This is a genomic window from Methylobacterium sp. HMF5984, from assembly GCF_045033435.1.
Lineage (GTDB): Bacteria > Pseudomonadota > Alphaproteobacteria > Rhizobiales > Beijerinckiaceae > Methylobacterium.
Genome location: NZ_JBJFLN010000001.1, coordinates 1 through 109,230 on the forward strand (window position 1 = coordinate 1; position 109,230 = coordinate 109,230).

General features: G+C 72.3%; 110 protein-coding genes. 45 read left to right on the forward strand and 65 right to left on the reverse strand.

Features of this window, described 5'->3' with window-relative positions; translation table 11 throughout:
• Positions 1-260: glucan biosynthesis protein (locus tag ACFZ8E_RS00005; protein ID WP_405041648.1), on the forward strand; the 260-nt coding region annotated here is incomplete at its 5' end.
• A gap of 266 nt (positions 261-526) precedes the next feature.
• On the forward strand, positions 527-1,225 hold the full coding sequence (locus tag ACFZ8E_RS00010; protein ID WP_147844474.1) for a TetR/AcrR family transcriptional regulator: 699 nt from the start codon (positions 527-529) through the stop codon (positions 1,223-1,225).
• A gap of 558 nt (positions 1,226-1,783) precedes the next feature.
• Here ACFZ8E_RS00010 and ACFZ8E_RS00015 read toward each other — a convergent pair.
• The 5 genes from ACFZ8E_RS00015 to ACFZ8E_RS00035 all read right to left on the reverse strand — a co-directional run bounded on the left by ACFZ8E_RS00015 (position 1,784) and on the right by ACFZ8E_RS00035 (position 7,843).
• The gene (locus ACFZ8E_RS00015; RefSeq protein ID WP_405041649.1) at positions 1,784-2,803 is read right to left on the reverse strand and encodes an oligopeptide/dipeptide ABC transporter ATP-binding protein; all 1,020 of its coding nucleotides are present in this window, start codon (positions 2,801-2,803) and stop codon (positions 1,784-1,786) included.
• Positions 2,800-3,780 carry an ABC transporter ATP-binding protein gene (locus ACFZ8E_RS00020; RefSeq protein WP_405041650.1) on the reverse strand — a complete coding sequence of 327 codons (981 nt, stop codon included), beginning with the start codon at positions 3,778-3,780 and terminating at the stop codon, positions 2,800-2,802. The genes ACFZ8E_RS00015 and ACFZ8E_RS00020 overlap by 4 nt, the downstream gene beginning before the upstream one ends.
• Before the next feature lie 238 nt (positions 3,781-4,018).
• A complete protein-coding gene (locus tag ACFZ8E_RS00025; protein WP_243938231.1) occupies positions 4,019-4,867 on the reverse strand; it encodes an ABC transporter permease in 849 nt (282 codons plus the stop codon).
• A gap of 86 nt (positions 4,868-4,953) precedes the next feature.
• Complete coding sequence (locus tag ACFZ8E_RS00030) at positions 4,954-5,928, reverse strand: ABC transporter permease (RefSeq protein ID WP_405041651.1); 975 nt, start codon at positions 5,926-5,928, stop codon at positions 4,954-4,956.
• A gap of 253 nt (positions 5,929-6,181) precedes the next feature.
• Positions 6,182-7,843 (reverse strand): ABC transporter substrate-binding protein, encoded by a 1,662-nt coding sequence (locus ACFZ8E_RS00035; protein WP_243938199.1) that lies wholly within the window; start codon positions 7,841-7,843, stop codon positions 6,182-6,184.
• A 313-nt stretch (positions 7,844-8,156) separates the two neighbouring features.
• Between ACFZ8E_RS00035 and ACFZ8E_RS00040 the strand changes: the two genes are divergently transcribed.
• Complete coding sequence (locus ACFZ8E_RS00040) at positions 8,157-8,411, forward strand: hypothetical protein (RefSeq protein WP_405041652.1); 255 nt, start codon at positions 8,157-8,159, stop codon at positions 8,409-8,411.
• 72 nt (positions 8,412-8,483) lie between these two features.
• Here the strand turns inward: ACFZ8E_RS00040 and ACFZ8E_RS00045 are convergent, their stop codons facing one another.
• Complete coding sequence (locus ACFZ8E_RS00045; RefSeq protein ID WP_147863032.1) at positions 8,484-8,807, reverse strand: hypothetical protein; 324 nt, start codon at positions 8,805-8,807, stop codon at positions 8,484-8,486.
• A gap of 246 nt (positions 8,808-9,053) precedes the next feature.
• On the opposite strand from ACFZ8E_RS00045, the gene ACFZ8E_RS00050 reads away from it, so the two are divergent.
• The 5 genes from ACFZ8E_RS00050 (at position 9,054) to ACFZ8E_RS00070 (ending at position 13,420) form a co-directional block, all read left to right on the forward strand.
• Positions 9,054-9,680, forward strand: a complete 627-nt coding sequence (locus tag ACFZ8E_RS00050; protein WP_279603611.1) for a CatB-related O-acetyltransferase — start codon at positions 9,054-9,056, stop codon at positions 9,678-9,680.
• A 102-nt stretch (positions 9,681-9,782) separates the two neighbouring features.
• Positions 9,783-10,949 carry an acetylornithine deacetylase gene (gene argE, locus ACFZ8E_RS00055; RefSeq protein ID WP_243947908.1) on the forward strand — a complete coding sequence of 389 codons (1,167 nt, stop codon included), beginning with the start codon at positions 9,783-9,785 and terminating at the stop codon, positions 10,947-10,949.
• Between the two features lie 297 nt (positions 10,950-11,246).
• Positions 11,247-12,293, forward strand: a complete 1,047-nt coding sequence (locus tag ACFZ8E_RS00060) for an aldo/keto reductase (protein WP_243947910.1) — start codon at positions 11,247-11,249, stop codon at positions 12,291-12,293.
• A 146-nt stretch (positions 12,294-12,439) separates the two neighbouring features.
• Positions 12,440-12,913 carry an SRPBCC family protein gene (locus tag ACFZ8E_RS00065; protein ID WP_147729221.1) on the forward strand — a complete coding sequence of 158 codons (474 nt, stop codon included), beginning with the start codon at positions 12,440-12,442 and terminating at the stop codon, positions 12,911-12,913.
• Between the two features lie 177 nt (positions 12,914-13,090).
• The gene (locus ACFZ8E_RS00070; RefSeq protein WP_147860202.1) at positions 13,091-13,420 is read left to right on the forward strand and encodes a hypothetical protein; all 330 of its coding nucleotides are present in this window, start codon (positions 13,091-13,093) and stop codon (positions 13,418-13,420) included.
• Positions 13,421-13,558: 138 nt separating this feature from the next.
• Here ACFZ8E_RS00070 and ACFZ8E_RS00075 read toward each other — a convergent pair whose 3' ends face one another.
• From ACFZ8E_RS00075 to ACFZ8E_RS00100, 6 genes are all read right to left on the reverse strand, one after another.
• Entirely contained in the window at positions 13,559-13,834 is a 276-nt protein-coding gene (locus ACFZ8E_RS00075) for a hypothetical protein (protein WP_147860201.1), read from the reverse strand.
• Between the two features lie 167 nt (positions 13,835-14,001).
• Positions 14,002-15,009 carry a formate dehydrogenase accessory protein FdhE gene (gene fdhE, locus ACFZ8E_RS00080; protein ID WP_405041653.1) on the reverse strand — a complete coding sequence of 336 codons (1,008 nt, stop codon included), beginning with the start codon at positions 15,007-15,009 and terminating at the stop codon, positions 14,002-14,004.
• A gap of 4 nt (positions 15,010-15,013) precedes the next feature.
• Positions 15,014-15,733 carry a formate dehydrogenase subunit gamma gene (locus ACFZ8E_RS00085; RefSeq protein ID WP_147728351.1) on the reverse strand — a complete coding sequence of 240 codons (720 nt, stop codon included), beginning with the start codon at positions 15,731-15,733 and terminating at the stop codon, positions 15,014-15,016.
• Between the two features lie 186 nt (positions 15,734-15,919).
• Positions 15,920-16,855, reverse strand: coding sequence for a formate dehydrogenase subunit beta (gene fdxH / locus ACFZ8E_RS00090; RefSeq protein ID WP_147728352.1), 936 nt, complete (start codon positions 16,853-16,855; stop codon positions 15,920-15,922).
• A gap of 15 nt (positions 16,856-16,870) precedes the next feature.
• Positions 16,871-19,951, reverse strand: coding sequence for a formate dehydrogenase-N subunit alpha (fdnG, locus tag ACFZ8E_RS00095; RefSeq protein ID WP_147728353.1), 3,081 nt, complete (start codon positions 19,949-19,951; stop codon positions 16,871-16,873).
• A 202-nt stretch (positions 19,952-20,153) separates the two neighbouring features.
• Positions 20,154-20,492: a hypothetical protein gene (locus ACFZ8E_RS00100; protein ID WP_405041654.1), complete on the reverse strand. Its 339-nt coding sequence runs from the start codon at positions 20,490-20,492 to the stop codon at positions 20,154-20,156.
• 171 nt (positions 20,493-20,663) lie between these two features.
• Between ACFZ8E_RS00100 and ACFZ8E_RS00105 the strand changes: the two genes are divergently transcribed.
• Positions 20,664-20,843 carry a NepR family anti-sigma factor gene (locus ACFZ8E_RS00105; protein ID WP_147725361.1) on the forward strand — a complete coding sequence of 60 codons (180 nt, stop codon included), beginning with the start codon at positions 20,664-20,666 and terminating at the stop codon, positions 20,841-20,843.
• A 257-nt stretch (positions 20,844-21,100) separates the two neighbouring features.
• On the opposite strand, the gene ACFZ8E_RS00110 is transcribed toward ACFZ8E_RS00105, so the two are convergent.
• The 3 genes from ACFZ8E_RS00110 to ACFZ8E_RS00120 are packed head-to-tail and all read right to left on the reverse strand — an operon-like array spanning position 21,101 to position 24,273.
• Positions 21,101-23,656, reverse strand: coding sequence for a CheR family methyltransferase (locus ACFZ8E_RS00110; RefSeq protein ID WP_243938210.1), 2,556 nt, complete (start codon positions 23,654-23,656; stop codon positions 21,101-21,103).
• A 38-nt stretch (positions 23,657-23,694) separates the two neighbouring features.
• On the reverse strand, positions 23,695-23,949 hold the full coding sequence (locus ACFZ8E_RS00115; RefSeq protein WP_243933075.1) for a hypothetical protein: 255 nt from the start codon (positions 23,947-23,949) through the stop codon (positions 23,695-23,697).
• Positions 23,950-23,979: 30 nt separating this feature from the next.
• A complete protein-coding gene (locus tag ACFZ8E_RS00120; RefSeq protein WP_147725363.1) occupies positions 23,980-24,273 on the reverse strand; it encodes a hypothetical protein in 294 nt (97 codons plus the stop codon).
• A 591-nt stretch (positions 24,274-24,864) separates the two neighbouring features.
• Here ACFZ8E_RS00120 and ACFZ8E_RS00125 point away from each other — a divergent pair.
• The 3 genes from ACFZ8E_RS00125 to ACFZ8E_RS00135 all read left to right on the forward strand — a co-directional run bounded on the left by ACFZ8E_RS00125 (position 24,865) and on the right by ACFZ8E_RS00135 (position 28,514).
• Positions 24,865-27,027 carry a molybdopterin-dependent oxidoreductase gene (locus ACFZ8E_RS00125; RefSeq protein WP_243933073.1) on the forward strand — a complete coding sequence of 721 codons (2,163 nt, stop codon included), beginning with the start codon at positions 24,865-24,867 and terminating at the stop codon, positions 27,025-27,027.
• Positions 27,028-27,181: 154 nt separating this feature from the next.
• Positions 27,182-27,844, forward strand: coding sequence for a response regulator transcription factor (locus ACFZ8E_RS00130; RefSeq protein WP_243933071.1), 663 nt, complete (start codon positions 27,182-27,184; stop codon positions 27,842-27,844).
• Between the two features lie 289 nt (positions 27,845-28,133).
• Positions 28,134-28,514: a hypothetical protein gene (locus tag ACFZ8E_RS00135; protein ID WP_405041655.1), complete on the forward strand. Its 381-nt coding sequence runs from the start codon at positions 28,134-28,136 to the stop codon at positions 28,512-28,514.
• Between the two features lie 67 nt (positions 28,515-28,581).
• On the opposite strand, the gene ACFZ8E_RS00140 is transcribed toward ACFZ8E_RS00135, so the two are convergent.
• From ACFZ8E_RS00140 to ACFZ8E_RS00155, 4 genes are all read right to left on the reverse strand, one after another.
• Entirely contained in the window at positions 28,582-29,205 is a 624-nt protein-coding gene (locus ACFZ8E_RS00140; RefSeq protein WP_147730061.1) for a ribonuclease D, read from the reverse strand.
• Between the two features lie 819 nt (positions 29,206-30,024).
• Positions 30,025-30,393: a helix-hairpin-helix domain-containing protein gene (locus ACFZ8E_RS00145; RefSeq protein WP_243933067.1), complete on the reverse strand. Its 369-nt coding sequence runs from the start codon at positions 30,391-30,393 to the stop codon at positions 30,025-30,027.
• 162 nt (positions 30,394-30,555) lie between these two features.
• Complete coding sequence (locus ACFZ8E_RS00150; protein WP_147729461.1) at positions 30,556-31,005, reverse strand: response regulator; 450 nt, start codon at positions 31,003-31,005, stop codon at positions 30,556-30,558.
• Complete coding sequence (locus ACFZ8E_RS00155; RefSeq protein WP_147729460.1) at positions 31,002-32,123, reverse strand: histidine kinase dimerization/phosphoacceptor domain -containing protein; 1,122 nt, start codon at positions 32,121-32,123, stop codon at positions 31,002-31,004. The genes ACFZ8E_RS00150 and ACFZ8E_RS00155 overlap by 4 nt, the downstream gene beginning before the upstream one ends.
• Before the next feature lie 495 nt (positions 32,124-32,618).
• On the opposite strand from ACFZ8E_RS00155, the gene rpmF reads away from it, so the two are divergent.
• On the forward strand, positions 32,619-32,807 hold the full coding sequence (gene rpmF, locus ACFZ8E_RS00160) for a 50S ribosomal protein L32 (protein ID WP_147729459.1): 189 nt from the start codon (positions 32,619-32,621) through the stop codon (positions 32,805-32,807).
• A gap of 15 nt (positions 32,808-32,822) precedes the next feature.
• On the opposite strand, the gene ACFZ8E_RS00165 is transcribed toward rpmF, so the two are convergent.
• Positions 32,823-33,128, reverse strand: coding sequence for a hypothetical protein (locus tag ACFZ8E_RS00165; RefSeq protein WP_243933065.1), 306 nt, complete (start codon positions 33,126-33,128; stop codon positions 32,823-32,825).
• Between the two features lie 187 nt (positions 33,129-33,315).
• Positions 33,316-33,921 (reverse strand): polyhydroxyalkanoate synthesis repressor PhaR, encoded by a 606-nt coding sequence (gene phaR, locus ACFZ8E_RS00170; RefSeq protein ID WP_243933063.1) that lies wholly within the window; start codon positions 33,919-33,921, stop codon positions 33,316-33,318.
• Between the two features lie 315 nt (positions 33,922-34,236).
• Here phaR and ACFZ8E_RS00175 point away from each other — a divergent pair, with 315 nt between their 5' ends.
• The 3 genes from ACFZ8E_RS00175 to ACFZ8E_RS00185 all read left to right on the forward strand — a co-directional run bounded on the left by ACFZ8E_RS00175 (position 34,237) and on the right by ACFZ8E_RS00185 (position 37,776).
• The gene (locus ACFZ8E_RS00175) at positions 34,237-35,418 is read left to right on the forward strand and encodes an acetyl-CoA C-acetyltransferase (protein WP_147729163.1); all 1,182 of its coding nucleotides are present in this window, start codon (positions 34,237-34,239) and stop codon (positions 35,416-35,418) included.
• Positions 35,419-35,606: 188 nt separating this feature from the next.
• The gene (gene phbB, locus ACFZ8E_RS00180) at positions 35,607-36,335 is read left to right on the forward strand and encodes an acetoacetyl-CoA reductase (RefSeq protein ID WP_147729164.1); all 729 of its coding nucleotides are present in this window, start codon (positions 35,607-35,609) and stop codon (positions 36,333-36,335) included.
• 283 nt (positions 36,336-36,618) lie between these two features.
• A complete protein-coding gene (locus ACFZ8E_RS00185; protein WP_243933054.1) occupies positions 36,619-37,776 on the forward strand; it encodes an HD-GYP domain-containing protein in 1,158 nt (385 codons plus the stop codon).
• Positions 37,777-37,927: 151 nt separating this feature from the next.
• On the opposite strand, the gene ACFZ8E_RS00190 is transcribed toward ACFZ8E_RS00185, so the two are convergent.
• Entirely contained in the window at positions 37,928-38,830 is a 903-nt protein-coding gene (locus ACFZ8E_RS00190) for a DMT family transporter (RefSeq protein ID WP_405041656.1), read from the reverse strand.
• Positions 38,831-38,936: 106 nt separating this feature from the next.
• Between ACFZ8E_RS00190 and ACFZ8E_RS00195 the strand changes: the two genes are divergently transcribed.
• Together ACFZ8E_RS00195 and ACFZ8E_RS00200 are read left to right on the forward strand one after the other, a co-directional pair.
• Positions 38,937-39,830 (forward strand): LysR family transcriptional regulator, encoded by an 894-nt coding sequence (locus ACFZ8E_RS00195; RefSeq protein WP_243933052.1) that lies wholly within the window; start codon positions 38,937-38,939, stop codon positions 39,828-39,830.
• A gap of 78 nt (positions 39,831-39,908) precedes the next feature.
• The gene (locus ACFZ8E_RS00200; RefSeq protein ID WP_405041657.1) at positions 39,909-40,853 is read left to right on the forward strand and encodes a DMT family transporter; all 945 of its coding nucleotides are present in this window, start codon (positions 39,909-39,911) and stop codon (positions 40,851-40,853) included.
• Between the two features lie 124 nt (positions 40,854-40,977).
• Here ACFZ8E_RS00200 and ACFZ8E_RS00205 read toward each other — a convergent pair whose 3' ends face one another.
• The 3 genes from ACFZ8E_RS00205 to ACFZ8E_RS00215 form a co-directional block, all read right to left on the reverse strand.
• On the reverse strand, positions 40,978-41,403 hold the full coding sequence (locus tag ACFZ8E_RS00205; RefSeq protein WP_405044296.1) for a cupin domain-containing protein: 426 nt from the start codon (positions 41,401-41,403) through the stop codon (positions 40,978-40,980).
• 332 nt (positions 41,404-41,735) lie between these two features.
• On the reverse strand, positions 41,736-42,503 hold the full coding sequence (locus tag ACFZ8E_RS00210; protein WP_405041658.1) for a hypothetical protein: 768 nt from the start codon (positions 42,501-42,503) through the stop codon (positions 41,736-41,738).
• Positions 42,500-42,772 (reverse strand): hypothetical protein, encoded by a 273-nt coding sequence (locus ACFZ8E_RS00215; RefSeq protein ID WP_147728644.1) that lies wholly within the window; start codon positions 42,770-42,772, stop codon positions 42,500-42,502. Before ACFZ8E_RS00215 ends, ACFZ8E_RS00210 begins: the two co-directional genes overlap by 4 nt.
• A 198-nt stretch (positions 42,773-42,970) precedes the next feature.
• Here ACFZ8E_RS00215 and ACFZ8E_RS00220 point away from each other — a divergent pair, with 198 nt between their 5' ends.
• On the forward strand, positions 42,971-45,847 hold the full coding sequence (locus ACFZ8E_RS00220; RefSeq protein WP_405041659.1) for a phosphoenolpyruvate carboxylase: 2,877 nt from the start codon (positions 42,971-42,973) through the stop codon (positions 45,845-45,847).
• Positions 45,848-46,019: 172 nt separating this feature from the next.
• Here the strand turns inward: ACFZ8E_RS00220 and ACFZ8E_RS00225 are convergent, their stop codons facing one another.
• The 4 genes from ACFZ8E_RS00225 to ACFZ8E_RS00240 form a co-directional block, all read right to left on the reverse strand.
• The gene (locus ACFZ8E_RS00225) at positions 46,020-46,454 is read right to left on the reverse strand and encodes an NfeD family protein (RefSeq protein WP_147728646.1); all 435 of its coding nucleotides are present in this window, start codon (positions 46,452-46,454) and stop codon (positions 46,020-46,022) included.
• A 23-nt stretch (positions 46,455-46,477) separates the two neighbouring features.
• Positions 46,478-47,461: an SPFH domain-containing protein gene (locus tag ACFZ8E_RS00230; protein WP_405041660.1), complete on the reverse strand. Its 984-nt coding sequence runs from the start codon at positions 47,459-47,461 to the stop codon at positions 46,478-46,480.
• Positions 47,462-47,720: 259 nt separating this feature from the next.
• Entirely contained in the window at positions 47,721-49,058 is a 1,338-nt protein-coding gene (locus ACFZ8E_RS00235) for a nuclease (protein WP_405041661.1), read from the reverse strand.
• Positions 49,059-49,068: 10 nt separating this feature from the next.
• Entirely contained in the window at positions 49,069-49,971 is a 903-nt protein-coding gene (locus ACFZ8E_RS00240) for a hypothetical protein (protein WP_405041662.1), read from the reverse strand.
• Between the two features lie 600 nt (positions 49,972-50,571).
• Here ACFZ8E_RS00240 and ACFZ8E_RS00245 point away from each other — a divergent pair.
• Complete coding sequence (locus ACFZ8E_RS00245) at positions 50,572-51,516, forward strand: lipid kinase (RefSeq protein ID WP_243984133.1); 945 nt, start codon at positions 50,572-50,574, stop codon at positions 51,514-51,516.
• Positions 51,517-51,544: 28 nt separating this feature from the next.
• Positions 51,545-52,267 (forward strand): TerC family protein, encoded by a 723-nt coding sequence (locus ACFZ8E_RS00250; protein ID WP_405041663.1) that lies wholly within the window; start codon positions 51,545-51,547, stop codon positions 52,265-52,267.
• A gap of 119 nt (positions 52,268-52,386) precedes the next feature.
• Here the strand turns inward: ACFZ8E_RS00250 and rho are convergent, their stop codons facing one another.
• The 8 genes from rho to ACFZ8E_RS00290 form a co-directional block, all read right to left on the reverse strand.
• Positions 52,387-53,652, reverse strand: coding sequence for a transcription termination factor Rho (gene rho, locus ACFZ8E_RS00255; RefSeq protein ID WP_147728289.1), 1,266 nt, complete (start codon positions 53,650-53,652; stop codon positions 52,387-52,389).
• Between the two features lie 694 nt (positions 53,653-54,346).
• Positions 54,347-54,886, reverse strand: coding sequence for a ferritin-like domain-containing protein (locus ACFZ8E_RS00260; protein ID WP_147728285.1), 540 nt, complete (start codon positions 54,884-54,886; stop codon positions 54,347-54,349).
• Between the two features lie 165 nt (positions 54,887-55,051).
• Complete coding sequence (locus ACFZ8E_RS00265; protein WP_147728284.1) at positions 55,052-55,279, reverse strand: type II toxin-antitoxin system HicB family antitoxin; 228 nt, start codon at positions 55,277-55,279, stop codon at positions 55,052-55,054.
• Positions 55,276-55,518 (reverse strand): type II toxin-antitoxin system HicA family toxin, encoded by a 243-nt coding sequence (locus tag ACFZ8E_RS00270; protein WP_405041664.1) that lies wholly within the window; start codon positions 55,516-55,518, stop codon positions 55,276-55,278. The genes ACFZ8E_RS00265 and ACFZ8E_RS00270 overlap by 4 nt, the downstream gene beginning before the upstream one ends.
• A 111-nt stretch (positions 55,519-55,629) precedes the next feature.
• Complete coding sequence (gene coaE, locus ACFZ8E_RS00275; protein WP_147860016.1) at positions 55,630-56,253, reverse strand: dephospho-CoA kinase; 624 nt, start codon at positions 56,251-56,253, stop codon at positions 55,630-55,632.
• 10 nt (positions 56,254-56,263) lie between these two features.
• Positions 56,264-57,097 carry a shikimate dehydrogenase gene (locus ACFZ8E_RS00280; protein ID WP_243932821.1) on the reverse strand — a complete coding sequence of 278 codons (834 nt, stop codon included), beginning with the start codon at positions 57,095-57,097 and terminating at the stop codon, positions 56,264-56,266.
• Positions 57,094-58,143 (reverse strand): cation diffusion facilitator family transporter, encoded by a 1,050-nt coding sequence (locus ACFZ8E_RS00285; protein WP_405041665.1) that lies wholly within the window; start codon positions 58,141-58,143, stop codon positions 57,094-57,096. Before ACFZ8E_RS00285 ends, ACFZ8E_RS00280 begins: the two co-directional genes overlap by 4 nt.
• 9 nt (positions 58,144-58,152) lie before the next feature.
• Positions 58,153-58,797, reverse strand: a complete 645-nt coding sequence (locus ACFZ8E_RS00290; protein ID WP_405041666.1) for a Maf family protein — start codon at positions 58,795-58,797, stop codon at positions 58,153-58,155.
• Between the two features lie 80 nt (positions 58,798-58,877).
• Here ACFZ8E_RS00290 and ACFZ8E_RS00295 point away from each other — a divergent pair, with 80 nt between their 5' ends.
• Complete coding sequence (locus ACFZ8E_RS00295) at positions 58,878-59,282, forward strand: DNA-binding protein (RefSeq protein ID WP_405041667.1); 405 nt, start codon at positions 58,878-58,880, stop codon at positions 59,280-59,282.
• Here ACFZ8E_RS00295 and ACFZ8E_RS00300 read toward each other — a convergent pair.
• Complete coding sequence (locus ACFZ8E_RS00300; protein WP_147728162.1) at positions 59,269-60,099, reverse strand: pyruvate, water dikinase regulatory protein; 831 nt, start codon at positions 60,097-60,099, stop codon at positions 59,269-59,271. The two genes, ACFZ8E_RS00295 and ACFZ8E_RS00300, sit on opposite strands and share 14 nt — an antisense overlap.
• A gap of 597 nt (positions 60,100-60,696) precedes the next feature.
• Here ACFZ8E_RS00300 and ACFZ8E_RS00305 point away from each other — a divergent pair.
• On the forward strand, positions 60,697-61,854 hold the full coding sequence (locus ACFZ8E_RS00305) for a uroporphyrinogen decarboxylase (protein ID WP_405041668.1): 1,158 nt from the start codon (positions 60,697-60,699) through the stop codon (positions 61,852-61,854).
• A gap of 289 nt (positions 61,855-62,143) precedes the next feature.
• Entirely contained in the window at positions 62,144-62,590 is a 447-nt protein-coding gene (gene hemJ, locus ACFZ8E_RS00310) for a protoporphyrinogen oxidase HemJ (protein ID WP_147728164.1), read from the forward strand.
• Positions 62,591-62,733: 143 nt separating this feature from the next.
• On the opposite strand, the gene ACFZ8E_RS00315 is transcribed toward hemJ, so the two are convergent.
• Positions 62,734-63,021, reverse strand: a complete 288-nt coding sequence (locus tag ACFZ8E_RS00315; RefSeq protein ID WP_243932815.1) for a hypothetical protein — start codon at positions 63,019-63,021, stop codon at positions 62,734-62,736.
• Positions 63,022-63,461: 440 nt separating this feature from the next.
• Between ACFZ8E_RS00315 and ACFZ8E_RS00320 the strand changes: the two genes are divergently transcribed.
• Together ACFZ8E_RS00320 and ACFZ8E_RS00325 are read left to right on the forward strand one after the other, a co-directional pair.
• Positions 63,462-63,842 (forward strand): lysozyme inhibitor LprI family protein, encoded by a 381-nt coding sequence (locus ACFZ8E_RS00320; protein WP_405041669.1) that lies wholly within the window; start codon positions 63,462-63,464, stop codon positions 63,840-63,842.
• A 254-nt stretch (positions 63,843-64,096) separates the two neighbouring features.
• Positions 64,097-64,504 (forward strand): hypothetical protein, encoded by a 408-nt coding sequence (locus tag ACFZ8E_RS00325; protein ID WP_405041670.1) that lies wholly within the window; start codon positions 64,097-64,099, stop codon positions 64,502-64,504.
• A gap of 173 nt (positions 64,505-64,677) precedes the next feature.
• On the opposite strand, the gene hisG is transcribed toward ACFZ8E_RS00325, so the two are convergent.
• The 9 genes from hisG to ACFZ8E_RS00370 form a co-directional block, all read right to left on the reverse strand.
• A complete protein-coding gene (hisG, locus tag ACFZ8E_RS00330) occupies positions 64,678-65,661 on the reverse strand; it encodes an ATP phosphoribosyltransferase (RefSeq protein WP_405044297.1) in 984 nt (327 codons plus the stop codon).
• An 8-nt stretch (positions 65,662-65,669) separates the two neighbouring features.
• A complete protein-coding gene (locus ACFZ8E_RS00335) occupies positions 65,670-66,854 on the reverse strand; it encodes an ATP phosphoribosyltransferase regulatory subunit (protein WP_243932809.1) in 1,185 nt (394 codons plus the stop codon).
• Positions 66,855-67,486: 632 nt separating this feature from the next.
• Complete coding sequence (gene hisS / locus ACFZ8E_RS00340; protein WP_405041671.1) at positions 67,487-69,013, reverse strand: histidine--tRNA ligase; 1,527 nt, start codon at positions 69,011-69,013, stop codon at positions 67,487-67,489.
• Between the two features lie 385 nt (positions 69,014-69,398).
• Positions 69,399-69,902 (reverse strand): DUF3429 domain-containing protein, encoded by a 504-nt coding sequence (locus tag ACFZ8E_RS00345; RefSeq protein ID WP_243932974.1) that lies wholly within the window; start codon positions 69,900-69,902, stop codon positions 69,399-69,401.
• Positions 69,903-70,087: 185 nt separating this feature from the next.
• Positions 70,088-71,332 carry an MFS transporter gene (locus ACFZ8E_RS00350; protein ID WP_405041672.1) on the reverse strand — a complete coding sequence of 415 codons (1,245 nt, stop codon included), beginning with the start codon at positions 71,330-71,332 and terminating at the stop codon, positions 70,088-70,090.
• Between the two features lie 177 nt (positions 71,333-71,509).
• Complete coding sequence (locus tag ACFZ8E_RS00355) at positions 71,510-72,376, reverse strand: flagellar motor protein MotB (protein ID WP_405041673.1); 867 nt, start codon at positions 72,374-72,376, stop codon at positions 71,510-71,512.
• 34 nt (positions 72,377-72,410) lie between these two features.
• Positions 72,411-73,268 (reverse strand): flagellar motor stator protein MotA, encoded by an 858-nt coding sequence (motA, locus tag ACFZ8E_RS00360; RefSeq protein WP_147727230.1) that lies wholly within the window; start codon positions 73,266-73,268, stop codon positions 72,411-72,413.
• Between the two features lie 177 nt (positions 73,269-73,445).
• On the reverse strand, positions 73,446-74,315 hold the full coding sequence (locus ACFZ8E_RS00365; protein WP_405041674.1) for an SDR family oxidoreductase: 870 nt from the start codon (positions 74,313-74,315) through the stop codon (positions 73,446-73,448).
• A 93-nt stretch (positions 74,316-74,408) separates the two neighbouring features.
• The gene (locus ACFZ8E_RS00370) at positions 74,409-74,798 is read right to left on the reverse strand and encodes a tautomerase family protein (protein ID WP_405041675.1); all 390 of its coding nucleotides are present in this window, start codon (positions 74,796-74,798) and stop codon (positions 74,409-74,411) included.
• Positions 74,799-74,895: 97 nt separating this feature from the next.
• On the opposite strand from ACFZ8E_RS00370, the gene ACFZ8E_RS00375 reads away from it, so the two are divergent.
• The 3 genes from ACFZ8E_RS00375 to ACFZ8E_RS00385 all read left to right on the forward strand — a co-directional run bounded on the left by ACFZ8E_RS00375 (position 74,896) and on the right by ACFZ8E_RS00385 (position 76,591).
• The gene (locus ACFZ8E_RS00375; protein ID WP_405041676.1) at positions 74,896-75,756 is read left to right on the forward strand and encodes a LysR family transcriptional regulator; all 861 of its coding nucleotides are present in this window, start codon (positions 74,896-74,898) and stop codon (positions 75,754-75,756) included.
• Between the two features lie 171 nt (positions 75,757-75,927).
• The gene (locus tag ACFZ8E_RS00380) at positions 75,928-76,290 is read left to right on the forward strand and encodes a type II toxin-antitoxin system RelE/ParE family toxin (protein ID WP_187275658.1); all 363 of its coding nucleotides are present in this window, start codon (positions 75,928-75,930) and stop codon (positions 76,288-76,290) included.
• Positions 76,265-76,591 (forward strand): DNA-binding transcriptional regulator, encoded by a 327-nt coding sequence (locus ACFZ8E_RS00385; protein WP_147844690.1) that lies wholly within the window; start codon positions 76,265-76,267, stop codon positions 76,589-76,591. Before ACFZ8E_RS00380 ends, ACFZ8E_RS00385 begins: the two co-directional genes overlap by 26 nt.
• 144 nt (positions 76,592-76,735) lie before the next feature.
• Here the strand turns inward: ACFZ8E_RS00385 and secB are convergent, their stop codons facing one another.
• The gene (secB, locus tag ACFZ8E_RS00390; RefSeq protein WP_147729755.1) at positions 76,736-77,236 is read right to left on the reverse strand and encodes a protein-export chaperone SecB; all 501 of its coding nucleotides are present in this window, start codon (positions 77,234-77,236) and stop codon (positions 76,736-76,738) included.
• A 465-nt stretch (positions 77,237-77,701) separates the two neighbouring features.
• Between secB and ACFZ8E_RS00395 the strand changes: the two genes are divergently transcribed.
• The 7 genes from ACFZ8E_RS00395 to ACFZ8E_RS00425 all read left to right on the forward strand — a co-directional run bounded on the left by ACFZ8E_RS00395 (position 77,702) and on the right by ACFZ8E_RS00425 (position 84,381).
• On the forward strand, positions 77,702-78,418 hold the full coding sequence (locus tag ACFZ8E_RS00395; protein WP_405041677.1) for a Tim44/TimA family putative adaptor protein: 717 nt from the start codon (positions 77,702-77,704) through the stop codon (positions 78,416-78,418).
• Between the two features lie 31 nt (positions 78,419-78,449).
• A complete protein-coding gene (locus ACFZ8E_RS00400; protein WP_405041678.1) occupies positions 78,450-79,658 on the forward strand; it encodes a murein transglycosylase A in 1,209 nt (402 codons plus the stop codon).
• A 190-nt stretch (positions 79,659-79,848) separates the two neighbouring features.
• Positions 79,849-80,547, forward strand: coding sequence for a Smr/MutS family protein (locus ACFZ8E_RS00405; protein ID WP_405041679.1), 699 nt, complete (start codon positions 79,849-79,851; stop codon positions 80,545-80,547).
• A gap of 67 nt (positions 80,548-80,614) precedes the next feature.
• Positions 80,615-81,343, forward strand: a complete 729-nt coding sequence (gene dnaQ / locus ACFZ8E_RS00410) for a DNA polymerase III subunit epsilon (protein ID WP_405041680.1) — start codon at positions 80,615-80,617, stop codon at positions 81,341-81,343.
• A gap of 105 nt (positions 81,344-81,448) precedes the next feature.
• Positions 81,449-81,883 carry a CopG family transcriptional regulator gene (locus tag ACFZ8E_RS00415; protein ID WP_243948033.1) on the forward strand — a complete coding sequence of 145 codons (435 nt, stop codon included), beginning with the start codon at positions 81,449-81,451 and terminating at the stop codon, positions 81,881-81,883.
• Between the two features lie 106 nt (positions 81,884-81,989).
• Positions 81,990-83,306 carry an alpha/beta hydrolase family esterase gene (locus ACFZ8E_RS00420; protein ID WP_405044298.1) on the forward strand — a complete coding sequence of 439 codons (1,317 nt, stop codon included), beginning with the start codon at positions 81,990-81,992 and terminating at the stop codon, positions 83,304-83,306.
• A 202-nt stretch (positions 83,307-83,508) separates the two neighbouring features.
• On the forward strand, positions 83,509-84,381 hold the full coding sequence (locus ACFZ8E_RS00425; protein ID WP_405041681.1) for a transporter: 873 nt from the start codon (positions 83,509-83,511) through the stop codon (positions 84,379-84,381).
• A 19-nt stretch (positions 84,382-84,400) separates the two neighbouring features.
• Here the strand turns inward: ACFZ8E_RS00425 and panC are convergent, their stop codons facing one another.
• The 6 genes from panC to bla all read right to left on the reverse strand — a co-directional run bounded on the left by panC (position 84,401) and on the right by bla (position 87,861).
• Entirely contained in the window at positions 84,401-85,258 is an 858-nt protein-coding gene (gene panC / locus ACFZ8E_RS00430; protein ID WP_243947984.1) for a pantoate--beta-alanine ligase, read from the reverse strand.
• 102 nt (positions 85,259-85,360) lie between these two features.
• Complete coding sequence (locus ACFZ8E_RS00435) at positions 85,361-85,705, reverse strand: DUF6883 domain-containing protein (RefSeq protein WP_243947982.1); 345 nt, start codon at positions 85,703-85,705, stop codon at positions 85,361-85,363.
• Positions 85,702-85,953: a DUF4926 domain-containing protein gene (locus ACFZ8E_RS00440; RefSeq protein ID WP_147860144.1), complete on the reverse strand. Its 252-nt coding sequence runs from the start codon at positions 85,951-85,953 to the stop codon at positions 85,702-85,704. Before ACFZ8E_RS00440 ends, ACFZ8E_RS00435 begins: the two co-directional genes overlap by 4 nt.
• A gap of 106 nt (positions 85,954-86,059) precedes the next feature.
• A complete protein-coding gene (locus tag ACFZ8E_RS00445) occupies positions 86,060-86,416 on the reverse strand; it encodes a hypothetical protein (protein ID WP_405041682.1) in 357 nt (118 codons plus the stop codon).
• A gap of 72 nt (positions 86,417-86,488) precedes the next feature.
• Positions 86,489-86,980, reverse strand: coding sequence for an aminoacyl-tRNA deacylase (locus tag ACFZ8E_RS00450; protein ID WP_405041683.1), 492 nt, complete (start codon positions 86,978-86,980; stop codon positions 86,489-86,491).
• Positions 86,980-87,861: a class A beta-lactamase gene (gene bla / locus ACFZ8E_RS00455; protein WP_243947978.1), complete on the reverse strand. Its 882-nt coding sequence runs from the start codon at positions 87,859-87,861 to the stop codon at positions 86,980-86,982. Before bla ends, ACFZ8E_RS00450 begins: the two co-directional genes overlap by 1 nt.
• A gap of 173 nt (positions 87,862-88,034) precedes the next feature.
• Here bla and mnmE point away from each other — a divergent pair, with 173 nt between their 5' ends.
• Positions 88,035-89,339, forward strand: a complete 1,305-nt coding sequence (gene mnmE / locus ACFZ8E_RS00460; RefSeq protein WP_243947976.1) for a tRNA uridine-5-carboxymethylaminomethyl(34) synthesis GTPase MnmE — start codon at positions 88,035-88,037, stop codon at positions 89,337-89,339.
• A 188-nt stretch (positions 89,340-89,527) separates the two neighbouring features.
• Here the strand turns inward: mnmE and ACFZ8E_RS00465 are convergent, their stop codons facing one another.
• Positions 89,528-89,677: a hypothetical protein gene (locus ACFZ8E_RS00465; protein ID WP_187275615.1), complete on the reverse strand. Its 150-nt coding sequence runs from the start codon at positions 89,675-89,677 to the stop codon at positions 89,528-89,530.
• A gap of 361 nt (positions 89,678-90,038) precedes the next feature.
• Between ACFZ8E_RS00465 and mnmG the strand changes: the two genes are divergently transcribed.
• The 5 genes from mnmG (at position 90,039) to ACFZ8E_RS00490 (ending at position 95,155) form a co-directional block, all read left to right on the forward strand.
• The gene (gene mnmG / locus ACFZ8E_RS00470; RefSeq protein ID WP_405044299.1) at positions 90,039-91,913 is read left to right on the forward strand and encodes a tRNA uridine-5-carboxymethylaminomethyl(34) synthesis enzyme MnmG; all 1,875 of its coding nucleotides are present in this window, start codon (positions 90,039-90,041) and stop codon (positions 91,911-91,913) included.
• Positions 91,914-92,115: 202 nt separating this feature from the next.
• Positions 92,116-92,742, forward strand: a complete 627-nt coding sequence (gene rsmG, locus ACFZ8E_RS00475; protein ID WP_243947973.1) for a 16S rRNA (guanine(527)-N(7))-methyltransferase RsmG — start codon at positions 92,116-92,118, stop codon at positions 92,740-92,742.
• A gap of 50 nt (positions 92,743-92,792) precedes the next feature.
• Positions 92,793-93,641, forward strand: coding sequence for a ParA family protein (locus ACFZ8E_RS00480; protein ID WP_147728222.1), 849 nt, complete (start codon positions 92,793-92,795; stop codon positions 93,639-93,641).
• A 96-nt stretch (positions 93,642-93,737) separates the two neighbouring features.
• Entirely contained in the window at positions 93,738-94,634 is an 897-nt protein-coding gene (locus ACFZ8E_RS00485; protein ID WP_147728224.1) for a ParB/RepB/Spo0J family partition protein, read from the forward strand.
• A gap of 254 nt (positions 94,635-94,888) precedes the next feature.
• Positions 94,889-95,155 (forward strand): hypothetical protein, encoded by a 267-nt coding sequence (locus tag ACFZ8E_RS00490; protein WP_147728221.1) that lies wholly within the window; start codon positions 94,889-94,891, stop codon positions 95,153-95,155.
• 119 nt (positions 95,156-95,274) lie between these two features.
• Here the strand turns inward: ACFZ8E_RS00490 and ACFZ8E_RS00495 are convergent, their stop codons facing one another.
• Complete coding sequence (locus ACFZ8E_RS00495) at positions 95,275-95,634, reverse strand: helix-turn-helix transcriptional regulator (protein WP_147728220.1); 360 nt, start codon at positions 95,632-95,634, stop codon at positions 95,275-95,277.
• A 50-nt stretch (positions 95,635-95,684) separates the two neighbouring features.
• Here ACFZ8E_RS00495 and arsH point away from each other — a divergent pair, with 50 nt between their 5' ends.
• Positions 95,685-96,422, forward strand: a complete 738-nt coding sequence (arsH, locus tag ACFZ8E_RS00500; RefSeq protein ID WP_405041684.1) for an arsenical resistance protein ArsH — start codon at positions 95,685-95,687, stop codon at positions 96,420-96,422.
• A gap of 110 nt (positions 96,423-96,532) precedes the next feature.
• On the opposite strand, the gene holA is transcribed toward arsH, so the two are convergent.
• The 5 genes from holA to ACFZ8E_RS00525 all read right to left on the reverse strand — a co-directional run bounded on the left by holA (position 96,533) and on the right by ACFZ8E_RS00525 (position 102,783).
• Entirely contained in the window at positions 96,533-97,564 is a 1,032-nt protein-coding gene (holA, locus tag ACFZ8E_RS00505) for a DNA polymerase III subunit delta (protein ID WP_405041685.1), read from the reverse strand.
• 22 nt (positions 97,565-97,586) lie between these two features.
• The gene (lptE, locus tag ACFZ8E_RS00510; protein WP_147728217.1) at positions 97,587-98,147 is read right to left on the reverse strand and encodes an LPS assembly lipoprotein LptE; all 561 of its coding nucleotides are present in this window, start codon (positions 98,145-98,147) and stop codon (positions 97,587-97,589) included.
• A gap of 522 nt (positions 98,148-98,669) precedes the next feature.
• The gene (locus ACFZ8E_RS00515) at positions 98,670-99,521 is read right to left on the reverse strand and encodes an acid phosphatase (protein ID WP_405041686.1); all 852 of its coding nucleotides are present in this window, start codon (positions 99,519-99,521) and stop codon (positions 98,670-98,672) included.
• Between the two features lie 139 nt (positions 99,522-99,660).
• Positions 99,661-101,061 (reverse strand): amidase, encoded by a 1,401-nt coding sequence (locus ACFZ8E_RS00520; RefSeq protein WP_405041687.1) that lies wholly within the window; start codon positions 101,059-101,061, stop codon positions 99,661-99,663.
• 108 nt (positions 101,062-101,169) lie between these two features.
• Positions 101,170-102,783, reverse strand: a complete 1,614-nt coding sequence (locus ACFZ8E_RS00525) for an ABC transporter substrate-binding protein (RefSeq protein ID WP_405041688.1) — start codon at positions 102,781-102,783, stop codon at positions 101,170-101,172.
• A 249-nt stretch (positions 102,784-103,032) separates the two neighbouring features.
• On the opposite strand from ACFZ8E_RS00525, the gene ACFZ8E_RS00530 reads away from it, so the two are divergent.
• A complete protein-coding gene (locus ACFZ8E_RS00530; RefSeq protein WP_405044300.1) occupies positions 103,033-104,577 on the forward strand; it encodes an acetolactate synthase large subunit in 1,545 nt (514 codons plus the stop codon).
• Between the two features lie 343 nt (positions 104,578-104,920).
• A complete protein-coding gene (locus ACFZ8E_RS00535) occupies positions 104,921-107,278 on the forward strand; it encodes a penicillin acylase family protein (RefSeq protein ID WP_405041689.1) in 2,358 nt (785 codons plus the stop codon).
• A 133-nt stretch (positions 107,279-107,411) separates the two neighbouring features.
• Here the strand turns inward: ACFZ8E_RS00535 and ACFZ8E_RS00540 are convergent, their stop codons facing one another.
• The 3 genes from ACFZ8E_RS00540 to ACFZ8E_RS00550 all read right to left on the reverse strand — a co-directional run bounded on the left by ACFZ8E_RS00540 (position 107,412) and on the right by ACFZ8E_RS00550 (position 109,215).
• Entirely contained in the window at positions 107,412-108,080 is a 669-nt protein-coding gene (locus ACFZ8E_RS00540) for a hypothetical protein (protein WP_405041690.1), read from the reverse strand.
• A gap of 134 nt (positions 108,081-108,214) precedes the next feature.
• Positions 108,215-108,487 (reverse strand): YiaA/YiaB family inner membrane protein, encoded by a 273-nt coding sequence (locus ACFZ8E_RS00545; protein ID WP_147729665.1) that lies wholly within the window; start codon positions 108,485-108,487, stop codon positions 108,215-108,217.
• A gap of 47 nt (positions 108,488-108,534) precedes the next feature.
• Entirely contained in the window at positions 108,535-109,215 is a 681-nt protein-coding gene (locus ACFZ8E_RS00550; protein WP_405041691.1) for a PspA/IM30 family protein, read from the reverse strand.
• Positions 109,216-109,230: the final 15 nt, after the last annotated feature.

A 109,230-nucleotide genomic window follows, 5' to 3' on the forward strand; every position in this document is an offset into this window, starting at 1 on the left:
TGTACTGCATCGACTTCGCGGGGCCGGACCTGCCGCAGGGCGCCCTCGACGCCGAGGGGGCGGGCGTCGCCGCGATCGTCTCGGCCAGCGCCGGCACGATGCACGATCCCGTCGCCGCGCCGGTGCCGCAGACCGGGGGCTGGCGCATCTACGTCGAGTGGCGCCCCCCCGCCGCGATGCCCCCGGGCGACGTGGTGCTGCGTGCCCACCTCACCCGGGCCGGGCGCCGCATCAGCGAGACCTGGGACGCGGCGGCGTAGGCGCGCGCGGGCGGGCGAACCCCGGAAAGGCCTCCCTTCGCCCTCGCTTCACCGGAGGCGGGCCCTCCCGACCTCGGCGGGCGCGCCCGGAGCGCGGGCAGGCCCCGGATCCGTGCGGGGCCGGGGGGAGGCGCGGCCGCCCGCGCTTCGGCATCGGTGTTCACCCCAGGTTGCCCTCGGCGCGCCGACCCGTCAAACCTTGACGTCTCGTCGCGACAACGTTCGGCGGATGGGGACCGACGCGGGGGAGGAAGGGCGGAGCCAGCGTGGACGGGGACGATTCCGAAGGGCCGCCGCGCCGCCGCCGCCGCCACCTGCCGGGTGCCGAGCGCGAGCGGCAGATCGTCGAGGCGGCGACCCGCTTCTTCGCCGAGCAGGGCTTCGGCGGCCAGACCCGCGAGCTCGCCGCGCGGATGGGCATCACCCACTCGGCGATCTTCCGCTACTTCCCCACCAAGGAGGCGCTGATCGAGCGGGTCTACGACCGGGTCTTCGTCGCGCGCTGGAACCCGGATTGGGGCCCGATGGTGCGGGACCGCAGCCATCCGCTGGAGGCGCGGCTGGTGCGGTTCTACCAAGAATACGCCGCCCGGATCTTCGACTACGAATGGGTGCGGATCTTCGTCTTCGCCGGCCTGCGCTCGGTCGACATCACCCCGCGCTACCTCGCCATCCTGCGCGAGGCGCTGATCCTGCCCGTCTGCGCCGAGTTGCGGGTCGAATTCGGCCTCGCGCCGCCCGAGGTGCTGCCGTTCCAGGAGCGCGAGATCGAGGCGGTCTGGGCGCTGCACGGCAAGGTGTTCTACATCGCGGTGCGCAAGTACGTGTACAACCTGCCGACCCCCGACGACGTCGGCCCGATCCTCGCCGACGACGTGCTCGTGTTCATGCGCGGCGCGCCGACGCTGTTCCGGGCGATCCACGCGGACGCGGCAGCGCTGCGCGGGTCGGCGGAGCCGGGCTGACACAGGTTCGAACGGATCGTTCGCATCGCCGACTCGGCCCCCTCTCCCGTTCGGGAGAGAGTTGGGGTGAGGGGACAGGTGTTTCCGGCGAGGTCGCCCCCCCTCACCCTGTCCCTCCCCCGGACGGGAGAGGGGACCCGCGCCGCCTCCGGCAGAAGCGGGGATCCGCGAACCCGACCATGCTGGCGAAGCGGCGCGATCGCATCGTCCCTATCGGAACGCCGCCCGGTCACGGCGCGCGCGCTTCGCGAAGCGTCCATTCTCCGGATACGCGGCGTCGAACTCCGCATCGAATGCCTTCGCGATCAGATCGGCGAAGGCGATTTGCACGTGACTGGGTCGCGCTCTCATCGGCCGGCATGCGTTGTGCGGGTTTCCTCGAAACCGGCACAACAGAACCGCAGGGTCCGAACCTCGTGGCCGGGGTGTGGACGCGGCCCCGAGGCGAAGGTGCCGGGCGGCCGATGGACGACCGCTCTCGGGGGACATCGACGGCCGTCCGCAGGCGCGGCATGGGCCGGATGCAGGCCATCGTCATGAAGGCCATCCGCCGACATCTCACGCCGTGTGGTCCCCCGTCCCGAGCTCGCCGCGGTCCCGGTGGCACGCCACCTCATGCTCCGGCCCTACCGAGCGGCGCAGCGGAAGCTCGGTGCGGCAGACGGCGATCGCGGCCGGGCAGCGCGGGTGGAACGGGCAGCCGGGCGGGGGCGCGAGCGGAGACGGCGGCTCCCCGGGGAGCGCCTGGAACCGGCGCTTGCCCGGCACCAGCTTTGGCGTCTGGGCGAGCAGGCTGATCGTGTAGGGGTGGGCGGGGGCGCAGAACAGGGTCTCGGCCGGCGCCACCTCGACGAGGCGGCCGAGATACATCACCGCCACGCGCGAGGCGACGTGGGCGATCACCCCGAGGTCGTGGCTGACGAACAGGTAGGTCAGGCCGAGGTCGCGGCGCAGCTCCAGGAACAGGTTCAGCACCTGCGCCTGGATCGAGACGTCGAGCGCCGCCACCGACTCGTCGCAGACCAGCATCCGCGGCTTCACCGCCAGGGCCCGCGCGATGCCGATGCGGGCGCGCTGGCCGCCGGAGAACTGGTGCGGGTAGCGCGCCATCGCGTCGGCCCCGAGGCTGACCCGGGCGAGCTGGTCGGCCACGTAGGCGCGCTTGTCGCGAGCCGCGACGAGGCCGTGGGCGACGGGGGCCTCGCCGACGATGTCGAGCACCCGCAGGCGCGGGTTGAGGGACGCGGTGGCGTCCTGGAAGATCATCTGGACGGACAGCGCGGCCGCGCGGCGCTCCGCGGCGCTCGACCCGGCAAGGTCGCGCCCGTCCCGCAGCACCCGGCCCCGGCTCGGGGCGTGGAGGCCGGCCGCGAGCCGGGCCAGGGTGGATTTCCCGCAGCCGGATTCGCCGACGAGCCCGACCACCTCGCCGGCCCCGATCGCGAGGTCGACCTCGGTCACGGCCTGCACCGCGCTCGGAGGCCGGCGCTCGCCCAGCAACCCGGCGAGCCGGGCGGCCAGCGACGGGCTCGACCCGAACCGCTTCGAGACGCCCTCGAGGCTGACCAAAGGTTTCACGTGAAACGCGCCGGCTGGAGGGGATGGCGGCAGAGGGCGAACCGCGACGGCTCGGCGCGCGCGGTCGGCGGCGGCGCGGCGCAGTCCGGCGTGGCGCAGGCGCAGCGCGGGGCGAAGGCGCAGCCCGGCGGGCGGTCCGTCAGCGCGGGCGCCATGCCGGGGATCTGCGCCAGCGGCACGCCGCGGGCGTTGCGGCTCGGGGCGGAGGCGATCAGCCCGGCGCTGTAAGGGTGCAGCGGCGCCTCGATGACGTCGGCCACCGGCCCGGCCTCGACGATGCGGCCGGCATACATCACGCAGAGCCTGTCGCCGAGCCCGGCCACCACCGCGAGGTCGTGGGTGATCCAGATCAGGGCGGTGCCCATCTCGGCGCAGAGCGCCTGCGCCTCGGCCAGGATCTGCGCCTGGATCGTCACGTCGAGGGCCGTCGTCGGCTCGTCGGCGATGAGCAGGGCCGGCGCGTGCAGCAGCGCGATGGCGATGGCGATGCGCTGGCGCATCCCGCCCGAGAGCTGGTGCGGATAGGCGCGCAGGCGCGCGTCGGGTGCCGGGATCCCGACCTTGACCAGGGCCTCGCGCGCCCGCGCCCGGGCGGCCGCCGCCCCGACGCGCTCGTGCGCGCGGATCGCCTCGACCACCTGGGTCTCGACCCGCAGCACCGGGTTCAGGGTGGTCATCGGGTCCTGGAAGATCATCGCCATCCGCCTGCCGCGCAGCGGCCGGAGCTCGGCCTCCGGCAGACCGGCGATGTCGCGGCCCTCGAGCAGGATCCGGCCGCCCGAGACCCGGCCGGGCGCCTCGATCAGCCCCATCAGCGCGAGCCCGGTCACCGACTTGCCCGAGCCGGATTCGCCGACGAGCCCCAGCACCTCGCCGCGGCCCACGGTGAGGCTCACCCGGTCGACGGCGACGTGCTCGCGCCCGCCGGCTTTGAAGCTCACGCTGAGGTCTTCGAGGGCGAGGACGGGGGCGGTCATGGCGCATTCCCCTGCCCGACGCCGCTTGCCTCCCCCCTCTGCGGGCTCGCGGAGGCGCGCATGCCCGCGCGTCGGCAGACGGACGGATTGCGCGAAGCACCACGCGGCCCCCTCTCCCGAACGGAAGAGGGAACCCGCGCCACCTCGGGAATGCGTGGCGAAACATGTGACCGCGATCGCCCGCCGGGGCCGGAAGGGATGTGCACGGACGGATTTCTTCGGCCGGTCCCGGAGGCCATCAATCCGAAAACCTCGGGTTCAGCACGTCGCGCAGCCGGTCGCCGACGAGGTTGATCGCGACGATGACCGCCACCAGCGCCAGGCCGGGGAAGGTCGAGATCCAGTACTTGCCCGAGAGCAGGTAGTCGTAGCCGTTCTTGATCAGCAGCCCGAGGGAGGGCTCGGTCACCGGCACGCCGACGCCGAGGAAGGACAAAGTCGCCTCGAGCGCGATGGCGTGCGCCACCTGCATCGTCGCCACCACGATCACCGGGGCCGAGCAGTTCGGCAGCAGGTGGCGAAAGATTAGGCTGCGGCGCGGCAGCGCGAGCGCGCGGGCGGCCTCCATGTACTCGCGCCGGCGCTCGACCAGGGCGGTCGCCCGGATGGCGCGGGCGTAGTAGGCCCATTGCACGGCGATCAGGGCGATCACTACCTTGTCCACGCCGCGGCCGAAGGCGGCGAGCAGCACCAGCGCGATCAGGATCGCCGGGAACGAGAGCTGCAGGTCGGCGAGCCGCATCAGCACGGCATCGACCCGGCCGCCGGCGTTGGCCGCGAGCACGCCGATCGTGGAGCCGAGCGTCGCCGCGACCAGGGTCGCCGAGAGGCTGACGACGAGGGAGACGCGCAGGCCGTAGAGGATGGCCGAGAGCATGTCGCGCCCCTGCGCGTCGGTGCCGAGCGCGTACAGCATCCCGGAGACGCTGCGGCTGCCGGGGGGCAGGGTGCCGTCCATCACGTCGAGGTTGGCGAGGTCGTAGGGGTCTTGCGGCGCGATCCAGGGGGCGAGGCAGGCGGCGAGGACCGTCAGCACCAGGGCCGCCAAGCCGAGCGCCGCGCCGGGGCTGCGGACGAACGCACGCACGTGCGCCCGCCAGACCGGCTCGGCCGCGGCGGCGACCGGCCGCGCGGCGGGCGGCCCGCCGGCCGCGGGGAGCGTCTCGCCCGTGCTCACGCGGCCTCCGACAGGCGGACCCGCGGGTCGAGGGCGGCGTAGATCAGGTCGACGATCAGGTTGATGACCACGAACAGGCACACGGTCAGCATCAGGTAGGCGACGATGACCGGGCGATCGAGCCGGTTGATCGAGTCGATCAGGAGCTTGCCGATGCCGGGCCAGGCGAACACCGTCTCGGTGACGACGGCGAAGGCGATCATCGAGCCGAGCTCGAGGCCGATCACGGCGACCACCGGAAGCAGGATGTTCTTCAGGACGTGCACGCCGACGATGCGGGCCGGCGACAGCCCCTTGGCGCGGGCGAAGCGCACGTAGTCCTGCAGCATCGCCTCGCGGGTGCCGGCGCGCGCCAGCCGGATCACCACCGCGAGCTTGAACAGCGCCAGGTTCACCGCCGGCAGCACGAGGTGGCGCAGGCCGTCGAGCGTCAGGAGCCCGGTCTCGATGCCGAGCACGTTGACGGTCTCCCCGCGGCCGCCGGCCGGAAACCAGCCGAGCGTCACGGCGAAGACCAGCACCAGCATCAGGCCCTGCCAGAAGTTCGGCAGCGAGAACGCCAGGATCGAGCCGGTCATGATCGTCCGGCCGGTGCCCGAGCTCGGCTTGAGGCCGGCCCAGAGCCCGAGCGGCAGGCCGACCGCGACCGCGAGCACCAGGGCGGTGAGCGCCAGCTCCAGCGTCGCCGGCAGGCGCTGCAGGATCACCGACAGGGCGGGCTCGTTGTAGACGAACGAGCGCCCGAGATCCCCGTGCAGCGCGCGCCAGGCGAAGGTGCCGAACTGCACCGGCAGCGACCGGTCGAGCCCGAGCCGGGCACCGATGGCGGCGCGCTCGTCCGGCGTCGCGTCGGGCGCGGCCAGCATGTCGATCGGATCGGCGATGGCGTAGACGCCGACGAACACCAGCGTCGCCATCGCCGCGACGGTGACGAGCGCCTGGCCGAAGCGCTGGATCAGGTAGGTCAGCATGCAGGTACGCCGCCGAACGGGGCGCGGGTCCCCTCTCCCCGCACGCGGGGAGAGGCCCGGCTGCACCCCGTCGTGCAGCCGGGAAGCGCAGGCGAAGCCGGAGCGATGGTGAGGGGACGCGAACCGACGAGGCTCCGCCGTCGAAGCCCCCTCACCATCGGCTGCCGCCTCGCCGCGCCGACGACGCGGTCGTCGCGGCCCTCTCCCCGCGTGCGGGGAGAGGGGATGCCCGGCGCCCGGAAATCCCGATCCCTCACTTCACCACCGCGACGTCCATCGCCAGCGTGTACTGGTCGATCCGCGGCGTGTAGCGCAGGCCCTTCACCGTGGCCCAGGGGGTGACCTCGAAGTGGAGCGGGATCAGCGGGTAGTCCGCCATGGCGAGCGCGGAGGCCCGGCGCAGCAGGGCGGAGCGCTCATTCTCGTCGAAGGTGCGCATCGCCTCGATGGTGAGGCGGTCGACCTCGCGGTTGCAGTAGCGGCCGCGGTTGGTGAAGCCGCGGCCGGATTCGGGATCGAAGCACAGCAGCAGCGAATTCAGCGAGTTCGACATCTCGCCGGAATCGGCGCCCCAGCCGGCGAGGTAGGCCGAGAACGAGAAGGTGTTGCGCCGGGTGAAGAAGGTCGACGCGGTCGCGGCGTCGAGGCTCGTCTTCACGCCGATCCGGCTCCACATCTGGGCCACCGCCTGCGCGATCTTCTCGTCGTTGATGTAGCGGTCGTTCGGCGTGCCGAGCGTGATCTCGAAGCCGTTCGGGTAGCCGGCCTGGGCCAGGAGGTCCTTAGCCGCCTTCGGATCATAGGCGACGACGGGGAAGTCCTTGGTCGTGCCGGCCAGCGGGAACGGCAGCAGCTCGCCCGCGCCCTGCGCCACCCCGCCCATCACCCGCTCGACGACGGCCTTGCGGTCGATCGCCTTGGACAAAGCCTCGCGCACGCGCCGGTCGAGCAGCGGGTTCTTGTCCGGCGGCGCAGCCTTGTCGGTGCCGCGGATCGTCGGCGTCTTCCAGCCCGGGCCGTCGAACTGGTCGAGGTGGATGTAGATGATGCGGTTCGACAGGCCCTTGGCGACGGTGAAGCCCGCCGCCTCGATCCGCGGCAGGTCCTGGATCGCCGGGTTCTCGATCAGGTCCGCGTCGCCGGCGAGCAGCGCCGCCACCCGCGGGCCGGTGGAGACGATCGGCTTCATCGTCACCGTGTCGAAGGCGGGCGCCGCGCCCCAGTAGGTCGGGTTCCGGGCCAGCACGACCTGGGTGCCGCGCACGTACTCCTTGAGCGCATAGGGGCCAGTGCCGACGGCGACCTTCGGGTTGCCGAAATCGGTGGATTTCGGCGGCGTGCCCATGCCGGCGCACCCGCCCTTGGCGAAGGTGACCGGTCCGGGCGCGCCCGAGGCCTTGGCGCTGAGCATGCCGAGCGCGGTGATGTTGGTCGGCAGCAGCGGCAGCGGCTCGGCGGTCCTGATCACCACGGTCAGCGGATCGGGCGCGGTGACGCTCTCGAACGGCCGGACGAAGGTGGCGAAGGAGGAGGGCGAGTTCTCCACCAGCGGGATGCGGCAGAAGGTGTAGATCACGTCGTTGGCGGTGAACGGCGTGCCGTCCGAGAAGGTGACGTTCGGGCGCAGCCTGAACGTCCAGGTATGCGCGTCGTCGGCCGTCCAGGCGAGCGCCAGCGCGGGCAGCACCGTCATCGCGGGGTCGGTGGTGACCAGGCCCTCGAAGATGTGGCGCCGCAGCGCGTTGTTGGGGCCGAGGTTGTGGAAATGCGGGTCGATCGACGTGGCTTCCGCGGCGAGGCCGATGCGCAGGTCGCGCGCCGCGGCGCCCAGCGGCCCGCCCGCGGATGCCAGCGCCCATCCGCACAGGACGGCGCGCGACAAGGTCCGGCACGGACGGCGGCGCGTCTCGATCATCGACGGTTCCGTATAGAAGGAGCGGGCACGCGAGGGTGGCGCATCGACGGCGCGAGAGCATTTTCGAGCGAGGCGGCGTCCGGCTCGCGTGAAGACAATGCGATCCCGCACCCTGGATAGAGCCTGTTTCGTGATCCATCGATCACGGGACAGGCTCTAGCGTCAATCGTGCCAACCCTCGGGTCGGAGCGTTTTCAGGCGGGGCGGATGCCGTCTCGCGTGTGACGATGCGACCCCACAAGACGTGCGACCCGGTTTCGCGATCCGAGGATCATGGGCCAGGCTCGCGCCACACCGGTCAAGGACACGCGCAATGGGTATGAAGACGACGTTCGTGGTCCAGACCTTCGTGGTCAAGCGCAAGCGCCTGGTGCCCGGCGACCGCGAGGTGGCGCCGACCGAGAGCGGGGCGCTGAAGAAGGCGAAAGCCATGTCCGGGCGGATGCCCGGCACCGCGGCGCTGAAGGTGGTGGCCGACGACGAGACCGGCGAGCTGGAAAGCGCGACGATCCTGGCGAGCTTCGGCGAGGTGCCCGAGGACTTCGCGGAGAGCCTGCAGGGCGGCTGAATGGCGCCGGAAACGCGAAAGGCGGAGCGGGCCGCCCGGCCCGCTCCGCCTCCATCAGGGTCCGCGCGGCCTTCAGCGGCCGCTGGGCGCCGCACCGCTGCCGGTGGTGCCGTTGCCGCTGCCGCTGCCGGCGGGCGAGCCCGCGGTGCTGGTCGAGGGGCCGCCGCTGGCGCCGGGGGGCGGCGCACCGGCGCCCGGGGCCATGGTGCCCGAGCCGCCCATGGTGCCCGAACCGCTCATGGTGCCGCCGGTCGATCCCGCCGTGCCCGCGCCGCTGCCCGAATTCACGGTGCCGCCCGCGCTGGGCCCGGCGCCCGGGCTGCCGGTCTGGGCGAAGGCGGTGCCGCCGAGCGGCAGGATCAGGCAGGTGGCGAGCGCGAGAATCTTGTACGACATCAAGTTTCCTCCTGGTTTCTATATGGGAGCAACGGTGTCGCGGCCGGCTTGTTCAATATCGATCGCTGCAGCCGCAGGTTCGGGCTGCCCCCGGCGGCATCGCAGGCCCTGATCGCCCCTTCCATCCTCCCCCGTGCCGCCCGGCGCTTTGACACGGGGGAAGGCATCGCGGACACGGTAGAAAGGCATCGCAGGCACGGGAAAGGCATGGCGCGACCCGCCGGCGCCGACGGGGAGCCCCGCCGCATGATCGAGCCCAAACCGGTCTTCGACGACCTCACCGCCTTCCACCTCGCCCGCGGCATCGCGCGCTGGGGCTGGACCGTGGGGGCGCACAGCTACGGCAATCCGCGGGTGCTGGAGCCGGAATCGGCCCGGCTCCACATCGGCCGGTTCTGCTCGATCGGGCCGAACGTCACCATCGCGCTTGGCAACCACCGCACCGACCTCGTCACCACCTACCCGTTCAAGGCGCTCGCCGCCTTCTGGCCGAACGCGGCGGCCGGCGCGCACGACCACGCCACCCGCGGCGACGTCGTCCTCGGCGACGAGGTCTGGCTCGGGGCCAACAGCACGATCCTGTCGGGCGTCACCATCGGCAGCGGCGCCGTGGTCGGCGCGGGCGCGGTGGTGCGCCGCGACGTGCCACCCTACGCCCTCGTCACCGGAAACCCGGCGACCGTCCTGCGCTACCGCTTCGATCCGGAGACCATCGCGCGCCTGCTGGAGGTGTGCTGGTGGGCCTGGGACGACGCCCGGATCGCGGACCACCTGCCGCTGATCCTCGGTGCCGACATCGCGGCGTTCCTGGCGCGGGCCGAGGCCGCGCCGAAGCGCCCGCGCCGGCCGCGAAAGCCGAAACCCGCCGGATGAGCGCCGGCCGGCGCGCGAGCCGCGCCGTTGCGCGCGGGGGCCGGTTCTCGCTATCCCTCCCGGCACCACCCCCGGCCGCCGCAGCCCGGCACGAAGGACCGAATGCAAGCCGCACCGACGCCCACGGACATCCTCGCCACGCTGGTGGCGTTCGACACCACCAGCGCGCTGACGAACCTGCCGCTGGTCGACTGGGTCCAGGATTTCGCGGGCTCGCACGGCGCCGCGGTCGAGCGGGTGATGGACGAGACGGGGGAGAAGGCTGCCCTGTGGATCACGGTCGGGCCGGCCGGCGTGCCGGGCTACGTGCTCTCCGGGCACAGCGACGTGGTGCCGGTGGCCGGCCAGGACTGGAGCCACGACCCGTTCCGGCTGACCGAGGCCGACGGCCGGCTCTACGGGCGCGGCACCTCGGACATGAAGGGGTTCGTCGCCGTCTGCCTCGCGCTCCTGCCGGAGATGGCGGCGGCGCCCCTCGTCCGGCCGCTCCACCTGGCCCTGTCCTACGACGAGGAGGTCGGCTGCCTCGGCGTGCGCCCGCTGATCGCGCGGATGCGGGCGATGGGCCTCGCGCCGCTGGGATGCTTCGTCGGCGAACCGACCGGGATGGCGGTCGTCACCGGGCACAAGGGCAAGCACGCCGCCCGCGTCACCTTCCGCGGCAAGGCCTGCCACTCGGCGCTGGCGCCGGCCGGCGTCAACGCGGTCGAGTACGCCGCGCGCTTCATCCTCCACGTCAGGCAGATGGCCGACGCGCTGGCGGCATCCGGCGCGCGCGATCCGCTCTACGACGTGCCCCACACCACCGGGCTCAGCAGCGTCGTCCACGGCGGCACCGCCCTCAACATCGTGCCGGACCGCTGCAGCGTCGACTTCGAGTTCCGGGCCATCGGCGCGGACGATGCCGGTGCGCTGGCCCGGCGCGCGATCGCCTTCGCAACCGAGACCCTCGCCGCGGAGATGGCCGCGCGCGATCCCGCCTGCGGCGTCGCGGTCGCCCCGCTGATCGATTATCCCGGCCTCGAGACCGCGGCCGATTCGGCGCTGGTGACGCTGGCCAAGCGGCTCGCCGGCCGCAACGGCCACGCCAAGGTCTCGTTCGGCACCGAGGGCGGGCTGTTCCAGGCGCTCGGCGACGTGCCAGCGGTGGTGGTCGGCCCGGGCTCGATCGCCCGCGCCCACAAGGCCGACGAATTCATCACGCTCGCCGAGCTCGACGCCTGCGCCGCCTTCGTGCGCCGGCTGATCGCGGAGTGCTGCGAGGGCTGACGGCCCGCTCGCCCCGGCCTGCGGCGGCCCTATCTGACGAGCGATGCGCCGTCCCTTGCCCGCCGCGCCTTCCCTCCCCCCGACGGATCTCGGGCTTGCCCGAGATCCGCACCCCGTGTGCCCAAGTCGGGCAGGCCCGACTTGGGTACGGGGGAGGGTGGGCCTCGCGTCAGCGAGGGTCGGGAGAGGGGAGCGCCCTTTCAGGCATCGTCGCTCCCCTCTCCCGACCCGCTGCGCGGGCCACCCTCCCCCGCAGAGGGGGGAGGGAAGGGCACGCCCCTCATAGGATTCACCCCCATGCGCCAGAACAAGCTCGGCCGGACCGGCCTCTTCGTCTCGGAACTCTGCCTCGGCACGATGACCTTCGGCGGCGGGGAAGGGATGTGGCGGCAGATCGGTGCGCTCGACCAGGCGGAGGCCGAACGCCTCGTCGGCCGCGCGATCGATGCCGGGATCAATGTCGTCGACACCGCCGACGTCTACGCCGAGGGCCTGTCCGAGCAGATCACCGGCCAGGCGTTGAAGGCCCTCAAGGTGCCGCGCGAGAACGTGGTCGTCGCGACCAAGGCCTACGGCCCGACGGGGCCGGGCGCGAACAGCCGCGGGGCCTCGCGGGTGCATCTGCTCGACGCGGTGAAGGCCAGCCTGAAGCGGCTGCAGCTCGACCACATCGACCTCTACCAGATCCACGGCTTCGACCCGGCGACCCCGATCGAGGAGACGGTGCGGGCGCTCGACATCCTCGTCCAGCACGGCCACGTCCGCTACGTCGGCGTCTCGAACTGGGCGGCCTGGCAGATCGTGAAGGCGCTCGGCATCTCCGAGCGCGAGGGGCTGGCCCGCTTCGAGAGCCTGCAGGCCTACTACACGCTGGCCGGCCGCGACCTCGAGCGCGAGATCGTGCCGATGCTTCGGAGCGAGCGCCTCGGCCTGATGGTCTGGAGCCCGCTCGCCGGCGGCCTGCTCTCGGGCAAGTATTCCGGCGACGCCGCCGGCGAGGGCCGGCGCGCCGCCTTCGACTTCCCGCCGGTGGAGCGCGGCCGCGCCGAATCCTGCATTGACGCGATGCGGCCGATGGCGGCCGCCCGCAACGTCTCGATCGCGCAGATCGCGCTGGCGTGGCTGCTGCACCGGCGCGTGGTGTCGAGCGTCATCGTCGGCGCCAAGCGCATCGACCAGCTCGACGACAACATCGCCGCGACGCAGATCGAGCTGAGCGAACCCGAGCTCGACGCCCTCGACGCGGTCAGCGTGCTGCCGCGCGAATACCCGGGCTGGATGTTCGAGACGCAGGGCGCGCGCGCCAAGCAGCTGGCCGAGGCCGGGCGCAGGAATGCGCGCTAGCGAGAACAGACGGGTGCCGGCCGGCGATCTCCGCATCCCGGCCGCCATTGCCACGGCGGGGGTCGAGGCCTAGCTCGTGCGGGCCCCCTGAGAGGGCCGGCGCCGGGAATACCGGCGCGCGCCGCCTATCGTCGGAGACGCCCATCATGATCCGGACCCTCGCTCTGCCCGTCCTCGCGCTCGTCGCCGGCACGGTGCCGGGCTACGCCATCGACGTCGCCAAGACCGCCACGGTCGCCGCCCCGCCCGCCAAGGTCTGGCAGGCCATCGGCGACTTCTGCGGCATCGGCGACTGGCACCCGGCGGTGGAGAAGTGCGCGCTGTCCGAGAAGGACGGCATGAAGGTCCGCACTCTCTCGCTCAAGGGCGGCGGCACCCTCGTCGAGGAGCAGGTCTCCCGCGACGACAAGGTGATGAGCTACACCTACACGATCCTGTCCGGCCCGCTGCCGGTCTCCGACTACAAGTCGACGCTCTCGGTGGCGCCGGACGGCACCGGCTCGAAGCTGAGCTGGACCGGGACCTTCAACGCCAAGGGCGCCCCGGACACCGTCGCCACCGACGCGATCTCCGGCATCTACGAGTCGGGCCTGAAGGCCATCGCCGACAAGGCGAAGTAGGCCGGTTCGGTCGACGAACGAGCTGTTCCCTCCCCCCTCTGCGGGGGAGGGAAACCGCGATCACGCGAACGGCGATCGCGGATCGAGCACCGCAATCGAAGCCTACGATTGACCGTCCGGCGGCGCGGGGTCAAAAACCGTCCGGCGCAAGCTGCGCCGTGTCAGGGAAAGCCGCCCGTGCCGACCAAGATTTCCGGATTTTCGCTCGCCGCCCTCCTCGCCGCCGCCGCGCTCGGCGGCTGCCAGCAGAAGGCCGCGGCGCCCGCCGTCGCCGTCGCGGCGGCGCCGGCCCCCGTGGTGCTGCCGCAGGGCTCCGGCTGCGGCCCGGCGATCGGCCGGACCCAGGCCGTGGTCGACAGCGACGTCGCCACCGGTAACCTCAACAAGCCGGTCGGCGACCGGTTCAGCGCGGACCTCGCCCATGCCTCGGCAGCCTGCGCCGCCGGCCGCGACGGCGAGGCGCTGCACCTGCTCGCCGCCGCCAAGAGCCGCTACGGCTACCCATAGGCCTCGTCCGGCGCGATGGTCCGGCGCGCGGCCGGGCCGATCGCACATCGCCCAAAAGCAGGACGGCGCACCGCTCGCGGATGCGCCGTCCTGCGTTTCAGACCTGCCGCGAGCTCCGATCGAGCCCGCAACGTCCGCTCAGCGGCCGCCGCCGCTGCCGGTCGAGCCGATGCGCGAGGGCTGGCCCTCGTTGCCGGAGGCGGCCGAGTCGGTGGCGATGCCGTCGGCGGCGCGGCCGGTCGGCGAGTAGGTGGCGGCGCCTTCCTCGCCGGTCGAGTTGGTCTGGCGCGTGACCACGCCCGGCGCGCCCGGCGGCACGACGACGGTGGTGCCGGTCGGCGTCTCGATGACCTGGGCGACGGCGGGGGCGGCGACGCCGAGCGCGAGGGCGGCGGCGAGGGTGAGCTTGATCATGGGGGTGGGGCCTGGACGAGGGGACGGCGCATCGAGCGCCTGAGCCCGGACAACGTCGATTGCGCGCAATCGGTCCATGCGCGCGCGCGATGGACGTTATGTCGCCGCCCGGTGCGGAAGGGGGAAACCGCGCCGCCGGCGCCTCGCCTCCGGCGGCGGAGCGGCGCTCAGGTCACGAAGAGTGGGTTCAACCCGGCCTTGTGGAAGCCGTCCTCGGCGATCTTCAGGTCGAGGCCGTAGGAGGCGACGTCGTCGGCGACGGGGTCGAGCGCCGGGTCGCGGTGCTGGTGCAGGTGCTTGATGTAGCTGTGGCAGGTGCCGCAGGTCTCGACCTGGACGTCCTTCGAGAGCTCGTCGAGGCTCTGGTAGGTGATCGCCTCGCCCGAGCCGCAGGCGGTGCAGCGGATGCGGACGTGATTCCACTGGCTGCCGCAGAGCGAGCAGGCGAGGTAGCGCGCCTTGTCGGCCGGGGTCCAGGCGACGATCAGGCTCGCCACGGGAGCGCCGCCGCAGGCCGGGCAGACGCCGTCGGCCACCGGCTTCAGCGCCGACCGGTCGAGGCGGGCGGCGGCCTCCGACAGGCAGAGCTGGAGCGCGGCCGCGACGAACACGCATTCGGCCATGCGCTCGACCGGGAACGCGCCCTCGAACACCTGCACGCCGAGATCGAGGCGATCCTCCGGCGATGCGGATCGCAGCGCCGCCGCCGCGTCGTGGGCGGCCTGCGGCGCCGGCCCGAGGTCGAGGGCGGCGAGCAGCCCGTCCAGGCAGGCCAGGAAGGCGCCGGGCGCCTCCAGGCTGTGGCGCGAGAGCGGCGGCATGCCGTGCTCGAGCCGCAGGGCGCGGTCGGCATTCGGCTCGGTCTCGGGCTGCGGCACCTGTCCGGCGCGGGCGGCCTGAACCGAGGCCTGCGCCGTGGCGATGCGGGCGAGCAGGTCGAGGTAGCCGCCCATCGGATGGTCGGGGGCGAGGCGCTGCAGCCGCAGGGCGCGGTTCGCGAACAGGTCGGCCGGGACGGGGAGCTGGACGAAGGGCACCGAGCCGGCGATGCCGATCCGGTCGGGATCGGGCTGCAGCTCGTGCAGCTTCTGGCGTTTCGGGGTTTTACCGGCGGTGTCGGCGGGATCTAGCCCCGCGGGCTCGGCCGCGGGGGTGCGCTTGAAGAAACGGGCCAAGGCGTCAGTGCCCGCGCTTGTCGGTGGAGCCGCGCTGGCGCTTGCCGCCGGCGATCTGCCGGAACCACTTGCGGTGATGGCGATAGGCCCAGCCGCCGGTGACGGTGCCGCGCACCATCGCCCGGCCGGTGCCGCGCACCCAGATGCCGGCGTAGATGTGAACGACGATGATCGCGATGGCGACGACCGCGGCGAGCGAGTGCGCCAGCAGCGCCCAGCGCTTCGTCTCGATGACGGTGTACTGGTAGAAGTACTGGTCCCAGATCACCAGCCCGGTGACGAACATGATCCCGATCAGCGCGGTCTGGCCCCAGAACACGCCCTTCTGGCCGGCATTGTACTTGCCGAGCTCGGGCAGCCGGTCCTCGCGGTTGGTGACCACGTCGCCGATCTTCATCGACCAGGCGACGTCGTCCTTGTTGGGGATGTTGAGCTTCCAGAAGCGCAGGAACAGCAGCGCGAAGCTGACCGCCAGCGCCACGCCGAACCACGGGTGGATCGCCCGCGTCGCCTGGCCCCCGCCGAAGATGCCGGTGAGCGAGAACAGGTACGGCGTGAACATCGCCAGGCCGGAGAGGGTCAGCAGGGTGAACAGGATCGCGGTGATCCAGTGGTTGACGCGCTGCAGGCCGGTGTAGCGGGGAACGTAGAGGATCTCCGGCGCCTCGTGCACCTCGCGCAAGGGGCGGGCATCGCCGTCTCGGATGTCGGTGTGAACGGTCATCGGGTCTGCTTCTCTCGACCTGGAACATCGTCCACGATCTCCCGATCGCGGACAAGGCTCGCGCTTATCGTAGGGCCGCGTCGTCCTCGCGCACCGGGATCCACCGCGCGCGATCGATGCGCCCGTGGCCCCGAACGGGAGCCGGGAGGCCGGCGCGCCTTCGGCGGCGCCGGCCTCCCGTGCCCGTCAGTGCGGCCGGGCCTCGCCGCTCTCGGCGTCGCGGCGCTTCTCGTGGTCGTACTCGATCGCCTCTTCCTCCTCCTCGGCGACGACCTCGTTCGGCCCCGCCGTGACGTAGTGGAAGAACCCGGCGACCGCCGCGAAGCCCATCGCGGCGAGCCCGAACACCTTGGCGCCGCCCTTCCAGAAGGCGACCAGCGGCGAGATCTTCGGGTCGAGCGGCAGGCCGGCATAGAGCTGCGGCTTGTCGGCGTGGTGGAGCACGTACATCACGTGCGTGCCGCCGACGCCGGCCGGGTCGTACAGGCCGGCATGCTCGAAGCCGCGCGACTTGAGGTCCTCGACCCGGTCGTGCGCCTGCTCGATCATCGCGGCCTTGGTGCCGAACATGATCGAGCCGGTCGGGCACGCCTTGGCGCAGGCGGGCGCCTGGCCGACGGCGACGCGGTCCGAGCACAGCGTGCACTTGTACGCCTTGTGGTCCTTCTCGGAGATGCGCGGGATGTTGAACGGGCAGCCCTTCACGCAGTAGCCGCAGCCGATGCAGTTCTCCTCGATGAAGTCGACGATGCCGTTGGAGTACTGCACGATCGCGCCGGGGGACGGGCACGCCTTGAGGCAGCCCGGATCGGTGCAGTGCATGCAGCCGTCCTTGCGGATCAGCCATTCGAGGTTGTTGGTCGCCTCGTTCTCGTACTCGGTGAACCGCATCAGGGTCCACGTCTTGGGCGTGAGGTCGTGCGGGTTGTCGTAGACGCCGACGTTGACGCCGACGTCGTCGCGCAGGTCGTTCCACTCCTCGCAGGCCGACTGGCAGGCCTTGCAGCCGATGCACTTCGACACGTCGATGAGCTTTGCGACCTCCATGTGCGAGCGGATGGCCGGCGGCGTCTCCGTGGAGGCGGAGCGCTGCCGGATGTCGAGGGAGCTGTAATCGGCCATGGTCTGATGCTCCCCTTACGCGACGGCGTCAGCAGGAGGCGTCGTCGCCTCGATGTTGACGAGCCACGCCTTGAACTCGGGCGTCTCGGTGTTGGCGTCGCCGACCACCGGGGTGAGCGAGTTCGGGTGCCATCCTTTCTTCGTCTGGCCCATGAAGCCCCAATGCTGCGGGATGCCGACCACGTGGACGGCCTTCCCGTCGCACATCAGCGGCTTGATGCGCTTGGTGACGACCGCCTTGGCCTTGAGCGAGCCGCGCTTGGACCAGACCCGGACCCAGCCGCCCTTGACGATGCCCTTCTCCTTCGCGAGCTGCTCGGAGATCTCGACGAAGGCCTCCGGCTGGAGGATCGCGTTGATCCGGGCGTGCTTGGTCCAGCCGTGGAAGTGCTCGGTCAGCCGGTAGCTCGTCGCCGCGTAGGGGAACTCCTCCGAGGTGCCGAGATCGGCCAGGTCGTCCTTGAAGATCCGCGACGCCGGATTGCCCTTCACCCGCGGGAACGGGATGTTGGCCATCGGCGACTCGAACGGCTCGTAGTGCGTCGGGAACGGCCCGTCGCGCATCAGGCCGCGGGTCCACAGGCGGGCGACGCCCTCCTGGTTGAGGATGAACGGGCCGACGCCCTTATCGGGGGCTACGGTGACGCCGTAATCCGGCACGTCGAAGCCGACCCACTGCTTGCCGTTCCACTCGATGAGCTTCTTCTTCTCCGACCACGGCTTCCCTTCCGGGTCGCACGAGGCGCGGTTGTAGAGCACGCGGCGGTTGGCCGGCCAAGCGAAGGCCCAGTTCGGCGCGATGCCGCGGTCGCCGGGATCGGTGTTGTCCCGGCGGGCCATGGTGTTGCCCTTCTCCGTGTAGCAGCCCGAGTAGACCCAGCAGCCGCAGGCCGTGGTGCCGTCGTCCTTGAGCTGGGCGAAGCCGTCGACCTGGCGCCCGGCCGGCAGGGTCTGCCCGTCGAGGCCCGGCGTCGGGGCGAGCGTGTAGCCGTTCAGCTCGCGCGCGAGCTCGACCGGGGTCGGCTCGTGGGCGATCGCGTAGTTCCAGGTCAGGTTGAGCATCGCGTCCGGGAAGGCGCCGCCCTCCTTCTGGTACATCTCCTTCATGCGCAGGAAGATGCCCGCCATGATGTCGATGTCGGGCTTGCACTCGCCCGGCGCGTCCTGGGCCTGCCAGTGCCATTGCAGCCAGCGGCTGGAGTTGGAGAGCGAGCCCTCCTCCTCGGCGAACAGCGTCGTCGGCAGCTCGAACACCTCGGTCTGGATCGAGGCGGTGTCGACGTCGTTGTACTCGCCGTGGTTCTCCCAGAACCGCGCGGTCTCGGTCTTGAGCGGATCCATCACCACGATGAACTTCATCTTGGAGAAGGCTTCCGTCATCTTGGCGCGATTGGGGAACGACAGCAGGGGGTTGAAGCCCTGGATGATGTACCCGGTCATCTTGCCTTGCTTCGCCAGCTCGAAGCCGCGCAGCACGTCGTAGGTCGGCACGTCGAGCTTGGGCAGGTAGTCGTAGGCCCAGTCGTTCTCCTTGGTCGCCTTCTCGCCCCACATCGCCTTCTGGAACGAGACGAAGAACTTGTTGTAGTTCGACCAGTAGCTGGTCTGGCCCGGGCGCAGCGGCTTGAACTGCCGCTTCTCGGCGTAGGACTGGTAGGTCGGCTCCTTCTCGATCGGGATGTTCAGGTAGCCGGGGATGAGGTTCGACATCAGCCCAATGTCGGTCAGCCCCTGGATGTTGGAGTGGCCGCGCAGCGCCTGCATGCCGCCGCCCAGCATCCCGATGTTGCCGAGCAGGGTCTGCACGATGCACATCGAGCGGATGTTCTGCGAGCCCTTCGAGTGGTGGGTCCAGCCGAGCGCGTAGAGCGAGGCCATCGTCCGGTCGGGCGTCGAGGTCGTGGCGATGAGCTCGCAGACCTTGAGGAAGGTCTCCTGCGGCGAGCCGCAGATGCGCGACACCATCTCGGGCGTGTAGAGCGCGACGTGCTTCTTCAGGAGCTGCATGACGCAGCGCGGGTGCTGCATCGTCTCGTCGACGACCGCGTAGCCGTCCGGGCCGATCTCGTAGTCCCAGGTCGACTTGTCGTAGTCACGCTTCTCCGGATCGTAGCCGGAGAACAGCCCGTCCTGGAAGTCGTAGCCCTCGCGCACGACGTAGCCGGCGTTGGAATACGCCGCGACGTAGCGGTGCTGCAGCTTGTCGTTGTCGAGCAGGTACTTGGCCACGCCCGACAGGAACGCGATGTCGGTCCCCTGGCGGATCGGGCAGTACAGGTCGGCCACCGACGCGGTGCGCGTGAAGCGCGGGTCGACGACGATCAGCTTGGCGTTGTTGTGGGCCTTGGCCTCGACCACCCACTTGAAGCCGCAGGGATGCGCCTCAGCGGCATTGCCGCCCATGACGGTGATGACGTCCGCGTGCTTGATGTCCATCCAGAGGTTGGTCATCGCACCGCGGCCGAAGGAGGGCGCCAGACTGGCGACCGATGGGCCGTGTCAAACCCTGGCCTGGTTGTCGAAGACCAGGGCCCCCATGCTTCGGACCGTCTTGTAGGTCAGCCACGCGGTCTCGTTGGAGGTCGCGGAGGCGCCGAGGAAGCCCATCGTGGTCCAGCGGTTGACCGTAAGGTCGCCGTTCTTGGCCACGAAGTTCTTGTCGCGGTCCTCCTTCATCAGCCGGGCGATCCGCTCGAAGGCGAATTCCCAGGAGACGCGCTTGAACTCCTTCGCGCCGGCCTCGCGGTGCAGCGGGTACTTCGTCCGGGTCTCGGCCTGGATGAAGTCGAGCAGCGCCGAGCCCTTCGGGCAGAGCGTGCCGCGGTTGATCGGGTGATCGGGATCGCCCTCGACGTGCATCACCGCCGAGCGGGCGTTCTTCGACTTGTCGCCGAGGCTGTAGAGGATGATGCCGCAGGCGACCGAGCAGTAGGGGCAGGTGTTGCGGGTCTCGCGCATCTGCGCGAGCTTGAAGGGGCGCACCGCCGCCGCCATCGCCGGCTCGAGGCCGCCGAAGCCGAGGGCGCCGAGCGAGCCGCCCGCGAGGGTGACGGCGCCACCCTTCAGCAGGCCGCGGCGAGAGACCTGAATCGTCATCCGTCCATCCCGATCAGAACTGGAGTTATTCCAGCATGCATCCCAGGATTGGCGCGCCGAGGCAAGTGCGGTTCCGTGACACAGATCGTCGGTCTGTCGCCGTCGGGGCCGCCACGATTTGCCGGCCCGATCCATCCCGCGGCGGCTGCAATATTTTGCCGAGCCCGAGCCTGGCCGAAGCAAGACTTTGTTTAAGGACGTCTTACTTGGACGGCGAGGCCGGGTTCTGGCCCGAGGGGCCCGGGGTGCGGTGATCGAGCGGCGCCTGCGGCTCGGTGCCGGAGGAGGACCCGGTCGAGGCGCCCGGCACGTCGCGGTTGCGGTTCTCGGCCGTCGCGTTGCCGCCGGGATTGGGCGCGTCCTTGGCCGCCGATTCCTCCCGCGGCACGGGGGCCTGGCTCCAGCCGTCGTTGGCGCTGCGGGACTTGTCGCCCATCGCGTCGACGCCCTTGATCTCGCCGGGCTTGGTCTGGGCGTGCCCGGGAGTGCAGGCGAGCGCGATCGCCAGGGCGGCGGCGGAGATGAGGCGGGGGAGGAGCACGCGCGGGGTCCGGGGTTCTGGATCGGGGAATCGACGGGATCTCAACCGGCCAACAATCCCCCGCCGCGCACGGTTCCGATTCCGCGACATCTGCGGCCTGCCGGTGACGAGGCCTTAACCAAGCTTTGCCATTCTGCCGGGATGTCGGAATGGCGTGAGGGTCCGGTGGTCATGGCGAAGCCGCAGACGTCCCGGCCGGGCGAGACGCCCCAGACCCAGCCGCCGCTGAACCCGAGCGTGCGCCGCCACCTCGGCCAAAACCTGCGCAACCTCTACGCCGACACCCTCTCCGCCCCGGTGAGCGAGCGCCTCGAAGCGCTGATCGCGCAGCTGGACCGCCCGAAGGGCTGAGGAAGCCTCGGCGCGAGGGTCTTCGCTCTGCGGCTCGGTTTCCGGGGGTCGCCTGGGGGTGGCGAGCGGCCGAAAAGCTGCCGTTCGACCATCGGCCTGGGCCGGCGCCGCGATCCGCGCGCTCATGAGCCGGAAGGCGCCATGCTCCGCAAAGCCGTGCCGACGGCCGGTGCCCGCGCACGGGCACCGGTGCGGGCGTCGCCGAGGTCGCGGGCGCGCAGGGCAAGGGTCGCGGGCGCGCAGGGCAAGACGGTCGGTCACCCCGGCTCGCGCAGGTTCGTGAAGTTCGCGACGATGCCGGGCGCGCGGCTGCCCTTCCGGGACGAGGCCATCAACCGGACGTGGTAGCGGGCGCCGTCCGCGCCCTCGATCGTCCGCTCGGAGGGCCGGCGCGTCGCCAGCACCGTCGGGATCTCGTCCGACAGCCACGTCAGGGCGATCGGCGCCGAGAAGTTGCGCAGGGACCGGCCGACGTCGCTCGGCTGCAAGCCGAAGATCTGCGCCGCGGCACGGGTGAACATGCGGATGTGGAGATCCGGCGTCAGGAGCACGCTGGCGACGTTCATGCCCTCGAACAGCGTGGCCTGGTCGTCGCTCAGCTGATCGATCGCCTCGATCTTCGACGTCAGCTCGACGTTCATCGTCTGAAGCTCTTCGTTCAGAGACTGCGTCTCCTCCTTCGCGGCCTCGAGCTCCTCGTTGGCGGCCTGCATCTCCTCGTTGACGGAGTACAGCTCCTCGTTCGAGGATTTGAGCTCCTCGAGGGAGGTCTCGTACTCCTCGATCACGGATTGGAGCCGCTCGCGCGTGCTGCTCAGCTCGCGCTCCAGGCCGTGGATCGCCGCGTCCCGATCGTCGGCTTCCAGAGCCTGCCGCCGCTCCTTCTCGACGGGGGCGGCGGCCTCGTCGAACACCACCAGGAACAGCGGCTCCGTCTCGCTCGGCGTGTGGAGCGGCTTGACGACCAGGGTGATCGTCTGCAGGCGCCCGTCCGGAAGCTCGACGCCGATGCTGTCGCGCACGACCCGGGTGTTGCCCTCGATCGCCTCGCGCAGGGCCGTCCGGAGATCCAGCCGCAGGCCCTTGCGCGCCATCGCGGCCAGCTCCCGGGTCGGCTGGCCAGGCACGACCTCCAGATGATCGCCGATCCGCGACGAGTAATGCACGGCCTCGCCCGTCCGCGTCACGACCGCGTGGGGGGGCGTGAACTCGGACAGCATCAGCGTCTCGACCGTGTGCCGCAGGGCCGCGTGCGTCTTCACGTTGCGCCGGTGCGGATGGCCGGTCCCCACGAAGACCGCCGTGTCCGGCCCGGACATCGGCGGCAACCGGGCCGGCGGGATCGCGTCCCGCGCCTGGAAGATGCGGTGCCGCTTGTCGATCGTCTCGAACAGGTCCTCGAAGCGCGTCACGTTCTCGGCCATGCCGATGAACAGGTAGCCGCGCGGGCGCAGGGCGTAGTGCAGCACCGGCATCAGCTGCTGCTGGGCATCGACGCCGAGGTAGATCAGCAGGTTTCGGCACGAGACGAGATCGAGGCGCGAGAACGGTGGGTCGCGCAACACGCTGTGCGGGGCGAAGGTGCACAGGTCGCGCACGGCCTTCTTGACCACCGCGCTGTCGCCCTCGACGACGAAGTGCTGCGCGACCCGCTCGGGCGAGACGGCGGACAGGTAGGTCCTCGGGTAGAGGCCGGTCCGGGCGACCGTGAGCGAGCGCTCGTCGATGTCGGTGGCGAAGATCTGCACGCGCGGCGGATCCGCCAGGGTGAGCATGTGCTCGCGCAGGAGGATGGCCAGGGAGTAGACCTCCTCGCCGGTCGAGCAGGCCGGCACCCAGACCCGCACGATCTCGGTCGCCGCGCGCGCATCGAGAAGCTTCGGGATGACGTGGGCGGCGAGCGCCTCGAAGGCGGCGGCGTCGCGGAAGAAGTTCGTCACGCCGATCAGCAGATCCCGGAACAGCGCCCCGACTTCCGCCGGGTCGGCACGCAGCCGCTTGAGGTAGGCGTCCGGCCCGGCCGCCCCGACCACGCCGATGCGCCGCTGCAGGCGGCGCACGAAGGTGTTGGGCTTGTAGCCCGAGAAGTCGTGCCCGACCTGCGAGCGGAGGATGACGAAGATCTCAGCAAGCAGCTCGGCGTCGAGCTCCTGCGCGGCCGGGTCGGCCTGGGCCTCCCGCGCGGCGGTGCTGTGCGCGGCGATCCGGTCGCCCATCCGTTCGGCCGGCTCGCCGAAATCGACGAAGCCGGTGCGCAGCGAGCTGAGCGGCATGTCGGGGGTCTCGGGCCCGAAGCCGTCCAGGGTCTGGGCCAAGGTCAGGCCGCCGTGCTCCTTGATCGCCTTGATGCCGATGGCGCCGTCCCCGTCGCCGCCGGACAGGATCACGCCGACCGCGCGCTCGCCCTGGTCGAGGGCCAGGGCCGTCAGGAAGATGTCGACCGGCTTGGTCTCGCGGACCTTCGGCTCGAGCGGCCTCAACGTCAGCCGGCCGTCCACGATGCCCATGACGAAACCGCCCGGCATGACGTAGATGCGGCCCGGTCGGACCGGCGCGCCGTCGGTGGCGGTCTCGACCTCCAGCGGCGTGAACCGGGCCAGGACGTCCGGGAGCAGGCTCTTGTGGTCCCGGCTGAGATGCGTGACGATGACGAAGGCTGCCCCAAGCGTCTCCGGCACCCCGCGGAAGAAGCCCTGCATCGCTTCGATGCCGCCCGCGGACGCGCCGATGCCGACGATCGGAAAGTGGTCGTGGTCCATCACGATGTTCTGAGCCTTCGGATCGATGCAATGCCGTTCGTCGGGTCCCAGCATCCTGCGTTCTCGCCCGATGTCGAGGACGGCCGTGCGGATCAGCTGTCGTGCGTGGCCTCCTGCACGACGTAGGCGAGGCAGCGGGCCCGGGCCTCGGGGCTCTTCAGCCGCACGAACAGCCGCAGCAGCGCCACCACTTCGGGGAGATGATCCAGGCCCGCCACGGCGGTTTCGGTGTCCGGTGCCCGAGCCGGGTCGGCGGTCAGGAAGGTCGCCACCGGAACGCCCAGCGACCGGGCGATGCGGACCAGCGCACCGGGGTCGTCGTCCTGCAGGTCGTCACCGTTCATCATGACCGTCCGCCGATCCCCGCGCCGCGGCGATCAATGCACGGCGATCCCGGCCACGCGCGGTCCCATCACGCCGGCGATGCGACGCCCGACATGATGGAGCACGTGACCGAGGAGCAGGCGGGTCTGGGTGTCGGGGTCGTCTTCCGCAGCCTCGTAGGCCTCGATGAGGGACGCCACCAATTGGTTCGACGGGCCGGGGGCGTCGTCCATGCAGGATGCGAGAGGCCCCGCAGCGGTCTGCTCCCGGGAGCGTAGGACGAGCGCGCGCGAGGCCTGGAGCGTCCGCCGCGTCTCCTCGGCCATGGCGCGCAGCTCACGGGCCACCTCAAGGCACCGATCTGCTCGTGAGCGGTCTATCATCGGCGCTCCGGTTTCCGTCCCATGCCCGCACATGGACGACTTCCGTGCGGCAGATCGGAACGTGCACGCAATTTATAGATGTGGCAATCCGACGATTGCGTTCGAGGGCGATCGGGAGGACCGAACGTCAGCATGCGGGGCAGGTCGGCTTTCGCATCCATCGAGCAGACGCAAGTACAAGTCCCGCGTTCCCAAGTCGTCGCTCCATGCGCGGCCCGGAAGCGGACCGTCCGGCCTTGCCATGGGTCGTGCGCGGGCGCGACGGCGACGTCCGCTTCCGGTGGACCTGCGCGCGCGCGTCAGGTCCACCGGGCGCCCTTCATCGGCGGCGGCCTCCCGGAGCCGTACGACCCGAGCCGACATCGGAACCGTGGCCGGCCGGCACGCGGGCTCGGCGCGGCCGCGACGAAACGGCCGGTGCCAGGGATCACACCGGATCCGGCCCTTCCGCCCGCCCGGAATTTGGAATGGTTTGCAGTTTCGTGCACCTTAGGCGTGAATCGGGCACGCCATCCGGAACGCCAAGAAGGCCGGACGCCCGACGGTGGAGGAAACATGAACGAAATCGTCAAGCCGGACTCCCTGATCGTCGCGGAGGCCGAGAGCCTGACCGAGACCTTCTTCGGCGGCTGCCCGCACGATTGCCCGGACACCTGCTCGATGCTGTTCGAGGTGAAGGACGGGGAGCTGCTCGGCGTGCGGGGCAACCCAGACCATCCGATGACCCGCGGCGGCCTCTGCGTGAAGCTGAAGGACTACGAGAAGCGCCACTACCATCCCGACCGGCTGCTCTACCCGATGAAGCGCGTCGGCCCGAAGGGCGCGAAGCAGTTCGCGCGCATCACCTGGGACGAGGCGCTCGACACCATCGTCACGCGCTGGAAGGCGATCATCGACCAGCACGGCCCCGAGGCGATCGCGCCCTACAGCTACCTCGGCAACCAGGGCCTCGTGCACGGCTTGAACGGCGGCGACGCCTTCTTCAACCGCATGGGCGCCACCGTGACCGAGCGCACCTTCTGCGGCGAGGGCTCCTGCACCGCGTGGCTGCTCACCGTCGGCCCGACCGCCGGCCTCGACCCGGACAGCTACATCCACTCCAAGTACATCGTGATCTGGGCCTGCAACTCGGTCTCGACGAACCTGCACCACTGGGCCATCGTCAAGGACGCCCAGAAGAAGGGCGCCAAGGTCGTCGTCATCGACACCTACGCCTCGCGCACCGCCAAGGCGGCCGACTGGCACATCGCCCCGAAGCCCGGCACCGACGGCGCGCTCGCCATGGCGCTGATCAACTCGATCATCGCGCAGGGCCTCGTCGACCAGGACTACGTCGACAACCACACGGTCGGCTTCGCGGAGCTGAAGGAGCGGGCCGCGCCCCGCACGCCGGAATGGGCCGCCGCGATCACCGGCGTCCCGGCCGAGGACATCCGCACGCTCGCCCGCGAGATGGCGACCGAGCAGCCGGTCGGCATCCGCATGGGCGTGGCGCTGGAGCGGCATTACGGCGGCGGCCAGACCATCCGCGCCGTCACCTGCATCCCGGCGCTGACCGGCGCGTGGCGTCACGTCGGCGGCGGCGTCACCCAGTTCGGCGTGTGGGAGCATCCCTACAAGTTCGACGTGATGTGCCGGCCCGACCTGATCCCGGAGGGGACCCGCGTCGTGTCGAACCTGCAGATCGGGCGCGCGCTCACCGGCGAGCTGAAGCTCGACCCGCCGATCCTGTCGATGATGTGCTGGAACTCGAACCCCGTCACGCAGGCGCCCGAGACCGACAAGATCGTCGAGGGGCTGATGCGCGAGGACCTGTTCATGGTCTCGGCCGAGCACTTCATCTCCGACACGGCGTCCTACGCCGACATCCTGCTGCCCGCCACGATGGGCGCGGAGATGGAGGACATGATCCTGTCCTGGGGCCACCTCTACCTGACCTACAACACCAAGTGCGCGGACGCGCCCGGCGAGGCGATCCCGAACAACGAGATCTTCCGCCGGCTCGCGGCCCGGCTCGGCTACGCGGAGGAGAACTTCACGTGGTCGGACAGCGAGTGCCTCGAGCACTACGTCGACTGGTCGTCGCCGGCCTGCGAGGGCATCGACCTCGCCTACATGCGCGAGCACGGCTTCGCCCGCCTCAAGGTCGGCACGCCGGACGACCGGGCGCCGCACCGGGAGGGCAACTTCCCGACGCCGACCGGCAAGTGCATGCTGAAGGTGGAGGGCGCCACGAACTTCGTCGCGCCGCCGTTCCGGCAGATGTACGAGGGCTTCCAGCCCGGCGAGGCGCTCGATCCCCTGCCCGACTACCTCGGCCCGCGGGAATCCCACGCCAACGACCCGGAGCTGGCCAGGCGCTTCCCGCTCAACATCGTCTCGCCCAAGAGCCACTACTTCCTGAACTCCTGCTACGCCAACATGGAGGACAAGCAGAAGGGCCAGGGCGAGCAGTTCGTACTGATCAGCCAGGCCGACGCCGACGCCCGCGGCATCCGCGACGGCGACAAGGTGCAGGTCGCCAACGACCGCGGCGCCTTCAAGGGCGTGGCCCGCATCACCGACGACGTGACGGCCGGCATCGTGGTCGCGACTTTGGGCTACTGGCGCCAGCTCAACGAGGGCACGGTCAACAGCATCTCGTCGGGCGCCTTCTCCGACATGGGCCACGCGCCCTCGTTCTCGGACAACCTCGTCGAGGTCGTTCGGGCGAACTGAGGCCGCCGCCGGCCGTGCGGCCAGCAGGCGCCCCACGGGGCGCGTGCTGCCTGCGGACGGCGCCCCGGGCTTGGCCGGATGCGGCGGATGTGCGAGGCCTCGTCGGCGGTTGCGGGCGGACGCGCGGGGCGGCCGAGCCCCGGAGGGGGAGGCCATGGAACTCCTGATCGTCGACGACCACCCGCTGTTCCGCGAGGCGCTCGCCAGCACGATCGGCCTGTCCGATCCCGACGCGGTGCTGCACGAGGCCGACGGGATCGCGGCGGCCTGCGCGATGCTGGCCGCCCATCGCGGCATCGAGCTGACGCTGCTCGACCTGTCGATGCGGGGGGTGTCGGGCTTCGACGGGCTCGTCACCATCCGCGCCCGGTTTCCGCGCGTGCCGATCCTGGTGGTGTCGGGGCACGAGGATCCGCGCATCATGCGCGAGGCGCTGCACCACGGGGCGGCCGGCTACGTGCCGAAGGCGGTCGACAAGGCGACGCTGACGCGGGCGATCCGGGACGTGCTCGCCGGCGCGCTCGCGATTCCCGAAGGCCTTGCCGAGGCCGGGCCGCCCGCCCGCGGCGCCGCGCGGAAGGCCCCGCTCGCCGAGCGCATCGCCCGGCTCACCCCGCAGCAGATGCGGGTGCTGCTGATGATCCGCCAGGGCAAGCTCAACAAGCAGATCGCCCACGCGCTCCAGGTCGGCGACTCGACCGTGAAGGCCCACGTGTCCGAGATCCTGCGCAAGCTCGAGGTGATCAGCCGGACGCAGATCGTGATCGACACCGCGTCGCTCGACTTCGACCGCCCGCAGGACGGCCATGCCGGCTGAGCGCGCGCGGTCTTCGCACCACACGCGATCTTGAGATCCGGCAGTTTCCTGCCGATCCGAGCGATCTTTGCAGCCTATGATAGCAACGGCCCGGTCCGGCCTTAACATGCGTCAACCGGACCGGCACGATCGACTGGTGCTTCGCCGGCGGAGCCCGGCCCTGTAGGCTCCCGACCCCGGTGCGACCTTTGCGACGACGCTCGGATCGCGCGGCTGATCCGCCGGTTGCCCTGCCGGATCGACGCCCCATCTTCCCCGTCGAGGGCGGCGTCAGCGAACAGGATCGACCGTGACCGTTTTTCGAACCATCCGTTTCCGCGGGCTCGCCCTCGCGGGCGCCCTCGCCGTGGCGCTGCCCGCCCTGGCCCACGCGCAGGAGATGCCGCGGATCGACGGCGCCCACAACGCCCTGCTGATCCACGGCAACTTCTGCGGCCCGGGCAACCGCGGGCCGGGGCACCCGCCGGTGGACGCCCTCGACCTCGCCTGCGCCCACCACGACGCCTGCACGCCGGACCGCGCCTCGGGCCGGCTGCCGCACTGCGCCTGCAACGACCGCCTGCGCGAGGAGGCCGGCCTCGTCGCCCACGATCCGCGCACGCCGCAGACCGTCCGCGACACCGCGCAGTTCATCGCCGACGGCGCCGACCTGCTGCCCTGCGACGACTGATCCGGCCCGACGCCGCCTCGGCCCGGCGGCCGCCCCCGCCGGGCCGCCGCCGCGGGCCGGGCGCCGCTCAGGTGTGGGCGAAGATGTCGACCTCGGGCCAGCCGTCGAGGTCGAGCCGGGCGCGGGTCGGCAGGAAGGCGAAGCAGGCCTCGGCGAGATCCGTGCGGTTCTCGCGCGCCAGCATCCGGTCGAGGCGGTCGCGCGCGGCGTGGAGGTGGAGCACGTCGGAGGCGGCGTATTCCACCTGCGCCGGCGTCAGCGTCTCGGCGCCCCAGTCGGAGGATTGCTGCGCCTTCGACAGGTCGACCCCGACGCATTCGCGGACCACGTCCTTGAGCCCGTGCCGGTCGGTGTAGGTGCGCGCGAGCTTCGAGGCGATCTTGGTGCAGTAGACCGGCGCCGGCATCACCCCGAGCGCCCGGTACAGCACCGCGAGGTCGAACCGCGCATAGTGGAAGATCTTCCGCACCCCCGCATCGGCCAGGATGCCCGCCAGCACCGCGGGCACCGGCCCATCGCGAAGGATCTGCACGACGTCGGCCGAGCCGTCCCCCTTCGAGACCTGCACGACGCAGAGCCGGTCGCGATGCGGGTTGAGCCCCAGCGTCTCGGTGTCGACGGCGATCGCCGCCCCCGGCTCATACCCGGCCGGCAGGTCGCCGCGATGCAGGCGGATGGTGTGGCTCGGCATGGTTTTCGGGCTTTTGGGGGTGGCGGGTTTTCGGCGGGTATCATCCGCTGGGGTGGGGGACAAGGTTGGAGGGACGCGGGTTCGACGGGCTTGAACGAGGGCTATGGGAGGGACGGAGTTCGGCCTTTGGTCCGAAAGCGGGCGTTCCGCGTGCGACTCTACTCAGATGCTTAGGCACCGTTCGACCTAAAGCAAAACCGGTTACGCGCCCTTTGATCACTTCATCCAATAATTAGATTTGATCAGGTTGCAAAAATAGAATTTATTGATATTTAGCGACCATCCAATGACCGTCTTCGAACACCATCTTAGCTTCCTCCAAGATTTCCCCTCTACCTCCGTGTATATAGGTCAGTATCAACTCACATCCATGACCCCGCGCATTCACGAAACGGCGCGAAGGCAGCGATGTCTTTAAATCAGTTCGATTGAATGGCTCGTTTTTGTCTGCCAACTCTCCGAAAGCAGTCGCTGCTTCCTTGGGCATGTCTCGACGAAAGGGGATCGGCACCCATTGATCGGCTGGATAAGGGCACGATAGTCCAGACATAGCGATGAGAAGAAAAAACATCAGCGAAGTCCCGCTAGGTTTTAGCAAAAATAATGATCAAAAATTAATAGAGGTTTCAGGAATGAACCTTCCTACAGTCCTTTTGCCACCTATTCCGATCGTCCGACGCTGCTTCACCCAAAACTGGAGCGGACCTTCCTCGGGCGCGAGAATGGTCGAAAGCGGTCAATAGAACTCTGTCAAGCGCCAACACTCTCCACTCCCGGCGCGCGGCCAACCCCCGCGCGCCGGCCCAAACTCCCAAAAAATCACTTCTGCTTGGCGATGACCTTGTCCTTGATGCCGTCGTAGACCGACTGCGAGAGGATCTTCTTCTGCACGAGGTCGTCCTTGCCCTTGTAGGGGCGGCCCTTGATGATCGCGGCCGAGCGGGCGGCGCCGATGCCGGGGAGCGCGTCGAGCTCGGCGGCGGAGGCGCTGTTGAGGTCGAGCAGGGCGCCCTTGGCGGCGTTCGGCGCGCCGGCGACGGGGGCCGAGGGCTTCATCGGCGCGGCCGGGGCGGCGGGCGCGGTCGCCGCGGGCTTGGTCGGGGTCGCGGGGGCGGGGCTCTGCGCTAGCGCCGGCGCGGCGGCGAGGCAGGCGAGAACGGCGAGGGTGCGCAGGAACTGAGTGGCCATGGTGGTCCTCCCGAAGGAACGGCGGCCCGGTGCCCGGCGCCGACGGCCTGGGGTGTGGGCCGGCGCGCTTGAACCGCGGCTTAACGCTGCGACACGCCGCCCCAGGCGCCGGTTCCAATCCCGAGCGCGCGCATCCGTTCCGTCATCGGGGCCCGGCGGCCGTCAGGGGCGCATCGCGGCGAAGCGGGCGAGGCATTGCGGCGAGATCCGCATCCCGTTCGGCACCGGGCCGGTCGGCGGCGGGCGGCGCACGCAGGTCTCGAGGTAAGCGAGCGCGGCCTCGAGCACGGTCTCGCTGAACGGCTTCGAGATCACCGCCGTCGCCCCCTCCATCTCCTCGGTGAGCTGGCGCGCGTTGGCGGTCATGAAGGCGGCGGTGATGCCGGCGCGGTCGCGGATCGCCTGCGCCACCTCGATCCCGGACGAGCCGTCGGCGAGACGCAGGTCGATCAGCACCAGCTCGGGCCGGCACGCCTCGATCTGGGCGATCGCCTCGGCGGCGGTCATGGCGGTGCCGACCACGCGGTGCCCGGCCTCCTCGAGCATCATCTCGATCTGCATGAGGATGAGGGCCTCATCCTCCACCACCAGGATCCGCAGCGGTTCGGTCACGGCGTCTCCGAACTGTCCGCCGTCTCGCGCGGCAGGCGTATGTTGACCGTGGTCCCCGGCTCGTTCGACTGCCAGGCGATGCTGGCGTTCAGCTGCCGGCACAGGGTGCCGATGAGGCGCTTGCCGAAGGAGCGCTTCTCCATCACCTCGATCGGCATGCCGATGCCGTCGTCGGCGATCTTGATGGCGAAGTACTTGCCGTCCGGCGCGACCGTGACGGAGAGCCGGCCGGGGCGCTCGTCGGGGAAGGCGTGCTTGAGCGCGTTGGTGATGAGCTCGTTCATCATCAGCGCCACCGGCGGCGCCTTGGAGACCGGCACCTCCACCGTCTCGAGGTCGAGGTGCAGGCGGATGCCGTCGCGGCCGGAGCCGCGCACCAGGTCGTTGGAGAGGTCGCGGGCGAACTCGGCGACGTCGAAGCGCTCGACGTCGTTCGACTGGTACAGCCGCCGGTGCACGGTGCCGAGCGCCTCGACGCGGGTCAGCATCATCTCCATCGCCGCGCGCGCCGACGGGTCGGTGATCGCCTTGGTCTGCATGGCGAGCAGGGCGGCGATCATCTGGAGGTTGTTCTTGACCCGGTGGTCGACCTCGTGGACCAGCATCGTCTGCGTCGCGAGCGACTGGCTGAGATCGTGGGTGCGCTTGGCGACCTCGGCCTCGAAATGCGCCTTCTCCTGCTCGACCCGCATGTGCGCGTCGACGCGGTCGGTCACGTCGAGCTGCGAGGCGAAGAAGTAGGGCACCTCGCCGGCCTCGTTGGTGACCGGGCTGAGGTACAGCGCGTTCCAGAACGGGGTGCCGTCCTTGCGGTAGTTCAGGATGTCGATGGCGATGTCGCGCCCCGCCGTCACCGCCTCGCGGATGAGCGCGACGGCGCCGCGGTCGGTGCCCGCGCCCTGCAGGAAGCGGCAGTTGCGGCCCATGATCTCGTCGCGGGCGTAGCCGGTCATCCGCAGGAACGCGTCGTTGACGAACACGATCGGGTTGTCGGCCTGGCGCGGATCGGTGATGATCATCGCCATCCGCGTCGCGCGGACCGCGGCGGCGAACGGGTCGCCCTTGCCCTGCTCGGTGTCCAGGCGGCCGGTCTGGCGCCACGCGTCGGACGATTCCATCGAACGTGATCTCTCTCAACGGGTCGTATCCGCCGTCGGGTCGGTCGGGGTCACCCCACGTGCCGGCGGGACTTCAGGAGGCGGGGCGCCCGGTTCGTAATGCGAACAGCCGGGCGGCCCCGAAGCTTAACGGGGCATGGACGGGAAAAGGTTCAAAGAATTCTGCCCCCGCCCGACTTTCTTCCGCGTGGCACGCATCTTCGCCGGCCCCGGCTCAGGTTGCGCCCGCGGCATCATACCCCGCCGTCGGCAAGTATTGCGCCCCGCAAATGGCCGGCAACGGGCCGTCATCGTCGCACCATCCGGGGCCGTTCCCGAGCGGAGCGTCGCGCCGTTCCGGGGGCTCGCCGAGGGCGCGCGACGCCCCCTAGCCATGCCGGCCCGCCGCCGCTATAAGCGCGCCTTCGAATCTCCGTATCGAGCGGTGCGCGAGGCGATCCCGATCGGGAGACGCCCGGGCGCCGCTTTGGCGCCAGACCGCAAGGATTTCCCGTCATGGCCGTTCCGAAGCGCAAGACCTCCCCCTCCCGCCGCGGCATGCGCCGCTCGGCCGACGCCCTCAAGGCGCCGACCTACGTGACGGACAAGGATTCGGGCGAGCTGCGCCGCCCCCACCACATCGACCTGAAGACCGGCATGTATCGCGGCCGCCAGGTCCTGAACGTCAAGTCGACCGAAGCCTGAGACCGCCGCCCGGGATCAGGCCGTGAGCCGCGCCGTCTCGGCGTAGCGCGCGGCGGCGATCCCGGTGCGCTCCAGCCGAGACGGCCGCAGGGTCGGGTCGGATTCGACGATCATCTGCGTCAGGAAGCCTGCGAGCGGCCGCGTGCCGCCGCGGGCTTTTTGCGTGGCCGCGTCCTCCGGCGCCTCGGCCCGCCCGCCGGCGATCGCCACCAGGGCGCGGGAGGGCTCGGCCGGCCGCGCCGGCTCCCGCGGCTCGGGTGCCTGCGGCCGCACGGTCGCCCGTACCGTCCCGACACGCCCGATTGTCCCGATCTGCATCATCGCCCGCATCTCCCGGCCCGGTCGGGGCCGGCGCTGCAAAGGTGGGGCCGATGTTAACGGTTCGTCAACCTTTTATCGGCACGCGCCTCTCCCCTCCCCCGCACCTAAGTCGGGCCTGCCCGACCTGGGCACACGGGGTGCGGATATGGGGCAAGCCCGAGATCCGTCGGGGGGCGGGAAGAGATCCCTACTTCTTCGCCAGCGCCTCGAGGCGCTCCTGCATCGCCAGCATCTGGCGCTTGAGGTCGTCGAGGTCGCTGCCGGCGGCGGCGGCCGGCGCGGGCGGGGCGGCCTGCCCGGCATGAGTGCCGGCGTTCGTCACGCCGGGCGGGGTGAAGCCGGTGAACATCTTCATGGCGTCGCCGAAGAAGCCCATGTTGGCCCGCACCTGCTGCTCGATGGCGCTCTGGAACGCCGACGAGCCGAAGCCGGTCGAGAACTTCTCGCGCAGGCCGTCCTGGTCACGCGCGAAGTTCGCCATCGAGAACTCGAGGAAGCTCGGCACCATCGTGCGCATGCTGTCGCCGTAGAAACGGATCAGCTGGCGCAGGAACGCCACCGGCAGGAGGTTGTCGGCGCCGGCCTTGTTCTCCTGCTCGAAGATGATCTGCGTCAGCACCGAGCGGGTGATGTCGTCGCTGGTGCGCGCGTCGTAGACGACGAAGTCCTCGCCGTTCTGCACCATCGTCGAGAGGTCCTCGAGGGTGACGTAGGTCGAGGTTCCGGTGTGGTACAGGCGCCGGTTGGCGTACTTCTTGATGACGGTCTGTTGTGCCTTGACGCTGTCCGCCATCTCTGCGGCCTCTCCCCGATCGCGCGACGACCACGGCCGGGCCCCCGCCGCCGGGAGCCGCCCACGCGCCGATCTCGACCTTAAGGCTTTCAGCCGGCGACGAAAATAGCAATCTGGCGCCTTTTCCCGCGGAATAATGCTAATTCCCGGCGCGTCCCGGGTCGCCCGAGCGAGCAGCCGCCGCCCGCCGAGCGTCACGCCCGGCCGTTCAGCCTTCTTGACTTCGATCGAGCGAGGCCCTTCATCCGGGGGAACGGCATTTTCGAGCGCGCGATCTCCAAGACGCGCCGGCCGACCACGAGGAGAACGTTTCAGATGGCAAGCGAAGACATCGTCATCGTCGGCGCGGCGCGCACGGCGGTTGGTTCGTTCGGGGGCGCCTTCAACACGGTGCCCGCGCACGAGCTCGGCAAGGTGGCGATCAAGGCCGCCCTTGAGCGCGCCGGCGTCTCCCCCGACGACGTGGACGAGGTGATCTTCGGCCAGGTGCTCACCGCCGGCGCCGGCCAGAACCCCGCCCGCCAGGCCGCCATCGCCGCCGGCATCCCCGAGAAGGCCACCGCCTGGGGCGTCAACCAGGTCTGCGGCTCGGGCCTGCGCACCGTCGCCATCGGCATGCAGCAGATCGCCAACGGCGACGCCACCGTCATCGTCGCCGGCGGCCAGGAGTCGATGTCGCTCGCCCCCCACGCGCAGTACCTGCGCGGCGGCCAGAAGATGGGCGACGTCAAGCTCGTCGACACCATGATCAAGGACGGGCTCTGGGACGCCTTCAACGGCTACCACATGGGCACCACCGCCGAGAACGTGGCGCAGGCCTTCCAGCTCACCCGCGAGCAGCAGGACCAGTTCGCCACCCGCTCGCAGAACAAGGCCGAGGCCGCCCGCAAGGAGGGCCGCTTCAAGGAGGAGATCGCCCCGGTCACCGTCCAGGGCCGCAAGGGCGACGTGGTCGTCGACACCGACGAGTACATCCGCGACGGCGCGACGGTGGAGGCGATGGCCAAGCTGAAGCCGGCCTTCTCCAAGGACGGCACGGTGACGGCCGCCAACGCGTCCGGCCTCAACGACGGCGCCGCCGCGATCGTGCTGATGTCGGCCTCGGAAGCCGAGCGCCGCGGCATCACCCCGCTCGCCACGATCAAGTCCTGGGCGACCGCCGGCGTCGACCCCAAGGTCATGGGCACGGGCCCGATCCCGGCCTCGCGAAAGGCGCTCGACAAGGCCGGCTGGAAGCCCGCCGACCTCGACCTGATCGAGGCGAACGAGGCCTTCGCCGCCCAGGCGCTCGCGGTGAACAAGGACATGGGCTGGGACGACGCCAAGGTGAACGTCAACGGCGGCGCCATCGCCATCGGCCACCCGATCGGCGCATCCGGCGCCCGCGTCCTCGTCACCCTGCTGCACGAGATGAAGCGCCGCGACGCCAAGAAGGGCCTCGCCACCCTGTGCATCGGCGGTGGCATGGGCGTCGCCATGTGCATCGAGCGCGCGTGAGCCACAGCTCTCCGGAGCCGAAAATCCGGCTTTAGGCCGGACGCAAAACATTTCGCGTGCGGACGCCATCCGCACGCGGCATGACGGCACCATCCGCGGGCCGGAGGCGACGCCCGTCGCACCCGGCCCGATCGCGACCGAGAACACGTTCAAGAAACTGGAACACGTTCAAGAAACTGGAGGAAACCATGGCTCAGCAACGCGTCGCCCTCGTCACCGGCGGCACCCGCGGCATCGGCGCGGCGATCTCGAAGGGTCTGGCGGCCAAGGGCTACAAGGTCGCCGCCAACTACGGCGGCAACGACGAGGCGGCTCAAAGCTTCAAGGCCGAGACCGGCATCCCGGTGTTCAAGTTCGACGTCGGCGACTTCGCCGCCTGCGAGGCCGGCATCAAGGCGGTCGAGGCCGAGGTCGGCCCCGTCGACGTGCTGGTGAACAACGCCGGCATCACCCGCGACGGCCTGTTCCACAAGATGACCTTCGAGAAGTGGCAGGCGGTCATCAAGACCAATCTCGACTCGGCCTTCACCGTGACCCGCCCGGTGATCGAGGGCATGCGCAACCGCGGCTTCGGGCGCATCATCCTGATCTCGTCGATCAACGGCCAGAAGGGCCAGATCGGCCAGGCCAACTACTCGGCCGCCAAGGCCGGCGTGATCGGCTTCGCCAAGGCGCTGGCCCAGGAGAGCGCCGCGAAGGGCATCACCGTCAACGTGATCGCGCCGGGCTACATCGCCACCGACATGGTGATGGCGGTGCCCGAGGACGTGCGCAACAAGATCATCTCGACGATCCCCGTCGGGCGGCTGGGCGAGGCCGAGGAGATCGCCCGCGCGGTCGAGTACCTCGCCGCCGAGGATTCGGGCTTCATCACCGGCTCGACCCTGACGATCAACGGCGCCCAGTACATCGCCTGAGCGACGGCGCGGGGGGCCGCCCGGGTCCCCCGCCCGGACCGGGTCCGCGGCCGCCCGACGCTTCCCGCCCCGGCATCGCCGGCGCGATCGGGCACCGCCACCGGCTGCGGATGCGGCGGCGGGACGCAGGGGGGGTTCTAGCCGGATCTGCCCGTCGCGGTGCCTATAGGCCAATGCACGCCGGCCGCTTTTTGCGCGCTCAACCCGCGATTGCTTTAATCGCTGGTGAGGAATCAGGCCCATGATGCGCGAAAGGGCGGATCGCGGGCGGCGAAGCACATCCATGAAGACGATCCTGGTCCTCACCGATCAGCCCGAGCGCGGCCGGAGGCTCGCCGGGCAGCTCCGACCGCTCGGCGAGCCGCTGGTGATCGACCTGCTGGATCCCTACCAGTCCCGGAACGCGCCCGACCTGTCCCAGGTGGTCGCCGTGGTCGGCGACGCCTCGCTGGCCCATTCGCAGCAGGTCTCAGGCCTGCACCGGTACATGCACCGGCTCGGCCCGGGGCGCGTCCCCTTCCTCTGCGTCCTCCACGAGGACACGCCCCGGGCGCACCTGCAGGCGCAGGCCCTCGGCGCGACCCGCACGCTCCGCGCCGACGCGGTGCTGCGCGAGCTCGTGCCGGCCCTGCGCGCCGTCGTGCCGGCGCCCTCGGTCGACGCGCCGGCGCCATCGCCCGCACCGGACGCCGCGCTTCCCTCCGCGCCCCCTTCCGCGCCCGACGGCGGCCGGACCGCGGTGCGGGCCGCCATCGCCGAGGCCGACACCGCGCTGACGCGGATCTTCGACCTCGGCCGCGCCGGCCGCGCCCCGGCCCCGGCGATGGCGGCGGCGGGCGCGGACCTCGTGGTCGGCGCCCTCAACAAGGCCGACATCCGCGGCTGGCTCGACGTGGTCTGGCGCTTCGACGACGCGACGCACCAGCACTGCCTGCTGGTGGCCGGCCTCGCGGCGGGCTTCGCCCGGCAGCTCGGCCTGCGCACGCAGGATTGCCGCGACCTGACCCAGGCCGCGCTGCTGCACGACCTCGGCAAGGCCCGCATCCCGCTGGCGATCCTCAACAAGCCGGCCCGCCTCGACGAGGCCGAGATGGCGGTGATGCGGACCCATCCGGTGCTGGGCATCGAGATGCTGCAGGGCCAGGACTACCCGGCGGCGATGCTCGCGGTGGTGCGCTCCCACCACGAGGCGCTCGACGGCTCGGGCTATCCGGACGGGCTGGCCGCGCGGCAGATCCCCGACCTCGTGCGCCTGATCACGGTCTGCGACATCTACGGGGCGCTGATCGAGCGGCGGCCCTACAAGCGCCCGCTCTCGGGCGAGGCCGCCTACGACCTCCTCCGCGGCATGACCGGCAAGGTCGACCCGGATCTCGTCAACGCCTTCAAGCCGATCGCGGAAGCCGTCGGCAGCACCATCGCCAGCGCGAGCGCCGCCTGACGTCTCTGCCCCGGGCGAACCGATCGACGCGGATCGCGTCGGCTCGACCTGCACGATGCGTGAGTGCCTTGGGCCGGCGAGGGAAGGCCCCGCGCCGCGTCCGGTCGCGCGACAGGCGGCGTGAGCCCGCGCGATCGCCCGACGGACAACGTCAGGCATGACGCTTGGCCCCGGCCACGCACAGGACGACCACGGCGGTGGCGAGCAGCATGCCCGGCGCCACGGGCTCGTGCAGCAGGAGGCCGGCCAGCGCCAGGCCGAGGAACGGCTGCAGCAGCTGGAGCTGGCCGACGCCGGCGATGCCGCCGAGCGCCAGCCCGCGATACCAGAACACGAAGCCGACGAGCATGCTGAACACCGAGACGTAGGCGAGCGCCGCCCAGGCCGGCCAGCCGACGTCCCACGCCTCCGGCAGGGTCGCGAGCGCCAGCGCGAGGGTGACAGGCAGCGACAGCACCAGCGCCCAGGAAATGACCTGCCAGCCGCCGAGCCGGCGCGACAGCGCGGCCCCCTCGGCGTAGCCCAGGCCGCAGAGCAGGATCGCGGCCAGCATCGACAGGTCGCCGGCGAGCGACCCGGCCCCGCCCTGCGCCAGGGCGAAGCCCGCGACCGCGAGGCCGCCGAGGCCGGAGAACAGCCAGAAGGCGGGCCTGGGCCGCTCGCCGCCGCGCAGCACGCCGAACACGGCCGTCGCCAGCGGCAGCAGGCCGAGGAAGACGATGGAATGGGCCGTCGTGACGTGCCGGAGCGCCAGCGCGGTGAGCAGCGGGAACCCGATCACCACGCCGAGCCCGACGATCGCCAGCGGGCCGAGGTCGCGCCGCAGCGGCCGCGGCGCGCGCAACGCCAGCAGCAGCCCCGCCCCGAGCAGCCCCGCGATCGCGGCGCGGGCCGCGGTGAGGAACAGCGGCGCGAAGCCGGCCACCGCCACCTGCGTCGCCGGCAGCGAGGCGCTGAAGATGAGGATGCCGAGGAGCCCGCTGCCCCAGCCCGCATGAGTCGCCCGGGCCGGGATCGTCGATGTCGAATTCGTCGGTTTGAGGATCGTTCGCATCGCGTTCGCCGTCCCGCCGGCCGCTCCGGCTGCGCCCGCGCCTTGACAACCACCCCAGGCCCATGCCGTCAAATGCCCAAAACCTCGCTTTTCATGCGAATCGGGCATGATGAACCCCGCCCATCTCGACCTGTTCCGCGCGGTGCTGCGCCATGGCGGCATGACGCGGGCGGCCGAGGCGCTCGGCATCGGCCAGCCGCACGTGAGCCGCGCGGTCGCGCAGCTCGAGCGCGACCTCGGCTTCCCGCTGTTCCTGCGCGGGCACGGCAGCGCGGTGCCGACCGCGGAGGGCGAGGCCTTCGCCCGCGAGGTGGAGCGCACCTATGCCGGGCTCGACCACCTGCGCGAGGCCGCCCGCCGCATCCGCGAGATGGGCACCGGGCCGCTGCGCATCGCCTGCCAGCCGTCGCTCGTCGCCCGCCTGCTGCCGCGGGCGATCGGCCGCCTCCGGGCGGCGCATCCCGAAGCCCGGGTGGCGGTGCACGTGCCGGCGCCGGACACGATCTGGTCCTGGGCCGCCTCCGGCCAGTGCGATCTCGGCCTGGTGCGCCCGCGCTCCGGCCATGTGGGGGTGATCGCCGAGCCGTTCCTGACGGTCGACGCGGTCTGCGCCCTGCCCCGGCGCCATCCGCTGGCGGGCGGGCGCGCGATCACGGTCCAGGACCTCGCCGACGTGCCGCTGATCGCCGGCGCGCCCGGCGACTTCCAGCAGGCGGTGGAGGCGGCGTTCCGCGACGCCGGCCTGGCGCCGCGCTTCGGCCCGACGGCGCAGTACACCGCCGCCCGCTGCGGCCTCGTCGCCGAGGGGCTGGGGCTGGCCATCGTCGACCCGGTCGCCGCCCGCGACCTCGCCCTGCCGATCGTGCTGCGCCCCTTCCGCCCCCGCCTGCCGATCGCGACCCTGCTGATCCGCCCGGCGAAGCCGCCGGGCCTCCTGGCGGAACGCCTGATCGGCTTCCTGCACGCGGCGCGCGACGCGGACGGCTTCTCGGCGGGGTGAGGGAGATGCGTGGTTCCGGGATGCCGTCCGACCGGGCCTGCCCCGCGCCAAAACCCCGTTGCCCTCGCCCGCGGGTCCGTGGGAGAGCGGAATCCCTTCCGCGATCACGGGTCTCGCGCGATCTCCTCCTCCTCCGCCACCCTCCTCGGCTGCGGCGCGATCCTGCTGTGGTCGCTGCTGGCGCTGTTCACCGCGGCGTCGGGGGCGGTGCCGCCGTTCCAGCTCGCGGCGATGACGTTCGCGCTCGGCGGCCTCGTCGGCTGCGCGAGCTGGCTGTCGCGCCGGGGCGGGATCGCCGCCGGCCTCGCGTCCCTGCGCCAGCCCTGGCCGGTCTGGGCGCTCGGGGTCGGCGGGCTGTTCGGCTACCACGCCCTGTACTTCGCCGCCCTGCGGCTGGCGCCGCCGGCCGAGGCCGGGCTGATCAACTATCTCTGGCCGCTGCTGATCGTGCTGTTCTCGGCGCGGCTCCCCGGCGCCGGCGGGCTGCGGCCCGGCCACCTCCTCGGCGCGGTGCTCGGGCTCGCCGGCGTGGTGGCGCTGTTCCTCGGCCGCGGCGACCTTCGCGGCGCCGCTGCGGGCTTCCTCTCGGACGCGGCCTTGCCGGGCTATGCGGCCTCGCTCGCCGCGGCCTTCGTCTGGGCGGGCTACTCGGTGCTGTCGCGCCGGGTCGGCGCGGTGCCGACGGATGCGGTCGCCGGCTTCTGCCTCGCCACCGCCGCGCTCAGCCTCGCCTGCCACCGCGCCTGGGAGGTGACGGCGTGGCCGGCGGGCGCGCTGCAATGGGGCGCCGTCGCGGCCCTCGGCCTCGGCCCGGTCGGGGCGGCGTTCTACCTGTGGGACATTGGCTGCAAGCGCGGCGACATCCGCCTGCTCGGCGTCGCGGCCTACGCCGCGCCGGTGCTCTCGACGCTGATCCTCGTCGCCGCGGGCTACGCCGCCGCGACCCCGGTGCTCGGCCTCGCCTGCGCCCTCATCGTCGCCGGGGCGCTCGTCGCGCTGCGGGCCTCGCGCCGCGGGGCGTGAGCGGGAGCGGCGTCGCGTCCGCATCGACGATCCGCGGCGCCGCCTCCCCTCTCCCGGCCCGCGGGGCGATGGGCGAGGGGATGCGCGGCCGTCGTCTCAGCGGCCCGGCCCGGACGCGCCCGCGTCACCGCGGCGTCGGGCGCCAGTCGGGCGGGGCCATCTCGAAGCCGGCGAAGTCGAAGGCGGGGGAGACCGTGCAGCCGACGAGCGTCCAGGCGCCGAGGCTAGTCGCCGTCTGCCAATGGCCCTCGGGGACCACCAGCTGCGGCCGCTGCCCGCGCGCCAGGTCCGGGCCGAGATGGTGGGCGGCGGCGTCGTAGCCGTTCGGGCTCACGGTCAGCACCAGCGGCGCGCCGGCGTGCCAGTGCCAGATCTCGGCGGCGTCGACGCGGTGCCAGGCCGAGACCTCGCCGACGTCGAGCAGGTAGTAGATCGCGCTGCCGACCGAGCGGCCCGCGACCAGGCGCGGATCGCGGAAGGTCTCGCGGTAATGCCCGCCCTCCGGGTGGGGCCGAAGCCCGAGCGCCGCGATCACCCCGGCCGCCGTCATCTCCGCCATGGTTCCTCGCATCCTTCGATCAGGCTCGGTCCGGGGACCGTGGTGGCACATTCAGCACGCGCTTGCCTCGGCCGAAAAGGCTGTCGCACCCGCGCCTCGTGCCGGCGAGGCGCGGATCCCCTCTCCCGTTCGGGAGAGGGACAGGGCGAGGGGACAGGTCTTTCCGGCGAGGCCGCCCCCTCACCCCAACCCTCTCCCGGACGGGAGAGGGGGCCGTCCTGCACCGCGAACGAGCCATCCGGGGCCGTCCTGCGGAGATGCGCGCACGACAACCCGCGTCAGGCGCGGGAAGAACGCGGCGAGCCTCCGCCAGAACCCCGCGCCTACTCGGCGATGGCGCCCTGGGGGACGTGGAAGCCGGGCGGGGCCTTCGGGGCCGCATCCTTGCGCGGCGCGGGTTTCGCCGGCCTCCGCGCGGCCGCTTTCGCCGGTTCCTGGCCGGCGCCGCTCGGGTCGGGCGCGCCGTCCGCCGGCCCGGCTTCCAGAGCGTTCCCCTTGGCGTTGCCCTTGGCGTTCCCCCTGCCCGCCCCCTTGCTCGCCCCTTGGCCGTTCCCCTTGGTCCCGCGTGCGACCACCGGCGGCGCGGCGACGGCGGGCGGGTCGATGCAGGCGCGGAAGGCGAGCGCGGCCAGCGGGGTGCCGTCCTCGGCCACGATCGGCAGCGGGTCGGGTAGGTCCGGCAGGCCGTTCTCCCAGCGGATCGGGGCGCCGAGCTGGGTTTCGAGGGCGGCGGGGGCGGGCCCGCGGCGCAGTGCCGTCAGGTCCGGCCCGTAGGCGGTGGCGGGCTTGGCCGCGATCACCACCTGCAGCACCTGGCTGGCTTCCGGCGTCAGCGGCCGCAGCGGGTTCGCGATGCTGGCGCGGCCGATCCGCGTCACCACCACGTCGAAGCCCTTGGCGCCCTCGAAGCGCGCCGCCCGCGCGCCGCAGGGTTGCAGCACCGCGAGGTCGGCGGCCGGGGTCGGCAGGGCCGGCTCGGGAGCGGGCGCGGGGACGGGCGCAGGGGCGGCCGGCGCGGGCGGCGCGACTTGCGCCTGGGCCGGCGCCGCGGCGAGCCCGGCGGCCAGCAGCGCGAGCAGAAAGGTCCTCATCGCGGGTCGCCCTCCGTGCGATCGGGCCGGGCCAGGCGCGGCGCCTCCCGGCTCTCCGCCCGGATCGGCTCGAGGTCGAGCACCGCGCCGGAGCGGTCGATCGGGCTCGCGGTCGGGCCGATCTCGGCCAGCAGCAGCGCCTCGTCGGCGGCGTCGTGCTCGCTGTCGAGGCGCAGCGGTTCGCGCCGGCCGCGCGCGAGCAGCCGGAGCACCACCGTGCCGGCCACCGCGCAGGCCGCGACGGCCGCCAGGATCAGGAGCGTTTCCATTGCCCCGCAGCGTTAGCGCAAGCGGAGGCCGCATGCACCCCGGGGCACGCCTGCGACCGCACGCGGCCGGGATCCGCGGCGAGACCTTGGCCGGAGCGGAACGGTCCTTGCCTCTCCGGCCACGGGCCGCCGGCGCCTTGCACGCGCCGGGCGTCCCCGCCAAAAGCTGCCTGCCCCCGTCCTGCCGGAGCCTGACCGATGCGAACGCACGCCCATCGCGACCCGGAGGAGCTCGAAGGCCATCTCGTCGGGCTGATCGAGGCCTCGCGCGAGCAGGCGAGCGAGGATCCGTTCCGCAACCCCGTGCTGGCGGTGACGCTGGCGATCACCCGCCGGTTCGACCGGGACGAGATCGGCGAGGCCGACCTCGACGCGCTGTTCGTGCGCCTGCGGGCGCAGGCGCTGGCCGACCGCGCGGCGCGGCTGCGCGCCTACGTCGGCATCGAGGACCATCCCGATGCCGACGCGGCGATGCCGGCGCGCCTCGTGGCGGCGGTGCCCGACCGGCCCGGCGCCTTCGAGAGCTTCCGCGACCGGATCGCGCGCACCGCCTTCGCCGTGGTGTTCACCGCGCACCCGACCTTCGGCATGCCGAAGGCGGTGGCGGCCCTGCTCGCCGAGGCCGCGAGCCTCGACGACCCGGATGCGCGCGCGCCCCTGATCGAGAAGGCCGCCCGGCTCTCGACCCGGCCGGACGCGCCGATCACCCTCGACGGCGAGTTCGAGCAGGCCTGCGTGGCCGCCAACCACGGCCGCGAGGCTGTGGACGCGTTCAACGGCGCGCTGCTCGACGCCGCGCAGAGGCGCTGGCCCGACCGCTGGACCGAGCTGGTGCCGAAGCCCTTCGCCATCGCCAGCTGGGTCGGCTGCGACACCGACGGGCGCACCGACATCGGCTGGTGGGACACCCTGCGCTACCGCCTCGAATCCAAGCGCATGCAGCTCGACCGGGTGATGCGCCACCTCCCCGCCATCCCCGCCGCGAACGTGGTGCGGACGCTCGCCGAGCAGGCGCTGGCCGCCGTCAACCGCCAGCTCGCGGTGGCGCCGCGACTCGGCGACAAGCCCTCGCTCGAGGCGGTGCACCGCTTCGCGCTGGCGCTGATCATCGAGCGCGAGCGGGCGCAGACCGATTCCGGCGCGCTGCTGGCCGGGCTCGCCGGCGCCGTCACCGCGGCCGAGACGGACGCCGACCGGCGCAGGATCGCGGTCCTGCGCTCGGGCATCGCCACGCACGGGCTCTCGAACGCGCTGCCGCATTTCCGGCTCAACGCCAGCCAGATCCACAACGCGGTCCGCCGGGTCATCGACCTCGAAGGCGAGCCGGCCGACGCCGCCCAGCGCCGTTCGCACCTTTCGGCGATCCACACGCTGCTCAACGACGTGCAGCCGGTGGCGGTGGATTTCGGTGCGCTCGCCGCCGAGCGCGCCTCCGCCGCCCGGCTGATGATGACGATCGCGCAGATCCTCAAGCACGTCGACGGCACGCACCCGGTGCGCTTCCTCATCGCCGAGACCGAGACCGGCTACACGCTGCTGGCCGCGCTCTGGCTCGCGCGCCATTACGGCATCGCCGACAAGCTCGAGATCACGCCGCTGTTCGAGACGGCGAGCGCCCTGGAGCAGGGCATCCGGGTGCTCGACGATGCGCTGCGCAACCCGCACTGGCGGCGCTACCTCAAGCGCATCGGCCGCCTCACCGTGCAGTTCGGCTATTCCGATTCCGGGCGCTACGTCGGCCAGCTCGCCGCCACCTTCTGGATCGAGCGGCTGCGCCTGCGCATCACCGAGATGCTGGTCTCGAACGGGCTCGCCGACGTCGAGCTGGCGATCTTCGACACCCACGGCGAATCGATCGGCCGCGGCGCCCACCCGACCTCCCTGCGCGACCGCCTCGCCTACCTCGCCCCCGAGGATGCGCGCGCGCGCAACCAGAAGGCCGGGATCAAGGTCCGCCTCGAATCGAGCTTCCAGGGCACCGACGGCTACCTGCTGTTCGGCTCGCAGGCGATCGCCGAGGCCTCGATCGCGCGGGTGGCCGAGCACGTCTACGCCCTCGACGTGGCCGAGGACGACGCCTTCCCCGACTACGCCCTCTCCGACGCGGCCGAGGGCGCGGACGCCGCCGACGATCCGGTCTACGCCGAGACCGACTTCGCCCTCGAGTTCTTCACCGTCGTGCGCCAGGACATGGAGGCGCTGGTCGACGATCCCGGCTACGCCGCCCTGCTCGGCACCTTCGGCCCGGGGCTGATCGACCGCACCGGCTCGCGCCCGGTGGCGCGGCAGTCGGATTCGGGCGGGCCGGCGCTGATCACCCATCCGCGCCAGATGCGGGCGATCCCCAACAACGCGATCCTGCAGCAGCTCGGCTACCTCGCCAACTCCCTGCACGGGCTCGGCCGCGCGGCGGGGCGCGCGCCCGACCTGTTCCGCGACATGCGCCGCGACTCGGTGCGGTTCTCCCGCGCCTTCCGCTTGGTCCAGCACGCGGCCTCGGTCGGCGACCTCGACGTGCTGCGCGCCTACATCGACACGCTGGACCCCGCGGTGTGGCTCGAGCGCGCCCGCCGCACCCAGAAGGACGGCCGGCGCGAGGAGCTGATCGTCATCGCCGGCGTCCTCGACCGCCTCGACCTCGCGCCGAACCTGCGCCGCCTGTTCGGGCGGCTGACCACCGACGCGCTGAGCCTGCAGGCCGCCGCCCCCGACCTGCGGAAGATGTCGGTGCGCCTCACCCTGCTCCACGCGATCCGCCTCGCGCTGATCCACCGGATCTGGTTCACCGCCGTCCACATCCCCGGCTTCCGGCCCCAGGCCGGCGTCAGCCGCGAGCAGCTGCTGGAGCGCTTCCTGCGCCTCGACATCGACGGCTGCCTGAAGCTCCTCGACGAGATCTTCCCCGTCACCCCCGACCCGACGCTCGGCCTCAACTTCGGCGAGCCGGCCGGCCCGCGCGACGTCGGCACCTACGAGGCCGAGCATTCCGGCCTGTTCCAGCCGATCGCCAAGATGTTCACCCAGGTGCGCGAGATCTCGGGGATGATCCAGCACGAGGTCGGCGCGTTCGGGTGAGGGGGCGCCACCCCCGTCATTCCGGGGCGCCGCAGGCGAGCCCGGAATCCAGAGCCGCCGAGGGTGCGGACTGAAGATCGACCTGCGGCACTGGATCCCGGGCTCCGCTGCGCGGCCCCGGGATGACGGGGCGGAGCGGCGAACGATGCGGCCAGCCCGAGCCGCAGCCGCCTCACGCTCCCGTCACCACCAGCACCGTCCCGTCGATGCCGGTCACCCGCACCCGCGCGCCGGCGGGGAGGTCCGGGCCGGTGACGCGCCACAGGGTGTCGTCGAAGCGGATGCGGCCGGCGCCGTCCTGGATCGGCTCGGCGAGCAGGCCTTCGCGACCGACGAGGCCGCGGTCGGCGCGGTTGAGGGTCGGGACGTGGTCGCGGCCGAGGCGGCGGGCGATGAGCACCGCGGCGACGGCGAGCCCGGAAAACAGCAGCAGCTGCGCCTGCCACGGCAGGGGCACGAGCGCCGCGACGAGGCCGGTGGCGAGCCCCGCGAGCCCGAGCCAGATCAGGAAGATGCCGGGCGCCACCAGCTCGAGCCCGGCCAGCGCCAGCCCCGCGAGGATCCAGGCCCAGGCCGGACCCAGATCCGCGAAGGCGTTCGCCAAGATTCGAGACCAGGCGCCGGAGAAGCTCACGTCCGCGGCACCCCGACGCTGGGCGGCGCACCGGAGCGTGGGCGCGCGGGCGCCGCGCCCTCCCCGAACACCGACTTCGTGATCTCGGCGATGCCGCCCAGCGTCCAGGCGAGCGCCGCCGCTTCGATCGGCACCACCACCACGCGCTGGTTCGGGGCGGTGGCGATGGCGCGCACCGCCTCGACGTACTTCTCGGCCACCAGAAAATTCGCCGCGGCGATGTCGCCCGCGGCGATCGCGGCGCTGATCATGCCGGTGGCCTTCGCCTCGGCCTCGGCCGAGCGCTCGCGGGCCTCGGCGTCGCGGAAGGCGGCCTCCTTGCGGCCTTCCGCCTCCAGGATCGCCGACTGCTTGCGCCCCTCGGCGCGCAGGATGTCGGCCTGGCGGTGGCCTTCCGCCTCCAGCACCGAGGCGCGCTTCTCGCGCTCGGCCTTCATCTGCCGGGCCATGGCGCCGGCCAGATCCGCCGGCGGCACGATGTCCTTGATCTCGATGCGGGTCATCTTCACCCCCCAGGGCGAGGCGGCGGCGTCCATCACCCTGAGCAGCCGCTCGTTGATCTCGTCCCGGTGCGAGAGCAGCTGGTCGAGGTCCATCGAGCCGACCACGGTGCGGATGTTGGTCATCGTCAGGGTGCGCGTCGCCACGTCGAGGTTGGAGATCTCGTAGGAAGCGCGGGCGGCGTCGAGCACCTGGTAGAACACCACCGCGTCGATGGTGACGCCGGCATTGTCGCGGGTGAAGGCCTCCTGGCTCGGCACCTCGATCACCTGCTCCATCACGTTGACGCGGCGCCCGATGCGCTCGACGAACGGGGTGATCAGCCCGAGCCCGGATTCGAGGGTGCGGGCGTAGCGGCCGAAGCGCTCGACGGTGAAGACGTAGCCCTGCGGCACGATGTTGATGCCGGCCGCCAGCGTGACGACCACGAGGATCGCCGCCACGACCGCGAAGGTGCTCAGGCCGATCGAGAGACTCATCGCCATCCCCGCAAGGCGCCGACGCGGCGCGCCGGCATCCTAGCGCAGCCGGGGGCGACGGCGCGAACGGGCGCCGCTCGTCCTCGCAGGGGCGGCGCCTCCCCACAGCGCCCGGCTGGCGCGGGTCCGGGCGACGCGTCCGTCCCGTGCGGCTTGGAGCGTGTTTTGCGCGATCACCGGATCGCGGAAACACGCTTCCTCGCCTCGTGGGATGGCGTTGCCTTCACGCGAGCCGGCGTCCACCTCGCGCGACGCTGCTCTAGCGCTTCCACACCCCGATGCGCTCGGTGCGGGCGTGGTCCTCGGCGGCGACGAGCTCGGGGGAGGCCTCGGGCGAGGCGCGGCCGCCTCCGTTGAACAGGACCACCTCGGAGAGGTCGCGGCCCTCGACGGTGCAGGAGACGTTCTCGCTGCCGGGCACCGGCGTGCAGGTGATCGGCCGGCCGGCGAGGTACTTGGTGAGCTCGTCCGCCTGCCCGCCGCGCACCCACTCGACGCCGAACAGGTGCATCAGCTTGCCGGCGACGCGCACGGTCGCGGTGTCGATGACCTCGGCCTTGCCGCTGATCGCGTTGGCGGCGGGCGGAGCCGGCGGCTCGGGCAGGCCGACCGTGTCGGCGGTCTCGGGCGGCGGCGTCACCGGATCGGGCGCGGGCGCGGCCGGCGCGGGTTTCTCGGCGCCGGCCCGCGGCGCACGCTGGGCCGGGCTCTCGTTCTCGGGCGCACGGTTGCCGACGACGAGGCCGGCCGCCAGCACCGCGAGCAGGGCCGCCGCGGTGCCGCCGGCCAGCCAGCGCCGGTGCTGGCGCACGGATTCGCTCTCGCCCTGCCAGTCGCGCAGGCGCGCGGCGACGCGGCCGACCCCGTCCCGGGCCGAAGCCCCGACCCGCGACGCCTGCTCGCGCCAAGCGGGATCGCGGGATGCCTGATCGGGGGATGCCGGATCGCGCGAGGCCGGCTGGGGGGCCGCGCCGGCCGTCGTCTCGGCGGCTCTGTTCGCCGCCGCCGCGTGCCGCGCGGCGAGCCAGGCGGCCATCCCCGCCCGGACGCCGGAGACGCGGTCGGCGGCGGATTCGGCGAGCGCCCGGCCCTGCTCGGTCGAGCGCTCGGCCAGCGCCCGGGCGCGCTCGGAGCCGGTCTCGACGAGGCGGGCGGTGGCGGCGCGCATCTCGGCGGCGCCGGCCAGCAGCGAGGCGTCCTTGGCGTCCTTGGCCGCCTCGGGCTCGGGCTCGGCCGGCACGGTCGCCGGCGGCCGGAACAGCGCCGGGTGCCGGGCCTGGATCTCGTCGACGAGCTCGGCGAGCGTCAGCGGCGCGTCCGACCCGGCATGACGGCGCGGGCGGCCGTGGCGGTCGACGACGCGATGGCCCGGCGGCGCTTCGGACGGCTCGACCGCCGCCTCGGCGAGGAGCTGCAGCGTGCGCAGGGCCACCGGCTTCGGGTTGCGGCGCGCGATCTCGGCCTCGACCGCGCCGCGCAGGGCCGCGCGCCCGGGGCCGGCGAGCGCCGGGCGCGCCGTCGCGGCCTCGGCTTCCGCATCCGGGGGCGTCGTGGCCGATGTTCCGGTGGCCGGTGGTTTCGTGGCCGAGACTGTCATGGCGTGTCGTCTAGCCGTTGGCGCCGGCTCCGGGAAGCGCGCCGACCGTGGCGCCGCGGCGCAGCACCCGGCTCGATTCGGAGACGATCACCGGCCGGCCGCCGGCGAAGCTCACCTCGAGCACCAGCTCGGCGACCCCTTGCGAGCGCGCGCCGCGGGCCGGGTTTCCGGCCCGGAAGTCGACCAGGGTGCGCACGACGCAGCTCTGCAGCGCCGCATTGCAGGCGGTGCGGGTGTCGTGCGGCTCGTAGCGCCGCTCGGGCCAGCGCTGCGCGAAGCGGCGCTTCTCGGCGAGCAGGGCCGCGAACGTCGTCATCCGCCCGTGGAAGCGCAGGCGCTCGCCGTAGAAGCGCGACGCGCCCGAGACCATGGCGCCGTTCGATCCGGAGAAGGAGGCGAGGTAATCCTCGGCCAGGCCCTGGGCCTGCCCGGCCCAGTCGGCGAAGCGCGGGTCGGCCGCCGCCTCGCGTGCGCCGGAGGGAATCCGCGGCGCGACGGTCAGCGCGTCGGCGGCCGGCGTGTCCGAGAGCCGCCGCGCCGAGCGACGGCGCAGGCGCGGGCGCTCGGCGCGCCGGCTCGGCCCCCCCATGGCGGCCCCGTCGCGCTCGGTCTCCGCGAAGGCGGGCGCCGGGCTCGCCGCGTTCCCGCTGGGCTGCGCCGTCTCGCGATCCGGCTTCGCATTCCGACCGGTGCCGGCCGCGGTCTCGGAGGCCGGCCGCGTCGACTCCCGTGCTGGGGGCTGTTGCGCTTGCGACTGCGGCTCGGCCTTGGGCGCCGGCGTGCCGGGCGCGACCTTCGCCGGCGGATCGACCCAGGCCGGAGGCGTCTGCGCCTGCGCTGCGCCGGCGGCGAGGATCAGGCCGAGCGCGATCGTGGAACGCCGGGCGCCGAAGCGCGGGAGATCAGAGCACATGGGATCACCGGATGGTGGCCGAACGTTGAACGGGGCGTTTTAGAACGGCCGAGGTTAACGCAAGCGGGTGGGCGGCTGGTTCCGTCGGACCGGCACGCCGTCGCGGATCGACCGCCTTCGGCATCGACGGGTCGCGCGAATCGCGTCCGGTGCCGGCGGACGCCCGCGATTGCGCCGGCCGATCGGGAGCGCAAGACCGCGCCAAGACCACGCCAAGACCGCGCGAAGCACGCGCGCGTCCCCTCCCCGACGGGCGCGCAGTCCGCCCGGTGGACCCGGTCGCTCGAGGCACCCGGCCGGGCCGGGCCGAAGGCTTCAGTCCTGATCGATGCGAGCGGAAGACCGTCCAAGCCGCGGAAACCGCCGCCCCGGCCCATGGGAAGCGCGCGATTGCGCGGGCGCCGGGGTTGAGATCGATCGGCGGGTACGCCACCTAGGCCGTATTCCGGGTCCGGGCCCCTCTGGCGGTCGAGGCGTCGACCGTGATGTCGGATCTCTGCCACGCCGTCGCCCCCGCGCCCCCGCGGGGGGGGCGAACGCGCCGAAGGGCTGCCGCTTGTCCGATTCGCAAACTCGATCCGGGATGCCGGAGGTTTTCCGATGAGCGCGGGCGTTCCTCCCCATGACGATGCAGCGGGCCGCCGCAGGGCGCTGCTGCTGTGCAACCCGAAGGCCCGCAACGGCGGCGGCGCGATCGACGCCGTGCGCGACGCGCTGCGCGCGGGCGGGCTCGACCTGGTCGAGCCGGAGCCCGAGCGCGATGGTTGCGCGGTGATCCGGCGGCACGCGCACGACGTCGACCTCGTGATCCTCGGCGGCGGCGACGGCACCATGAACGCGGCGGCACCCGCCCTGGTCGAGACCGGGCTGCCGTTGGGCATCCTGCCGCTCGGCACCGCCAACGACCTCGCCCGCTCCCTCGGCCTGCCGCTCGACCCGGTGGCGGCCGCGGAGCTGATCACCACGGCGGCGGCGCAGCCGGTCGATCTCGGCTGGGTCAACGGGCACTACTTCTTCAACGTGGCGAGCATCGGCTTCTCGGCGGATCTGGCCGGCGGGCTCACCGCGGAATCGAAGAAGAAATGGGGCACGGTCGGCTACGCCATCGCCGCCTTCCGGGTGCTGCGCCGGGTGCGGCCCTTCACGGTGACGATCGAGCACGACGGAAAGCGCGAGCGCGTCACCACGATCCAGGCCTCGGTCGGCAACGGGCGCCACTACGGCGGCGGCATGACGGTGGAGGAGACCGCCACCGTCGACGACGGCAAGCTCGACTTCTACTCGCTCGAGGTGAAGCACTGGTGGCGGCTGCTCGCGCTGCTGCCGGCGCTCCGCCGCGGCACCCATGGCAGGGCCGAGGACGTGCGCGCCTTCCAGACCACCGAGGTGGTGCTGAGCACGCGCAAGCCGCGGGCCGTCAACACCGACGGCGAGCTCACCACCCACACCCCGGCGCATTTCAAGGTCTTCCCGAAGATCCTGAGGATCTACGCGCCGGATGCCGCCCGCCGGCCGGGCACCGCGAACCGGCTCTCGCCGCGCTGAGGCGCGCGCGCTTCGAGGGAGGGGCCCGATGGACCATCTCGTTCAGCTCGCCGCCGACCCGACGGTGTGGGCCGCGCTCGCGACCCTCGTGGTGATGGAGGTGGTGCTCGGGATCGACAACCTGATCTTCATCTCGATCCTGACGAACAAGCTGCCGCCCGAGCACCAGGCGCAGGCGCGCCGCATCGGCATCGGGCTCGCCCTGGTGCTGCGGCTCGGGCTGCTCGGCACGGTCGCCTTCATCGTGCAGCTGACGAGCCCGGTCTTCCAGGTCGCCGGCCACGCCTTCTCCTGGCGCGACCTGATCCTTCTCGCCGGCGGCCTGTTCCTGCTGTGGAAGGCCACCAGCGAGATCCATCACAGCGTCGACCCGCCGCCGAAGAAGGCGACGGGCGCCGCGGCGATCGGCTTCGCCGCGGCGATCGGCCAGATCCTGCTGCTCGACCTCGTCTTCTCGATCGACTCGATCATCACCGCGGTGGGCATGACCGAGCACGTGCCGGTGATGATGATCGCCGTGATCGTGGCGGTGATCGTGATGCTGGTGGCCGCCGAGCCGCTCTCGGCCTTCATCGCCCGGAACCCGACCGTGGTGATGCTGGCGCTCGGCTTCCTGATCATGATCGGCATGACGCTGATCGCCGAAGGCTTCGGGGCGCACGTGCCGAAGGGCTACATCTACACCGCGATGGCGTTCTCGGCCGGCGTCGAGGGGCTGAACATGCTGGTGCGGCGGCGGCGACGAACCTGAGCGGCGGAGCGGTTTCTCCCTCCCCCCTTAAGCGGGGGAGGGAAGAGGCACGGCGCATATGAAAAAGGCCCCGATCCAAGGATCGGGGCCTTCTTTTTCGTCCGAAGGCCCGAAAACGCTCAGGTGTTCATCGAGTCGAAGAAGTCGCCGTTGCTCTTGGTCTGGCGCAGCTTGTCCATCAGGAACTCGATCGCGTCGGTGACGCCCATCGGGTTGAGGATGCGGCGCAGCACGTAGGTCTTCTTGAGCGCGTCCGGGGGAACCAGCAGCTCCTCCTTGCGGGTGCCCGAGCGGGTGATGTCGATCGCCGGGAAGATGCGCTTGTCCGAGACCTTGCGGTCCAGGATGATCTCGGAGTTGCCGGTGCCCTTGAACTCCTCGAAGATCACCTCGTCCATGCGCGAGCCGGTGTCGATCAGCGCGGTGGCGATGATCGAGAGCGAGCCGCCCTCCTCGATGTTGCGGGCCGCGCCGAAGAAGCGCTTCGGGCGCTGCAGCGCGTTGGCGTCGACGCCGCCGGTGAGCACCTTGCCCGACGACGGCACCACGGTGTTGTAGGCGCGCCCGAGGCGGGTGATCGAATCCAGCAGGATGACCACGTCGCGGCCGTGCTCGACCAGGCGCTTGGCCTTCTCGATCACCATCTCGGCGACCTGCACGTGGCGGGTGGCCGGCTCGTCGAAGGTCGAGGCGATGACCTCGCCCTTCACCGAGCGGATCATGTCGGTGACCTCCTCCGGCCGCTCGTCGATGAGCAGCACGATGAGGTAGCATTCCGGGTGGTTGATGGTGATCGACTGCGCGATGTTCTGCATCAGCACGGTCTTGCCGGTGCGCGGCGGCGCGACGATCAGCGCGCGCTGGCCCTTGCCGATCGGGGCGACGATGTCGATGATGCGGGGCGAGAAGTCCTTCTTCGGCGGCGCGTCGAGCTCCAGCTTGAAGCGCTGGGTCGGGAACAGCGGCGTCAAGTTGTCGAAGTGGACCTTGTGCTTGATCTTCTCCGGGTTCTCGAAGTTGATCGTGTTGACCTTGAGCAGCGCGAAGTAGCGCTCGCCGTCCTTGGGGCCGCGGATCGGGCCTTCGACCGTGTCGCCGGTGCGCAGGCCGAAGCGGCGGATCTGGGTCGGCGAGATGTAGATGTCGTCCGGGCCCGGCAGGTAGTTCGATTCCGACGAGCGCAGGAAGCCGAACCCGTCCTGCAGCACCTCGCAGGTGCCGGCGCCGATGATCTCGACCTCCTTGGCCGCGAGCTGCTTCAGGATCGCGAACATCAGCTCGGCCTTGCGCATGGTCGAGGCGTTCTCGACCTCGACCTCCTCGGCGAAGGCGATCAGGTCGGTCGGCGTCTTGGACTTGAGGTCCTGGAGCTTGACCTCGCGCATGGCGTCGAGGTCGGAGGCAGCGAGTGCGCCCTCGGTCGACGGGGTCGGGTCGGGCAAGTTCGAGTCGGGCAAGTTCGAGCCTGGGATGTCCGCGAGGGCGGAGACGTCGGACTGTTCGTTCATGGGATGTCTTGAACCGACGAAAGCGAAGGTTGAGGCAGGGAGCCTGGCAATCGGGAGAGGGCGCCGGATGTCTGGCCGCAAACGGTTGCGGCGGACCCGTGCATCGTCTGGGCGGAGCCCCGGGGGCTCACGGATGCGGCGGCGGCGCTTTTTTTAGGAGGGCAGACCACGCATATCGCGTTTTCGATGCCGGCTCAAGGGGGTGGGTTTCCGAGGCCTCGCTCCGACCGGGGGCTCGCGCGGAGCGGGCGGATCGGAGCGATGGGCGTCGCGGTCGCGGAACCCGCCGTCGTCATCCCGGGGCGCCGCGGACCTGCCCGGCATCCAGAACCGCAGGTCGCGCTGAAGATGGCGCCGGCGGCGGCTCCGGATCCCGGGCTCTGCTGCGCAGCCCCGGGATGGCAGGGTCGGTCTCGTACCGAGAGGTGAGAAAGCCGTCTCGAAGCGGATGGCCGGATCGGCCAATCCCCGCAGGACCGGATCGCTCGACGCACGACGCGCCCCCTCCCCCGTGCGGGAGAGGGGGCGCGTCGCCCGCTGCGATGCGGGGACGGGGTCGTTCGGTGCGCGCCTACGCCGCCTTGCGGCCGCCCTTCTTGCCGGCGGGCTCCTCGGTCGGCTCGGTGCCGTCGAGGTTGAGCTTCTCGGCGATCTCCGAGAGCAGCGCGTCGGTCTTCTTCTCCTCCTGCAGGGTCTCGTCGAGGAGCTTGGCCGCGTCGGCGTAGCCGAGCTGGGCGGCCCAGGTCTTCAGGGTGCCGTAGCGGGCGATCTCGTAGTGCTCGACCGCCTGGGCGCAGGCCGCCAGCACCGCGTCGGCGGCGGGGCTGTCGCCGAAATCCTCCAGGTCCTCCTCCATCTCGGAGGTGATGCCCTGCATCGCCTCGCAGGTCTTGGCGCGGGCCGGCTTGCCGATGATCTCGAACACCTGGCCGAGCCGCTCGACCTGGTTAGCGCTCTCCTCGGCATGGGTCTCGAAGGCCTGGCGGAGCTCGGCATGCTCGGCGGCCTTGGCCGACTTCTTGAGCGCCTTCACCGACTGCTTCTCGGCGTAGTAGACGTCCTTCAACGTCTCGTAGAACGCATCGTGCAGCGTCTTCGGCTTGGTGGCCATGGCGGATGTCCTTCGGGTGCGTCGCGGGCGGCCCGCGACGGCAGGCGGCCCCTGGGCTGCCAACCCGCCGCCCCCGCATCGGCTCCCGACGAAATATCGCCCCCTGTGGAGGAACCGAACGCCGTCGGGCGGCGGCGGACGTCGGCCGAGGACGGCGCGTGCCGTTCAGCCGACAGCCCGCTGCAGCGCGTGCGAGGGAGGGGGCACGGCATGACCGAGCTCGCGAGCCATGGCGATCCACGCGTCGATCGCGTCGCGGACGTTCACGAGCGCTTCCTCGGGCGTCTCGCCGTCCGACATGCAGCCGGGGAGATCGGGCACGGTCGCAGCGAAGCCGCCGCCGTCGTCCTGGGTCAGTGGGGAGATCACCACGGGGTAGGTGAGTTCGCTCATGGCGCGGCTCCGACCTTGTCGATGAACCGAACAAGTTCGCGGATATACCACCCCTTGATCGGCCGAGCGGCGGGGATCGTCAACTTTTCGAATTGCGACCGGTGGCCGACCTGATAGTGCGAACCGCCGCCCCGTGGTGGATGGCAAGCTACGTCGAACTCGGCGCAGAGCGCAGCGATGTCCGACACGGTCCACCCAGCCGCGGGATTGGCCCGCATCGCTTCCAGGCGTTTCGACATGCAGCACCGCCTCCTGATTCGAAGGCAATCATTAACGGTGATGCGTTAATTCTTATTGATCCGGCATTTTATCGCGAATGGGTTAGGACCAAGTTAATCGCTGGAGCCACGTCAGCGATGTCCCGCCTGGTCGGATATCCGCGCGACGATCCGCGCCACCTCCGCCTCGGCGGCGGCGAAGCCGAGGCTCGTATCGATCACGTAGTCGGCCCGCGCCCGCTTCTCGGCGTCCGGCATCTGCTTGGCGCGGATCGCCTCGAAGGCGGCCTCGGTCATGCCGGGGCGGGCGAGCACCCGGGCGCGCTGCACCGCGGGCGGCGCGGTGACCACGAGGACGGCGTCGCAGCGGGTCTCGCCGCCGGTCTCGTAGAGCAAGGGGACGTCGAGCAGCACCAGCGGCGCGGCCGCGTGGCGCTCGAGGAAGGCGTGGCCGGCGGCGCGGACCAGCGGATGGACCAGCCCTTCCAGCGTCGCGAGCCTGTCCGGCCGCCCGAGCACCGCGTCGCGCAGGCGGGTGCGGTCGACGCCGCCGTCGGGCGCGAGCGTGCCGGGGAAGGCGGCGCCGATCGCCTCGGCCGCCGCGCCGCCCGGCCCGTAGAGCGCATGCACCGCCGCGTCGGCGTCGTGCACCGGCACGAAGCGGGCGGCGAACATCGCCGCGGTGGCGGACTTTCCCATGCCGATCGAGCCGGTGAGCCCGAGCACGAACGGTTTTTTGCGCGCGGTGTCGCTCATCCAGGCCAATCTATCCCGGCAGGTCGGCCACGACGACGGCGCGCAGGGCCTCCGTCACCGCCGGGCGCACGCCGAACCAGGCTTCGAAGCCGGGCACGGCCTGGTGCAGCAGCATCCCGAGCCCGTCGACGGCGGCAAGGCCGCGGGCGCGGGCGGCGGCAAGCAGCGGCGTCTCCAGCGGCACGTAGACGATGTCGGCCACCGCCGCGCGGGCCGGCAGCGGGCCGAGGTCGAGGCCGAGCGGCGGCTGGCCGGCCATGCCGAGGGCGGTGGTGTTCACCAGGAGCCCGGCCTCCGGCATCGCCTCTGGGATCGCGTCCCAGGCGATCGCGGTGGCGATGCCGGGGGCCAAGGCCGCCACGGCCTCCGCCCGCTCGCGGGTGCGGTTGGCGACCACGATCCGCGCCAGGCCGCGCTCGGCCAGGCCGACGACGATGGCGCGCGCCGCCCCGCCGGCCCCGAGCACCAGCGCGGCGCCGGCCCGCTCGGGCCAGCCTTCGCCGAGGTTCCGGTCGAGATGCGCGGCGAAGCCCGGCGCGTCGGTGTTGTCGCCGGCGATGCGCCCGTCGGCGCCGACGACCAGCGTGTTGACCGCGCCGATCGCCCGCGCCCGCGGCGTCAGGCTGTCGCTCAGCGCGAAGGCCGCCTCCTTGTGCGGGATCGTGACGTTGCCGCCGGCAAAACCCGATTCCGGTAGCCGGCGAAAGAACTCGGCGAAGTCCGCCGGCGCGACGGCGATGCGCGCGTAGCTGCCGGCGATCCCGTGCTCGGCCAGCCAGTGCCCGTGGATCAGCGGCGAGCGCGAATGCGCGATCGGGTGGCCGACGACGAAGGCGCGTCTCACGCGACGCACTCCCGCGCGAGGAGGCAGGGCGGCCCGCCGGCCTCCTCGATCTGCACCGTGGCGTGGGCGATGCCGAAGCGGGCGCGCAGGGCCTCGGCGATCTCCACGAGGAAGCCGTTGCCCGGATGGCCGTCCGCCATCACGAGATGGGCCGTCAGCGCGATCTCGGTGGTGCTCATCGGCCAGATGTGGAGGTCGTGCAGGCCCGAGACCCCGGGACGGGCGCCGAGATAGGCGCGCACCGCGTCCGGGTCGATGCCCGGCGGCACCGCGTCGAGGGACATCGCGACGCTGTCGCGCAGCAGGCCCCAGGTCGCCCAGACGATGAGCCCGGCGACGACGAGGCTGACGGCGGGGTCGATCCAGTCGAGGCCGGTGGCGAGGATGATCAGGCCGGCGAGCACGACGCCGGCCGAGACCGCGGCGTCGGCGGCCATGTGCAGGAAGGCGCCGCGGATGTTGATGTCGCCCTTGGCGCCCGACGCGAACAGCCAGGCGGTGACCCCGTTCACCAGGATGCCGAGGCCGGCCACCACCATCACCGTGGTGCCGACCACCGGCTCGGGATGGATCAGGCGCGAGACCGCCTCCCACAGGATCGCGCCGGTGGCGACGAGCAGGAACACGGCGTTGAACAGGGCGGCCAGGATCGACGAGCCGCGCAGGCCGTAGGTGAAGCGCGCGGTCGAGCGGCGCTTGACCAGCACCGAGGCGACCCAGGCGGCCACCAGCCCGAGCACGTCGGAGAGGTTGTGGCCGGCATCGGCCACCAGCGACATCGAGTTGGCGGCCCATCCATAGCCGGCTTCGATCACCACGAAGGCGGCGTTGAGCCCGATGCCGATGGCGAAGGCACGTCCGAAGCTCGCCGGCGCGTGGACGTGGCCGTGGCCGCCATGACCATGTCCGGCATGACTGTGCCCGGCATGGTCGTGACCCGCGTGGTCATGCGCACCGTGATCATGGCCGGCATGGTCGTGGCCCCGGTCGTGCCCCGCATCGGGATGCCGGTGCCCGGCAGGGTCGTGGTGATCGTGTCCCGCCATGTCGCGTCCCTAGAATGCCAGGAGGCCCTTGGCCCGCAGCCGCGCGAGCAGCGGCAGCAGCGGCAGGCCCAGGATGGTGCTGTGGTCGCCCTCGACCCGCTCGAACAGATGGATGCCGAGCCCTTCGAGCTGGTAGCCGCCGACGCTCGCCCGCACGCGCTCCGCGCCCGCCAGCGCCACATAAGTCGCGATCGCCTGGGGATCGAGCGGGCGCAGGGTCAGGCGCGCGGTCTCGACGAAGCTCTCGACCGCGCCGTCCTGCGCCAGGGCGACCGCCGCGTGCAGGAGGTGGGTGCGCCCGGCCAGGCGCGCCAGCTGCGCGCGCGCCGCGTCCAGGCCCGCGGCCTTGTGGAACACTGCGCCGTCGCAGGCGAGCACCTGGTCGGCCCCGACGACGACGCGGCCGGGATGCCGCCCGGCGACCGCCACCGCCTTGGCCTCGGCAAGCCGCAGCGCCAAGGCCTCGGGCGAAAGGGTCCCGGACGAAGTCCCGGGATCCGGGCCGGCGCAGGCCGCCTCGACCGCGCGCTCGTCGACGCCCGGCGCCGTCGTCTCGACGGCCAGGCCGGCGCTCTCCAGCAGCATCCGCCGCGTCGGGCTGGTCGAGGCGAGGAGGAGCGGCGCGGACCCGAGCCAGGGGGAGGAAGGCTGCATCCCGCCGGAGTGTCACGGATCGGCGCGCGCCCGCAAGCCGATCGTCGCCGGGCGCGACGCGCAAAGCCCCGCCGTCCGGGATGAACCGGGCGACGAGGCCGGCGGGACCGATACGCGACGCTGGCCCCGAGACGGGTCTACCGCGACCCGGGTTAGCGGGTGGTCAACGGGGTGGGTGTGCGTTGCGGGACGGGCCGCGGGCCCAGCATCGGGCCGACGAAGTGTCGCTTCGAAGCTGCATCGCTGCTCACGCCGGCGATACGCCGCCCGCGCGTCCTTGCCGGAAGGCGGCGCGCGCCCACGGAATGGCCCGGATCGCCCAGGCGACCGGCCGATCGCGGGAAAGCCTCTATCGCGCCCTGTCGAACCGCGGGAATCCGCAGCTCGCGACCTTCATGGGCGTGCTCCGGGCCTCGGGCCTGGAGCCCAGCATCCGCCCGGCCGGCAGCAGGGCGGGCGTGAGGGCCGGCCTCACGCCGCGATGAACTTCAGCCGGTGGTCGCGGTAGAGGTCGAGGATCGCGGCGGCGGTCTCCTCGATCGAGCGGCGGGTGACGTCGATGGTCGGCCAGCGGTTCTTGCTGAACAGGCGGCGCGAGGCGGTGATCTCGTCGGCGACCGCGTCCTTGTCGACGTACATCGAGGAATCGTCGGCCTTGAGGCTGAGCAGCCGGTTCTGGCGGATCTGGACGATGCGCTCGGGCGACGCGATCAGCCCGACGACGAGGGCCTTGCGCACCCGCTCCAGCGCCGGCGGCAGCGGCATGCCGGGCACGAGCGGCAGGTTGGTGGTCTTGAGCCCGCGGTTGGCGAGGTAGATCCCCGTCGGCGTCTTCGAGGTGCGGCTGACCCCGATCAGGATCACGTCGGCCTCCTCGAGGTCGTCGGGCAGGTTGCCGTCGTCGTGGGCCAGGGTGAAGTTCATCGCGTCGATGCGCTTGAAGTACTCCGCGTTGAGCGTGTGCTGCGCCCCCGGCCGCGCCGCCTTCTGGGTGCCGAGGTAGGATTGCAGCAGGTTGTGCACCGGCTGCAGCACCGACAGGCAGGGCGAGCTCGATTCCCGGCACGCGCTCTCCAGCCGCTCGCCGAGATCGCCGCCGACGAGGGTGTAGAGCACGAGGCCCGGCGCCGCCTGGATCTCCGAGATCACCCGCTCGAGCTGCGGCCCGGAGCGCACCAGCGGGTAGACGTGCTCGATCGCCGAGACGCCCTCGTACTGCGCGGCGGCCGCGCGGCCGACGTTGATCAGGGTCTCGCCGGTGGAATCCGAGACGAGGTGGAGGTGGAAGTAGCTGCGGCTCATATCCGTGCCCCTCGCCGCCCGCGCGCGTCCCCGCAGGGCGCCGACCGCATCCGGCGGCCGGAGGAGACGATGTCGGAACGCGCGGCCGCTCGAAGCATCCGGTCTCCTTGGAATCGGGAAAAAGGGACGAAACGCCCTTATCCACCGCCGGCCGTCAGGGGAGTCGATGAGTGTGGATAGGATGGCCCGCCGGCCCGGTCCAGCCGGAGACCGCGAAATCCATCGACTCCGGCGTCAACAGGCCGTCATCATCGGCATGGCGGAATCCCTGCGCCTGGGAGAATCCGGGACGCAGGCACGCGCACGGCTCCGTCGCACCGCGCAAGGCGCTGGCGGGACTGGCCTATCGCAAACATTAGCGGCAATCCGTTAAAGCCTGCTTAACGGCGTTGCGGCCGGGAGAGCCTGTGGACACGGTTGCGATCCCGTGACTCAGCCTCCAAGAGAAAAAACAGAGTCCTAGAATCTCTCTTCTCTAAGATAGAGCCGGCCTGGGGACGGCCTCGTCGCGCCGCGACGGGGACCGGACGAACGGGCCTTTCGAGAACGAGACCTGAGCCCGGCAGGGCGGAACGGGAGGCGGCATTGGGGGACAGGATGGCCACGCAGGGCACGGTGCAGGGTGGTCCCGACCGCAAGGTCCTCAGGGTGCTCGCCGGCGAGGCGGTCTCGCCGCCCCCCGCCTGGATGATGCGCCAGGCCGGGCGCTACCTGCCGGAGTACCGGGCGACGCGGGCGGAGGCCGGCTCGTTCCTGGACCTCTGCTACAGCCCGGACTTCGCCGTCGAGGTCACGCTGCAGCCGATCCGGCGCTTCGGCTTCGAGGCCTCGATCCTGTTCTCGGACATCCTCGTGATCCCGCACGCCCTCGGGCAGGACGTCCGCTTCGTCGAGGGCGAGGGGCCGCGCCTCGATCCGCTCGAAGGCCGGGCCGCGTTCGAGCGCCTGCGCCAGGCCGACGACCCGGCGATCTTCGCCCATCTCGCGCCGGTCTTCGAGACGGTGCGGCGCCTGCGGGCGGAGCTGCCGCCCGAGACCACGCTCCTGGGCTTCTGCGGGGGCCCCTGGACGGTGGCGAGCTACATGATCGGGGGACGGGGCACGCCGGACCTCGCGCCCGCCCGTGCGCTGGCCGAGGCCGACACGGGCCTGGTCGACGCGCTGATCGACCGCCTGGTCACGGTGCAGACGGCCTACCTCGTGCGCCAGCTCCGGGCCGGCGCCGACGCGGTGCAGATCTTCGAGTCGCATGCCGGCACGCTGCCGCCGGCGCTGCCGCCGGGCACGGCGCTGGTCGAGCCGGTGGGCGACGTCTCCGACAGCGCGCTCCCCGAGGAGACCGAGCGCGACGCGCTGAGCCGCTGGTCGTTCGGGCCGATCTCCCGGATGGTCGCCGGCATCCGCGCCGAGGTGCCGGATGCGAAGATCATCGTGTTCTGCCGCGGCGCCGGGCTCGAGGGCCATGCCCGGGTGGTGCCCGAGACCGGCGCCGACGCGGTCGGCGTCGACTGGTCGATCGACCTCAAGGCCCTGCGCGACCGGGTGCCGGCGACGACGGTGACCCAGGGCAACGTCCACCCCGACACGCTCATCGAAGGCGGCGCGGCCCTCGACGCCGCCGTCGACGCGGTGCTCGAGGCCACCCGCGGCCTGCCGCACATCTTCAACCTCGGCCACGGCATCACCCCGCAGACGCCGGTGGCCCACGTGGAGCAGATGCTGGCGCGGTTGAGGGGCGGCTCGCCGTCCTCCTGAAAAGCTCCCGAGAGGCCGCGCATCCCCTCGCCCCGCCTGCGGGGAGAGGGCCGCGACGACCTCGTCGTCGTCGCGGCGAGGCGGCAGCCGACGGTGAGGGGGCTTCGACGGCGGAGCCTCGTTCGTCCGCGCCCCCTCACCGCCGCTTCGGCTTCGCCGCCGCTTCCCACAGGCACGACGAGGTGCCTGTGGGCCTCTCCCCGCGTGCGGGGAGAGGGGAAACGCGCCCTATCCGTGCGATGTCGGAGACGTGCGCCCTGCCCGACCATCCCATCCGGAACCCTCGCCCGTGCTCGACACCCTCTATCCCTGGATCAAGGCGTTCCACGTCGTCGCGGTGATCGCGTGGATGGCCGGGATGCTCTACCTGCCGCGGCTGTTCGTCTATCACGCCGCCCTCCCCCCCGGGCCGGGCGCGGCGGCGCAGTCGGCGACGTTCAAGGTGATGGAGCGGCGCCTGCTCAAGGCGATCATGAACCCGGCGATGATCGTCACCTGGGTGCTCGGGCTGACGCTGGCCTGGACCAGCGGCGCCTACGTCACCGGGTGGCTCCAGGCGAAGTTCCTGCTGGTGCTGGCGATGAGCGGCATCCACGGCTGGCTCGCCCGGATGGTCAAGGACTTCGCCGCCGACCGGAACACCCGCGGCCATAAGTTCTACCGGGTGCTCAACGAGGTGCCGACGCTGCTGATGATCGTCATCGTCGTGCTGGTGATCGTGAAGCCCGGGCTCTAGGCCATGTTCGAGTGCGATGGATGCCGGATGGAAAGACACCTTCGATCGCCGTGCGGCCGCGTCCGCGCGCCGGGTCGGGACGATCCGTCGTCCCGGCTCGGCGCGCACATCGATCGGCTGGCGGCAGAGGATCGATCCGGACCTCAGTAGCCCCAGTACCGGAGCCGCTGCGCGTACCCGGCGTCCCGGTAGGACTGAACGCGGCGAACATGGGCGGCGTGCGCGTAGGCATCGGCCGCCGCGTAATCCCCGTACAGCGCCGCGACGTTGGCGGCATGCTGATCGCGTCGGGCCTGGATGGCGCGGACGTCGGCGGCGTGCGCGGCCTGATCCGACGCGTACTGAGCGCAAGCGCCCGTATTCAGGAGGACGAGCGCGCCGAGCGCGACAGATACCGACTTGATGGTGGAAGTCTTGCTCTTGATCTTCATGGGAACACCTCAAGGAGCGACGCTTGTTCCGCACGTCGCACCGCGATCACACCTCGCAGCGTGTTAATCCGGCATGAACTACCGCTGGTTGGAAGCTGTCCGGGCGGGGAGATGATCTGGCCGATCCCGAATCCGGTCTCAGCGTGCAGGGCAGGCCCGAGCGCCGCCCGAACGCGATGCCGGCGAGGGCGGTTCGGCGGTCGACGGGAGGCCGTCCGCATCCGGGGCGGGTCGAGGGGGGCGTCAACACCGGGGCGGCGAGAGCGGGGCGATCGCGGTCCGGAGATCGTCGGCGGAGGTCGAGCCATCCCCCGCCCGACGCGGCTGCGACCGCAGGGGGCCGTTCTGTCGGCGGCGCCGAAAGAAGCGATTTTTCCGTTCGGTTAACCCGGCCGGCATGCGATGGCGAACGCATCGCCGCCGCACCCCGTTGGACCGCCATGACCTTCGCCATCAAGCCGAGCCTCGTCCTGCCTGTCCTGCCCGCCCTCGCCCTGCCCGTCCTCGCCCTCCTGCTGGCCGCCGGGCCGGCCCGGGCCGCGAGCTTCGACTGCGAGGCGGCGAAGGCCGCCGACGAGCGGGCGGTCTGCACCACGCTCGCCCTGAACGACCGCGACGTCGAGATGGCGACCCGCTACGAGATCCTGAAGGACGTGCTGCCGATGGGCGGCCGCGCCAAGCTGCGCGACGACCAGGAGACCTGGCTCGCCGAGCGCCGCGCCTGCGCCGCCGACACCGCCTGCCTCAAGGCGATCTACGACGCGCGCCTGACGGTGCTGCGCGCGGTGCAGTCGGAATTCGCCAAGCAGGGGCCGCAATAGGCTTCCCAATGGGGCGAGATCTGTATCGAGACGCCCTACCGCGCTGCCCATTTGCAAGCATCGATCCGCCGACGGATCGCATTCATCGATCGAGCCAGCTGCGTACCTCCAGCGAGGCGTCCATCGTGACGGTAACGCCCGGGGCCGTCCCTGATCGGCCGGAGCACATCCTGGACATCGGACCCCTCCGAATGCAATGCCCGGGACCCTGATCAGGCCAAGCGCGCGCGGTCAGGGTAGAAGCACCTGCGACGATGGATTTCGAGCACCTACTCGGGCTTCACACCGGAACGCGCCGCGACCCGCTGCCGATCGTGAGCATAGACCCGCTGGTGGCGCGAGCTCTCGGAGCCGACGTACGGCAGGTGTTGCTGTCGGCCGCGACGATCCGCAAGCAACTCGTCCGCCACCGCGAATTGCCGATCAGCGTCTATCGAGCTCTCCCACCATGCCTCCTGCGCGGTGCCTACCGGCAGGATGGGCCGCGATCGGCGGTGGTGCTGTTCACAGAGCCTGTCGAGCCTGGCAGACACTTCCGAGCCTACGTGAAGGCGACGCAGGCCGGCCACGAACTCTACCTGACCTCGTTCCTGACGATGCGGGACCGGGACATGAGACGGGAGTTGCGCAAGCCGTACCCGCTCATCCGGGCCGCCCTCTGACATGCGAAAGGAGGCCGAAGCCTCCTCACGCCGTGGGGCGGGGCCTGCCGGAACCCCGCAATGCGCTCCTGCCATCGATGGGGGACGGCAGTGCTACGGCAGGCAGATTGTCACCGTGTCGCCCACGAGAAGACATCTAGCACGGCACGGGGCGTCTTGCCAGATTGCAGCCGCTACAGCCGCGCCAGGAGCCGCTCCGCCAGCGGGTTCTCGGCGGCGAAGGCGTAGTCGATCCGGCGGACGGTGACGGCCTTGGCGCCGGCCCGGACCAGGGCGTCGGCGAGGTCGAACACCGCGTCCGCGGGACAGCGCATCACGATCTCGCCGTCGGCCCCGCGCGGGGCGCCGTAGGGCAGCTCGGCCTCGTGCAGGCCGCTGATGCTGGCGAGGTCAATCGCGCCGGAATCCGGCATCGCGGCGCGGACCTCGCGGGTGGTCCGCGCCCGCTCCTCGGCGGCGATCCGGCCGAGCACGGCGCGCAGCGCGTCGCGCTGGTGGGCGCCCCAGGGCGCGTTGAGCGAGGCGACGAGGTTGGCCTCCGAGCGCAGGATCACCCCGTCGTCGAGGATCTTCAGGGCGTTGGCGGCCAGCGTCGCGCCGGTGGTGGTGATGTCGACCACGATCTCGGCCGAGCCCGCGGCCGGCGCGCCCTCGGTGGCGCCCAGGCTCTCCACGATCCGGTAGTCGGCCACCCCCTTCTCCGCGAAGAAGCGGCGGGTGAGGTTGACGTACTTCGTGGCGATGCGCAGGCGCCGTCCGTGGCGGGCGCGCATCTCGGCGGCGACCTCGTCGAGGTCGGCCATGGCGCGCACGTCGATCCAGGCCTGGGGCACGGCCACCACCACGGTGGCGTTGCCGAAGCCGAGCGGCGTCAGGAGCTCGACCTGGCCGTGCGCGTCGGGCAGCGTCTCGCGGATCAGGTCCTCGCCGGTGATGCCGAGATGGGCCGCGCCCGAGGCGAGCTGGCTCGCGATCTCGGAGGCGGAGAGGTAGCGCACCTCGACGCCGGCCACGCCCACGAGCTTGCCGCGGTAGTCGCGCGCGCCCGCCCCCTGCGCCAGGCGCAGGCCGGCGCGGCCGAAGAAGGCGGCGGCGTTCTCCTGCAGCCGGCCCTTGGAGGGCACGGCCAGCACCAGGGGGGCGTCCGGGATGTCCATGGTCTCGCTCATCGGGCGGCTCCCGCCACGGGTCGGCCGGCTCCCGCCGCGGGGTCGACCCAGCGCGCGACGCGGTCGACCCAGAAGGTGCAGCCGACCGCCGGCTGCGCGGTCGCGCTGCCGAGATGGGTCAGGAGCCCGTCGTAGCGGCCGCCGCCGACCAGCACCGGGCCGGCGCGGTCCGTCGTCGCCGTCACCTCGAAGATGAAGCCGGTATAGTAGTCGAGGTTGCGCGCGAAGGCGCCGGAGAAGCGAAAACCCTCGAGCGCCAGGCCGCGGGCGGCGATGAAGCCGTTGCGCTCCTCGAACAGGTCGAGCGCCGCCTCGAGCGCGTCGTGGCGCAGGCCGGCGTCGCGGACGAGAGCCCGCAGGTCGCGGGCGGCGGCGTCCGGGTCGCCCCCGATCGCGCGGTAGCGGTCGACGAGCGCGCGGTTCTCGGCGTTCAGGCCGGCGCCGCCGTTGGCCTGGGCCGCGGCCTTGGCCAGGAACCGCTCGGCGATCTCGCCGGCGCTGCGCCCGCCCACCGCCGAGATCCCGGCGATCGCCAGCACGTCCTCGACGAAGGCGCGGACGCCGCGCGGGTCCTGGCCCTGGATCGCGGCGAGCAGGCCCGCATGCGGGTCCTCGGGCTGGGCGGCGTTGGTGACCGCGTCGAGCGAGCGCCCGGCCGCGAGCGCCCGCAGCGTCCGGCGCTTGGCGGCCGGCGGCACGCTCAGGGCCTCCAGCAGCGCCACCGTGAGCCCCATGTCGCCGAGGCGCACGCCCGGCGCCGCGTGCCCGAACAGGGCGAGGCCTTCCAGCGCGATGCCGAGCACCTCGGCGTCGGCGGCCGGCGTGTCGGTGCGGCCGATCGATTCGATGCCGGCCTGCAGGAACTCGTCGGGCTCGTCGGCCGCCAGCCGGAAGACCGGGCCGCAATAGCTGTAATCGGCCGCCTGCCCCTCGGCCTGCGCGCGATGCAGGCGGCAGACGGGGATCGTCAGCTCCGGCCGCAGGCACAGCTCGGCCCCGTCCGAGCCCTGCGTCACGAAGATGCGCCGGCGGATGTCCTCGCCGGACAGTTCCAGGAACGGCTCCACCGGCTGCAGCACCGGCGGCGTCACGAAGCGGTAGCCGCCCTGCGCGAGATGCGCCGAGAGCCGCGCCTGCGCGAGCCCGTCCGCCCCCATCTCTCCTGCCTGCGGTCGCGTCATGATCCTGCCCGTCGTCGTCGAGCGGTTCTGTAGCAACCGGAACCGGGCTTGGCGACCGCCCCGCCGCCGCGCACGGGCGCGAATGAACACGCAGGGGCGAACCTGTGGGACGCGGCGGCCGTGCGGCGCCCGGCGCACCAGCTATGATGCAGGCTCCCGACCCGACGACCCGACCCGATGGGAACCGACCCCGATGCGCGTCCTCCCCCTCGCCTTCCTGCCCGCGACCTTGGCCCTGGCGACCTAGGGACGTTGGCCCTGAAGACTTGGCCGCTCCTCGCCGCGCCGGCGCGGGCGGAAGTCCCTCGCGACGCGCTCCGGGGCGAGCGCAACGCGGACTACGCCGAGGCCGGCTGCTGCTTGCCGCACGCCGCGCGGGCTCCGCGCCTTCGGCAAGGCCGGCGGCCGCTACGGCGACATCGCCGACGTGCCGCTCCCGGCGCGAAACCGCGCCAAGGTCGCCGAGATCCAGCGCCGGGAGCGCGCCGCCGGCTGCCCGCGCTGAGGGGGCCGCAGCTCTTCCCTCCCCCGACGGATCTCGGGCTCGCCCGAGATCCGCACCCCGTGTGCCCCAGTCGGGCAGGCCCGACTGGGGTGCGGGGGAGGGAGAGTCTGACCGTTGGCGCTTGCCTTCAGGCCTCGTCCGAGAAGTGCTGGGCCAGCACCTCGCGCACGCGGGCGACCATCTCGGCCTCCGGGCAGGAGAACTGCGCCGGCCGGGCGGCCTTCCACTCGGCGTTGCTGGCGATGTTGCGGGCGGCCTCGGCGCCGGCGATGAGGTCCTTGACCTGGACCTCGCCGGCCGCGCGCTCGTTCGAGCCCTGGATGATCGCCACCGGGCTGCCGCGGCGGTCGGCGTACTTCATCTGCGCCTTCATCCCGGCCCCGCCGAGGTAGAGCTCGGCCCGGATGCCGGCCTGCCGCAGGGTGGCGACGAGCCGCTGGTAGGCGGCGATCTCGTCGCGGTCGAGCACCAGCACCACCACCGGGCCGGGCTTCGCCGCCGCCTCGACGAGCGGGCTGCCGGTGAGCTGCAGCGCCGAGAACAGCCGCGACACGCCGATGGAGAAGCCGGTGGCCGGCACCGGCTCGCTGCGGAACCGCCCGACGAGCCCGTCGTAGCGCCCGCCGCCGGCGACCGAGCCGAAGCGCACGGTCTGCCCGTCCTCGTTGACGACGGGGAAGGTCAGCTCGGCCTCGTAGACCGGGCCGGTGTAGTATTCGAGCCCGCGCACCACGGAGGGGTCGACGCGGATGCGGTCGACGCCGTAGCCGGCCGCGTCGACCAGCGTGGCGATCGTCCGAAGCTCCTCGATGCCGGCCCGCGCGGTCTCGTTCTCGCCGAAGGCCGAGAGCAGCGCGTCGACGAAGGCGAAGCGCTCGGGCGCCGCGTCCGAGCCGCCGCCGAGCAGCAGCGCGATCACCTTGTCGGCCTGGCCGGAATCGAGCCCGGCGCCCTTGGTGAAGTCGCCCGATTCGTCCTTGCGGCCGGGGCCGAGCAGCAGGCGCACGCCCTCGGTGCCGAACTTGTCGAACTTGTCCATCGCGCGCAGCACGGTCAGGCGCTGCCCGGCCTGGGCGTCGCCGGCGAGCCCGATCGTCGCGAGCACGCCGTCCAGCACCTTCCGGTTGTTGACCTTGATCACGTACCGGCCGGCGAGCCCGAGCTGGTCCAGCGTGTCGGCCATCAGCATGCAGGCCTCGGCATCGGCGGCGACCGACGGCGCGCCGACGATGTCGGCGTCGAACTGCATGAACTGGCGGAAGCGGCCCGGCCCCGGCTTCTCGTTGCGGAAGACGAACCCGTTGCGGAAGCTGCGATAGGGCTTGGGGATCGCGTCGAAGTTCTCGGCCACGTGGCGGGCGAGCGGCGCGGTCAGGTCGTAGCGGAGCGAGAGCCAGGCCTCGTCGTCGTCCTGGAACGAGAACACGCCCTCGTTCGGGCGGTCGAGGTCGGGCAGGAACTTGCCCAGCGCCTCGGTGTACTCGACGAACGGGGTCTCCAGCGCCTCGAAGCCGTAGAGCTCGAACGTCGCCCGGATCGTCTCCAGCATCCGCCCCTGCGCCGCGATCTCGGCGGCGCGGCGATCGACGAAGCCGCGCGGCAGGCGGGCCTTCAGGCCGGGCTTCTCGCCGGTGTTGGAATCGGCCTTGGACATGACGGTTCGTTTCGATCGCGCGCTTCGGGGGTCGCCGGGCTGTATCGCGGCGGCGGGGGCAGCGGCAAGCCGGCGGCTTGGCGACGGCGTCGCGCGACCAGATCCCGACGGCATGGCACGACGCCCGCAGATGGATCGCGGGGAGCCCCTCTCCCCGCACGCGGGGAGAGGCTCAGCGGCACCTCGTCGTGCCGCTGAGCAGCGGCGGCGAAGCCGAAGCGAGGGTGAGGGGGTGCGATCGGAGGAGGCTCCTCGGTCGAAGCCCCCTCACCGTCGGCTGCCGCCTCGCCGTGCTCCCCGACAAGGGGGAGACACGGCCCTCTCCCCGCGTGCGGGGCGAGGGGATGCACGGTTGGCGACGCGCCCGGTGGGTCGACGCGGCGACCTAGTACGGCGAGATCCACTTCAGCCAGAGCAGGGCCGCGAGGCTGATCACCGCGATCGGCATCTGCAGCGGGCGCAGGCGGGCGAAGAACAGCGGCGCCTCGCCGGCGCGCGCGGCGATCGGGTCGAGCACGGCGATGGCGGCGTAGCCGACGATCAGGAGGCCGAGCGCCGGGATCGCCTTGCCCATCACCACGGTGACGAGGGCGGAGAGCCCGAGCACGAACAGCCCGAGCATCGTCGCGATCTGCATCACCGTCGGCCCGCCCTCGGTGCGGAAGCTGACGCCGCGGCGGACGCCCGCCAGGAACAGCAGGATCGCGGCGCCGTAGAGGATCGTCATCAGGGCGACGAGGTAGTCGAGCGGCTGGCCGCGCATCCACCAGGCGGCGGCGGCGCCGGCCGCCAGCGGCAGCATCGGCCCGTAGCCCAGCACCACGCTGAGCCAGGGCGTCTCGCGCGATTCGTGGGCGGTGAGGGTGCGTCCGGTGGCGTCGTCGCGCATGGGAGGGGGCCGTTTCCGTGTTGTCTCGGGCAAGGGGCGGGCGAGGGGGAGGGGGTAAGGTGCGGGCGGCCGCGCGTCGGGACGATGCGACCGGCCGACACGGGGCCTGTCGCGCCCCGACGCGTCACGTTTCGTGCCACCCGATGCGCGAGCGTGAACCCGCGCGCGATCCCGCAGTTCCGGGATCACGTCGCGGGGTGCAGGGTGCGGGCCTGGCGCCGCAGCGAGCGCCGGCCGGGCTCGGGCGTCGCGTCGAACCAGATCACCAGGGCGAGCGCCGCCAGCGCCGGCGCGCCGAGCGCCAGGAACGCGCCGGTCCAGCCGAGCAGGCCGAAGGCGAGGCCGCCGTACCAGGCCGAGAGCGCGCCGCCGATGCCCTGCACCGCGTTGACGGTGCCGAGCGCCGTCTGCGTCCGGCCCGAGCCCCAGGTCAGGTCGGCGACCACCACCGGCACCGCCACGCCGACGATGCCGGAGGCGACGCCGTCGAGGATCTCGGCCGCGATCAGCCAGGTCGGGTCGTCGACGAAGGCCGAGAGCGCGGCGCGCACCGGCAGCACCGCGAAGGCCGCCAGCAGCAGCTTGCGCCGGCCGCGCCGGTCGGCGAGCGAGCCCGAAAACAGCGCCACCGGCACCATCGTGAGCTGGGCCACCATCACGTAGATCGCGGTCCAGTGCGTCGCGCTGACGGCGGTGGCGACGAGCTTCTGGCCGAGCAGCGAGAGCATGCCGCCGCTGCCGAGGTTGAACAGCGTCAGCGCGCAGGCGAGCACCAGCAGCCGGCGGTCGCCGAGCACGGCGCGGATGCCGGCCCGCTGCGGCGCCTCCTCCGCTCCGTCTTCCCCACCGGGCTCCGTCCAGCCGACCGCGCGGCGCTGGCTCCAGGCCGAGGCCGGGGTGGTCAGCGCGGCGGCGATCGCCAGCACCGCCATCAGGCCGAGCACCCAGAAGGCGATCGCCGACCCGAACCGGGCGGTGCCCAGCGTGATGGCGCCGGCGGCGATCAGGATGCCGACGTGGTTGAAGGCCTGGTTGCGCCCCTGCTGGCTCGGGAACCGGTCCTTGCCGACGATCCCGAGGGTCAGCGCGGTCACCGCCGGCAGCAGCAGCGTGCCGCCGGCCGCCGCCAGCAGCTGCGCCGTGAACACGAAGGCGAAGGCGCGGGCCGGCAGCAGCAGCAGCGTGCCTGCGAGGATCGCGGTGCAGGCCGCGGCGATCAGCAGCCGCGGCCGCCCGACCCGGTCGACCAGCGCGCCGAACGGGCCGGAGAGCAGCAGCGTGCCGAACCCGACCAGGGTGGTGACGAGGCCGACGCGGGCCGGGCTCCACGATCCGGCCTCGGCCAGCCACGTGCCGAGGAACGGTCCCAAGCCGCCCTGGATGTCGCCGATGAAGACGTTGATCAGGGCGAGGTGGGTGGTCGGGGCCATGCCGTCCTTGGGTGCACGCGGGAGCGGCGCAGGGCGTGGCCCGGTCCGGTCCCGCGGTCAAGGTACGATCGGATCGGGCGGAGTCGCGGTGCTCAGGCGGCGCAAGCGGTCCGCTCGGGGCGGAAAGCGGCGCGCGGGAAGACGCTGCGGCCTCGGAGGGCGCCGGGCGCCCCGTCGTCAGCGGAGAACGTTCGGGGGCACCGGCGGGCTCCCGTTGAGCAGGGTGATCGTCACCCGCCGGTTCGGCGCGATGTAGGGATTGTCGGGGAAGACCGGCTCGGTGTCGGCGCGTCCCACCACGGACGCGAAGTTGTCGTTGGGCACCCCGGCACCGGCCAGGACCTCGCGCACGGCGAGCGCGCGCCCGGAGGTGAGGGTCCAGGGCTCGCCGGCCCGCGTCGAGCCCGGGCGCGCGGCGGCCGTGTGGCCGGTGATGGACAGGCGGTTGGGCAGCTTGCGCAGGGCGGGCGCGAGCGCCTCCAGCACGCGGCGGGTGCGCTCGTAGGGCTCGACGGAGCCCTCGCGGAACATCGAGCGGCCGTCGTCGTCCACGAGGGAGACGTTCACGCCCTCCTTGGTCGTCTCGAACACGATGTTGCGCGACAATTCGGCGATCTCGGGCAGCTTCTGGAGCGCCTGCCGGAGGCTGGCGATGGCGCTGTAGTTGGCCGGAACGCTGGCGGCCCGCCGGCTCGCCTCGAGATCGCTGGCGCTGCCCGGGCTGCTCGCGCGCACCGCATCCTCCTGCTGGGCGGAGCCCGTCGCCGCCTCGCGGGGCTTGGACGGCTTGTTGCCCGAGGTGTCGAGGGAGGTGCCGTACAGCAAGCCGCCGGCGCCGCTGGTCGCAGGGCTCGAAGCCGCCGGCGCGAAGTATTCCGCCAGGCCGATCTTCTGCTCCTGCGTCGTCATGCTGATCAGCCACATCAGCAGGAAGAACGCCATCATGGCGGTGACGAAGTCCGCATAGGCGATCTTCCAGGCCCCGCCGTGGTGGGCATGCGCGGCCTTCTTGACCTTCTTGATGATGATCGGCTGGAGGGCCATGGCCGTCGAGTCCCTGCGCGAGGTGGGGTCGGAACTAGGCGGGCAGGGCGGCGGTCGCCGCTTCCACTTCGTTGAAGGTCGGGCGGACGTCGCTCATCAGGGCCTTGCGGGCGAACTCGACCGCCATCACCGGCGGCTGGCCGGCGATGTGGGCGAGGAGGCCCGCCTTGAGCGAGACGTAGTACTTGGATTCGGCCTCGAAGAGGCTCTTGAGCGACTGCGCCATCGGCCCGAAGAAGCCGTAGGCGACGAACACGCCGAAGAAGGTGCCGACGAGCGCGCCGCCGATCAGATGCCCCAGCACCTCCGGCGGCTCCTTGATCGCCCCCATGGTCTTGATCACGCCGAGCACGGCGGCGACGATGCCGAGCGCCGGCGTTCCGTCGGCGAGCGACTGCATGGCCGAGATGATCCGCTCCTGCTCCTGGTGGTGCGTCTCCAGCTCCTCGTCCATCAGGGCGTCGATCTCGTGGACGTTGTTGGCGCCCAGCGTCACCATGCGCATGTAGTCGCAGACGAACTCGACCGCGTGGTGGTTCGCCGCGAAGGTCGGGAAGCTGTTGAACAGCGCCGACTCGCTCGGCTCCTCGATGTGCGGCTCGAGCGCCATCAGGCCCTTCTGCTTCGCGAGCCGATACAGCGAATACTGCATGCCCAGAAGCTCGACATAGGCTTGCTGATTGTATTTCGGTCCCTTCACGAGCGTGGCCAGCATGGCGGGCACGGCCTTGAGCACCGGCCCGGTGTTGCCGATGATGAAGGCGCCGATCGCCGCGCCGAGGATGATGACGAACTCGAACGGCTGCCACAGCACTTCCAGGTGGCCGCCCATCGCCGCGTAGCTGCCGAAGACGCAGGCGAAGACGACCAGTGTGCCGATGATCAGCCGCATGATTTGCCACCCTTGCGCGGCGGCAGGGACAGCCCGAGCGACGCCACTAGCGATCCGACAAATTGCCGATCTCGGTTAACGGCGGGTTTAGGTCGTGGCTCGGATGCCGTCCGGCTCCCTCGGCGCGCGGTCCGGGCGCCCGGCGACGGCGCCCGGACCGCGCGCCGAGACCCGCCCTCAGATCGTGACCATGCCGCCCGTCACCGCGATCATCGCGCCGTTGATGTAGCTCGCCGCGTCGGAGGCCAGCATCACGTAGGGGGGCGCGAGCTCGGCCGGCTGGCCGGGGCGCCCGGCCGGCGTCATCGAGCCGAAGCTCTCGACCTGGCTGGTGTACATCGTCGACGGGATCAGCGGCGTCCAGATCGGGCCCGGCAGCACCGCGTTGGCGCGGATGCCGCGCTTGCCCAGGATCTTGGCGAGGTTCGCCACCATGTTGCACAGCGCCGCCTTGGTCGAGGAATAGGCGAGCTGCTGCTCGACCGGGTTCTTGGCGTTGACCGAGGAGGTGGCGATGATCGAGGCGCCGGGCTTCAGGTGCGGCGAGGCGGCCTTGAGGATGTAGAACATCGCGTGGACGTTGACCGCGTATTGCCGGTCCCAGTCGGCGATCGCGATGCCCTCGAGGTCGTCGGCCAGCACCTGCACGGCGGCGTTGTTGACGAACACGTCGAGCCGGCCGAACTCCGCGATCGTCGTCTCGACCAGCGCGGCGCAATGGCCGGCCTCCGAGACGTCGCCCGGCAAGAGCAGCGCGCGCCGGCCGGCCTTCTCGATCCAGGCGGCGGTGTCCTTGGCGTCGTCGTGCTCGTCGAGATAGGCGAGCGCCACGTCGGCGCCCTCGCGGGCATAGGCGATCGCCACCGCCCGGCCGATGCCGGAATCGCCCCCGGTGATCAGCGCGATCTTGCCGGTGAGCTGGCCGGAGCCGACGTAGCTGTGCTCGCCGTGATCGGGCGGCGGCTGCATCTCGGACGAGCGGCCGGGATAGGGGATCGGCCGGGCCGCGAAGGGCGGCTCGGGGCGCGGGGAGGCGGTGTCGGACATGACGTTCCCATCGGTGAGGCCGCGGGATGCGGCGTCTCCTCGGGAACACGCCGGGAGGCGGACCGGCTCAAAGCGGCCTGCCGCGCCGGATCGTCACGCCGTCGGGCCGTACTGCATCAGCCCGTCGCCGAACGACCAGTTCTCGCGCGCGACCTCCACCAAGTTCACGAGCACGTTGCCCGGCTTCACGCCCGGATCCCGCCCGAGGTTGCGGGCGATCGCCGCGTAGAGCGCCCGCTTCTGCGCGGTGTCGCGGGTGTCGTTGGCGGTGATCTGGATCATCACGAGGTCGTCGTCCCGCGCGGTGCCGAGATAGCCGGGATCGTAGGCGAAGGCGGAGGAGCCGTGCTCGTGGATCACCGTGAACAGGTCGTTCTCGGGCACCGCGAAGGCCTCGCGCATCGCCGCGTAGAGGCCGGCGACGAGGGCGGCGTGGTAGGCCGGGCTCTTGCCGGCGCGCAGGGAGATGCGGGTCAGGGGCATGGAGGGGGTCCTCGGGTCCGGTCGAGGGACACCCTTGCCGTCCGCTATGATAACGGCAAGATATCGGACGCTATATCTGCCATAACGGATCGATGTGATGCTGACCCGCCCGCTCGACATCGAAAGCGTCCAGGCCTTCGTGCTCACCGTCGACCTGGCGAGCTTCACCCGCGCCGCCGCGGCGCTGGAGACCTCGCAGGCCGGGATCAGCCTGCGGTTGAAGCGGCTCGAGGACCGGCTCGGCTGCCGCCTCGTCGACCGCACCCCGCGCAGCGTCCGGGCCTCGGCGCGGGGCGAGCGCTTCCTGCCCGCCGCCCGCGACCTGCTGGCGGCCCATGCGCGGGCGATGGCCGACCTCGCCGCCGCGCCGCCCGCCCGGCTCGTCCTCGGGATCAGCGACCACGTCGCCGGCCCGGACCTGCCGGCGCTGCTGCACCGGCTCGGGCTCGCCGGGTCCGGCCTCGTCGTCGAGGTGCGGATCGCCCCGTCGCGCGACGTGATGCGCCTGTTCGATGCGGGCGAGGTCGACGCGGCGATCGTCCGGAGCGAGGACCCGGCCGAGGCGGGCGGCACGGTGCTGGCCGAGGAGCGGCTGGCGTGGTTCGCCGCCCCCGGCTTCCGGTTCGAGCCCGGCGCGCCCCTGCCGATGGCGACGCTCGCCGGCCCCTGCAACGTCCGGGCGGCGGCGTTGCGCGCGCTCGACGCGGCCGGCCTGCCCTGGAGCGAGATCTTCGTCGGCGGCGGCGTGCTCGCCGTCGGCGCCGCGGTGACGGCCGGGCTCGCGGTGGCGGCGCTCGCCCCCAGCGTCGCGCCCGCCGGCGCGCGGGACGTCGGCGCCGCGTTCGGGCTGCCGGCCCTGCCGCTCACCCGGATCGTGCTGCACGCGCAGGCGCCGGACCCTTGCGCCGCCGCGGCGCTGCGCACGCTGGCGGCCGCCTATCGCGGCGTGGCGCGGTGAGAGTCTCCACGGCACCGAGGGCGGCGCTGCCCCGGGATCGGGGAGAGGCTTGAACCGTAGGATTCGTTCCTATACTTTGGGCGTCGGTACCGAGCGCTTGCGTTCCTGGTCTTGAGAGGCCGCCGAACGGATCGAGGTTCGGTCCATGTCGGGGGTGTCATGAGACTTTTCGTGACCCGCTCGGCATGGAAGCAGGCCTGCAAGGGCAAGATCGCCGCGGGCACGCTCGCCAAGGCCGCCGAGAAGGCCAATCTCGGGCTGGTGGACGCCGAGATCGGCGCTCACCTGTACAAGCAGCACGTCGGCCGAAAGGGCGATTTCCGTGCCGTCCTCTTCCTAGTCACGGACCGGCGATGCGTCGTCCTGCACATCTTTCCCAAGAACGTCCAACCCAACATCAAGGGTGCCGAACTGACGACCCTTCGCGCGTTCGCGAAGATCCTCGCGGATGTCGGCGACGCCGGATTCGAGACGCTTGCCGAAACCCAGGGGTGGAAGGACCTCTCCGATGAGAAGCCCGAAACGGACCTATAGGAGCGATCTGCTTCGATCGATCCACGAGGCCACGAGCGACCTTCACGCCATCGGGGCGATCGACAAGGCGACGCTGCGCCGGTTCGATGTTTCGTGCCTCACGCCCATCGAGCCGCTGCCGCCCGAGAGCATCCGGCGGATCCGCGAACAGGCCAACATGAGCCAGGCGATCTTCGCCAAGGCTCTCAACGTGACGACCTCGCTGGTGAGCAAGTGGGAGCGGGGAGACGCCAAGCCTGGCGGTCCCTCGCTCAAGCTGCTCTCGCTGGTGAGCCACAAGGGCATCGAAGCGATCCTGTAACGCGCCCCGGGCGTGCCGGCCGGGCTGTCCGCGCCGGCGGATCGCTTTCAGCGAGCCGCCCGGATGCGGTGTTTCCCGTGAAAACGAAACAGCCCGGCCGCGCGGGCGGCCGGGCTGTCGTCGAGACGCGGGAGGCCGCGGAACTCAGGAGGCGAGGGGGCCGGTCGCCTCGCCGGCGCCCTGGGCTTCCATCGCCTTCTGGCGGTAGAGGCCGACGAAGTCGATCGGGTCGATGTAGAGCGGCGGGAAGCCGCCGTTGCGCACGGCCTCGGCCACGATCTGGCGGGCGAACGGGAACAGCAGGCGCGGGCACTCGATCATCACCGCTGGGTGGACCTGGTCCTGCGGGATGTTGCGCATGCGGAACACGCCGGCATACTTCAGGTCGAAGGCGAACAGCACGTCGCCGTTGATCTTGGCGTCGCCCTCCAGCGTCAGCTCGACCTCGAAGTCGGCCTCGGCGAGCTGCTGCGCGTTGACGTTGACCTGGATGTTGATCTGCGGGCCCTGGCCCTCCTGGGGCTGGAGCGAGCGCGGCGCGTTCGGGTTCTCGAAGGACAGGTCCTTGGTGTACTGCGCGAGCGCGTTGATCGCGGGGGCCTCGTCGGCCTGCCCGTTGCCGTTCGGTGCGGGGGAATCGGCCATGGCGGGTCATCCTTCTCGAAAGATCGAACACCGGCCGCGGGCCGATGGCTACGGGTGACCGCCATGCCTGTGCGGTCGTGGGCAGAGGCGAGGCCGCTAACATGCCCGTTCGATGCGGACAAGCGAGGCGCCGGACGGCGCGCGGACCCCGCGCCGCCGCCCGGCCGACCGGGTGCCGGCGTCGGGCCGCGGCCGGTCCCGGCGGCGCGTGTCGCGACGACGCGGCCGGGGCGATCCTCCGCGATGTCGCCTGGAACCGGCCGGTGCATTGCCCCATATGCCCATTGCCCCCTATGCAAAGGGGGACGCGGCGCGTTTCCTCGAGAGCCCGGCCGCGTCCGCTCGAGGATGCGTGCGGCGTGACATGACCATCGTGCGACCCCTCTCGGATTTCCCGGAGCCGCGCGCACGGGCCAAGGCTGCGGCCGGGACCCGCGCTCCACGGCGGCCACCATCGGATCGGTGATGCAGGACAGCTTCGACGTGACGACGATCATCTTCCTGGCGCTCGCCGTCTTCGTGATCTGGCGGCTGCGCTCGGTCCTCGGGCAGAAGACCGGCGCCGAGCGCGCCCCGTTCAAGCCGGTCGACCGCAGCCGCACCGAGCCCCAGCCCGGCCGCGGCGACGGCGACAACGTCGTGCGCCTGCCCGGCGCCGACCGGGTCCAGCCCGAGCGCGCCGCCGAGGCCCAAGCGCGCGACTGGCGCGGCATCGCCGAGCCCGGCTCGGCCGTCGCCCGCGGCCTCGAGGCGATCGTCCAGGCCGAGTCCGGCTTCGAGCCGCGCGCCTTCATCGAGGGCGCCAAGGGCGCCTACGAGGCGATCATGATCGCCTTCGCCAAGGGCGACCGGAAGACCCTGAAATCCCTGCTCTCCCGCGAGGTCGGCGACGCGTTCGAGCGCGCCATCGCCGAGCGCGAGAAGAACCGCCAGACGGTGGAGACCACCTTCGTCTCGATCGACAAGGCCGAGATCGTCGCCGTCGACGTGCGGAACCGCGTCGCGCAGGTCACGGTGCGGTTCCTCTCCAACCTCATCACCGCCACCCGCAACGCCGACGGCGTCGTGGTGGACGGCAGCGCCGAGGCCGTGGTCGAGGTGCCCGACGTCTGGACCTTCGCCCGCACCCTGGGCACCCGCGACCCGAACTGGCAGCTGGTCGCGACCGAAGCCGGGGCCTGAGGGCGCCCGCGCAGCCATCGTCCCGAGAGCCATGCCGCCCCGACACCCGCCCCGTCCGACCGCAGCGTTCCGCGCTGCGGTCGCTCTCGTTTCGGGGGCCGCCGCGGCGAGCGCCGCCGAGCCGCTGCGCGTCGGCAACGCCGTGCTGGAGCCGGTCGCGATCGCGGCCCTGCCCGGCTGGCAGGCGGACGAGACGGCGGCGGCCTTCGAGGCCTTCCGCCGGACCTGCGCCGCGCCCGGCCCCGATCCGGCGCAGGCCGCCGGCGTCGCCGGGTCGCCGGCCGACCTCGCCGCCGCCTGCACCGCCGCCGCCGCGCTCGATCGCACCGGGGCCGGCTGGCCCAAGCGGGCGCGGCGGTTCTTCCAGGAGCGGTTCTCGGCCTACCGCGTCGTGCGCCCGGCCGACGGCACCGAGCCCGAGCGGAAGACCGGGTTCCTCACCGGCTACTTCGAGCCGCAGCTCGAGGGATCGCTGGCGCCCGGCCCCGGCTTCGCCGCCGCCGTGCTCGCCCGGCCCGACGACCTCGTGACGCTCGCCCCCGGCGAGACCCGCCCCGGCCTCGATCCGGCGTTGCGCGCCGGGCGCGCGGCGGCGGCCGGGTTCGAGGCCTATCCCGACCGGGCCGCGATCGAGGACGGGGCGATCGCCGGGCGCACCCGCCCGCTGCTGTGGCTGCGCGACGCCGTCGACCTGTTCGTGCTGCAGGTGCAGGGCTCCGGCCGCGTCCGCCTGCCCGACGGGTCGGCGATCCGCGTGCTCTACGACGGCAAGAACGGCCGGCCCTACACCTCGATCGGCAAGCTGCTGGTGGCGGAGGGGCACCTCGCCCTGAACGACCTCAGCCTCGCCCGCTGGACCGCCTGGCTGCGCGCGCACCCGGACCACGCACGCCGGCTGATGCGGATGAACGCGTCCTACATCTTCTTCCGCACCGAGCCGGTCACCGATCCCGCCCTGGGCCCGCCGGGCGCGGCCGGCGCGCCCCTCAGCCCCGGCCGCAGCCTGGCGGTGGACGGCACCCTCTGGCGCTACGGCCTGCCGTTCTGGCTGGAGGGCAGGCTGCCCGGCCAGCCCGGCAGCGGGCACCTCGTGGTCGCGGCCGATACCGGCTCGGCCATCCTCGGCCCGGCCCGCGGCGACCTCTACGTCGGCACCGGCGCGGCGGCCGGCGTCGCGGCCGGAGACCTGCACACCAAGCCCGGCTTCGTCGTGCTCCTGCCGAAGCCGGCCGCGCCATGAGGGGGTTCTGGTCTCCGACGCCATGGCTCCAATGCCATCGCTTTCCGCGACTCGCTGGAACCGGAACGGACGAACGAATGTCCGCATGTCGGAGTGTGGAAGCCGGAAGGATCCTGGGCGTCACGGCGCGGCTCCCTCTCCCATGGGAGAAGAGACCCGCGCTTCACCTCACGCGATCCGAGCGTCCGGCATGAGGCCGCCGCGCCGGCCGCGGGCGCTGTCCCGCGAGGATGCCCATCTCTGGGGCGAGATCGCCAAGCTGATCACGCCGCTGCGCGCCCGCGCGCCGCTGCGGAAGGCCAAGCCGGCTGCCGACGCCCCAGAGCCCGCGGCGCCGGCCGCGGCGAAGCCGACGCCGAAACCTGCGCCGGCCAAAAGCCCCGCCAGAAAGGCGGTGCCGCTCCCCGAGCCCGTGCCGGCGATGCCGAGCGTCGTGCCCGGCCCGGTCGCCGTCGTCGCGCCGGCGAAGAAGCCCAGGCGCGTGGTCCGGCTCGGCGCGGGGACACCGGCCCCGCCGCCGACGCCGGTGCGGCCGGCCTTCGTCCCGGGCCCCGCCCCGCCCGGGCTGGAGCGGCGCGAGCGCCAGCGGCTCAGCCGCGGCGTGCTGGCGATCGAGGGCCGGATCGACCTGCACGGGCTCTATCAGGCCGAGGCGCACGCGGCCTTGGTCGGCTTCCTGATGCGGGCGCGCGCCGCCGGGCATGCGCGGGTGCTGGTCGTGACCGGCAAGGGCGGCGAGGACGCCTATGCCGAGCGCGGCGTGCTGCGCCGCTCGGTGCCGCACTGGCTGCGCGGCGCGGAGCTGCGCCCGATCGTGCTCGGCTTCGAGGAGGCCGCCCGCCACCACGGCGGCGCCGGCGCGCTCTACGTCCGCCTGCGGCGGCGCTGAAGGCGCGGGTTAACCCGAGCGGGCTAATCGGGTAGGCGACGCGCGGAAGCGTTCGGGACCGGACATCATGCACGACGTCGTACGCGAGATCGTTCTCGACACCGAGACCACCGGCATCGACCCCAAGACCGGCGACCGGCTGATCGAGGTCGGCGCGGTCGAGCTCCTGAACCACATCCCCACGGGCCGGACGTTCCACAAGTACTGCAACCCGCAGCGGGCGGTCTCGGAGGGCGCCTTCAAGGTGCACGGGCTGTCCGACACGTTCCTGTCCGACAAGCCGCTGTTCTCGGAGATCGCCGGCGCGCTGATCGAGTTCTGCGGCGACGCCCGGCTGGTGATCCACAACGCGCCGTTCGACGTCGGCTTCCTCAACATGGAATACGCCCGGCTCGGGGCCAACGCGCCGCCGCCGATCGTCCTCGAGAGCGTGGTCGACACCCTGCCGATGGCCCGGCGCAAGCACCCCGGCGCGCCCGCCAACCTCGACGCCCTGTGCAGCCGCTACGGCATCGACACCAGCCGCCGCACCAAGCACGGGGCCCTGCTCGACGCGCAGATCCTGGCCGAGGTCTACATCGAGCTGCTCGGCGGCAAGCAGACCGGGTTCGATCTCGGCGCGACCACGGTCGCCGACGCGGTGGTCGACCGCAGCGCCGAGAGCGTCGTGCGCACGGTCCGCACCGCCCGCGCCCGCCTGACCGACGCCGAGCGCGAGCGCCACGCCGCATTCCGCGCCGGCCTCGGCGCCAGCGCGATCTGGGCCGAGTACATCGGCGAGGACACCGCCGTCTGACGGCAGAGCCGCCCTCACGGGTTGGTGCATCGCACGAAGCCCATATTGCAATGCAATATGGCGCCCCCATATGCCATCCACACGGATGGTGACGGGATGGTCGCGATGATGGATGTGATGGCACGGCCGAAGCCCGCGCGGGCGGCGGCGCGGCAGCCCGAGAGCGAGAAGATCACGATCAACCTCGGGCATGTCGACCTCGGGCACGTCGACCTGCTCGTGGCCGAAGGGGTGTTCTCGAACCGCAGCGACTTCATCCGCACCGCGATCCGCAACCAGATCGAGCGGCATGCCGACGTGACGCGCCAGTCGATGGCGCGGCGCAGCGTCGAGCTCGGCCTGCGCCACATCGACCGCGCCAGCCTCGAGGCGGCCCGGGCCGAGGGGCGGATGCTGGACATCCGCGTGCTCGGCCTCGCCACCATCGCCGACGACGTGACCCCCGACCTCGCCCGTGCGGCGATCGCCTCCCTCGACGTGCTCGGCAGCCTCCAGGCCAGCCCCGCCGTCCGCGCCGCGCTGGCCGACCGGCTGCGCTGAGGCGCTGCCGCGCCTCTGCTCCGAGCCTCCGCTCCGAGCCTCCTGCCCCATTCCGATCCGCCCACGGCGATCCCCAGGACTTCCCATGACCGACCATTCCGACTCGATGCGCGACCGCTTCGCCGACATGATGGAGGCGACCCGGCTGACCGGTGCCGGCCGCCTCGCGGAGGCGACCGACCTGATCCAGCGCAGCCTCGGCGGTCACGCGACGCCGCGGGACACGCCGCAGGACACGCCGAAGGCGATCGAGCCGCCGACCCTCGACCTGACCGCCGAGCGCATCGACGACGCCCCGCGATCCGCGCCCCGGGCCGAGGCGAAGGTCGAGGCCGCGCCCAAGCCCGCGGCCGCGCCCAGGCCCGAGGCCGCGCCGAGGAGCGCTTCGCCCCGAGCCGAAACCGCGTCGGCCGGCCCGATCCCGGAGAAGCTGCGTGCGGCGGTCGACGGCGTCGTGCGCGGGCTGGCGCCGGTGCTGAAGGGCCTGAGCGCCAAAGGCCTCAATACCAAGGGCCTCAACACGAAAGAGCTGGCGCCCGGCTTCGGCTTCGCCAAGCCGCCGATGCCGGGCCGCTCGGCCGAGCCCGCCGAGGGCGAGGGATCGCTCGTCACCAAAAGCTTCGCCGGGCCGGCGGGTGCGCGCGAGTATCGCCTGTTCGTCCCGAGCCGGCCGCAGAATCCGGCCGCGCTCGTGGTGATGCTGCACGGCTGCAACCAGACCGCGGACGACTTCGCCGTCGGCACCGGCATGAACCGGCTGGCGGAGCGCGACGGCGTGCTCGTCGCCTACCCGGTCCAGACCGGCCGCGCCAACGCGCAACGCTGCTGGAACTGGTTCGAGCCGCGCGACCAGGGCCGCGAGACCGGCGAGGCCGCGATCATCGCCGGGCTCACCCGCGCGGTGATGGCCGAGCACGCGATCGACCCGGACCGCGTCTTCATCGCCGGGCTCTCGGCCGGCGGGGCGGCGGCGGCCAACATCGCCCGCGCCTTTCCCGATCTCTACGCGGCGGTGGGCGTGCATTCCGGCCTCGCCGCGTCGTGCGCCCGCGACGTCGGCTCGGCGATGATGGCGATGCAGATGGGCGCGGCCGGCCCCGGCGGCACCCGCGTGCCGACGATCGTCTTCCACGGCGAGGACGACACCACGGTGAGCATCCGCAACGCCGACCAGGTGCTGGCACAGGCGGGCGCCGCGGCGCTGACGCCCTCGCGCGAGCAATTCGACGGCGACGGCCATCCCTACACCCGCACCCGCTACGCCGACGCGGCGGGCCGGGTGATGCTGGAGGATTGGCGGGTGCGCGGCGCCGGCCACGCCTGGTCCGGCGGCGACCGGGCCGGCAGCTTCACCGATCCGCACGGGCCCGATGCCTCGCGCGCGATGCTCGACTTCTTCGCCGCGCATCCCAAGGGGGTCTAGAGCATTTTCTTTACGCGAGCCGGGATCCACCTCTCTGGAAAATGCTCGAGCGGCCGGGCGCCGTCCCGGCGACGGCGTGGCCCGGTTGCAACGCCGAACCTGCGATCGTGCGGTGCCCGCGATCGGAGGCGGCGGATCGGCCGCGATCCGTGCATGGTCCGTTTGCCGGCGAACCGCGTCGGCGGAGGAGGCTTGCGTGCCGGTGTCGGGTTGGAAGGTGGCGCTCGTGGGCGCAGCGGTGGCGTGCGCCGCGCACGGAGCCGCCCGGGCGGGCTCGGCCGCGCAGCCGGGCCAGACCGTCGGCCTGCCGGCCGGGTTTCCGCTGGCGGAGGGGCTGTACCTCATCGACACGTCGAGCTTCGGCGTGCGCGACACGCGACCCCGCGACTCGGAACTCAACGTCAACCTGCCGTCCATCATCTGGGCGACGCCGTGGCGGGTGCTGGATGCCCGGCTCCAGTTCACGGTGCTGCAGCCGGTGACCGCGACGGCGCCGAACGGCGCGCGCTACCAGAGCGGGTTCGGCCAGACCCTGCTCGCGGCCCAGCTCGCCTGGGATCTCGGCCAGCATGTCGGCGTCAGCTACCTGCTCGGCGCCTACCTGCCGAGCGAGACCAAGGTGGTGATCCGGAACCCGGTGCTGCACCAGCGCTTCGCCGCGACCTACAACGGCGACGGCTGGAACCTGACGGCGCATTTCCTCTACGGGATCTTCTTCGACACCACCTCGCCCACCGGCACGTACTACCCGGACTTCCTCAACCTCGACCTGACCGCGACGAAGAAGTTCGGCAAGCTCGAGGTCGGTGCCGTCGCCTTCGGCTCCACCGACCTGCCGACCGGCCGGGCGAGCTACCAGCGTCAGGGCCAGTTCGCCGTCGGCGCCCTCGTCGGCTACAACTTCGGGCCGGTGAACCTGCAGGCCTACGTCACCCGGGACGTCGCCGAGCGCAATTACGGCGGCTTCGACACCCGCGGCTGGCTGCGGGCGATCGTGCCGCTGGGCAAGCTCGACGATCAGCCGGGCGAAAAGACGGACGGGCCGCAGCCCGAGCCGCTGCTCGCCAAGCACTGACGCCGGCGCGGCGGGGGGCTCACACCGCGACGTTGTCGATCAGACGGGTCTTGCCGAGATAGGCGGCGGCGAGCACGCGAGCCGGGCCGTCGACGCGGGCGAGCGGGGCCAGCGTCGCCGCATCGCAGACGGCGAGGTACTGCACGGCGAATCCCGCGGCCTCCAGCGCGGCGATCCCGCGCGCGATGGCGGGTGCCGTCTCGCCGCCGTCCCGCGCCTGCGCCGCGATGTCGGACAGGACCGCGTGGAGCTTCGGCGCGGTCGCCCGCTCGGCCGGCGCGAGGTAGCGGTTGCGCGAGGACAGGGCGAGGCCGTCGGCCTCGCGGATCGTCGGCATGCCGTGGATCGCGACGTCGAGGTCGAGGTCGGCGACCGCGCGCCGGATCACCTGCAGCTGCTGGAAATCCTTCTCGCCGAACAGGGCGGCATCCGGCCGGACCTGGTTGAGCAGCTTCGTCACCACGGTGGCCACGCCCGAGAAGTGGCCGGGGCGGAAGGCGCCGCACAGCCCCTCGGTGAGGCCGCCCACCTCGATGCGGCTCGAAAACCCCGGCGGGTACATGGCGGCCGCCTCCGGCATCCAGGCCGCGTCCGTCCCGGCCTGCGCCAGCAGGGCGAGGTCGCTCGCGGCGTCGCGCGGATAGCGGGCGAAATCCTCGCTCGGGCCGAACTGGGTCGGGTTGACGAAGACGCTCGCCACCACGCGCTCGCCCAGGGTCCGCGCATGCGCGATCAGCGCGAGGTGGCCGCGATGCAGCGCGCCCATGGTCGGCACCAGCACGACGCGGTCGCCGGCCGCGCGCCACGCGGCGACCGTCTCGCGCAAGCGGGCGAGATCGGTGATGGCCTGCGTCTCGGGGGTGGGATGGGCTGGCATGGCGGGCTCCGGCGGAACAAGCGTGCGATCGGCGCGATCCGCCCGCGGGCAGATCGGCTCGCCCCGCCTCGCCGCGGCTTCTTGCAAGGCCGTCGAGCAATTTCAACCGGCTCGGTGGCGCGGCCCCGGGAATGCCGTGACGAAGGCTGCCACGGCATCCTCGCTCATCTGCCGGACCGTGCGGATTCCGGGATGGCGGCCGTCCGGGGCGTCCAGCGGTCCCTCATAGACCAGGCGTTGCGCGCCGATCGCGTCGCTGAAGCGTTGCGGAGCGGCATGAGCCAGCAGGGCGCGGACGAACACGTCGGGCCGGTCGAGGCTGAACCCGAAGTCCAGGAAGAACGCCGCCTTGCCCTGATTGCGCGGATGGGACGGCACCAGAAGATACTTCGTGATCTTGTCGCTGTTCAGGACGAAGTTGCGAACGAACGGCGGTTCGCAGGTCACGCCGCGGGAACGCCGACGTGGCGCAGGTCGGCTGCGAGCATGGTCGCGACGGCGCCGTAGGGCTCGGCGAACTCGACCCCATAGGCGAAGCCGCCGCGAATCACCGAGACGACGGTGCCCCGGCTGCCGGCCGGGATCACGTCCCCGTCGTCCGACGTCGCCGACCGGATCGTCTCGACCGTGTCGAGGTCTCGGAAATCCGTCACCGGCTCGTCGCCGAGCACGAAGAAGAAAGCGCCCAGCGTCATTCGGGCAGGATACGCCGCGCGTGCCGGACCACAAGCCTCGTGCATGCAGGGGGAGGGGGCGGCGACCGCATCGGGTTGGCCGCCGCCGGTCATGCCCCCGTCGCGCTCATCGGCAATACGGCAGCAGGGGCCGGCCGAACGGGTCGTCGACGCCCGGCGGGGGCGTGAGTCCGTAATAGCTCGGCTTCGACAGGCCGTAGGACGAGCCGACGTAGCTCGGATCGTCGGGCGCGTTGGTCGGCACCGGCGCGCGGCGCGGCAGGCAGGCGACCCGGCGCGGGGGCGGGGCGGCGTGAAGCAGGACGCCGTCGCTGCCGTCGCCGCGCGGGAAGTAGCGCGGCGCGCTCACGACGGGTCTGCCATAGGCCGGCCCCGGCTCGGGGGCGAACAGGTCGGCCGCGCCGGCGGGCCCCACGGCGAAGCCGCAGAGGAAGCAGGCCCGGATCATCGCTCTCGCGCGCATGCGCCCGTCGTCCCCCGACCCGCGGAAACCGGGCACGCGGTGCCAGTGTCGGCGCACAGGGTGAACCGATCGTTACCGATCGGCCAACGCGACCAGCCGGGCCTGGAGCACCGTGACGAGGTCGGCGGTCGCGAGCCGCAGCTGCAGGCCGCGCCCGCCGCCGTTGACGTGGATCTCGGTGCGGCCGGCGAGCGATCCCGCATCGATCAGCACCGGCACCCGGCGCTTGGCTCCGAGCGGGCTGATCCCGCCGACGTGGTAGCCGGTGATCCGCTCCGCCTTCGGCGGCTTCAGCATCGACGCCGCCTTGCCGCCCATCGCGGCGGCGACCCGCTTCATCGCCACCTCCCGGTCGGAGGCGACGAGCAGGCAGACCGGCTGGCCGTCGACGGCGGCCATCAGGGTCTTGAGGATGCAGCCCGGCTCGACGCCGAGCGCCTCGGCCGCCTGCAGGCCGATGCGCGGCGCCTCCGGGTCGTAGGCGTAGCCCACCATCGCGTAGGCGATGCCGGCCTCGTCCAGCGCCCGCGAGGCGGGGGTCGCCCGCGGCGTCGCCTTGGCCATCACACCGCCTCCGCCAGGATGCGGCCGATCTCGGCATGGGCGGCGTCCCGCGCGGCCGGCGGCGCCTCCGAGCCGGTCAGGAACACACCCGCGAGGATCGGCGCCCGGCCCGGCGGATGCAGGATCGCCACGACGTTCGACGTCGCGTTGTCGCCGCTGCCGGTCTTGTCGCCGACCGGCCAGGCGGGCGGCAGGCCGGCACGGAGCTTGGCCCCGCCGGTCTCGCAAGCGACCATCCAGGCTTCCAGCCGCGCCCGGTGCGGCGGGGCCAGCGCGTCGCCGAGGAGGCAGCGGTCCAGCGTCCGGGTGATCGCGGCCGGGCTGGTGGTGTCGCGCGGATCGCCGGGCAGGGCGGTGTTGAGGGTCGGCTCGGTCCGGTCGAGGCGGGTGACCGCGTCGCCCTGCCCGCGCAGCCAGGCGGTGAGCGCCGCCGGTCCGCCCAGCGCGTCGAGGAGCAGGTTGGCCGCGGTGTTGTCGCTCCGGACGATCGCCGCCGCGCAGAGCCCATCGACGGTCATCTCCGCACGGCCGCCGCCGGCCCTCTCCAGGGCCGAGCGCGTGACCGGGGCGTAGCTCTGCAGATCGTCCGCCCCGTAGGCGATGCGCCGATCGAGCGTTTCGCGGCCGGCGGCGACGCGGGCCAGGATCGCCGCCGCCGCCAGCACCTTGAAGGTGCTGCACAGCGCGAACGCTTCGTCCGCGCGATGGCCGAGGAACACGCCCGTCGCGTCGCGGAACGCCACGCCGACCCGACCGCCGAGGCGCGCCTCGAGCGCCCCGATGCGTCCGGCGGCGGCGCCGAGCCGATCGGCGGCGCGGGCGGAGAGCGCCGGCCCGGCGAGCGCCAGGCCGGCGACGACCGCGCGACGGGTATGGGCCATGGCGTGCTCCCTTCGGACGGGTTTCGCGGCGCCGCGGTTTGCGCAACGTCGTTTGCCGAGGCAAGACCCTTTCGCCGGGATGCGGCCGATCGATGACGGCCGCCCCCGCGCGGAGGGCGGATGCCGGGAAGCCCCGGGCCCCCATCAGCGATCCGAGCATGAGCGATCCGAGCATGAGCGATCCCCCTACCCTGTTCGCCCCGGCCTCCGGCTTCGGGCGCGCCGCCATCGCGGTGATCCGCGTCAGCGGCCCGGATGCCGGTGCCGTGCTCACGGCGCTTGCGGGCCCGCTGCCGGCGCCGCGCCGCCTCTCGCTGCGAACGCTGCGCGACCCCGCCGACGGCGCCATCCTCGACCGGGCGCTGATCGCCTGGATGCCCGGGCCGAGCACGGTCACCGGCGAGGACATGGCGGAGCTGCACCTGCATGGCGGCGTCGCGGTGCGGGCCGGCGTGATCCGCGCGCTCACCGCCTTTCCCGGCTGCCGCCCGGCCGAAGCCGGTGCCTTCACCCGGCGGGCCGTGCTCAACGGCCGGATGGACCTGACCGAGGCCGAGGGCGTCGCCGACCTGATCGAGGCCGAGACCGAGGCTCAGCGCCGTCAGGCCCTGCGCCAGCTCGACGGCGCTCTCGGCCGGCAGGTCGCGGCCTGGCGCGACGAGGCGATCAATTGCCTGGCCGCCGCCGAGGCGGCGCTGGATTTTTCCGACGAGGGCGACGTCGACGACGCGGCCCTGGATCGCGCCCTGTTCGACCGCGCCGCCCGCCTGCGTGCCGCCATCGCCGCGGCGCTCGCCGACGGGCGCCGCGGCGAGCGGGTGCGCGAGGGGTTCTGGGTCGTGCTCGCCGGGCCGCCGAACGCCGGCAAGTCGACGCTGCTCAACGCGTTGAGCCGGCGCGACGCGGCGATCGTCTCGCCGGTGCCAGGCACCACCCGGGACGCGATCGAGGTGCGGCTCGATCTCGGCGGCCTGCCGGTGATGCTGGTCGACACCGCGGGCCTGCGCGAGACGCACGATCCGGTCGAGGCCGAGGGCATCCGGCGCACCCGCCGCCGGATGGCGGAAGCCGACCTCGTCCTGATGCTGGTGCCGCCGGGCCCGGAGGCGACCGAGCCCGCGGCGACCGGCCGGGTGCTGCCCGTGCGGACGAAGGCGGACCTCGCCGACGGGTCCGGCGGCGGCCTCGCCGTGTCGGCGCTGACGGGGCAGGGGATGCCGGCGCTGCTTGATGCCATCGCCGCGGAGGCCGAGGCTGCGCTCGGCGGCGGCGATGCGCTCATCACCCGCGAGCGCCACCGCGACGCCCTGGAGCGCTGCGTCGCCCATCTCGACCGGCTGCCCGCCGTCGCCGCGATGCCGGAACTGGTGGCCGAGGATCTGCGCCTGGCCGTCCGCGCGCTCGGCGAGGTCGGCGGCCATGTCGGGATCGAGGCGGTGCTCGATCGCCTGTTTTCCGGCTTCTGCATCGGCAAGTAGCCCGGCTTTCCCCCTTCCGTGCGCGGAGAGAGGGGCGGCTCGATGCTGTCGCGCGGCACCGACTCAGCGCGTGCGTCGCGCGGGCTGGTCGCCCAAGGCGATGTCGACAGACGACGCCGACGATGTCGACCCTGTCACCGGCTTACGCGAAACACGGCCGATGTTTCACGTGAAAACCCGATCGCGTGTCACGAGCGGGTCAGGAACATCCCGGTGAGCAGGAAGCCGAAGCCGGCGAGGCCGAAGACGCCTTCCTTGCGCTGGCTCGGATCGATGAAGTGGGCGACGGCCCCGCCGGCGCAACAGAGCGCGCCCAGGCCGATGGTAATGATGTGCATCGTCTCGATCCTCGTTGGTCGCCCTCGCACGTGCGAGGTCTGCGATGTCACGAAATCCCGGGTGGCCGGGACGGACGCCGTTGTCCGTTCATAAGTCGTTCACAGATCGTCGATGACACGCGATCGTGAGTCCCGCAAGGGGTTTCATCGCGAGTCGGCATCCAAATTCGCCATGATCGACTGCCGAACGCAGTCGACCATCGTGCGGCAAGGCTCGGGCCGGATGGATCGACTGATCGAATGCAGTATTCGTTGCCGAAGGCGACGGCACCGTGCCTCTGGATGGGGCATGATCGATGCCATCCCCCTCAGCGGATCCCGGGCGATTGACCTTTCCGCAGCGCGGCGGCACATCCCGCGGATGCGTGAGACGTCTCCACAGGCCTTCGATGTCCTCGTCGTCGGCGGCGGCCATGCCGGCGTCGAGGCGGCGGCGGCCGCCGCCCGGTGCGGCGCACGCACCGCCCTGGTCACGCACGATCCGGCGACCATCGGCGCGATGTCGTGCAATCCGGCGATCGGCGGCCTCGGCAAGGGCCATCTCGTGCGCGAGGTCGACGCCCTCGACGGCCTGATGGGCCGGGTCGCCGACGCGGCCGGCATCCAGTTCCGGCTGCTCAACCGACGCAAGGGCCCGGCGGTGCGCGGGCCGCGCACCCAGGCCGACCGCAAGCTCTACGCGGCGGCGATGCAGGCGGCGGTGGCCGAGACCCGGAACCTGACCGTGGTCGCAGGCGCCTGCGAGGATCTGGTGGTGCGGGACGGGCGCGTCGCCGGGATCGTGCTCGGCGACGGGCGTACGCTCAGCGGCGGCGCGGTGGTGCTCACCACCGGCACCTTCCTGCGCGGGTTGATCCATATCGGCCCGGTTCAGATCCCGGCCGGCCGCGTCGGCGAGGCGCCGGCGGTCGGGCTGGCCCGGACCCTCGACCAGCTCGGCTTCCGGCTCGGGCGCCTGAAGACCGGCACCCCGCCGCGCCTCGACGGCCGCACCATCGACTGGTCAAGATTGGAGATGCAGGAGGCCGACGCCGAGCCCGTGCCGTTCTCGACCCTGACCGAGCGGATCACCACGCCGCAGATCCGCTGCGGCATCACCCGGACGACGCAAGCGGTCCACGACCTGATTCGCGAGACCCTGCACCTGTCGCCGATGTATTCCGGCGGCATCAGCAGCCGCGGCCCGCGCTACTGCCCGTCGATCGAGGACAAGGTGGTGCGCTTCGGCGACCGCGAGGGCCACCAGATCTTCCTCGAGCCCGAAGGCCTCGACGACCCGACGATCTACCCGAACGGCATCTCCACCGCGCTGCCGGAGGCGGTGCAGCACCGGCTCGTCGCCCTGATCCCGGGCCTGGAGGCGACGCGGATCCTGCGGCCGGGCTACGCCATCGAGTACGATTACGTCGACCCGCGCGAGCTCGATGCCGGGCTCCAGGCCGAGCGCCTGCCGGGCCTGCTGCTCGCCGGGCAGATCAACGGCACCACCGGCTACGAGGAGGCGGCGGGGCAGGGGCTGGTCGCCGGGATCAACGCCGCACGGATCGCCGGCGGCGCGGCGGTGGCGACCTTCGACCGGGCCGAATCCTACCTCGGCGTGATGATCGACGACCTCGTCACCCATGGGGTGAGCGAGCCCTACCGCATGTTCACCTCGCGCTCGGAGTATCGCCTGAGCCTGCGCGTCGACAACGCCGACGAGCGCCTGACCCCGCGCGGGGCCGCGCTCGGCTGCGTCGGGACCCGGCGGGCGGCGCACTTCGCCGCGTCGCAGGCCGAGCTGTCGGCGGTGCGCGCCCGCCTCGACGCGCTGACCCTGACGCCGACCCAGGCGCAGGCCCACGGCCTCGCGCTCAACCAGGACGGCATCCGCCGCACCGCCTTCCAAATTCTCTCCTATCCCGATCTGGACTGGGGCCGCTTGGCCTCGGTCTGGCCCGAGCTGAGCGCGGTCTCGCCGTGGATCGCCGAGCGCCTGCGGACGGATGCGACCTACGCGGTCTATCTCGACCGGCAGAATGCCGACATCGCCGCCTTCCGCCGCGACGAGGCGGTGAGCCTGCCGGTTCGGCTGGATTACGGGCGCATCGCTGGGCTCTCCAACGAGATGCGGATCAAGCTCGAGACCGTGCGGCCGGGAACCCTGGGGCAGGCGGCGCGGATCGAGGGCGTCACCCCGGCCGCGCTGACGCTGCTCGCCGCCCATGCGCGGCGTCGCGAGGCGGTGGCATCGTGAGGATGGTCCTAGCCGCAACGCGCGTCTTCCCTCCCCCTTCTGCGGGGGAGGGTACCCTGCGCAGCAGGGGGGGAGGGGGGAGCGCCGCTTCCGGCACTGTCGCTCCCCTCTCCCGACCCTCGCTGACGCGAGGCCCACCCTCCCCCGCAGGAGGGGGAGGGGAACCCGTGGATGTCGTCCGAAGCCTTCCGGGGGCGTCGCGATGAGCGCCGATCGCGACCGCGTGCTCGCTGCCGCGAATGTTTCACGTGAAACAGCGCAACGGCTCGATCTCTACGTGGCGCAGCTGGCGCGCTGGCAGACGATCAAGAACCTGGTCGGGCCAGCGACCCTGGCCGAGGTCTGGACGCGGCACGTGGCCGATGCGCTGCAACTGCTCGATCTGATGCCGGAGGCGCGCCGCTGGCTTGACCTCGGCTCGGGCGCCGGCATCCCCGGGCTGATCCTGGCGATCGCCGGGCCGCCCGGCATCCGCGTCGACCTCGTCGAGAGCAACGCCCGCAAGTGCGCCTTCCTGACCGAGGCGGCCCGGGTCACCGGGGCGCCGGTAACGGTCCACAACGCGCGGATCGAGGCGGTGATCGGCGATCACCACGGGGTCGACGTGGTCTGCGCCCGGGCGCTCGCGCCGCTCGACCAGCTTCTCGCCTGGACCGAGCCACTGTTGAAAACGGGCACCACCGGGCTGTTTCCGAAGGGACGGGAAGCGGTTGCGGAATTGACCGATGCCGCGGCGCGGTGGACAGTCGGCCACGATCTCATTCCGAGCCGAACCGAGTCGGCCGCCCGGATCGTCCGCGTCACCGCCCTCGCTCCCAAGAGCCCCTAGCTCTCGAGAGCCTGCCACTCCCCCCAAGCGTTCCCGTCTCCCAGGCGCCCATGACAAGCGACGCGACTCCCCATCCCGCTGCCGATGCCGCGCCCGCGCGGCCGCTCCGGGTGCTGGCGCTGGCCAACCAGAAGGGCGGCGTCGGCAAGACCACGACGGCGATCAACCTCGGCACCGCGCTCGCGGCGATCGGCGAGCAGGTTCTGGTGATCGACCTCGACCCGCAGGGCAACGCCTCGACCGGGCTCGGCATCGACCGGCGCGCCCGCCGGGTCTCGACCTACGAGGTGATGGCGGGCGAGGCGTCGCTGGCCCAGGCCGTGGTGCCCACCGCGGTGCCGCGCCTGTCGGTGGCGCCCTCGACCATGGACCTGCTCGGCCTGGAGCTGGAGCTGGCCTCGCTGCCCGACCGGGCGCACCGCCTGCGCAACGTGCTGCGGGGCCTGCGCGACGCGAACGCGACGCGCGACGTCAGCTACGTGCTGATCGACTGCCCGCCCTCGCTGAACCTGCTGACCATCAACGCGCTCGCCGCCGCCGATGCGGTGCTGGTGCCGCTGCAATGCGAGTTCTTCGCGCTCGAGGGCCTGAGCCAGCTGCTGCGCACCGTCGAGCAGGTGCGCGGCGCCTTGAACCCGAAGCTGACGATCCAGGGGATCGTGCTGACGATGTTCGATCCGCGCAACAACCTGTCGACGCAGGTGGTGGCGGACGTGCGCGGCTTCATGGGCGAGAAGGTCTACGAGACCATGATCCCGAGGAACGTCCGCGTGTCGGAAGCGCCCTCGCACGGCAAGCCGGTGCTGCTCTACGACCTGAAATGCGCGGGCTCGCAGGCCTACCTGCGGCTCGCCTCGGAAGTGATCCAGCGTGAGGGCCGGGTGCCGGCGGCGGCGTGAGCGGTCGCGGCCCGCCCGTTTCGGCGGGCGGATGCGGCCCGGGACGGTTCGGGTGTACGGCGTAACGATGCGTAACGGAGTGAGTGGGTGAGCGGGATGGCGGACGAGGTGGCACGGCCCCGGCTGGGGCGCGGGCTCGCGGCCCTGATCGGCGATTTCGGGGATGCGGGCAACGAGGCGGGCAAGGTGCAGGCGCAGCGCAAGGTCGCGGTCGAGTTCCTGCGGCCGAACCCGCGCAACCCGCGCCGCAGCTTCAGCGAGACCGACCTCGACGAGCTCGCCGCCTCGATCCGCATGCGCGGCATCATCCAGCCGATCGTGGTGCGGGCGCTCGGCGAGGTGCCGGGCACGTTCGAGATCGTGGCGGGCGAGCGCCGCTGGCGCGCGGCCCAGCGCGCCGGGCACGACGAGGTGCCGGTGGTGGTGGTCGAGATCGACGACCGCGCCTCGCTCGAGTTCGCGATCCTGGAGAACATCCAGCGCGCCGACCTCAACGCCATCGAGGAGGCCTCCGGCTACGAGCGGCTGATGAGCGAGTTCTCCTATACACAGCGCGAGCTTGCCGAGATCCTGGGCAAAAGCCGCAGCCACCTCGCCAACACCCTGCGCCTGCTCAACCTGCCGGCGAAGGTGCAGGAGCGGCTGGTCGCGGCCGAGATCACCGCCGGCCATGCCCGCGCGCTGCTCGGCGTGCGCGCGCCCGAGCTGGTGGCCAAGCGCATCGTCGAGGAGGGGCTGACGGTGCGCGACGTCGAGGCGATCGCCGCGTCCGAGCAGCAGCCCGACGACGTGCCGCGGCCCGGCCGGCCGCGTGGGCTGACCGAGAAGACCGCCGAGGTGCGCTCGCTGGAAAGCCGCCTCGCCCTGGCGCTCGGCCTCGGCGTGACCCTGAAGGCGAAGTCGTCCGAGGCCGGCGAGATCCGGATCCGCTACGGCACGGCCCAGGAATTCGAGGATCTCTGCCGCCGCTTCCAGGTGCCCGACGCCGGCTGACCGGTCGACGCCGGACGCCTCATCGCGGCGTCCGGATCTCTTGCCCCCGCGTCCGATCCCGGGACGGATGCGGGGCCGAGCCTTGTGGCGGCGGCGTGCGCGCGCCTAGAAGCGGGCTGCGTCCACCGTCCGGGCGCGCGTTCCATCGGTCCACGCCGTGGCGTCGCGGCGGGGCCTGCAGGCTCGCATTCGGGCCTCGGTGCCGGCCTCCGGCCGTTCGCGCGGCCCGTTCCATCCTTCGCACGGACACCTCCATGCCCCGCCTCCGCACGATGATCCTGGCCGCAGGCCTTCTCGCGATCCCCGGTCTCGGCCTTGCCCAGACCAGCTCCATCCGCGAGGCGCTGAAGCAGAACTGCACCGGCGATTACCTCGAGCATTGCAGCGAGCACCCGCCCGGCGGCCCGGCGGTGGAGGCCTGCTTCCGGGCCAACCTGAGCAAGCTGTCGCCCGAATGCGCCGCGGCGATCGCCCTCTACAAGCGCGAGACCAAGGGCCGGCGGATCTCCGAGGGGCGGTGAGCCGGCCCCGGCCGCCAGCCGCGCCGATCGGGAGCAGATCGCGCACCGCCTCGGGCGGGCGGCACGGACGGACGCCCCCCGAGGCGACGTCGATCGGCGGGGCTCCGGCGGCCGTCGCGTCAGCGATGGCGTTCGTCATCGGTGAGGATTCGGCAGGCGTCGAGGGCGGACAGGGCCGGCGCGCAGACGTCCGGGTGGCCCTGGCAGCAATCGCGCATCAGGAACTGGATCAACCCGCCGAGCGCCGGGTAGGCCGCGCTGTAGAGGATCGAGCGGCCCTCGCGCCGGGACGCGATCAGCCCGGCATGCTCGAGCTCCTTCACGTGGAACGACAGGTTCGAGGTCGAGACGCCGACCGCGCCGGCGAGGGCACCGGCCGCGACGCCGTCCGGCCCCGCGGTCACGAGATGGCGCACGATCCGCAGGCGGTGCGCCTGGGCGAGCGCGCCGAAGGCGGCCAGAGCTTGCGCTTCGTCCATCGTCGGTCCAATATTTCAATGAATATTGAAACATAACGGACGCCCGACGCGTGGACAAGCCGCCCTTCGCCGATCTGCCCAACATCGCCGCCGAGCACTTCGCCGTGCCGACGCCGGGCACCCTCGCGCCGAAGACCGGCTTCGCCCACCCGCCGCGATTCCTCATCCTGTACGGATCGCTGCGCGCGCGCGCCTTCAGCCGGTTCCTGGCCGAGGAGGCGGCCCGCCTGCTCGCGGCGATGGGTGGCGAGGTGCGGATCTATCACGCCGACGGCCTGCCGCTGCCGGACGACGCCACCGCCGACCACCCGAAGGTCCGGGAGCTGCGCGCCGCCTCGCTGTGGTCGGAGGGGCAGGTCTGGGTCAGCCCGGAGCGACACGGCACGCTCACCGGCGTGATGAAGAGCCAGATCGACTGGCTGCCGCTCTCGGAGGGCTCGGTGCGCCCGACGCAGGGGCGCACGCTCGCGGTGATGCAGGTCTCGGGCGGCTCGCAATCGTTCAACGCCGTCAACGCGCTGCGCGTGCTCGGGCGCTGGATGCGGATGATTACCATCCCCAACCAGTCCTCGGTGCCCGCCACCTACACGCAGTTCGACGAGGCCGGCCGGATGAAGCCGGGGCCGCTCTACGACCGCGTCGTCGACGTCTGCGAGGAGCTCTACAAGTTCACGCTGCTCACCCGCGAGCGGGCCGACCTTCTGGTCGACCGCTATTCCGAGCGGAAGGAGCGAGCGCCCGCGCGCCTCGATGCGGTGGCCGCCGACATCGGGTTCGCCAAGCCGTAGGCGGCGGCCCGGCCGGCTTCGGCCGGATCACGCAGCGTGATCCGGCGCGGCGGTCGCTCGTCAAGCCGGATCGGCGCCGATCGGCGGGCTTTGCTTGCGCGATCCGGGCCTCAGCCCCGTCGCCGCGCCGCCTGCGTCGCGATCCGCAGCAGGGCGGAGGAGGCGTGGGCGTGGGCCAGGACCGGATCGGAGCGGCGGCAGGCCAGGATCGCGTCCTGGAGGATCTGCACCGCCTGGCGCAGGGTGTTGGGGCTCCAGCGGGCGAGCTGCGTCTCGATGCTGCCCTTGCGCTTGAAATGCAGGCCGCGCCAGCTCGCGACCATCAGGCTCGGCGCCTTGTCGCCGCCCTCGATCCGCACGGCGAGCAGCTGCAGCGCATGGCGCAGGCCGGAGCCCAGCATCGCCGAGGGGTCGAGGCCCTCGTGGCGGAAGCGGCGGATGTCGCGCTCCACCACGTCGCCTTGGCCCGCGAAGGCGGCGTCGATCAGGGTGTTGAGCTGGCTGCCGGCGACGTCGCTCACCACCGCCTCGACGTCGTCGAGCCCGACGGTTCCGGTGCCGGCCGCGTAGAGCGCGAGCTTCTCGATCTCGGCGAGGCTCGCCCGGCGGTCGCCGCCCAGGCTCTCGGCCAGCAGGGTGCGGGCGTCGCGGTCGATGCGCAGGCCGCGCGCCTCCAGCGTCCGGTTGATCAGGTCGGCGATCGCGCGGGCGTCGTCGGCGTAGCACGGGATCGCCAGCGCCTTGGCCGACTTCTCGCACAGCGTGCGCAGCGGCGCGGTCTTGGCCAGATCGCCGGCCTCGATCACGATGCGCGTGCCCTGGATCTCGCCCTTGAGCAGCGCCTCGACGGCGGGCGCGATCGGCCGGCTCGTCGGGCGCACCCAGATCGCGCGCTTGTCGCCGAACAGCCCGACGGTGCCGGCCTCGTCGACGAGCCGGCCGGGATCGCCGGCGAGCGCGTCGCCGTCGATCCGCACCAGGGCGAACGGGTCGCCCGGATCGGTGACGAAGCCCTCGGCGAGCTGCTTGGCGCGCTCGGCGACCAGCCCGGTATCGGGGCCGAACAGCAGGATCACCGGCATGCGCGGGTCCGGCCCGCGCCGCAGCAACCCATCGATCTCGCCGGCCTTGACCGCGGTCACGCCCGGGCTCCCCGCCCGATCCTCAAGGCTTGGCCGAGAGCACCGAGGCGAGGCGGGTCTTGATCTGGTCGGCCAGCACCGAGGCGAGGCGGATCTCGGCGTCGCGGGCGGCGCGCAGGGATGCGAAGCGCTGCACCGAGCGGTCGTAGGTCGCGGTCGAGGTCGCGACGCCCTCGGTGACGATCTTGGTGCCGTCGAGGTTTTCGAGGCTGTACTTGACCACGCCGACGATGGTGCCTGCCTCGGCGCGGCCCGTGGTGGTCGAGACGATCGGCGTCTGCACCGACTCGCTGCCCTGCAGCTTCAGCCGGTAGCGCTTCGGCCCGGGCTGGCCGGAGCCGTCGAGGGCGAAGATCAGCTCGCTGCGCAGGTAGTGCCCGATGCGCTCCTGGTCGCGTGCCATCGCGATGTCGTCGACCTGGATGCCGGCGAGCAGCGCGGGCAGCGACTCGCCGGACGCCGTCGGCCCGTAGAGCGGGCGGAAGCAGGCCGAGAGGTTGAGCGCGAGGCCTGCGACGCAGGCGAGACGGGCCGCCCGCGCCGCGGCGCGAGCCGTCGCGGTCCCGATCGTTGTGTCCGCCATCCGCCTCATCCGCCCGCCGCAATCCGTCTCGTCCAGGGTTCTTTAGCGCGAGCGAACGGCCCGGCGCCACGACCCTACGCGCGATCCCTTACGATTCGTCTGCGGCGGGAGTTGGGTCGCCGAGGTCGGTGACCGCGGGCCGCGGAGGCCGGACGCGTCGCGCCGCGGCGAAGCCGAAGACGTCGGCGGGAACGCTCCCCGGGGGGCGTCGACCGGCCGCTTCGGCGCCTGCGGGCGCGGCCGTCCCGCTGCGCGCGAGCCATCGAGACCGCCTGCGGCGTCTCGAACCAGGATCGTGCCGGTCTCGGGCCGTGCCGGGCCGACGCAGGCGGTGCAGCCGCCGCCGGAGCGTTGACGCGCGCGGCGACGCGGACCGGGCGGACCGCGCGAAACCTGACGACGGGGGGCGCGGCGCGCGCGGTCATGCCTCCCGGTCACGCACGCGCGATCGTCACGACGGCATCGTCGCAATCGCGTGCCGAGACGGGTACGGATCCGGGATTTCCCACGGATCGCGGTCGTCTAGAACTCGAGGCCGGGGCTTTTCAGGGCGTCGGCCTCGCGGCTGCAGAAGGCCTGATCCGGGGGCTTGCGCTCGCCCGCCAGCACCTTGGCGAGCTCGGCCCGCGCCCGGTCGAGATCGGCCCGGAACGCGGCGTCGCCGACGAGCGCCGCGAAGATCACCGAGCCGTTGGTGCGCCCGGCGGCGACGTCGCTCAGCCAGTGCACGCCGCAGACCACGCGGCTCTCGCCGTAGGCCCGGCCGCGGGCGAGGATGGCGGTGGCCTTCTCGGGCACCAGCGCGGCCATGATCAGGGCGTAGGCCCAGCCCTGGGTGGCGTGGCCCGACGGATAGCTGAAGCTGTCGGCGAGCGCCTGGGTCCGCTGCACGCAGATCGGCGCCTCGTTGCCGACGAAGGGGCGCAGGCGCCGGTAATGCACCTTCGGCCCGCGGGTGCCGGCGGCGATGTCGAGGCGCGCGCGCTCGAACAGGGTGATCACCGCCGGCACGCGGGCCTGGTCGATGCGGGTGCCGAGCACGCAGGCGAAGGTCTCGAGGATCGCGGCCGCGCCCTCGGCCACGTCGGTGGCGGCCATCTCCCAGCGCGGCGTGCCCTTCATCGCCCGCGTGGCGTTGAAGGCGGCGCGGTCGGCCGCCTCCAGGGTCGAGTGGCTCGCAGGCGGCGCCGGCAGGATCGGGACGGTGTCGGGCACGCCCGTGCCGGTCAGGTACGGCTTGTGCGCCGGCTTGTCCGGGCGGACCGGGTCGGCGGCGACGGAGGGCGCCGACGGCTCGGCCGTGGCCGGGGTCTCGGCATGCACGGCGGGAGCGAGGAGCGCGAGGAGCGCCAGGGCGATCGGGAAACGCGGCATCGGGTCCGTCCTCCGGGGCGGGCGAGGCCCAAGCCATAACGCCCGGACGTTGAACGGGATACGACGGCACCGCGACTTTTCCGATCGCGACCTCACCTCTTCCCTCTCCCGCTTGAGGGGGGAGGGAAGAGCCGCCCCCTCAGAACCCGGACGGCGCCCGCAGGTGCCAGTCGGTCGCGCCCTGGAACGCCTGCCCGATGCGCAGGGCCAGCGCCTCGTCGTAGCCGCGGCCGACGATCTGCAGCGAGAGCGGCAGGCCGCCGCGCGAGACGCCGTTCGGCAGGCTGAGGCCGCACAGGTCGAGCAGGTTGGCGAAGCGCGTGAAGCGGGAGGGCAGGTGCAGCTCGTCGACCTCCGCCAGGGGCACGGCCGCGGTCTCGGTGGTCGGCGTCAGGATCGCGTCGATCCCGTCCCAGGCGCGCGCGAGGTCGCGCTTGAGCGCGTCGCGGCGCTCGAGCGTCGCGAGGTACTCCTGCGCCGACAGGGTGCGGCCGCCGAGGATGCGCGCGCGCACCGCGTCGCCGAGCGGCGCGGCCGCGTCCTCGGCGAGCGCGCCATTGACGAAGTAGGCCTCGGCGTTGGTGATCCCGCTCATCGCCACGAGGTCGGCGAAGCGGAACGGCAGCGCGACGTCGACGATCTCCGCGCCGAGCCCGGACAGCACGTCGAGGGAGGCGTCGTAGGCGGCCAGCATCTCGGCCGAGCAGCCGTCCCGCTCGGCCTCCGGCATCCGCGCGAGCCGCAGGCCGCGCACGCCGCGGTTCAGGGTCGGGAACGGGTCGACGGGCAGGATGCCGCGGGTCGCCGGGTCGAGCGGATCGGGGCCGGAGATCGCCGCGTAGAGCAGCGCGGCGTCGGCGACGCTGCGAGCGAGCGGGCCGGGGGTGTCGAGGGTCGCGCTGAGCGGGACGATGCCGTGGGTCGAGACCCGGCCGACGGTGACCTTCAGCCCGGTCAGCCCGCAGAAGGCCGCGGGCAGGCGCACCGAGCCGCCGGTGTCGGTGCCGATGCCCCAGGGCGCCATCCGCGCCGCCACCGCGACGCCGGTGCCGCTGCTCGATCCGCCGGGCGTGCGGGCGACCGCGAGGTCCCACGGGTTCCACGGGGTGCCGAGATGCGGGTTGGTGCCCCAGCCGCCATAGGCGAACTCCACCGTGTGAGTCTTTCCGAGCACGATCATCCCCTGCGCGATCAGGCGCCGGGCGATGGTGGCGGTGCGGGCGGCGCGCCGCGCCCGGTGGGCGGCCGAGCCGCCCATGGTGATGCGGCCCTCGAGGTCGATCAGGTCCTTCAGCGCGATCGGCACCCCGTGCAGCGGCCCGACCGCGTGGCCGGAGCGGATCGCCCGGTCCGCGCCCTCCGCCGCCAGCCGCGCATCGTCGGCGAACACCTCGGTGAAGGCCTGGAGCTTCGGCTCGCGGGCGGCGATGCGGTCGAGCATCGCCGCCACGGCCTCGACCGGCGACAGCGTTTTGCCGGCAATTCTTTTTGCGAGCTCGGTCGCGGAGAGGTCGGCGATGGCGTTCGTCGTGTCGGTCATCCGGAAGGACCCTTGCTTGTCCGGTCGTCGTGGTCGGGGGCTATCCCGTCGTCCCGGGGCGCCGCTCACGCGGCCCCGGAACGACGGGGCGTCGAGCGTCGGACGCGGCTACGGCAGGCTCACCAGCGTCAGGTCGACGAACCAGCTCTGCGGCGAGACGAACCCCTTCACCTTCGGGCTCATGCCGCGGGGGTTGAGGTCGTGGACGACGTAGAGCCAGGGCGGGTCGTCGACGAGGCGCTCGTGCGCGGCCTTGGTGGCGGCCGAGATCTCGGCCGGGTCGCTCGATTCGGCGAGCGTCCTCAGGGCCTTGTCGAAGGTCGCGTCGGTCCAGTTCGGGAAGTTGAAGCCGTTGGGCGGAAACCGGTCGGCCGCGAAGTAGCGCACCATCACGCCCGCATCGGATGTGGGCGAGGAGACGTTGAGGGCGTTCGAGCCCTGCAGGCTGGCCGCGTCGGGCAGCGCCCGGCTCGAGTTCAGCAGGATCTGCCACTCGACGACGTTGAACGACACGTCGACGTCGCAGGCCTGCTTGAGGTTCTCCTGCAGGAACTCGTTCATCGGCATCGGCGACATCTGCCCCGAGCCGGAGGCCGAGATCATGATCTTCAGCGCGAGCGGGTTCCTGGCGGTGAAGCCGGCCTCGGCCAGCAGCGCCTTGCCCCGCTTCGGATCGAAGCCGTAGCGGTTCTTGGGGGTGCCGAAATCCGGGTTGCCGTCGTTGAACCAGCCGCTGGCGGCCTCCGCGGTGCCGTTGAGGAAGCTGACCACCGCCGCGCGGTCGACGCAGTAGTTCAGGGCCTGGCGCACGCGCACGTCCTTCACCGGGCTGTTGGTCGCGCCGATGTTGAAGATCCACGGCCAGACATGGGGGTAGGTGCCGGTGGTGACGGCGAAGCCCGCGGCCTTCAGCGACGGGATCGCGTCGGGCGCCGGCACCTCGATCCAGTCGACCTGGCCGGCCCGCAACGCGGCGATCCGGGCGTTGGCCTCGGGGATCGGCATCAGGCGGACCCGGTCGACCTTGGCGAGGCGGGACCTGTCCCAGTAGCCGTCGTTGCGGGCGAGATCCGCCGATTCCCGCGGCGTCACCTTGGTCAGCTTGAACGGCCCGGTGCCGGCGGCCGGCACCGCCTGCACCTTGGCCCAGTCGCGGCCGGCCTTCACGAACGATTTCGGGGAGGTGAACAGCAGGTACACCGCCATGTAGGGGAAGTACGAGGCCACCTGCGTGGTGGTGATCTGCACCGTCCTGTCGTCGAGCTTCTTGTAGCTGCCCATGATCGGCACCCGGGCGCGGGAGATGCCGGCGCCCTGCGCCTCGAATTGCGGGCTGTCGTTCTTGAAGTAGCGGTCGAGGTTCCAGATCACCGCGTCGGCATCGAACGCTTCGCCGTCGTGGAAGCGCACGCCGTCGCGCAGGTGGAAGGTCCAGACCCGCTTGTCCTCGGCCGACTGCTCCCAGGCGGTGGCGAGCGCCGGCATCAGCCCGGCCGGCCGGTCGGTGCGGGTGAGGTCCCACTGCACCAGCCCCTCGAAGATCGGGTAGCCGAGGAAGCGCATGCCCTCGAAGCCGTTGTTGGGCATGCCGGTGGCGGTGGGAATGTCGGTCGCGGTCATCGCGATGCGCAGGACGCTCTCGGCGAGCGCCGGCGGCGCGGCCAGCGCGGTGGTGACGGCGAGGGCAGCCAGGGTACGGCCGAGCATCGTGCGGCTTCTCATGCGTGGGTCCGGGAAAGCCCCTCCGGGTGAGGGGGGAGGCCCCTGCGGGCGAGGGGGACAGTCCCTCCGGGCAAGACCTGCGCCAACGATCTTGGGTTGTGCCGCAGGACAATGGCGTCTTGGGCGTTGCGCCCGGGCCTTGCGCCGCCCTATCCCGCGGCACCACGATGGCGCCTTCGGAGGTTTCGCTCCCGGCGGGGCCTGCGGTTCCGGACCGCCAGATGAGGGATGAGCGCGTTGGCAGAGACGATGAACGGCGCCGAGAGCCTGGTCCGCACCCTGGTCGCGGGCGGCGTCGAGGTGTGCTTCACCAATCCCGGCACCTCCGAGATGCATTTCGTGGCGGCGCTCGACCGGGTCGAGGGCATGGCCTGCGTGCTGTTCCTGTTCGAGGGCGGCGCGACGGGGGCCGCCGACGGCTACGCCCGCATGGCCGACAAGCCGGCCTCGACCCTGCTCCATCTCGGCCCCGGCCTCGCCAACGGCCTGGCAAACCTCCACAACGCGCGCCGCGCCCGCTCGCCGATCGTCAACATCGTCGGCGAGCACGCCACCTACCACCGCATCCACGACGCGCCGCTGACCTCGGACATCGCCGGCTTCGCCCGGCCGGTCTCGGCCTGGCTGCGCATGGGCACCACCGCCGAGGCCATCGCCGCGGACGGCGCCGACGCGATCGCCGCGGCGCGGACCGCCCCGGGGCGGATCGCGACCCTGATCCTGCCCGCCGACACCGCCTGGAACCCGGGCACCGGCATCGCGCCCGTCCCCGCGATTCCCGAGCGCGCGCGGGCGGGCGCGGATGCGCAGCGGCGCGCCGTCGCGGCCCTGGCCTCGGGCGAGCCGGCGGTGCTGTACCTGTCCGACCGGGCGGTGCGCGGCGAGGGCCGCCGCATCGCCGCCCGCATCGCGCGGAAGACCGGCGCCAAGCTGCTGGCCATGGCCGCCAACGCCCGGATCGACCGCGGCGCCGGCACGGTGCCGATCGAGCGCCTGCCCTACCCGATCGACGCCGCGATCGAGACCCTGGCGCCCTTCCGCCACGTCATCCTCGTCGGCGCGACGCCGCCGGTCGGGTTCTTCGCCTATCCCGGCAAGCCGAGCGTGCTCAGCGCGCCGGACGCCGAGACGATCGTGCTGGCGACGCCGGAGGAGGACCAGATCGAGGCGCTGGAGCGGCTGGCCGAGGCCGTCGGCGCGCCGGCGGACGAGTCGTCGGCCGCCGGCGCGCGCCCGGAGCTGCCGACCGCCGGCGCGCTCGCCGACGCCGCCATCGGCCGGGTGCTCGGCGCGCTGATCCCCGAGGGCGCGATCGTCTGCGACGAGTCGATCACCACCGGCCGCAACTTCTTCGGGCAGACCCATGCGGCCGCGCCCCACAGTTGGCTCCAGCTCGGCGGCGGCGCGATCGGCCTCGGCATCCCGATGGCGACGGGCGCCGCCATCGCCTGCCCCGGCCGCAAGGTGATCGCGCTGCAGGCCGACGGCAGCGCGCTCTACACCGCCCAGGCGCTGTGGACCCAGGCGCGCGAGCGCCTCGACGTGGTCACGCTGATCTGGTCGAACCGCTCCTACGCCATCCTGCGCCACGAGCTCGCCAACGTCGGCGCCGCCAATCCCGGCCCGAAGGCGATCGGCATGCTGACGCTGGACGACCCGGCGATCGACTGGGTCAGCCTCGCCAGGGGCTTCGGCGTCGAGGCGCGCCGCGTGGAGAATTTAGCCGACTTCATCGACGTGTTCCGCGGGGCGCTGGCCCGGCGTGGGCCGTTCCTGATCGAGGTGGCTCTGTGAGGACCGGACAGACAGCCGCCGCGTCCGTTTCGTCTCCTTCAGCCGGCGTGCCGATGCCCGAAAGGCCCTCCCTTCCCCTCTCCCCGCACGCGGGGAGAGGCCCGCAGGCACCTCGTCGTGCCTGTGGGAAGCGGCGGCGAAGCCGAAGCGGCGGTGAGGGGGCGCGGACGGACGAGACTCCTTCGTCGAGACCCCCTCACCGTCGGCTGCCGCCTCGCCGCGACGACGACGAGGTCGTCGCGGCCCTCTCCCCGCAGGCGGGGCGAGGGGATGCGCGCGAATCTCGGCGTGATGCCTTGCCGTCGACGTCCCGGCTTGCGGCATCAGGGCAGGGGACGCGGGCGTGACCACCTTCACCCTCCCGGGCCTGTCCGCGCCCGCCGAGATCCGCGTCGACCGCCACGGCGTGCCGCATCTCCGCGCCGCGTCGCAGGACGACGTCTTTCGCGTGCAGGGGTTCAACGCCGCCCGCGACCGGCTGTGGCAGCTCGACCTGTGGCGCAAGCGCGGCCTCGGGCTGCTCGCCGCCGATTTCGGGCCGGGCTACCTCGCGCAGGACCGGGCGGCGCGGCTGTTCCTGTACCGCGGCGACATGGAGGCCGAGTGGGCGGCCTACGGGCATCCGCGCACTCGGAACATCGTCGAGGCCTTCGTCGCCGGGCTGAACGCCTACGTCGCCCTGACCCTCGAGCGTCCCGACCTGCTGCCGCCGGAATTCGCCGCCCTCGGGACGCGCCCGGCGGCGTGGGCGCCCGAGGACGTGGTCCGCATCCGCAGCCATGCGCTGGTGCGCAACGTGGCCTCCGAGGTCGCCCGCGCGCAGGTGCTGGCGCGTGCCGACGCCGAGACCGACGCCCTGCGCAAGGGCCTCAGCCCCCCGCACGCGACGATGCCGCTCGGCGATCTCGAGCCGGCGCACTGGCCGGACGACCTGCTCGACGTGGTCCGCCTCGCCACCGCGCCGGTCGGGTTCGATCCGGCGCGGCTCGCCGCCACCCGCGACGCGGCCTGGGCCTGGACCCGGGTCGACGCGCAGGGAAACGTCGGCCGCCAGCGGGTTGCGGAAAACCCCGAGCCGGCCGGCGACGGCTCGAACGCCTGGGCGGTCGCGCCGTCGCGCAGCGCCACCGGGCGGCCGATCCTGGCGAGCGACCCGCACCGCGCCTACGCCCTGCCGGCGCTGCGCTACGTCGTCCACCTCACCGCGCCCGGGCTCGACGTGATCGGCGCCGGCGAGCCGGCGCTCCCCGGCATCAGCATCGGCCACAACGGCAAGGCCGCCTTCGGCCTGACCATCGCCCCCTTCGACCAGGAGGACCTGTTCGTCCTCGACGTCGACCCCGGCGACCCGGACCGGTTCCGGTTCGACGGCGGCTGGGCGCCGATCGAGCGGGTGCACGAGCGCATCCCCGTCCGCGGCGAGGCCGACGAGCCGGTCACGCTCGGCTTCACCCGCCACGGCCCGGTGATCTGCGAGGACCGCGCCACCGCCAAGGCCTTCGCCGTCCGCACGGTGTGGTCCGAGCCCGGCGCCGGCGCCTATCTCGGCAGCCTGGCCTATCTCGACGCCGCGACGCCGGAGGCCTTCGGCGCGGCGCTGCGGCACTGGTCGGCGCCCTCCGTCAACCAGGTCTACGCCGACGTGACCGGGCGGGTCGCGTGGTTCACGGCGGGCAAGGCGCCGATCCGCCCGAACTGGGACGGCCTGCTGCCGGTGCCGGGCGACGGCCGATACGCCTGGGCCGGGTTCCACGACGGGGGAGACCTGCCGAGCCGGATCGATCCGGGCGCCGGCTTCGTCTACTCGGCCAACGAGATGAACCTGCCGGAGGAGTACCCGGCTGAGGCGCGAAAGCTCGGCTTCGAGTGGCACGAGCCGTGGCGCGCCCGGCGCATCCGCACGGTGCTGGCGCACCAGCCGCAGCACGCGCCGGCCGATTCGCAGCGGCTCCAGGGCGACGACGTCTCCGAGCCGGCGCTGCGGCTGGCGCACCTCGCCGCGACGCTGGCCGCGCCCGCCGACGCGGAGGCCCGCCGGGCGATCGCCCTGCTCGAGACCTTCGACGGGCACCTGCACGAGGGCTCGGCCTCGGCCGCGCTGGTGGAGGTGTTCTGGGTGCACCACCTGCGCCCGGCCCTGCTGCACGCCCTCGTGCCCGATCCGGAGACCCGGCGCCTGCTGCCGCCGGGCGACCTGCCGGCCCTGCTCGACCGCCTGGAGACGCCGCGCCCGCCGCTCGACCGCGCCGCCCGCGACGCGCTGGTCGAACGCACCCTGGCGGCGGCCTGGCGGGACTGCGCGGCCCGCCTCGGCCCCGATCCCGCGGCCTGGGCCTGGGGCCGCCTGCATCACGCGCTGTTCGCGCACCCGCTCGGCCCGCGCGGCTTCACCGGCCACGATGTCGGCCCCCTGCCGATGCCGGGGGCGGGGCCCTGCGTGATGCACGCCGAGTACGACCCCGCGACGTTCCGGATGACGCACGGCGCCTCGTTCCGGATGGTGCTCGACGTCGGCGACTGGGATGCCGGCGTCTTCGTCAACGCGCCGGGCCAATCCGGCCACCCGGCGAGCCCGCACTACGCCGACCATGCCGAGCCCTGGGCCCGGCGCGCCTACCGTCCGCTGCTGTACTCCCGCGCGGCGGTCGACGCCGCGACGGAGACGGTGATCACGCTGGTGCCGGGCGGCGACGGCGCCTGACGGGATCGCTCTGGACGAAGGCCCCGCCTTCGACCGAGCGGACGCCGACGCCGTTCCCGGGCCTCGAACGAAGACAGGCCCCCCGCCGTCCCTCCCCCCTCTGCGGGGGAGGGAAGAGGCTCCGCGCGTTCCGTCATCCCGCAGCGGGTCGCGATCGCGCCGGCGCCCAGCGGCGCAGGGCGAGGTGGGTCGGGAGGAACAGCAGGGTCGGCAGGCCGACGATCAGGCCCGCGAGCCAGGCCCAGGCCGGAACCCAGGTCTGCGCCGCCCGGTCGCTCATGCCCCATACGTAGTTCATGTTGACCGGGGTCAGGCCCGGCTCCGGCGTCGGCGGCGGCATCAGGAAGAAGCACGCCAGCAGGGTGACGATCGCGAGCGCGGTCCAGGTCGGCAGGGCGCGGCAATCGTAGCCGAGGCGGCCGACCAGGTAGATCAGCAGGAACGGCAGCCAGCCGTGGAAGCCCGACAGGCCGCGCAGGAACGGCGCGGTGCTCCGATCGAACATGTAGGCGGTCATCCCGGTGATCGGGCAGCCGAGGGCGGTGCCGAGGAAGTCGAGCACCCACAGCAGTTGCGGCGCGACGAGGCCGACCGCGCACATCGCGACGAGCAGCGGGCTCTCCAGCCAGATCCCGACCAGGGTCAGCAGCAGCGACTGGTCGCAGAAGTACAGGAAGTTCGTCGGGCCGTAAGAGGACAGGTAGGTCGGGACCAGGACCGCGACGAAGGCGGTGTAGGCGAGCTTGTCGGGCATCGGGATGCGCCCGCGCGAAGCGGGGGCGAGCGCCGGGAAATCGGGCATCGGATCGTCTCGGCTGGCGAAGGGACGGGGGAATTCGGGTCCGGCGAGGCCCGGCCGGGATTTCGGCCGGGCCTCGCGAGGGGGCGTCGGTCCTGTCTCGGGTCAATTTTTGCCCGGATCGGTCCTTGCCCGGATCAGTCCTTGCCGACCGACATCAGCAGGCGCTCGGTCTTGGCGTCCTCGATGCGGTTCACCATGCGGCGGCCCTCATGCACGTCGCGCACCGTCTTGGTCGCGGTGATGCAGGACTGGACCAGCATCACCACGCCCATGGCAAGGTAGCCCTTGATCCAGATGTCCACCGGCAGGAACAGGATCCCGCAGGCCACCATCGCGGCCGAGCCGAGGAAGGCGGCGTAGGTGAAGGTGACCCAGGCGCCGGAATGCTGGGTAGTCTCGTTGTTCATGACACGCTCCTGATGTGGGACGGGAAAGGGATGGGATGCTCGGTGGGTCAGGCGGCCGGGGCGAGCCCGGCCTTGCGGCGCAGGCCCTCCAGCACGTCGCCGCCGGTCGGGCGGGTGCGCGGGCCGAAGCCCTCGCGCGCCAGGCGCTCGGCGATGTCGGCGATGTCGGCCTCGGCAAGCGCCGCCTCAGTGTCGGTCGCCTCGGCCTGGAGCGCGCGCAGGCGCGCCAGGGTCGCCTCGGCCTCGCGCAGGGTGGCCGTGTCGCCGCGGCCGGTCTGGGCCGAGAGCCGCCGCACGGCTTCCGTCGCGCCGGCGACCCGCCGGCCGCGTTCCAGCTCCGCCTGCCGGCGGGTGGCGTCGGCGACGGTGGCGCGGATGCGGGCGACCTCGGCGGCGAATCGCGTGCGGGCCTCGTCGATCGCCCGGCGCTCGGCCTCGAGCTCGGCGATCGCGTCCGCCGCCTCCGCCGCGAGGTCGTCGCGCCCGGCGGCGAGCGCCGTGACGGCGCGGCCTTCGAGGTCGGCCGCCCGGGCGTCGATCTCGGCGCCGCGGCGGGCCTCGGCCTGGTCGCCGGCGATCGCCACGGCCAGCGCCCGACGGCTGCGTTCCAGCGCGGCGCGGGTCTCGCGGATCTGCTGGTCGAGGATCAGCAGGGCGTTGCGGTCGTGGAGGTCTTCGGTGGCCCGGGCGACTTTCCCCCGGGCGAGGAGGTTGAGCAACTTGAGCATGGTGGGGCTCCCGCG

Bases quoted from the DNA above. Each gene is read 5' to 3' on its own strand.
- ACFZ8E_RS00020 (WP_405041650.1), bottom strand. From the start codon at position 3,780: ATGACCGCCCCCGTCCTCGCCCTCGAAGACCTCAGCGTGAGCTTCAAA.
- ACFZ8E_RS00030 (WP_405041651.1), bottom strand. From the start codon at position 5,928: ATGCTGACCTACCTGATCCAGCGCTTCGGCCAGGCGCTCGTCACCGTC.
- ACFZ8E_RS00035 (WP_243938199.1), bottom strand. From the start codon at position 7,843: ATGATCGAGACGCGCCGCCGTCCGTGCCGGACCTTGTCGCGCGCCGTC.
- ACFZ8E_RS00040 (WP_405041652.1), top strand. From the start codon at position 8,157: ATGGGTATGAAGACGACGTTCGTGGTCCAGACCTTCGTGGTCAAGCGC.
- ACFZ8E_RS00045 (WP_147863032.1), bottom strand. From the start codon at position 8,807: ATGTCGTACAAGATTCTCGCGCTCGCCACCTGCCTGATCCTGCCGCTC.
- ACFZ8E_RS00050 (WP_279603611.1), top strand. From the start codon at position 9,054: ATGATCGAGCCCAAACCGGTCTTCGACGACCTCACCGCCTTCCACCTC.
- argE (WP_243947908.1), top strand. From the start codon at position 9,783: ATGCAAGCCGCACCGACGCCCACGGACATCCTCGCCACGCTGGTGGCG.
- ACFZ8E_RS00060 (WP_243947910.1), top strand. From the start codon at position 11,247: ATGCGCCAGAACAAGCTCGGCCGGACCGGCCTCTTCGTCTCGGAACTC.
- ACFZ8E_RS00065 (WP_147729221.1), top strand. From the start codon at position 12,440: ATGATCCGGACCCTCGCTCTGCCCGTCCTCGCGCTCGTCGCCGGCACG.
- ACFZ8E_RS00075 (WP_147860201.1), bottom strand. From the start codon at position 13,834: ATGATCAAGCTCACCCTCGCCGCCGCCCTCGCGCTCGGCGTCGCCGCC.
- ACFZ8E_RS00085 (WP_147728351.1), bottom strand. From the start codon at position 15,733: ATGACCGTTCACACCGACATCCGAGACGGCGATGCCCGCCCCTTGCGC.
- fdxH (WP_147728352.1), bottom strand. From the start codon at position 16,855: ATGGCCGATTACAGCTCCCTCGACATCCGGCAGCGCTCCGCCTCCACG.
- ACFZ8E_RS00105 (WP_147725361.1), top strand. From the start codon at position 20,664: ATGGCGAAGCCGCAGACGTCCCGGCCGGGCGAGACGCCCCAGACCCAG.
- ACFZ8E_RS00110 (WP_243938210.1), bottom strand. From the start codon at position 23,656: ATGCTGGGACCCGACGAACGGCATTGCATCGATCCGAAGGCTCAGAAC.
- ACFZ8E_RS00115 (WP_243933075.1), bottom strand. From the start codon at position 23,949: ATGATGAACGGTGACGACCTGCAGGACGACGACCCCGGTGCGCTGGTC.
- ACFZ8E_RS00125 (WP_243933073.1), top strand. From the start codon at position 24,865: ATGAACGAAATCGTCAAGCCGGACTCCCTGATCGTCGCGGAGGCCGAG.
- ACFZ8E_RS00130 (WP_243933071.1), top strand. From the start codon at position 27,182: ATGGAACTCCTGATCGTCGACGACCACCCGCTGTTCCGCGAGGCGCTC.
- ACFZ8E_RS00140 (WP_147730061.1), bottom strand. From the start codon at position 29,205: ATGCCGAGCCACACCATCCGCCTGCATCGCGGCGACCTGCCGGCCGGG.
- ACFZ8E_RS00145 (WP_243933067.1), bottom strand. From the start codon at position 30,393: ATGGCCACTCAGTTCCTGCGCACCCTCGCCGTTCTCGCCTGCCTCGCC.
- ACFZ8E_RS00155 (WP_147729460.1), bottom strand. From the start codon at position 32,123: ATGGAATCGTCCGACGCGTGGCGCCAGACCGGCCGCCTGGACACCGAG.
- rpmF (WP_147729459.1), top strand. From the start codon at position 32,619: ATGGCCGTTCCGAAGCGCAAGACCTCCCCCTCCCGCCGCGGCATGCGC.
- ACFZ8E_RS00165 (WP_243933065.1), bottom strand. From the start codon at position 33,128: ATGATGCAGATCGGGACAATCGGGCGTGTCGGGACGGTACGGGCGACC.
- phaR (WP_243933063.1), bottom strand. From the start codon at position 33,921: ATGGCGGACAGCGTCAAGGCACAACAGACCGTCATCAAGAAGTACGCC.
- ACFZ8E_RS00175 (WP_147729163.1), top strand. From the start codon at position 34,237: ATGGCAAGCGAAGACATCGTCATCGTCGGCGCGGCGCGCACGGCGGTT.
- phbB (WP_147729164.1), top strand. From the start codon at position 35,607: ATGGCTCAGCAACGCGTCGCCCTCGTCACCGGCGGCACCCGCGGCATC.
- ACFZ8E_RS00185 (WP_243933054.1), top strand. From the start codon at position 36,619: ATGAAGACGATCCTGGTCCTCACCGATCAGCCCGAGCGCGGCCGGAGG.
- ACFZ8E_RS00190 (WP_405041656.1), bottom strand. From the start codon at position 38,830: ATGCGAACGATCCTCAAACCGACGAATTCGACATCGACGATCCCGGCC.
- ACFZ8E_RS00195 (WP_243933052.1), top strand. From the start codon at position 38,937: ATGATGAACCCCGCCCATCTCGACCTGTTCCGCGCGGTGCTGCGCCAT.
- ACFZ8E_RS00205 (WP_405044296.1), bottom strand. From the start codon at position 41,403: ATGACGGCGGCCGGGGTGATCGCGGCGCTCGGGCTTCGGCCCCACCCG.
- ACFZ8E_RS00210 (WP_405041658.1), bottom strand. From the start codon at position 42,503: ATGAGGACCTTTCTGCTCGCGCTGCTGGCCGCCGGGCTCGCCGCGGCG.
- ACFZ8E_RS00215 (WP_147728644.1), bottom strand. From the start codon at position 42,772: ATGGAAACGCTCCTGATCCTGGCGGCCGTCGCGGCCTGCGCGGTGGCC.
- ACFZ8E_RS00220 (WP_405041659.1), top strand. From the start codon at position 42,971: ATGCGAACGCACGCCCATCGCGACCCGGAGGAGCTCGAAGGCCATCTC.
- ACFZ8E_RS00230 (WP_405041660.1), bottom strand. From the start codon at position 47,461: ATGAGTCTCTCGATCGGCCTGAGCACCTTCGCGGTCGTGGCGGCGATC.
- ACFZ8E_RS00235 (WP_405041661.1), bottom strand. From the start codon at position 49,058: ATGACAGTCTCGGCCACGAAACCACCGGCCACCGGAACATCGGCCACG.
- ACFZ8E_RS00240 (WP_405041662.1), bottom strand. From the start codon at position 49,971: ATGTGCTCTGATCTCCCGCGCTTCGGCGCCCGGCGTTCCACGATCGCG.
- ACFZ8E_RS00245 (WP_243984133.1), top strand. From the start codon at position 50,572: ATGAGCGCGGGCGTTCCTCCCCATGACGATGCAGCGGGCCGCCGCAGG.
- ACFZ8E_RS00250 (WP_405041663.1), top strand. From the start codon at position 51,545: ATGGACCATCTCGTTCAGCTCGCCGCCGACCCGACGGTGTGGGCCGCG.
- rho (WP_147728289.1), bottom strand. From the start codon at position 53,652: ATGCGCGAGGTCAAGCTCCAGGACCTCAAGTCCAAGACGCCGACCGAC.
- ACFZ8E_RS00260 (WP_147728285.1), bottom strand. From the start codon at position 54,886: ATGGCCACCAAGCCGAAGACGCTGCACGATGCGTTCTACGAGACGTTG.
- ACFZ8E_RS00265 (WP_147728284.1), bottom strand. From the start codon at position 55,279: ATGAGCGAACTCACCTACCCCGTGGTGATCTCCCCACTGACCCAGGAC.
- ACFZ8E_RS00270 (WP_405041664.1), bottom strand. From the start codon at position 55,518: ATGTCGAAACGCCTGGAAGCGATGCGGGCCAATCCCGCGGCTGGGTGG.
- coaE (WP_147860016.1), bottom strand. From the start codon at position 56,253: ATGAGCGACACCGCGCGCAAAAAACCGTTCGTGCTCGGGCTCACCGGC.
- ACFZ8E_RS00285 (WP_405041665.1), bottom strand. From the start codon at position 58,143: ATGGCGGGACACGATCACCACGACCCTGCCGGGCACCGGCATCCCGAT.
- ACFZ8E_RS00290 (WP_405041666.1), bottom strand. From the start codon at position 58,797: ATGCAGCCTTCCTCCCCCTGGCTCGGGTCCGCGCCGCTCCTCCTCGCC.
- ACFZ8E_RS00295 (WP_405041667.1), top strand. From the start codon at position 58,878: ATGAACCGGGCGACGAGGCCGGCGGGACCGATACGCGACGCTGGCCCC.
- ACFZ8E_RS00300 (WP_147728162.1), bottom strand. From the start codon at position 60,099: ATGAGCCGCAGCTACTTCCACCTCCACCTCGTCTCGGATTCCACCGGC.
- ACFZ8E_RS00305 (WP_405041668.1), top strand. From the start codon at position 60,697: ATGGCCACGCAGGGCACGGTGCAGGGTGGTCCCGACCGCAAGGTCCTC.
- ACFZ8E_RS00315 (WP_243932815.1), bottom strand. From the start codon at position 63,021: ATGAAGATCAAGAGCAAGACTTCCACCATCAAGTCGGTATCTGTCGCG.
- ACFZ8E_RS00320 (WP_405041669.1), top strand. From the start codon at position 63,462: ATGACCTTCGCCATCAAGCCGAGCCTCGTCCTGCCTGTCCTGCCCGCC.
- ACFZ8E_RS00325 (WP_405041670.1), top strand. From the start codon at position 64,097: ATGGATTTCGAGCACCTACTCGGGCTTCACACCGGAACGCGCCGCGAC.
- hisG (WP_405044297.1), bottom strand. From the start codon at position 65,661: ATGGACATCCCGGACGCCCCCCTGGTGCTGGCCGTGCCCTCCAAGGGC.
- ACFZ8E_RS00335 (WP_243932809.1), bottom strand. From the start codon at position 66,854: ATGACGCGACCGCAGGCAGGAGAGATGGGGGCGGACGGGCTCGCGCAG.
- hisS (WP_405041671.1), bottom strand. From the start codon at position 69,013: ATGTCCAAGGCCGATTCCAACACCGGCGAGAAGCCCGGCCTGAAGGCC.
- ACFZ8E_RS00345 (WP_243932974.1), bottom strand. From the start codon at position 69,902: ATGCGCGACGACGCCACCGGACGCACCCTCACCGCCCACGAATCGCGC.
- ACFZ8E_RS00350 (WP_405041672.1), bottom strand. From the start codon at position 71,332: ATGGCCCCGACCACCCACCTCGCCCTGATCAACGTCTTCATCGGCGAC.
- ACFZ8E_RS00355 (WP_405041673.1), bottom strand. From the start codon at position 72,376: ATGGCCCTCCAGCCGATCATCATCAAGAAGGTCAAGAAGGCCGCGCAT.
- motA (WP_147727230.1), bottom strand. From the start codon at position 73,268: ATGCGGCTGATCATCGGCACACTGGTCGTCTTCGCCTGCGTCTTCGGC.
- ACFZ8E_RS00365 (WP_405041674.1), bottom strand. From the start codon at position 74,315: ATGTCCGACACCGCCTCCCCGCGCCCCGAGCCGCCCTTCGCGGCCCGG.
- ACFZ8E_RS00370 (WP_405041675.1), bottom strand. From the start codon at position 74,798: ATGCCCCTGACCCGCATCTCCCTGCGCGCCGGCAAGAGCCCGGCCTAC.
- ACFZ8E_RS00375 (WP_405041676.1), top strand. From the start codon at position 74,896: ATGCTGACCCGCCCGCTCGACATCGAAAGCGTCCAGGCCTTCGTGCTC.
- ACFZ8E_RS00385 (WP_147844690.1), top strand. From the start codon at position 76,265: ATGAGAAGCCCGAAACGGACCTATAGGAGCGATCTGCTTCGATCGATC.
- secB (WP_147729755.1), bottom strand. From the start codon at position 77,236: ATGGCCGATTCCCCCGCACCGAACGGCAACGGGCAGGCCGACGAGGCC.
- ACFZ8E_RS00395 (WP_405041677.1), top strand. From the start codon at position 77,702: ATGCAGGACAGCTTCGACGTGACGACGATCATCTTCCTGGCGCTCGCC.
- ACFZ8E_RS00400 (WP_405041678.1), top strand. From the start codon at position 78,450: ATGCCGCCCCGACACCCGCCCCGTCCGACCGCAGCGTTCCGCGCTGCG.
- ACFZ8E_RS00405 (WP_405041679.1), top strand. From the start codon at position 79,849: ATGAGGCCGCCGCGCCGGCCGCGGGCGCTGTCCCGCGAGGATGCCCAT.
- dnaQ (WP_405041680.1), top strand. From the start codon at position 80,615: ATGCACGACGTCGTACGCGAGATCGTTCTCGACACCGAGACCACCGGC.
- ACFZ8E_RS00415 (WP_243948033.1), top strand. From the start codon at position 81,449: ATGATGGATGTGATGGCACGGCCGAAGCCCGCGCGGGCGGCGGCGCGG.
- ACFZ8E_RS00420 (WP_405044298.1), top strand. From the start codon at position 81,990: ATGCGCGACCGCTTCGCCGACATGATGGAGGCGACCCGGCTGACCGGT.
- panC (WP_243947984.1), bottom strand. From the start codon at position 85,258: ATGCCAGCCCATCCCACCCCCGAGACGCAGGCCATCACCGATCTCGCC.
- ACFZ8E_RS00440 (WP_147860144.1), bottom strand. From the start codon at position 85,953: ATGACGCTGGGCGCTTTCTTCTTCGTGCTCGGCGACGAGCCGGTGACG.
- ACFZ8E_RS00445 (WP_405041682.1), bottom strand. From the start codon at position 86,416: ATGCGCGCGAGAGCGATGATCCGGGCCTGCTTCCTCTGCGGCTTCGCC.
- ACFZ8E_RS00450 (WP_405041683.1), bottom strand. From the start codon at position 86,980: ATGGCCAAGGCGACGCCGCGGGCGACCCCCGCCTCGCGGGCGCTGGAC.
- bla (WP_243947978.1), bottom strand. From the start codon at position 87,861: ATGGCCCATACCCGTCGCGCGGTCGTCGCCGGCCTGGCGCTCGCCGGG.
- mnmE (WP_243947976.1), top strand. From the start codon at position 88,035: ATGAGCGATCCCCCTACCCTGTTCGCCCCGGCCTCCGGCTTCGGGCGC.
- ACFZ8E_RS00465 (WP_187275615.1), bottom strand. From the start codon at position 89,677: ATGCACATCATTACCATCGGCCTGGGCGCGCTCTGTTGCGCCGGCGGG.
- mnmG (WP_405044299.1), top strand. From the start codon at position 90,039: ATGCGTGAGACGTCTCCACAGGCCTTCGATGTCCTCGTCGTCGGCGGC.
- rsmG (WP_243947973.1), top strand. From the start codon at position 92,116: ATGAGCGCCGATCGCGACCGCGTGCTCGCTGCCGCGAATGTTTCACGT.
- ACFZ8E_RS00480 (WP_147728222.1), top strand. From the start codon at position 92,793: ATGACAAGCGACGCGACTCCCCATCCCGCTGCCGATGCCGCGCCCGCG.
- ACFZ8E_RS00485 (WP_147728224.1), top strand. From the start codon at position 93,738: ATGGCGGACGAGGTGGCACGGCCCCGGCTGGGGCGCGGGCTCGCGGCC.
- ACFZ8E_RS00490 (WP_147728221.1), top strand. From the start codon at position 94,889: ATGCCCCGCCTCCGCACGATGATCCTGGCCGCAGGCCTTCTCGCGATC.
- ACFZ8E_RS00495 (WP_147728220.1), bottom strand. From the start codon at position 95,634: ATGGACGAAGCGCAAGCTCTGGCCGCCTTCGGCGCGCTCGCCCAGGCG.
- lptE (WP_147728217.1), bottom strand. From the start codon at position 98,147: ATGGCGGACACAACGATCGGGACCGCGACGGCTCGCGCCGCGGCGCGG.
- ACFZ8E_RS00515 (WP_405041686.1), bottom strand. From the start codon at position 99,521: ATGCCGCGTTTCCCGATCGCCCTGGCGCTCCTCGCGCTCCTCGCTCCC.
- ACFZ8E_RS00520 (WP_405041687.1), bottom strand. From the start codon at position 101,061: ATGACCGACACGACGAACGCCATCGCCGACCTCTCCGCGACCGAGCTC.
- ACFZ8E_RS00525 (WP_405041688.1), bottom strand. From the start codon at position 102,783: ATGAGAAGCCGCACGATGCTCGGCCGTACCCTGGCTGCCCTCGCCGTC.
- ACFZ8E_RS00530 (WP_405044300.1), top strand. From the start codon at position 103,033: ATGAACGGCGCCGAGAGCCTGGTCCGCACCCTGGTCGCGGGCGGCGTC.
- ACFZ8E_RS00540 (WP_405041690.1), bottom strand. From the start codon at position 108,080: ATGCCCGATTTCCCGGCGCTCGCCCCCGCTTCGCGCGGGCGCATCCCG.
- ACFZ8E_RS00545 (WP_147729665.1), bottom strand. From the start codon at position 108,487: ATGAACAACGAGACTACCCAGCATTCCGGCGCCTGGGTCACCTTCACC.
- ACFZ8E_RS00550 (WP_405041691.1), bottom strand. From the start codon at position 109,215: ATGCTCAAGTTGCTCAACCTCCTCGCCCGGGGGAAAGTCGCCCGGGCC.